Source organism: Xanthomonas sp. GW, from assembly GCF_014236815.1.
In the GTDB taxonomy this organism is placed as follows: domain Bacteria; phylum Pseudomonadota; class Gammaproteobacteria; order Xanthomonadales; family Xanthomonadaceae; genus Xanthomonas_A.
Map to the genome: position 1 here is coordinate 1,758,286 of NZ_CP051189.1, position 112,976 is coordinate 1,871,261.

Consider the following 112,976-nt stretch of genomic DNA (forward strand, 5'->3'; position numbering starts at 1 on the left):
CAGGTGCAGGGTGTCGCCGCGTTGCCAGCGCCGGCGCAGCACGCAGTAGCCGTGCTGCAGATGCGCCTCGATCGCCACCGCTTCGCCGTTGAGCCGCAGTTGCGGCGCGCGGCACCAGTCCGGCAGGCGCAGCGCCAGTCCAGCTTCGATGGGCGCGTCGCAGTCCACGCTCAGTTCGACCTGTTCCTGCCACGGGTACTCGCCGCGCTGGCGCAGGGTCAGGGTCTGTCCGTCCACGTCGAACGCCGCATCGCTGCCGACGTACAGATTCACGTAGAGCATGTCGTCGCGGCGGGTGTAGATGTAGTGGCCGAGCGAGGTCAGCACGCGGGCGATGTTCGGCGGGCAGCAGGCGCAGCCGAACCAGCGCTGGCGCACCGGCTTGACGTGGTCGAAGCCGTGGTTGCCGTGCACCGTGGGCGGATGCACTTCCAATGGATTGACGTAGAAGAAGTGGCGCCCGTCCAGGGCCATGCCGGCCAGCACGGTGTTGTACAGCGCCCGCTCCATCACGTCGGCATAGCGGCTGTCCGGCGCCAGCTGCAGCATGCGGTTGGCGAACATCATCAGCCCGATCGAGGCGCAGCTTTCGTTGTAGGCGGTGTCGTTGGGCAGGTCGTAGTCGACGCTGAAGGCTTCGCCGTAGCTCTGCGCGCCGATCGCGCCGGTGAGGTACAGCTGCCGCTGCGTGGTGTTCTCCCACAGCCGTTCGCAGGTCGCGCGCAGTTCGGCGTCGCCGCTGTGCCGCGCCAGGTGCGCCACGCCGGCGTACAGGTACACGAAGCGCACCGCGTGGCCGACCGCGGTGGTCTGCAGCGCGACCGGCACGTGCGCCTGGCTGTAGGCCTTGTCCTCGATCATCCACGCCGGCCCGTGGCCGCCCCAGAAGAAGCTGCGCCCGCGCTTTTCGTATTCCTCGTCGTAGTAGTGCGGCGCGGTGCCGCGCTGCTCGACGAAGTAGCGGGTCAGCGCCAGGTAGCGCGGTTCGCCGGTGGCCTCGTACAGGCGCATCAGCGCCAGTTCGATCTCCGGATGCCCGGGGTAGCCATGCAACTGGTCCGGGCCTGGACCGAAGGTGGCGTCGATGTGGTCGGCGAGCCGGCACACGATGTCCAGCAACGCGCGCTTGCCGGTGGCCTGGTGGTAGGCGACGCCGGCCTCGATCATGTGTCCGGCGCAGTACAGCTCGTGGCATTCGGCCAGGTTGGTCCAGCGCTGCTCCGGCGCCTTCACCGTGAAATAGGTGTTGAGGTAGCCGTCGGCCTGCTGCGCGGCGCCGATCAGTTCGATGGTGGCGTCGGCATCGCGTTCCAGCGCCGGATCGGGATGCTGCGCGAGCAGGTAGGCCACCGCTTCCAGCCACTTGGCCACGTCGCTGTCCTGGAACACCATGCCGTAGAACGCGCCGTCGCTGCGCCCGGCGGCGATGCGGAAGTTTTCGATCGCATGGCTGGGTTCGGCATCGGCGACGTTGTCGTTGAGCGCATCCCACTGGTACGGCAGCACCACCTCCTGCACCAGGCGCTGGTAGCGCTGCCAGAACGGGTCGGCGATGCGCAGGCGGTCGAGCGGGAGTTCGGGCGGCGGGGCGAGCGAAAGCGGCATGGAGGAATCGATCCTGGGGAGGGAGAGAGGGGAGGGGGTCAGTGCACCGGGCGCGCGGCCAGATCGGCACCGATCTCGGCCAGCAGAGGCCGGCGCAGGCGGCAGCGGTAGATCACCGCGGCCAGCAGCAGGTGGATGCCCGCCGGAATCAGCGTTTCCAGCAGGGTGATCGCCTGCAGCGAGGCGGCGGTCTGGTGCTCGGCGCCGGCGCGGTAGCCCACGCGCACGAACAGATAGCTGATCACCACCGCGCTCGAGGCCCAGGCCAGCTTGATGCAGAACAGGTTGAAGGCGAAGTTGATGCCGGAGGAACGGATGCGGTTCTTCCACGCGCCGTAGTCGTCGGCGAAGGCCATGATCGAGAAGTGCAGCGGCAGCGCGAAGCCCAGCACCAGGCAGTTGACGAAGATCAGCCCCAGCCACAGCGTCTGCTGCGCCGGCCCGGTGGGCATGCACCACTGCAGCACGCCCAGCGCGGCCAGCGCCAGGTTGGTGTGCAGGTACAGCGCCAGCGGATCGAAACGGCGGCACAGCGCGTTGACCACGATCGCGCCGAGCACCGTGGCCAGCGCCACCATCGCGAAGAACAGCGAGGTGTAGCCGGCGCCGCCGCCGAGCACGTAGCTGATGAAGTACAGATAGCCGCCGCCGCGGATGTTGAATACGTTGATCAGCAGGAACGACATCAGCAGCACCAGCCGCATCTGGTCGTTGCGCAACAGCCCGCGCAGGTGCTCGCCGATGCCGGCCTCGCCCAGCAGGCTGACCGGCACGCGCTCGCGCACGGCGAAGAAGCAGCAAAGAAACATCGCCACCGCCAGCACGCTGAGCACGCCCACGCCGAGCTGATAGCCGTGCGCGGTATCGCCATTGCCGAGCACCCGCACCAGCCACGGCAGCCCGACCGAGACCAGGAAGCCGGCGATGCCGCACAGCACGAACCGCCACGACTGCGCCGACACCACTTCGCGGTGGTCGCTGGTCATGCTGTTGATCAGTGCGCAATACGGCACGTTGATCGCGGTGTAGAACAGCGACAGCAGGAAATAGCTGGCAAAGGCGTAGGCGACCTTGGCCGCGTAGCTCAGCTGCGGGGTGCTGAAGGTCAGCACGCAGGCGATGCCGATCGGCAAGGCGATCCACAGCTGCCAGCCGCGGAAGCGGCCCCAGCGGCTGCGAGTGCGGTCGGCGAGCAGGCCCATCAGCGGATCGGACACCGCGTCGGCGATGCGCAGCACGGTGAACAGCGTGCCCACCAGCGCCGGGGTCAGGCCGAACACATCGGTGTAGAAGAACGTGAGGAAGTTGGCGATCAGGCAGGTGACGATGGTGCCGCCGGCATCGCCCAGGCCGTAGCCGAACTTTTCCAGGCGCGAGAGGCGGTGCGTGGCGGCCTGTTCGGCGCCTGCGGCAACGGGGCCAACGGCGGTCGCATTCAACGGGACGGTTCCTGGCGGGCGCGGGATGCGGCGCCACCGCAAAGTCGCATGCCGGCGGCATCGGAACAAGAGCCGGTGCGGTATAAAAACGGTACGATTCCGACCTGCGCGGCTACGGCGGCGCATGCGGCGATGCCGCGCTTTATTTGCTGCAGTGCAGCGTGCCATTCTCCCAGGGAGACGCTTCCGACATGCTCGAACTCGCAGTCGCCTATCCGATCCGGGTGCAGAACGGCGGACTGTTCATTTCCCGCGGGGTCGGCGCGCACCCGACGCGGGTGATCCAGTCCTACGAGCTGATCTTCGTCGAGCGCGGCACCTTGTCGATCCGCGAACAGGACGACGACTTTCATATCGGCCCCGGCGAGACGCTGATCCTGTGGCCGGGCCGCGAACACGCCGGCCTGGGCCGCTTCTCCGACGAGCTGCGGTTCTACTGGGTGCATTTCGAACTGGCGCCGAACGCCGTCGCCGCGGACGAGGCGACGCTGCTGTCGATGCCGCAACGCACTGCGATCCGCGATCCAGAGCGTTTCGTCGGCCTGTTCCGCTGGTTCCTCGGCGAGCAGGAAGAACGGCGCACGCTGCCGATGCTGGAGCCGATCGTGCTGTCGATGCTGCAATGCGTGGCCGGCGCCTGGCCCGATCCGCACGACTCCGATCGCGCCGGCGTGGCGCTGGCGTACCGCGCCAAGCAGCTGATCGGCACCCAGTTCCACACTGCGCTCACCGCGTCCACGCTGGCCGCGCAACTGCATTGCAATCCGGACTACCTGGGCCGCATCTACCGCCGCGCGTTCGGCACCACGCTGACCGAGGCGATCCATCGCCAGCGCATCGCCTTTGCCGAGAAACTGCTGCTGGTGAACACCTGCACCGTCGACGAAGTCGCGCAGCGCGCCGGCTTCAGCGATTGCGGCTATTTCCGCCGCATCTTCCGCCAACGCCTGGGCATGACCCCGACCGCGTATCGGCGGTTGTACTGCAAGGAGCACATCAACTCGGGGTGAGCGCGTTCGCGCAGCGGCCTACACAGGGCATTGCCTACACTGCGCCGATGTCACGGAGAGTCCGCAAGATGAAGAAGGCGCTGAAATGGAGCGGCATCGCCCTGGCCGCGTTCGTGCTGGCCTCGCTGGCGGCGCTGTACGGCTACGGCCGCTTCGCCGACCGCGCGCAGGGGCCGGCCAGCCACGCCTTGCTGGCGACCGCGCTGCAGACCCCGATCGACCGGGTGGTGGCGCCGTTGACCGCCGCGCATCCCGGGCACAGCGGCATGGTGATCCTGCCCGACAACGTCGAGGCGTTCGCGGTGCGTGCGGCGGCCGCGCGCGCGGCCGGACGCAGCCTGGACCTGCAGTACTACATCTGGCATGCGGATTTCACCGGCAACCTGCTCTACAACGAGCTGTTGCGCGCCGCCGACCGCGGCGTGCGGGTGCGCCTGCTGCTGGACGACATGAACGTGCACGGCAGCAATTCGGTGCTGGCTGCACTGGACAGTCATCCGCTGATCGAGGTGCGGCTGTTCAACCCGACCCGGGCGCGCGAAGGCACGCTGATGCGCGGGGTGGAGCTGGTGCTGCGCTTTTTCAGCGTCAACCGGCGCATGCACAACAAGGCCTGGATCGCCGACGGGCGCATGGCGGTGGTGGGCGGGCGCAACGTCGGCGACGAATACTTCGATGCGGCGCGCGATACCAACTTCATGGACACCGATGTGGCGGTGATCGGGCCGGCGGTGGCGCAGGCCACGCAGATCTTCGACGCCTACTGGAACAGCCGCACCGCGGTGCCGCTCGGCGCGCTGGTGCAGGCCGAGCCGGAGGCGCTGCCCAGGCTGCGCGCCAGCATCGATGCCGGGCTGGGCTCGGCGCGGGCGCATCCCTACGTGCAGCGCCTGCGGCAGGCGCCCAGCGTGCGCAACCTGGTCGAGGGCGATCGCCCGATCCACTGGAGCGCCGAGGCGTCGATCGTGTCCGACCCGCCGGAGAAGGCCGAAGGCGCGCCGCCGCGCGCGGACTGGATGACGCCGCGGCTGGTCGGCGAGATGGCGCGAGCGCAGCGCGAACTGGCGCTGATCTCGCCGTACTTCGTGCCGGGCGCGGAGGGCATGCGCTGGATCGGCCAGCTGCGCCAGCGCGGCGTCGCGGTCGGCGTGCTGACCAATTCGCTGGCGGCCAACGACGTGATCGCGGTGCACGGCGGCTATGCCGGCTACCGGGTGCCGCTGCTGCGCCAGGGTGTGGCGCTGTTCGAGCTCAAGCCGCAGGGCGATCCGGGCGGCAGCCTGTTCGGCTCCAGCGGCGCCAGCCTGCACACCAAGGCGTTCGTGGTCGATGGGCGCGAAGGCTTCATCGGCTCGTTCAATCTCGACCCGCGCTCGATGAATCTCAATACCGAGATGGGCCTGCTGTTCCGCGATCGCGCGGCGGCGGCCGAACTCGAGCGGCTGTACCGGACGAAGGTGTCGGCGCCGGTCAGCTACCGGCTGGCGCTGCAGGACGACGCGGTGCGCTGGCACGACGCCGCGGCGCGACCGCCAACGACCTGGGAGCGCGAGCCGGAGGCGGGGATCTGGCGGCGTGCCGCGGCGCGCGTGATCGGTTGGTTGCCGGTGGAGTCGCAGCTGTAGCGGCACGGACCGTAGCGAAATTGTAGGAGCGGCTTCAGCCGCGACAGGTTCTGTCGGTAATGCCTGTCGCGGCTGAAGCCGCTCCTACAGGGACGGCATTTCGGCGGCGGCGAGCCGCGCTAGGTCAGCTGCTGCACGATCTCGCGCGCCATCGAGCCCAGCGGCAGGATCTTTTCCGCGCCGCCGCGCTTGATCGCTTCCTTGGGCATGCCGAACACGATGCTGCTCTGTTCGTCCTGGGCCACGGTGCGCGCGCCGGCCTGGCGCATCTCCAGCAGGCCGACCGCGCCGTCGTCGCCCATGCCGGTCATGATGATGCCCAGCGCATTGGCGCCGGCGGCGCGCGCGGTGGAGCGGAACAGCACGTCCACCGACGGCCGATGCCGGTTCACCGGCGGCCCGTCCACCACCTCGACGAAATACTGCGCGCCGCTGCGGCGCAGCAGCATGTGTTTGCCGCCGGGCGCGATCAGCGCGCGGCCCGGGACCACGCGATCGTTGTTGGCCGCTTCCTTCACCGCGATCTGGCACAGGCTGTCCAGCCGCGCGGCGAACGCGGCGGTGAACTTCTCCGGCATGTGCTGGACGATGACGATGCCGGGGCTGACCCGCGGCAGCGCGGTCAGCACTTCCTCCAGCGCCTGGGTGCCGCCGGTGGAGGTGCCGATCGCGATCACCCGTTCGGTGGTCTGCGCCAACGGGCGCCCGCCCTGCGCCGGCAGGATCACGTCGGCGGTGTGCTTGACCTCCGCTTCCACCGGCGGCGCGGCGCGGCGCGCGGCCAGGCGCTTGACGTTGGCGCGCGCGGCGGTGCGCACCGTGGCGACGAGTTCCTCGGCCGAGTCGGTAAGGAATTGCTTCAGCCCGAGCTTGGGCTTGGTCACCACCGCCACCGCGCCGGCGGCCAGCGCGTCCATGGTCACCCGCGCGCCCTTTTCGGTGAGGGTGGAACAGATCACCACCGGGGTGGGACGCTCGCTCATGATCTTGCGCAGGAAGGTGATGCCGTCCATCTTCGGCATTTCCACGTCCAGCACGATCACGTCCGGCCATTGTTGGCGCATTTTCTCGATCGCCAGCAGCGGATCGGCGGCCGCGGCGATCACCTCGATCCCGGGCGCGTCGTTGAGCACCGCCACCAGCACCTGGCGCACCACCGCCGAATCGTCGACCACCATGGCCTTGATCGTCGTCGTCATCGGTCGTTCCTTGTAGATGCAGCAGGGGCGCTCATGGCTTGCGGTAGACCGACGGCGCCACCTGCACGACTTCGTTGTTGACGTCGTTGAGGCTTTCCGAATGGCCGATGCAGAAGATGCCGCCGCGCTTGAGCGTGGACAGCACCCGCGCGACCACTTCGCGCTTGGTCTGGCCGTTGAAGTAGATCATCACGTTGCGCAGGAAGATCACATCGAACTGGCCGAGGTTGGGCAGCGACGCATTGAGGTTGGCGTGCAGGAAGCGCACGTTGTCGCGCAGCTTGCGGTCGATCAGCAGGCTACCTTCGTATTCGCCGCGGCCTTTCAGGCAGTAGCGCTTGAGCAGGGCGGGCGGCATGTGCTCGATGCGCTGCAGCGGATAGTGGCCGGTGCGCGCCTTGGCCAGCACGCGGGTGCTGATGTCGGTGCCGACCACTTCGTAGGCGCGACCTTGCAGCGTGTCGTCCAGCACCATCGCCATGCTGTAGGCCTCCTCGCCGGTGGAACTGGCCGCGCTCCAGATGCGGAACGGCGCGTTGCCCTTGTGCTCGCTGGCCAGCTTGCGCAGCAGGTCGAAGTGCTTGGGTTCGCGGAAGAAGTAGGTTTCGTTGGTGGTCAGCAGGTCGATCGCGGTCTGCACCTCGCCGCTGCCTTCGCGGCTTTCCAGCAGCTTCATGTACTGGGTGTAGGTCTGCAGCGAATGCGCCTTCAGGCGCTTGCCCAGGCGCCCGCACAGCATCGCCTTCTTGGCCGGGGAAATGGTGATGCCGGCGGCGTCGAAGATGAAGCGCTGGAACCTGCCGAATTCCTGCTCGGTGATGGTGTCGGTGCTGGTCATGGTGGTCCGGGAGTCAGTGGTGCGGCGCTTGCGCCGAGGTGGGGCCGTGTTCCTGCAGCCGGGTCTGGTGCTCGAGCAGCCAGGTAGTCAGCGCGCCGCCGCCCATCGGCCGCGCCAGCAGATAGCCCTGGCCCAGGTCGCAACCCAGTTCCTGCAGCAGTTGCCAGTCCTCGACCGTTTCGATGCCTTCGGCGACGGTGCTCAGGCCCAGCCGTTGGGCCATGCCCAGCGCCGATTCGAGCACGGTGCGCAGATTGCGGCTGCGGTGCGCGTCGTGCACGAAGATGCGGTCGATCTTCAGTTCGGTGAAGGGGATGCGGGTCAGCTGTTGCAGCGAGGAGAAGCCGGTGCCGTAGTCGTCCAGCGACAGGCCGAAGCCCTGCAGCCGCAGCCGTGCCAGCATGCCCAGCGCGCTGGCCTCGACCAGCGAGCTTTCGGTGATCTCCAGGATCACGTCGGCCGGCACCAGTCCGTGGCGGCGCAGTTGCGTTTGCAGTTCGTCGAGCAGCCCGGGGTCCTGCAGCAGGCACGGCGACACGTTGATCGCCAGGGTCAGGCGGAAGCCGGACTGCTTCCAGGTCGCCAGCCGCGCCATCGCCTGGTCGGCGACGCTGGCGGTCAGCGCATGGATCAGGCCTTCGCGTTCGGCCAGGGCGATGAAGCGGTCCGGCGCGATCTGCCCGTTCTGCGGATGCCGCCAGCGCGCCAGCGCTTCCACGCCGCTGACCTGGCCGCTGCGCATGTCCACCTTGGGCTGGTACGCCACTTCGATGTCGCCGCGGCGCAGCGCCTCGTGCAGCATCGCCGCGTCGGTCGGATCGCCGGCGCCGGCGTCGTTGCGCGCGGCCGGCAGCGGCTGCGGGTGCGCCTGCAACGCCGCATCGAGTTCGGCCGCGCGCAGCGGCTTTTCCAGGCCGGCCAGCACCTGCAGGCCGCTGGCGCGGCCGACCTGCAGCACCGAGTCGATCAGCGCCGAGCCGCGTTGCGAGGCGACCACGATCGGCACGCGCACGTTGCAGCGGGCCAGCGCATCGAGCAGCTGTACGCCGTCCATGCCGGGCATTTCCAGATCCACGATCAACAGCCCCGGCGCCGGCCCCTGGCTCACCCGCGCCAACGCCGCATGGCCGTCCGGCACGCCCTCCACCGCCACCGCGCCCAGCCGCAGGCACAGCGCCAGCGCATGCTCGCGCTGGACATGGCTGTCGTCGACGACCAGGACCGTACCGAATTGGCTGAGCGTGGCGATTTCGGGGGCGAGCGACATGCGGATTCCGTCGGTGGGCAAGGTGGACGCGGCGCGAGGCGCCACGCCGCGCGGGAAACTCAGGCGGCCATGCCTTCCTCGGCAGCCGACTCGACGCCGGCCATGGCGACGAACTCCTGGGTGGACAGCGCCGCATCGGCATCGAGCAGGATCACGAAACGTTCGCCGACCTTGCCCATGCCGTGGATGAAATCGCGGCGGATGCCGGCGCCGAACGCGGGGGCCGGGGCGATGTCGGCGGCGGCGATCTCCAGCACTTCGCTGACCGCGTCCACCAGCAGCCCCAGCACCTGGCGCTCGTTGCCGTTGGCGACTTCGACGATGACGATGCAGGTGCGCTTGGTGACCTCGCTGGCGGCGCGGCCGAAGCGTTGCTGCAGGTCCACCACCGGCACCACCGCGCCGCGCAGGTTGATCACCCCGCGCAAGGCCGGCGGCATCATCGGCACGTCGGTCGGCGTGCGGTATTCGATGATTTCCTTGATGCCGAGGATGCCGACGCCGAACATCTCCTTGCCGAGCAGGAAGGTCAGGAACTGGTCGGGAGCGAGATCGGTGCCGCCGAACGGGACGGTGGATGCGTGAGCGTTCATGGCTGGTCCTCAGAAACTGTCGAAATTGGCTTCGTCCGGCGCAGCGCCGGCCAGCGCGAGCTGGCTGTCGGCGAAACGCACGAACGGCTTGCGCGCTGGGGCGCGGGCGGGCTGCGGCGGCTTGCGCGCGGCTGCGGTCGCGGTCGCCGCGCGGCGCGGCGGGGCCACGCCGGCGAGCTTGAAGAAGCTCATCAGCTGCTGCAGTTGCTCGGCCTGGCCGCTCATTTCCTCGGCGGTGGCGGCCAGCTCCTCGGAGTTGGATGCGGCCTGCTGGGTGGTCTGGTTGAGCTGGCCGACCGCGGTATTGATCTGGCTCACGCCCGAGGCCTGTTCCTCGGAGGCGGCGGTGATTTCCTGTACCAGGTCGGAGGTGCGCTTGATCGACGGCACCATCTGATCGAGCAGCTTGCCGGCGTTCTCGGCCAGTTCGACACTGGAGCCGGCGACGTCGCCGATCTCCTGCGCGGCGACCTGGCTGCGTTCGGCCAGCTTGCGCACTTCCGCGGCAACGACCGCGAAGCCCTTGCCGTGCTCGCCGGCGCGCGCGGCTTCGATCGCCGCGTTCAGCGCCAGCAGGTTGGTCTGGTAGGCGATGTCGTCGATGATGCCGATCTTCTGCGCGATCTGCTTCATCGCCTGCACCGTGGCGCGGACCGATTCGCCGCCGTCCAGCGCCTGGCTGGAGGCCTTGCTGGCCATGCCGTCGGTGACCTTGGCGTTCTCGGTGTTCTGCGCGATCGAGGCGGTCATCTGCTCGATCGCGGCGCTGGTCTCCTCGACTCCGGCCGCCTGCTCGCTGGCCGCCTGGCTCAGCGACTGCGCGGTGGCGCTGACTTCCTCCGAGGCGCTGGCCAGCGCCTCGGCGCTGCCGTTGACCTCGCTGACCACCTGCGACAGGCGCGCGATGGTGTCGTTGACGTAGTTCTTCATCTCCGCGTAGGCACCGTCGTAGCTCTTGTCGATGCTCTGGGTCAGGTCGCCATCGGACAGCGCGCTCATCACCCGCACCACGTCCTGGATGCTGTTGCCGGTGGTGCCGACCAGATCGTTCAGGCCCTGGCCCATCTCGCGCTGGAAACCGGCCAAGCCGTCCAGTGCCACTTGTTCGGAGAAGTCGCCGCGGTTGGCGGCCTGGATCACGCGGCGCTGGCCGTCGATGACCAGCTTCAGCCGCTCGACCATGCTGCGCATCGCATACAGCGCGCTGCCGTTGTCGTTGGCGCGTGTCCTGACGTCCAGGGCCAGATCGCCCTGCGCCACCTTGTTGGCGATCTCGGCCACGTAGGCCGGCTCGCCGCCAAGCAGGCGCATCAGCCCGCGCACGATGAACACCGAGATGCCGGCGCCGAGCAGCACGCATACCGCGATCACCGCGACGATCCAGCTGCGCGCGCTGGCGTACAGCGCATCGCCCTGCGCGCTGGCGGCTTCGCCGCCCTTGACGTTGATCTCGACCAGCTTGTCCAGGGTCGCCGAGGAATCGTCGAACAGGGTCTGCTGGCGGCCGTTGAGCAGGGCCATCGCCTCGCTGGTCTTGAGCTCGCGCGACAGCTGCAGCACCTGCTTGTGCAGCGCCAGGTACTCGTCGAACTTGTGCGCGAAGTCGTCGTAGTCGGCCTTCTCCTCGGGCGAGGAGATCAGCTTGACGTAATGGTCGCGGTTGCTCGCGTAGTCGGCCAGGATCTTGTCCATGACCTGATCCAACTTGGCCATTTCCTCCGGGTGCTCGCTGACCACGTGCTGCAGCTCGGCCACGCGCAGGTCGGAGGTGTTGGTGTTCATCTGCTGGATGTAGCGGATGCTGGGCATCCAGTTCTCGGCCATGTCGGTCGAGGACTGGTTGACCTGGGCCAGCTTGTCGGTGGCGAACAGGCCCATGCCGAGCATCAACAGCAGCACCGAGGCGAAGCCCAGGCCGATTCTTGTACCGATTTTCATGTTGGCAAACACGCGCGTGATCTCTTGATGGAATGTGCGAGCGGTCCGGGCCCGCGCCGCGCGCCAGCTGTGCGGACGCAAGGCCGGACGCCGGGTTGGTTCAGAAGCTGTCGAAATGCAGTTCGTCCGGCGCCGTCACCAGCGCCAGCCCGGCCTCGCCGTAGCTGCGTGCCCGCGCCGGCGCCGCCGGCTTCCTGCTGGCGCGCGGCACCGCGACCGGCCGCCGCGGCGTCGCCGCCGCCTGGTTGGTGCGGAAGAAGCTCATCAGCTGCTGCAGTTGCTCGGCCTGGCCGCTCATCTCCTCGGCGGTGGCGGCCAGCTCCTCGGAATTGGACGCGGCCTGCTGGGTGGTCTGGTTGAGCTGGCCGACCGCGGCATTGATCTGGCCGACGCCGGAGGTCTGTTCCTCGGAGGCGGCGGTGATCTCCTGCACCAGGTCGGAGGTGCGCTTGATCGACGGCACCATCTGCTCGAGCAGCTTGCCGGCGTTCTCGGCCAGCTCGACGCTGGAGGTGGCGACGTCGCCGATCTCCTGCGCGGCGATCTGGCTGCGCTCGGCCAGCTTGCGCACTTCCGCGGCGACGACGGCGAAGCCCTTGCCGTGCTCGCCGGCGCGTGCGGCCTCGATCGCCGCGTTCAGCGCCAGCAGATTGGTCTGGTAGGCGATGTCGTCGATGATGCCGATCTTGTGCGCGATCTGCTTCATCGCCGCCACCGTGGAGCGCACCGCTTCGCCGCCTTCGATGGCTTCGCGCGCGGCCTTGGCCGCCATGCCGTCGGTGACCTTGGCGTTTTCGGTGTTCTGCGCGATCGAGGCGGTCATCTGCTCCAGCGAGGCGCTGGTTTCCTCCACGCCCGCGGCCTGCTCGCTGGCCGCCTGGCTCAGCGACTGCGCGGTGGCGCTGACTTCTTCCGAGGCGCTGGCCAGGGCCTCGGCGTTGATGTTGACCTCGCCGACCACCTGCGCCAGGCGCGCCACGGTGCCGTTGATGCTGTCGCACAGTTCCTTCAGCTGGCCGTGGCAGGCGACGTTGGCGGTGCGGGTCAGGTCGCCGTCCTCGATCGCCTTGAGCACCTGGCGCGCTTCGGTCAGCGGCCCGATCACCGTGTCCAGGGTCTGGTTGACGCCGTCGACGATGCGGCGGAAATCGCCCTGGTGCAGGCCGGCGTCGGCGCGCACGTCCAGGCGTCCGGCACCGGCGGCTTCGACCAGCAGGTTGGTGTCGCGGATCAGCGCGCGCAGGTTGCTGCGCACCTGCTCGATGATGTCGTTGATGAACGCCTTCTTGCCGGGCAGCTGCGCCAGCGGCGCGTCGAAGTTGCCGCGGCCGAATTCGGCGACCACGCCCATCGCCAGCTTCTTGACCGCGATGTGGCCCACGACCATGCGGTTGATGCCGTCGGCCATGCTGCGGAAATCGCCTTCGAAGCGCTGACTGTCGATGGTCACGTCGATGTCGCCGGCGTCGTGTTCGGCCGACATGTGGTTCATCTGCGCGATCAGCCCCAGCATGTTGCGGCGCACCTGTTCGATGGTGTCGTTGATGAACGCCTTCTTGCCCGGGAAGGTTTCCAACGGCGCCTGGAAGTTGCCGCGGCCGAACTCGGCGACGCAGGCCATGGCCTTCCTCTTGCCCGCGATATGGCTGGCGACCATGCGGTTGATGCCCTCGGCGATGCTGCGGAAATCGCCTTCGAAGCGCTGGCTGTCGATGGTCACGTCGATGTCGCCGGCATCGTGCTCGCGCGACATGCGCCCGATCTCGTCGCCGATCTGGCGCACGCCGAACTGCACCTCGCGCAGCGCCAGCAGGATCTCGCAGGCCTGGTCGTTGCGCACCGTCGGCATCACCACCTCGAAATTGCCGCGGGCGAAGCGGGTCAGGGCGGCGGTGGCGATGCCCAGCGAGCGCGAGATCGCGTGCGCCACGTAGGCGAGCACCGCGCCGCCCAGCACCGCCGCGGCGATGGCCAGCGCCAGCACCTGGCCTGGCGGCAGCGCCAGCGCGAAGCCGGCCGCGCTGGCTGCCAACGGCAGCAGCACGGCGATGCAGCAGCCAGTCCATAGCTTGGAAGAGAGTGAGATGGCGTTGGACATGGCTATTTACCTATCGGTGCTGGGTTGCGGGTCCCGGGCATGTGGCGACCGGTTCCGGGTGGGTGGGTGCGGGGATCAGAAGGTTTCGAACGCGGTTTCGTCGAGCCGTGCCGCCGCAGGTGCGATGCCGGCGAAGGCACGCAGGCGCGGCGCGCGCACCGGCGGTGCCGGGGCGCGCCGCGGCAGCGGGGTAGGGGCGGACGCCGCGTTGGCGGGGCCGGTCCTGAAGAAGTTCATGAGTACCTGCAGTTGTTCGGCCTGGCTGCTTACTTCTTCGGCCGTGGCCGCCAGTTCTTCAGCGTTGGCTGCCGATTGCTGGGTGGTCTGGTTGAGCTGGACCACGGCGGTATTGATCTGGCCGACGCCGGAGGTCTGTTCCTCGGAGGCGGCGCTGATCTCCTGCACCAGGTCGGAGGTGCGGCGGATCGACGGCACCATCCCGTCGAGCAGGCGCCCGGCGCTTTCCGCCAGCTCCACACTGGAACCGGCCACGTCGCCGATCTCGTGTGCGGCGACCTGGCTGCGCTCGGCCAGCTTGCGTACTTCCGCGGCGACCACGGCGAAGCCCTTGCCGTGCTCGCCGGCGCGCGCGGCCTCGATCGCCGCGTTCAGCGCCAGCAGATTGGTCTGGTAGGCGATGTCGTCGATGATGCTGATCTTCCTGGCGATCTCCTTCATCGCGTTGACCGTGGCGCGCACCGCTTCGCCGCTCTCGGCGGCTTCGCGCGCGGCCTTGGCGGCCATGCCGTCTGTGACCTTGGCGTTTTCGGCGTTCTGCGAGATCGAGGCGGTCATCTGCTCCAGCGACGCGCTGGTCTCCTCCACGCCGGCCGCCTGCTCGCTGGCCGCCTGGCTCAGCGATTGCGCCGTGGCCGAGAGTTCCTCCGAGGCGCTGGCGAGCGTGACCGCATTGCTGTTGACCTCGTTGACGATGCCGGTGAGCTTGTCGATGGTGGCGTTGACGTAGCGCTGCATGTCGGCGAACGCGCCCTCGTAGCGGCCCTGCACCTTGCAGCTGAGGTCGCCGTCGGCGACCGCGCCCATCACCTTGATCACGTCGCCGACGCTGCGCAGGTTGCCGCGCGCCTGCTCGATGGTGTCGTTGATGAAGGCCTTCTTGCCGGGCAGTTGCGCCAGCGGCGCGTCGAAATTGCCGCGGCCGAACTCGGCGACCACGCCCATCGCCAGTTTCTTGACCGCGATATGCGCGGCGACCATCTGGTTGATGCCGTTGCCCATCGCGCCGAAGTCGCCCTCGAACTTGGCGGTGTCGATGGCCGCGTCGATCTCGCCCTTGTCGTGCTCGGCGGACATGCGGTTGATCTCGGCGATCAGGTGCTTGAAGTTGCCGCGCACGTGTTCGATGGTATCGTTGATGAAGGCCTTCTTGCCGGGCAGCTGCGCCAGCGGCGCGTCGAAGTTGCCGCGGCCGAATTCGGCGACGACGCCCAGCGCCAGCTTCTTGACCGCGATGTGCGCGGCCACCATCTGGTTGATACCGTCGCCCATCGTGGCGAAGTCGCCCTCGCACCTGGCGGTGTCGATGACCACGTCGATCTCGCCCTTGTCGTGCTCGGCGGACATGCGGTTGATCTCGGCGATCAGCTGCTTGAAGTTGCCGCGCACGTGCTCGATGGTGTCGTTGATGAAGGCTTTCTTGCCGGGCAGCTGCGCCAGCGGCGCGTCGAAATTGCCGCGGCCGAACTCGGCGACCACGCCCAGCGCCAGCTTCTTGACCGCGATGTGCCCGCCGACCATGCGGTTGATGCCGTCGGCCATGCCGCGGAAATCGCCCTGGAACTGTGCGCTGTCGATGACCGCGTCGATCTCGCCGGCCTCGTGCTGCTCGGACATGCGCCGCATTTCCGCGATCAGCCCGGTCAGGTTGCGCCGCACCTGCTCGATGGTGTCGTTGATGAAGGCCTTCTTGCCGGGGAACGCGGCCAGCGTCGCGGCGAAGTTGCCGCGGCCGAATTCGGCCACGCAATCGATCGCCTGCTTGTTCACGCCGATGTGCCCGGCGACCATCGCGTTGATGCTCTGGGCCAGGTCGCGGTGGGTGCCGGGCCAGCGCGCCGGATCCATCGCCACCTCGCACTCGCCGGCGGCATGCGCGCTGGCCATGTGGCCGACGTCGGCGTGGAACTGGCGCAGGTCGGCCTGCGCGGTGCGCAGCAGCTGCGTCACTTCGTTGTCGGCGGCGCCGGCTGCCGGCACGATCCGCTCCAGGTCGCCGCGCACCAGCGCGTCCAGCCCGGCGGTAGCCAGGTTCAGGGTGCGCGCCGCGGCGAGCGCGGCCCAGCCCAGCCCGCCGGCGCAGGCCAGCGTCGCGGCCGCGACCAAGGCCAGCGCGGCGCCCTGCGTGAGTGGCAGCAGCAACGCCGTGGCGGCGGCAGCGGCGGGCAGGGCGACGGCGATGGCCGTCGTGGTCAATAACGTGGTCGCGATCCGTGAGCGATAAGACATGGCAGCGGTTCCTGGCTAGCGTCTATGAATGGTGTGGGTGCGCGGCGGCACCCGCGGAGCGGCGTCAGGCCGCCAGCGAAGCGGTGGAAGGTTCGACTTGCGACAGCAGCGAGGGCACGTCCAGGATCAGCGCGACGCCGCCGCTGCCGAGGATGCTCGACCCGCTGATGCCCTTGACCCCGGCGAACACCTTGGCCAGCGGCTTGATCACGGTCTGCCATTCGCCCAGCAGCGTGTCCACGACCAGGCCGAAGCGCTGCGCGCCCTGGCGGATCACCACGATGCTCTCGCGCGCCGGCGGCGCGCCGGCGATGCCGAACAGCGAGCGCAGGCGCACGTACGGCAGCACCCCGCCGCGCAGGTCGATGTAGTCGCTCTGGTAGTTCGGCGCGAATTCCACGCATTCCTCGACCACGTCCAGCGGCACCACGAACACCGACTTGCCGACGCCGACCTGGAAGCCGTTGATGATCGCCAGGGTCAGCGGCAGCCGCACCGAGATGGTGGTGCCCACGTCCTGCTGGCTGCTGATGTCCACGCTGCCGCGCAGCGCGGTGATGTTGCGCTTGACCACGTCCATGCCGACGCCGCGGCCGGACAGGTTGGTGACCTTCTCGGCGGTGGAGAAGCCCGGCTCGAAGATCAGCGCGAACACTTCGCGGTCGGACAGGCTGCGGCCGGGCTCGATCAAGCCGCGCTCCAGCGCCTTGGCCAGGATCCGCTCGCGATTCAAGCCGCCGCCGTCGTCGCTGATCTGGATGACCACGCTGCCCGAATCGTGGAACGCGTTGAGCCGCACCGTGCCGCGCACCGGCTTGCCGCGCGCCTGGCGCAGTTCCGCCGGTTCGATGCCGTGGTCCATCGCGTTGCGCACCAGGTGGGTCAGCGGATCGGCGATCTTCTCCACCACCGACTTGTCCAGCTCGGTGTCCTCGCCGTTGACCACCAGCACGATGTCCTTGCCCAGTTCGCGCGCCACGTCGTGGACCACGCGGTGGAAGCGGCTGAAGGTGCCGCCGATCTTGACCATGCGCAGCTGCAGCGCGCTCTCGCGCACGTCCTCGACCAGCCCGGCCAGGATCGAGGTGGATTCGAGCAGTTGCGCGTCGCCGGTGCGCTGCGCGTTGGCGCCGGTGCTGGCGACGGCGATGATCAGTTCGCCGACCAGATCGATCATGCGGTCGAGCTTGTCGGCATCGACGCGGATCGAGCCGCCTTCGCTGCGTGCGGCGGCGGGTGCCGCCGCGGCCGCTGCGGCCTTGGCCGGCGCCGCCGGTAGGGCGGAGGCGGGTGCAGAGGGGGCCGCTGGCGCGGGCGCGGCCAGCACCGCCGCCGGCTCCGGACTGCCGAAGTTGGCGAAGTCGTCGGCGTGGCCGTGGCCGCCGGATTCGGCCACCAGCAGCGGCAGCTCCAGGTTGGCGGCATCGCCGTGCGGATCCACCGCCACCACTTGCAACTCGCAGTCGTCGCGGACGAATTCGAAGATGTCCTCGATCGCGGCCTGCTGCGCGTCGGAGCGCAGCAGGATGTCGAAGCCCAGGTAGCAGGCTTCCGGGTCCAGTTCCGGCAGCGCCGGCACGCGCTCGTGGCGGGTGCGCACCGCCTCCAGCGTGCCCAGGCTGCGCAGGCAGCGGATCAGGTGCAGCGGCGAGTTGCCGAAGCGCAGCGCGTCGCTGAACAGCTGCAGCGAGATCCGCCAGTAGCCGGTCTGCGCCGCGGCGGTGGCCGCGACCGTGGTGGCGGCAGCCGCCGGCGCGGCGGCCGGTTGCAGATAGGTTTGCAGGCGCACCAGCAGCGGCTCGCCCTCGGCGGCGAGCACCGCTTCGTCGGCCTCGGCGCCGGCCGCCGCTTCGACCAGCGCGCGGATGTGGTCGCAGCAGGCCAGCATCAGCTGGATCAGCTCCGAATCCAGCGCCACCGCGTGCTCGCGCACCAGGTCCAGCACGCTCTCCACCACGTGGGTGAAGCCCACCAGTTGCGCCAGGTCGAACAGCCCGCCGGAGCCCTTGATGGTGTGCGCGGCGCGGAAGATGGCATTGACCGCGTCCGGGCCGGCTTCGCCGCGTTCGGCTTCCAGCAGGTTGCGTTCCATGTCCTCGAGCAGGTCGCGGCTCTCGGCGATGAAGGTCTGCAGCAGTTGAGCGAAATTCATGAGCTGGCGCCGATCAGTGGAAGGTGTCGCTGGCGCCGGGCGCGAGCATGTCGCGCAGGCCGAGCAGGTCGAGTGCGTCGTTGACCGGCGCGCTGCAGCCGTCGAGCTGGAACGGCCGGCCCAGCGCGCGCAGCGCGGCCTGGGTGGCGAGCAGCAGTTGGATGCCGGTGGCGTCGATTTCGGTGACCGCCTGCAACTGCAGCTGCAGGCCGCCGGGGTGTTCCAGCGCCGGCAACAGCAGCGGCTTGAGTTCGCCGGCGCGGCGGATGGTCATGTCGCCATCCAGGCTCAGTTGCAGCGGCGGGGGCAGGGAGTCCGGGAGTTTCGAGCGCATGGGATGTCTCCGATTCGAGCAGGGGGAACGTCGAAATCCCGGCCGCGGCGCGGGTGCGAAACAAGCCGGTCGGGCTTGCTGTAAGCAGATATCGGCGCCTTTTCAGAATATTTAGGCCGAAAGACGCATTTGTCTCGCAAATCCTTGACAAGGATGAGCGGTTCAGTCTAGTGAGCGGCACCCCATTCCAGATTGCGTGCGAACGCCGCGCTGCCACCCAAGCGAATGCATGCGCCGTGCCAACGCCGGGAGGTGCGCGCAACGGAAAACGGCCGGGGAGGCCGGCCGTTTTTCGGAACGTTCGCGTTGTGCGCACCGGCGGTGCGCGACCGTCTGGATGCATGCCGCTGTGCGCAGGGGTCTTCTGCGCGCAGCTCAGGGCCTGGCGGTCACCGCGGCGACAGTGCCGCCAGCAGGCCGCGCGCGGCGTTGAAGCGGTCCGCCGCTTCCGGCAGCGGCAGCTTCACCTTCAGCTTGTCCGGGCCGTCCATCGCGTACAGCTTGGGCTGCTTCTGGATCATCTGGATGATGGTCATCGGATCGATATTGGGCTTGGACTCGAACACGATGCGGCCGCCGTTCTCGCCAAGTTCCAGTTTGCGGATGCCCAGCGTGTTGGCCTGCAGCTTCAGCTCGGCGACCGCGAACAGGTGCTTCACCGCATCCGGCAGCAGGCCGAAGCGGTCGATCATCTCCACCTGCAGTTCGCGCAGCTGCTCGCTGTCGCGCGCGCTGGAGATGCGCTTGTACAGGGTCAGGCGGGTGTGCACGTCGGGCAGGTAGTCGTCCGGGATCAGCGCCGGCACATGCAGTTCCACTTCGGCGCCGCGCGCTTCCTCGCCGGCGTCCAGGTCCGGCAGCTTGCCCTGGCGGATGCTGCGCACCGCGCGTTCCAGCAGCTCGGTGTACAGGCTGAAGCCAACCTCGGCCATCTGCCCGCTCTGGTCCTCGCCGAGCAGTTCGCCGGCGCCGCGGATTTCCAGGTCGTGGGTGGCCAGGGTGAAGCCGGCACCGAGCTCGTCCATCGAGGCGATCGCGTCCAGCCGCTTTTGCGCATCGCCGGTGATGCTGCGCCGGTCCGGGACCAGCAGGTAGGCGTAGGCGCGGTGGTGCGAGCGGCCGACGCGGCCGCGCAACTGGTGCAGCTGGGCCAGGCCGAAGCGGTCGGCTCGGTTGATGACGATGGTGTTGGCGTTGGGGATGTCGATGCCCGATTCGATGATCGTGGTCGACAGCAGCACGTTGAAGCGCTGCTTCTGGAAATCCAGCATCACCCGTTCCAGCTCGCGCTCGGGCATCTGCCCGTGGGCGATGCCGATGCGCGCCTCGGGCACCAGCTCGCTGAGCTCGCGCTGCATGCGGCCGATGCTTTCCACGTCGTTGTGCAGGAAGTACAGCTGGCCGCCGCGCGCCAGCTCACGCTGGAACGCCTCGCGCAGCAGCGCGTTGTCCCAGGCAGTGACGAAGGTCTGCACCGCCAGCCGGTTCGGCGGCGGGGTGGCGATGATCGACAGGTCGCGCAGCCCGGCCATGGCCATGTTCAGCGTGCGCGGGATCGGCGTGGCGGTGAGGGTGAGCAGGTGCACGTTGGCGCGCAGCGCCTTCAGCGCTTCCTTCTGGCGCACGCCGAAGCGCTGTTCCTCGTCGACCACGACCAGGCCCAGGTCCTTGAACTTCACGTCCGGCTGCAGCAGGCGGTGGGTGCCGATGATCACGTCGATGCCGCCGTCGGCGACCTTCTCCAGCTCGGCCTTGATCTCCTTGGCGCTCTTGAAGCGCGATAGCACTTCCACCCGCAACGGCCAGTCGGCGAAGCGGTCGCGGAAATTGCGGTAGTGCTGTTCGGCCAACAGCGTGGTCGGCACCAGCACCGCCACCTGCTTGCCGGCGCTGGCCGCGGCGAACGCGGCGCGCACCGCGACCTCGGTCTTGCCGAAGCCGACGTCGCCGCAGACCACGCGGTCCATCGGCTGGCTGCTGCCCAGGTCGCGCAAGGTGGCCTCGATCGCGGCCAACTGGTCGGTGGTCTCCTCGAACGGGAAGCCGGCCGCGAACGGTTCGTACATGGCCCGGTCCACCTGCAACGCCAGACCGGCGCGGGCGCGGCGCCGCGCCTGGATCTCCAGCAGTTCGGCGGCCACGTCGCGCACTTTCTCGGCGGCGCGGCGCTTGGCCTTGGTCCATTGCTCGCCGCCCAGCGAATGCAGCGGCGCGGTCTCGGCCGAGGCGCCGGAGTAGCGGCTGATCAGGTGCAGCTGCGCGACCGGCACGTACAGGCGGTCGCCCTTGGCGTATTCGATCTCCAGGAACTCGCCGGGCATGCCGCCGGCATCGAGCACGATCAGCCCGCGGTAGCGGCCGACGCCGTGGTCCTCGTGCACGATCGGCGCGCCTTCGGTCAGCTCGCCGAGGTCGCGGATGATCGCTTCCGGCTCGCGCCCGGCGCGGCGCGTGCGCCGCGGCTGGCCGGCGCGCTCGGGGAACAGCTGGCGCTCGGTGAGCACCGCGATATGCGGATCGTCGAGGGCGAAGCCGTCGTCCAGCGGTGCCACGGCGATGGCGAATGCAGCCGGCGCAGCATCGAGCCCGCCGGAGCCGCCGAGCCCCTCTCCCCCCGGGAGAGGGGTTGGGGTGAGGGTACGGCCGCTCGCGACCTGCTTCTGCGCGGCTGTTAAAGACGCTGACGAAGCAGTAGCCTTCTTCGATGAGGACGGCGCGAGCGCCGCACCCTCATCCGGCGCTTCGCGCCACCTTCTCCCGGGGGGGGGAGGGAGGAATGCGGCGAAGTTTGGGATCACCTCGGGCTTCAGCCCTGCCGCGGCCAGGACTTCCAGCAGCGCTTCGCGGCGGCCCGGCGAGTCGGCGGCGATCAGCACGCGGCCCGGGTAGCTGCCGAGGAAGCTCTTCAGCGCCTCGGCCGGAGCGGCGTCCTTGGCCGCCACCGGCAGCGGCGGCAGCGGCTGGTCGCCCAGCGCCTGCGCCTCGTCGATGCGCGCGTGGTCGGCGGCCCACACCTCGATGCGCGGCAGGCCGTTGAGCTTTTCGCGCAGCGTGTCCGGCGCCTGGTACAGCTCCTCAGGCGCCAGCAGCGGGCGCTCCACGTCGTGGCGGCGCTGCTCGTAGCGGTTCTGGGTCTGCGCCCAGAACGCATCGGCGGCGGCGCCCACGCCCGGCGCGAGCAGCGGCAGCACCGACTCGCCCAGATAGTCGAACAGGGTGGCGGTGGCATCGCGCGCCGCGGCGCCGGCGCCGCGCGTCTCCTGGAAGAACAGCGGCAGGTAGTATTCGATGCCCGACGGCGCCAGCCGCGCCTTCAGGTCCTGGTACAGCGCGCTGCGCCGGGTGTCGACGTCGAAGCGTTCGCGCAGCGTGGCCAGCACCCGCTCCACGCTGGCATCGTCCATCGGCACTTCGCGGCCGGGCAGCATCTTCACCGCCTGCACGTGGTCCAGCGAGCGCTGCGATTCCGGGTCGAAGGCGCGGATCGAGTCGATGTCCTCGTCCAGCAGTTCGATCCGCAACGGCGTGTCCGAGCCCATCGGGTACACGTCGAGCAGGCCGCCGCGCACCGCGAAATCGCCCGGGTCCATCACCTGCGGCACGTTGCGGTAGCCGGCGCTTTCCAGGCGGCGCTTTTCCGCCTCCAGGTCCAGGCGCTGGCCCACGTGCAGGTCGAAACTGCCGCCGACGATGTAGCGCAACGGCGCCACGCGCTGCATCAGCGTCTGCACCGGCACCACCACGATGCCCTGCTTCAGCGTCGGCAGCCGGTGCAGCGCCGACAGGCGCTGGCTGACGATGTCCGGGTGCGGGCTGAACTGGTCGTAGGGCAGGGTTTCCCAATCCGGGAACGGCACCACCGGCAGGCTGCCGTCGCCGGCCAGCAGCGTGTGCAGGTCGGCCTCGATCTGGTGCGCGCTCTGGTTGTCGCGTGCGACCACCAGCAGCGGCCCGCGATGCGCCGCGGCGGCGCAGGCGATGTGCCAGGCCAGCGCGGTCGAGGACGCAGGGGCGCGCCAGAAGGCGCGGAGCTGGCCGGATTTGGGCAGCGGCGGAACGGGGAAGGAAAGAGGCGCCATTGACCGCTTAGTTTAGCAAGCTGGGATTGGGGAGTCGGGATTGGGGATTGGCCGGACGCGTGCGCGCTTTGTGGCGCGGTCGCCTGGCCGGGCACAGCGGAGGTGGGCGGCGCAGGCTGTGGCTGCGTCCGCAGCACTGAGGGTGAGCCGCTGGGGCTCGCGAACCAATCAGCGGTTCGCGGTCTGCAAGTGGGTTACGCACCTCGCGGTAGCCCGATCAGGGCCGCCCTCGCTCAGTTGCCCAGTTCCAGCACCACGCGCACCAGCCCCGGGGTGTCCGGATGCGGCATCGGCTGGAAGCCCAGCGATTCGGCCAGTTGCAGCATCGGCAGATTGCTTTCCAGCACATCGCCGTAGAGCCGGTCCAGGTACTTGCGCCGCGCCCACTTGACCAGCTTGCGCATCAGCTGCCGGCCCAGGCCCTGGCCGGCGACGAAGCTGCTGACCAGGATCGCGTATTCGGCCTCGCGGGTGCCAGGCGTGATCGCCGCGCGCGCCACCGCGCCGACCACCGCTTCGCCCGGCGGCAGCGGTTCGGCCGCGACCAGGGTCAGTTCGGTCTTCGGATTGGGATGGGTCAGGCGCTGCGCCATGTCCTCGGTCAGTTCCTGCACCGAATGCAGGAATCGTTCGCGGATCTCGGTCGGCCCGAGCAGGCTGAAGGCGCCTTGCAGCGGCGCGCTGTCTTCCGGCCGGATCGGCCGGATCAGCAGCTCGCGGCCGCTGGGCAAGGTGAAGTTTTCATGCCATGGAGGCATGCGGTTGCGGGTAGCCATTGCCGGATGATCCTCGACGAAGCCTGGATTCTCGCATTACCCGGGGCGGATGCCGTGAACGCAGCGCTCACCGCGTTTGCCTACCCTGTGCGGGGATTTTCGATAAGGATAGGCCATGTCCGGCAGCGGCGATTCGCGGCGCGCCATCTTCTTCGCGCTCGGCGCCAACCTGGCCATCGCCCTGGCCAAGGGCGCGGCGGCGCTGGCCACCGGCTCGGGCGCGATGCTGGCCGAGACCGTGCATTCGCTGGCCGACTGCGGCAACCAGTTGCTGTTGCTGCTGGGCATGCGCCAGGCCAAGCGCCCGGCCAGCGCCGAGTATCCACTGGGCTACGGCCGCGCGATCTACTTCTGGTCGTTCCTGGTGGCGGTGATGCTGTTCTGCATCGGCGGCATGTTTTCGGTGTACGAGGGCGTGCACAAGCTGCTGCAGCCCGAGCCGTTGAGCAGTTGGGGCTGGGCGGTGGGCGTGCTGGGCTTTGCCCTCGTCGCCGAGGGCGTGTCGCTGCGCACCTGCCTGCAGGAGATCGCCAAGGTGCGCGGCGCGCGTTCGCTGTGGACCTGGTTCCGCGAAAGCCGCCAGGCCGAGCTGATCGTGATCTTCGGCGAGGACCTGGCGGCGCTGCTTGGCCTGGCGCTGGCCCTGGCCGCGGTGCTGCTGACGGTGCTGACCGGCAATCCGCTGTGGGACGCGCTGGGCACCATCGCCATCGGTGCGCTGCTGATCGTGGTCGCGGTGCTGGTGGCGATCGAGATCAAGGCGATGCTGATCGGGCAGAGCGTGGACCCGGCAATGCAGCGGCAATTGCATGCGTTCTTCCAGGCGCAACCGGAGATCGAGCGGGTAATCCACCTGATCGCGATGCAACTGGGCGAGGACGTGATGGTGTCGGTGCAGGCCACGCTGCGGCAGAAGCACGATGCGGCGGCGCTGCTGGCCGACATCACCCGCATCGAGCGCGGCCTGAAGCAGCAGTTCCCGGCGGTGCGCTGGAGCTTCTTCGAGCCGGAGCCGGGCGCCGCCGCGGTCGCTTCCGGCAGCTGAGCGGCATTGCTACAGTGGCGCCCGGTCCATCGCGGGCGACAACGGAATGAAGACCTCGAACGCTGTGCTGCTGTCCACCGTGATCACCCTGGCGCTGGTCGCGGTGCTGGGTGGGCTGATGCTGGGCGGCTTCTGGTGGCTCAAGCGCACGATGCAGGCGGCGCCGACGGTGGCGCCATCGTCCAGCGCCGCGCCCGCGGCGAAGGTGCCGGCCGATGCGGTGCTGGCACCGTACCGGCAACGCCTGGATGCCACGCGCAAGCCGGTGGCGCAGCTGCGCCTGCAGCCGATGGCGCAGGACGATCGCCTGGCCAGCAAGGTCGGCGGCCGTCCGTACTGGACCGCGGACAAGGCATACCCGCAAGACGCCCATGGCCAGCCGCTGGCGCTGCTGGCGCAGGTGGACCTGGCGAAGATGCCGCCGCTGCGCGGCTATCCCACCCACGGCATGCTGCAGTTCTTCATCGGCAGCGACGATTTCTATGGCGCCAATCTCGACGGCGCCACCGACCTGGCCGCATTGAGCGCGCAACGCAATTTCCGCGTGGTGTATTGGCCGCGGCCCGACGCGTCGGCGCGGCAGGCCGAGGTGCCGTTGCCGGCCAGCGACACGCTGCCGTTCGACCCGGCGCATCCGCGGGCGATGCATTTCAGCGTGGGCGAGGAAACCATCGGCAGCAGCGACGTGCACTTCGAACAGGCGCTGGGCCGGCCGTTGGACGAGGTCACCGCTGCCTACGCCGGCCGCCACGCGCTGCCGCAGGACGACGTGGACGAGGCGCTGTACGACGCATTGAATCGCAGCGGGCACAAGCTCGGCGGCTACCCGGAGTTCACCCAGGAGGATCCGCGCACGCCGCAGGACGCGCAGGTCCTGCTGCTGCAGCTGGACAGCGACGACGCCATGATGTGGGGCGACAGCGGCATCGCCAACTTCTTCATCGATCCGGCAGACCTGCAGCGCGGCGATTTCAGCCGCGTCGCCTACAACTGGGATTGCTATTGACCCAGTGCCGTGCGCGGCGCGCGCGCGTTTGCGGCGTGGCGCGACGTCCCGCGCGCCGGCTCACTCCTCGCGCTTGAGCCACTCCAGGCGGCTGGAGGCGCCGGCCTCGCCCAGGTGCTGCTTCAGCGCCGGCAGCGCGCTGGCCAGCGCCTGCTCGAACTGCCATGGCGGATTGAGCAGCAGCATGCCGCTGCCGTTGAGCCGCAGCGGCGAATCGTCGGGGCGCACCTGCAGTTCGGCCAGCAGCACCGACTTGGCCGGCATCGCCGCGGCCTTGCGGAAGAACGGCTGCAGGCTGCGGCGCTGCTTGATCGGATACCACACCGCGCACATCGCCTGCGGCCAGCGGGTCAGGGTCTCGCGCAGCGCCGCGGCGATCAGCGGGTATTCGGCGTCCTGCGATTCGTAGGGCGGATCGATCAGCACCAGGCCGCGGCCGATCTTGGCCGCGCCGGCCTTCGGCGGCACGAACGCCTTGATCGCCGCATAGCCGTCGCCGGCATGCACCTGCACGCGGCGGTCGTTGCCGAACAGCGCCTTCAGTTCGGCCGCTTCCTCGGGCTGCAGTTCGCAGGCGGCGAGCCGGTCCTGTTCGCGCATGGCCTGGGCGACCAGCAGCGGCGAGCCGGGGTAGGCGAGCAGGGCGCCCACCGGGTTGTCGGCCTGCACCGCGCGCAGGTAGCGCTCCAGCACCTCGGGCAAGGTGGGCAGGCCCATCAGCTTCAGCACCCCGGCCGCGGCCTCGCCGGTCTTGCGGCTCTCGCTGCCGGCGAACAGGTAGCGGCCGCGCCCGGCATGGGTGTCGAGCACGAAGAACGGGCTGTCCTTGCGCTTGAGCGCGTCGATCAGCGCGAGCAGCACGGTGTGCTTGAGCGCGTCGGCATGGTTGCCGGCGTGGTAGGCGTGGCGATAGTTCATCGGCGCAGTGTACGGGTCGCACCGGCGCGGAGCCATGCCGGCACGCGCCGGGCGCTGCGGCGGTCGAGCTGGCAGGGCGGGTGGCGGTCCGACTGCGCAGGGTCCTCGCGGCGGCGCCACCGCGCATCGCGTATGGTCGCGACCATCAGATTCCCTTAAGCCCGGTCGGCTATTTTTCCCCGATGCGCATCCTCCTGGTAGAAGACGATCTTTCGCTCGGCGACACCCTGCGCGGGTGGCTGAAGCTGGACGGCTACACCGTGGACTGGCTGACCCGCGGCGACGAGGCGCGCACCGCGCTGCAGGCGCAGCCCTACCAGTGCGTGCTGCTCGACCGCGGCCTGCCCGGGCTCGACGGCGACGCCCTGCTGCGCACGCTGCGCGCGGCGCGGGTGACCACGCCGGTGCTGATGATCACCGCGCGCGATGCGCTGGAAGACCGGGTGCAGGGCCTGGACCTGGGTGCCGACGACTATCTGGTCAAGCCGTTCGACCTGGAAGAGCTGTCGGCGCGCATCCGCGCGGCGCTGCGCCGTGGCGGCGGCGATCCCGCGGTGCTGCTGTCGCACGGCGAGGTGACATTGGACCCGGTGGCCAAGCGCGTCACCCGCAACGGCGAACCGGTGGCGTTGACCGCGCGCGAGTACGCGATCCTGCATGCGCTGCTGGCGCGCAAGGGCCATATCGTCGGCCGCGACCAGCTCGAGGATGCGCTGTACGGCTGGGGCGAGGAAGTGGAGAGCAACGCGATCGAAGTGCACATCTCGCACCTGCGCAAGAAGCTGGGCAGCGCGCTGATCGTCACCATCCGGCGCCAGGGCTACTGCCTGGGAGCGCCGCGATGAGGTGGTCGCGCTGGCGACGCGCCGCGGCAAGCACGCCGCCGCCGGCGGATGCGCGCTATTCGCTGCGCCGGCGGCTGATCGCCACCACGCTTGGGTCGAGCATCGCCTGCTGGCTGGTCAGCCTGGCGGTCATCGTCGGCGTGGCCTGGACCGAGACCAGCGACGTGTTCGACGATGCGCTGGAAGAAAGCGCGCGCCTGGTCGCGGCCTTCGGCCCCGGCCTGTTGCACGGCGATGCACCGGCGGAGGACGGCGACGCGGCGGCGGACGCCGACGGCGTGCGCCTGTACTACCAGATCGTCGATCGCCACGGCACGGTGCTGCGCCGCTCGGCCGACGTGCCGCGGCAGCCGTTCGTGCCGCCGAGTCAGGTGCATGGCGACGATGCAACGACTACCGTGCTGCACGCGCAGCGGCTGTGGCGCGTGCACGTGCTGCACGCCCGCGCGCAGGATCTGTACGTGCAGGTCGCGCAGCCGCTGCAAGAGCGCACCGAGCTGCTCGAGGACATGGCCGAGAACCTGGTATGGCCAGCGTTGGCGCTGCTGGTGTTGCTGGCCGCGCTCAACTGGTGGGTGATCCGCCGCCAGCTGCGGCCGCTGGAGCGCCTGGCCGAGGACATCGGCCGGCAGTCGCCGCAGGCATTGAACGCGGTGTCCGCGGCCGGTCAAGCCGACGAGCTGCGCCCGATCGTGCAGGCGCTCAACGGCGTGCTCGCGCGGCTGGGTGAGGCACTGCAGTCCGAGCGCCGCTTCACCGCCGATGCGGCGCACGAACTGCGCACGCCGCTGGCCGGGCTGCGCATGAAGATCCAGCTGATGCAGCGCAGCCACGCCGCGACCCTGGACCCGGCGCAGCGCCAGGACCTGGCGACGCTGCGCGCCGATGTGGACCGCGCCACGGCGTTGGTGGACAACCTGCTGATGCTGGCGCGGCTGGATCCGCAGCAACCCGGCAGCCTGGCCTGCACGGCCGTGGCGTTGCCGGCGCTGGTCGATGCGGTGCTGGCCGACATCGCGCCTGCGGCATCGGCCAAGCGCATCGGCGTGCACGTGGACATCGGCGTGGACACGGTCTGGGCGCATGGCGAATTGCTGCGCAGCGCGCTGCGCAACCTGCTCGACAACGCGGTGCGCTACGGCAGGGCGGAAGGCCAGGTGCGCATCGACGCCACCGTGGTGCGCGGCGCCACGGGGGCGCCATCGGCGGTGCGCATCGTTGTGCGCGACGACGGCCCCGGCGTGGCCCCGGCCGATCTGACCCGGCTCACCCAGCGCTTCTTCCGCGTGCTGGGCAATGCCGGGCAGGGTAGCGGGCTGGGCCTGTCGCTGGTGGAGCGCATCGTCGTCCTGCACGGCGGGCAGTTGCGCCTGGACTCCGGCGGCGAGGGCATGGGCCTGGCGGTGCGCATCGAATTGCCGCAGCTCGAGTCGCCGGCGGCCGGCTAGAACGCGGCTTGTCGCCATAAGCAGCACCGATCGCGGCGCGCGTCGCGGGCGCGCTCGCGCTGGGCGATCGACAACGGCGGCATGTGCGATGCGCAACGCGAAACCGCCGACCCAGGCGGCGCGTCGCTTCATGCGAGATGCCAAGCCTGGAACGCGACATGTGCCGCCGCTGCGTGCGTACGACTCCCGAGAACCGCTTGCCGCCATGCGTGCCGTCGACGCCGCACCACGGGCATGCCGATTGACGCCGCTTCCAATCCAGGCGATGTACCTGAATCGAAGCCCGAGACATCAGATCCACTTCAGGTTCGCGCGTTCCAATGGCGTCCATGGCGATCGGCCATGACATCGACCCCAAGGAGCATTCCATGCGCAAGACCCTTCTTTCCGCGTTTGCCGCCGCCATCGCCGTCCTCGCCAGTGGCCAGGCCGCCGCGCAATACACCGGCCCCAGCAGCGTGCCGGTGACCACGGTCAAGCAGTTGCTGGAGCAGGGCAAGGACGAGCAGCAGGTGGTGCTGCGCGGGAACATCGTGTCCCACGATGGCGGCGACCGCTATACCTTCCGCGACGCGACCGGCAGCGTGAAGGTCGAGATCGATGCGCACCGGCTGCCGGCCGGGCGGGCGTTCGACGACAAGGCCCAGGTCGAGCTGCTGGGCGAATTCGACAAGGACTTCCGTTCCGCCGAAGTCGAAGTGGACGAGGTGCGCTTCCTGCGCTGAGGCGGTGTCGCGTCGCAGTGTCGGCCGCTGCGCCGCGCTGCGGCCGGCCATGGCTGCGCGCGCGCCGGCCTGACCCGGATCGCACGCGGCGCCGCGTTTCGGCGCGGCGGCCGCTGCACGCCGCGCCCCGCTGCGGCTATGCTGCGCGCCATGTCCGCGTCCACCGCTCCGTGTGTCCTCGTCGTCGAGGACGAATCCGCCATCGCCGATACCGTGCTGTACGCCTTGCGCAGCGAGGGCTACCAGGTGCGGCACTGCCTGCTCGGGCGCGAGGCGCTGGCGCAGGCGCGCGCCGGCGGCATCGACGTGGTGGTGCTGGATGTCGGCCTGCCCGACCTGGGCGGCTTCGAGGTGTGCCGCGAACTGCGCAGCTTCAGCCAGGTGCCGGTGATCTTCCTGACCGCACGCAACGACGAGATCGACCGCGTGCTCGGCCTGGAGCTGGGCGCCGACGACTACATGGCAAAACCCTTCTCGCCACGCGAACTGGTCGCGCGGGTGCGTGCGCGGCTGCGGCGGCCGGCGCCTGCGGCGAGCGCGGAAGCGGAACCGGGCTGGCAGCGGCACGGTGCATTCGCGATCGATCGCGACGGCCGCCGCATCCACTACGGCGACGCCGCCCTGGACCTGACCCGCTACGAATACGCGCTGCTGGCCGCGCTGCTGCAACGGCCGGGCGCCATCCTCAGCCGCGCGCAGCTGATGGACCGCGGCTGGGACAGCAGCGCCGACAGCGCCGACCGCACCGTGGATACCCACATCAAGACGCTGCGCGCCAAGCTGCGCGCGGCCGGCGCCGCGCACGACCCGATCCGCACCCATCGCGGCATCGGCTACGCGCTGGAGCAGTGAGATGCGGCTTGGGCTGAGGCTGTTCCTGGGCTTCTTCCTGATCGTCGGCGTCGCCGCGTTCTTCGTGATGCGGGTATTCGTCAACGAGGTCAAGCCCGGCGTGCGCCAGGCGATGGAATCGACCCTGGTGGACGCGGCCAACGTGCTGGCGCAGATGGCGGCCACCGACCTCAAGGCCGGACGCATCGACAGCGGCGCCTTCGCCCGCGACCTCGGCGCGGCGCAGCGGCGCAATCCACGCGCGATGGTGTGGCGCTTCCCCAAGCGCAGCGTCGACTACCGGGTCACCATCACCAACGCCACCGGCGTGGTGGTGTTCGATTCGCGCGGCCAGGACCTGGGCCGCGACAACTCGCGCTGGAACGACGTCTACCGCACCCTGCGCGGCGAATACGGCGCGCGCTCCAGCGCCGAGGGCGACGGCGACCCCAACCACACGGTGATGCACGTGGCCGCGCCGATCTACGACCCGGACGACGCCCGGCGCCTGATCGGCGTGCTGACCCTGTCGCAGCCCAACCGCAGCATCGAGCCGTTCATCGTCGCCAGCCAGCGCAACATCCTGTTGCGTGGCGCCTGGCTGATCGGCATCTCCGCGATGATCGGGCTGTTGATGACCTGGGGCCTGCTGCGCGGCATCGGCCGGCTCAACCGTTATGCGCAGGCGGTCAGCGCCGGCGAGCCGGTGCCGCCGCCGCCGCCGCGCCGCGACGAGATCGGCGATCTGGGCCGCGCGCTGGAGACGATGCGGCGCAAGCTCGAGGGCAAGGCCTATGTCGAGCAGTACGTGCAGTCCTTGACGCACGAAATGAAGAGTCCGCTGGCGGCGATCCGCGGTGCCGCCGAACTGCTGCAGGAACCGCTGCCGGACGCGGAGCGGCAACGCTTCGTGCGCAACATCGCCGAGCAGCAGCAGCGCCTCACCGAAACCATCGACAAGCTGCTGGCGCTGGCCGAAGTGGAACAGCACGGCTGGCTGCAGCGGCGCGAGCGCATCGCGCTGGCGCCGCTGTTCGCGCAACTGGCCGAGGCGCTGGCGCCGCAGCTGCGCGCCAGCGGCGTGCAGTTGCAGGTGCAGGCGCCGGAGGCGGAACTGGCGCTGGCCGGGGATCCCTATCTGCTGCGCCAGGCCCTGCACAATCTGCTCGACAACGCGATCGCGTTCTCGCCGGATGGCGGGGTCGTGGTGCTGCGTGCCGAGCGCGACGCGGACGCGCGCATCGCGCTGCTGGTGGAGGACGCCGGCCCCGGGGTCCCGGATTACGCGCTGGAGCGGGTATTCGAGCGCTTCTATTCGCTGGCGCGGCCGGCTACCGGACAGCGCAGTTCGGGCCTGGGCCTGCCGTTTGTGCGCGAAGTGGCGCGGCTGCACGGTGGCGAGGCGAGCCTGCGCAACCGCGAGAGCGGCGGCGCGGTGGCGCGGCTGTCGCTGCCGGCGGCCTGAGCCTGCAGAATCGGTTCCGGGATGGCCGCGGGCCATCGGTTCCTGCGGCGTTCCTGACCACGAAGGCTGGAGGCTTCGCTCGTCGCGACTGAAGGGCACCTCGAACAACCCGTCATTTCACTGAAGTGAGCTGCAAAGGCGCTGCCGTTACGGCTGTTCGAGGAAGCCAACGTGCTTCGCAGGGGTCCTGGATGTAGGAAGAGCGGCCGGATTGGCCGCCTCACCCGCTCACGCGGGCGCCATGGCCCGCTGCTGCAGTCGTGCCAGCCGCATCAGGTTGTGACTGGCGACCTTCAACCCGATCACCACCGTGGCCCGTGCCAACCCGATGGTGCGCAGGTATTTACCGCCCTGCTGCGCCAGCCGCGCGAACGGGTGTTCGCCGAACACCCGGTCCTTGGCAAGCCGCCGGTTGCGGCGCTGTTCGGCCGCGCTTAGCGGCTTGCGCGCCTGGCCCTGGTGCTGAATGGCCGCCCGATAGCCGCGTTGCGTCAGATCGGCCTCCCTCGATGCGTCGGCATAGCCACTGTCGGCCCACACCGTGCGTCCGTGATTGCTGGGGTCCAGCACCTCCTCGAAGTGTCGGCTGTCATGCACGTTGGCTGCGCTCACCGCATGTCGGCGGATGAAGCCCCAACGCCGATCGGTGCTGGCGTGCAGCTTGTAGCCGTAATGCGCCTTGCCGTGCTTGCGGGTCCAGCGGGCTTGCACATCCTTCTGTGCCCGCTTGGCGTCGCTCCAGTCTTGGCCTACCTCGCCACCCTGCTTGATCTGTGCGTTCTCCTCGCGCGTGTTGCGTTGGATCGGGGCGCTGACGATGCTCGCATCGATGATCTGACCGCCACGCGCGATGAATCCCGCCCGCCGCAATTGCACGCCGACCGCTGCGCTGATGTCGCCCATCACATCCTGCGCCTTGAGCCGCTCGCGCCACACCCAGATCGTCTTGGCGTCAGGCACCTTGCCGCTGTGTTCCAGCCCAAGGAACTGCTGGAAACTGCGCCGATCCAGCACCTGGTACTCCAGCGCATCGTCAGAGAGGTTGTATAGCTGCTGCAACAGCAGCAGTTTGACCATTACCACCGTCGGCCAGGCCGGACGGCCCCCGCGCGTGCCGGTGCCCAAGGACAGCTTCGCATCGATGGCTTGGGCAATCGATGCGAAATCGATATGGCGCGAAAGCAGGGTCAGCGGGTCGCCTATCTGCTGACGCTTGGCTTCGCGTTCGTGTCCGGCAAACAGGCTGATCATCGCAAGGCCTCGGCTCTCTCTCTTCTGACCATATGATGCCAAAGAAGGAGGTTTTTAGAGGTGCCCTGAAGTCGCTCCCACAAGGGGCTCGCGCCCAACTCGCTGGGTGCACTGTAGGAGGGGCTTCAGCCCCGACAGGCGGCTGGCAGCATTGGGATGCCTGCTTCGCTCGTCGCGGCTGAAGCCGCTCCCACAAGGGACTTGCGGCCAACTCGCTGGGTGCAGAGGGGCTTCAGCCCCGACAGACAGCCGGCAACATTGGGATGCCTGGCTTCGCTCGTCGCGGCTGAAGCCGCTCCTACAGGGGCTTGCGGCCAGCTTGCTGGGTGCACTGTGGGAGGGGCTTCAGCTCCGACGCTGTCCGCCGCCAATGCCGGTCCCGACATCGCTCGCAAAGCGAGCGCCTCACGCGATGGTTTTTGCGGCGCCAACCTCACGCACGCCACCCACTTCACACTCACTTCAAATTCGCCTCAAACCCCGCACACGCAGGCGCGGCACCCTGGCGTCCTCCATCACCGAGGACCGTCGATGAAATCCCTCAAGCTCGTTCTGCGATTCGCCACCATAGGCGGATTGATCCTGTTGCTGCTGATCCCGCTGCTGATGATCCGCGGCACCGTGCAAGACCGCCAGCGCTACCGCGACGAGGCGGTGGAACGCGTGTCGCAAAGCAAGGCCGGTGAACAGCGCCTGCTCGGCCCGTTGCGGGTGGTGCCGTGGACGCAGGTGCGCGATGTCGCGGTGGTCGATGCCGACGGCAAGCGCAGCGTCAAGCGCGAAACCGAAAACGGCTACGACGTGCAGACGCCGAGGCATCTGGCGATCAACGGCGAGCTGAAGCCGTCGCAGCGCAGCATCGGCCTGTTCAAGGTGCAGGTGTACAGCTGGCATGCGCGGCTCAAGGCGCAGTTCGACGATCTCGACTACGAGGCGGTCGAAGGCCGCAGCTATGGTCAGCCGTATCTGGTGGTCGGCATCCAGGACGTGCGCGGGCTGGTCGGTACGCCCAATCTGCGCACCGACGGCAAGGCGCTGGCGCTGCAGCCGGGTTCGCTGGCGCTGGCCGGCCAATCCAAGGGCGTGCATGCGCTGCTGCCGGCGCTGGCCGATGCGCGCCAGGGCAAGCTCACCGACCTGCACAGCGTGGAAATGGAATTCGTGCTCGACGGCACCCAGGGCCTGTCGATCGTGCCGGTCGGCGACGACAACCAGATCGCGCTGACCTCGCCATGGCCGCATCCGCTGTTCGGCGGCCGCTTCCTGCCCAACGAGCGCCGCATCACCGAGCAGGGCTTCCAGGCCAGCTGGGCGCTGTCGTCGCTGGCCACCGGCGCGCAGGCGCAACTGTTCTCCGGCGGCGAGATCGATGCGCTGCGCGTGGACCTGGTCGATCCGGTCGACGTCTATACCCAGGCCGATCGCGCCAGCAAATACGGCATCCTGTTCGTGGTACTGACCTTCGTCGCCTTCGCCCTGTTCGAACTGATCAAGCGCCTGCCGATCCATCCGCTGCAATACCTGCTGGTCGGCCTGGCGCTGGCGATCTTCTTCCTGCTGCTGCTCAGCCTGTCCGAGCACATCCCGTTCTGGCAGGCGTACCTGGTCTCGGCAGTGGCCTGCATCGGCCTGCAGTTCTTCTACCTGTCCGGGGTATTGCGCAGCCGCGGCCGCGCCGCCGGCTTCGCCAGCATGCTCACCGTGCTGTACGGCGCGCTGTATGGATTGCTGGCCTCGGAAGACAACGCCTTGCTGATGGGCTCGCTGCTGCTGTTCGGCATCCTCGCCGCGATCATGTGGATCACCCGCAAGATCGACTGGTACGAACTCGGCGCGGCGCTGCGCTGAACCGGCACGCGACCAGGATCCCGCCATGTCGGCACACACCCATCTGCATCGTCGCGTCCAGGCCCTGTTGCCGGACGCACTGGATACCCGCGGCCTGCACCGCGGCAATGCCGGCGTGGCATTGGCGCGCAGCGCCCAGGCGGCGCTGGTCACCGCCGCCGACCGCGGCGGCGCGCTGTGGCTGCGGTTGAGCGAACGCAGCCGCGAGGCGCTGGCCGCGCATGGTCTCGGGTTCCTGGCGGCGGCGCTGCAGGCCCGCGCTGCCTTGCCCGGCGAGGCCGAACCGTGGCGCTACTGCGCGTGGCGCGCCTTGCGCGGCGATTCGGCCTGGGCACCGGCCGGGCAAGGCACGCAGGCCCCGCACGGACCGGGTTTCGTGACCTGGGAAGCGCAGGGACGCGCACGGCTGCTGGTGTTGCCGGCGCAGGCGGCGCTGCTGTGCCGCTGGTGGCGCTGAGGCGCGCACCGGCATTGGCGAGAAAAGCGTTGTGCCCGCCGCCTACGACACGCCTGCTTGCGCGATAGGCCCGCTGGCGACATGCGCCGAATTGCGGCGTCGGCGACAGACACGATCGCGCACTGGCATCGCTGTCACGCACGCCACCGCAGGACGCAGTACCGGGCAGGGACGCCCACCGCCAAGGATGGCGACATGCGCGGATAGGCCGGACAGGCGCCATCGCGCAACGCAACAGCGGTCATGGACGCCGCCACAGGACGCAGCACCGGGCAGGAGGCCCGTCGCCAGGGACGGCGCAGGAGCAACACCGACCAGGGCATCGCCAAGCCGGCAGCGCCACGGAAACGCCTGCGGTAGAGTTCACGGATGGACTCTCCGCTTCCCATCCAGCGCCTGCGCGGCGCGCAGATCGCCCCGTTCCTGGACGATGTCGCGCGGCTGCGCATCGCCGTGTTCCGCGACTGGCCGTATCTGTATGCCGGCGACCTGGACTACGAGCGCGAGTATCTGTCCGCCTATGCCGCCTCGCCCGACAGCGTGTTCGTGCTGGCCCGCGACGGCGAGCGCGTGGTCGGTGCCTCCACCGGGCTGCCGCTCGCCGACGATGCCGAGGCATTCGGCGCGGCGTTCGCCGACAGCGCCATCGCGGTGGCGGACGTGTTCTATTTCGGCGAATCGGTGCTGTTGCCCGCGTATCGCGGCCGCGGCGTCGGCCATGCCTTCTTCGATCATCGCCAGGCGCATGCGCGCGCGCTCGGCCGCTTCGCGCTGACCGCGTTCTGCGCGGTGGACCGCGATCCCGGCGATCCGCGCCGCCCGCCGGGCTACCGCGGCAACGACGCGTTCTGGCACAAGCGCGGCTACGTCCGCCAGCCGTCGCTGCGGATGCAGCTGGCGTGGGACGAAATCGACCGCGGCGAGATCCTGCATACCCTGAGTTTCTGGACCCGGCCACTGGAGCCCGCCGCATGAAGATCGCCGTCGCCAAATACCCGATCGGCGCGCCGGTCGATTTCGCCGCCTTCGCCGACAAGCAGGCGGCCTTGATCGGCCAGGCCGCGCAGGCCGGCGCGCAGCTGGCGGTGCTGCCCGAATACCTGTCGCTGGAACTGGCCGCGACCTTCGCCAGCGCCGTGTCCGAGGACCTGCCGGCCTCGCTGGCGGCGATCCAGGCGTTGCACCCGCAGTACCTGGCGCTGTTCGCGCAGCTGGCGCAGCGGCATCGCCTGCATCTGGTCGCCGGCAGCTTCCTGCTGGCCAGCGGCGAGGGCCGTTACCGCAACCGCGCCTACTGGTTCGCGCCCGACGGCAGTCATGGCTGGCAGGACAAGCTGCAGCTGACCGGCTTCGAGAAGGCCACCGGCCTGATCGACGGCGGCGACGCGCTGAAGGTGTTCGCCGCAGGCGAGAACGTGCGCGCCGGCGTGGCGGTCTGCTACGACAGCGAGTTCCCGCTGCCGGTGCGTGCCCAGTACGAGGCCGGCGCGCGGCTGCTGGTGGTGCCCAGCTGCACCGACACCGAGGCCGGCGCCACCCGCGTGCGCATCGGTTGCCTGGCGCGCGCGCTGGAAAACCGGATCTTCGTCGCCCAGTCGGTGACCGCCGGCCTGGCCGAGTGGAGCCCGGCGCTGGACGTGAACACCGGCGAGGCGGCGATCTATGCGCCGATGGACGCCGGCTTCCCGGCCGACGGCATCGTCGCGCAGACCCAGGGCGAGCAGGTCTGGGCGCTCGCCGACCTCGATTTCGCCGCGTTCGAGGCCAGCCGCACCCGCGCCCAGGTCGCCAACGACCGCGACTGGCGCGGTCAGTTGGCGCCGGCCATCGTGCGCGCGGAGCTGGGCGGCTTCGAGTAGCCGCCTCGTCGATCCATGCGCAGGCGCTGGACTCGGCAGGCCGTCACCGCTGCCGCGCCAGCGCCATCCGCCTGGTGCAGCGCCGCCGCTAGCGTGGCGTTGCGCCCAAGACGCTCACCGACATGCCGAACGGCGCTGAGCCAGCGCCCACGCGCCGTGACCATGGCAAAGACCGCCTCGCACGAACGTGCGGTCGCCATCCGCCACCGCCGCATGCGTTGCGCAACACACGCCATCCGAACGCACGATGCGCTCTGCTGTCGCCTCCGCTCCGCTACCCGGCTCGTCGCCCCATGCCCAAGACCCTGCTGCCGCACGCCGTGCGCCTGGAATTCGCGCCCGGCGCGCTGGTCCACGCCAATCTGTCCGGCGCCGCCTTTACCGACGACTGGCTGTGGGTGGCCGGCGACGAAGCCTGCGCGGTCGATCGCCTGCACGCGCTGGCGCCGGTCGGCGGCGAGGCGCTGCGCTTCGGCGAAGGCCGCAGCTTCGCACTCGGCGAACTGCTCGACCTGCCCGGCGACCACGACGAGGAGGCCGACCTGGAAGGCATGGCGCTGTCGCCCGGCTACCTGTGGGTGGTCGGCTCGCACGGCATGAAGCGCAAGAACGCCAAGCCCGACCGCGACGATGCCGCCAACGGCAAGCGCCTGGCCAAGCTCAAGCTCGACGCCAACCGGCGCCTGCTCGCCTGCCTGCCGATCGAGCGCGATGCCGACGGCGCGCCGCAGCTGGTCCGCGAAGCGGCCGACGGTCGCCGCGCGCTGCGGCTGAAGGGCGATGCCAAGCACAACCAGCTCACCGCACTGCTCGAAGACGATGCGCATTTCGGCGCCTATCTGAAGATCCCCGGCAAGGACAACGGCTTCGATATCGAAGGCATGGCGGTGGACCGCCAGCGCCTGCTGCTGGGCCTGCGCGGCCCGGTGCTGCGCGGCTGGGCCGGACTGCTGGAGATTGAGGTGGAGGCGCATCACGACCATCTGCGGCTGGTGCCGCTGGACGCGGAGGGCACCTTGCTGCGCAAGCATTTCCTGCAACTGGGCGGGCTGGGCGTGCGCGACCTGCATTTCCACGGCCAGGACCTGTACCTGCTGGCCGGCCCGACCATGGTGCTGAACGGCGAGATCCGCCTGTTCCGCTGGCCCGGCGCGCGCGCGGCGCTGACCGCCAACCGCGAACCGGTGCGGTTCCAGCGCGAGCTGGTCAAGTCGCTGGCGCTGCCGCACGGCGAGGACAGCGACCGCGCCGAAGCGCTGTGCAACCTGCCGCCGGCGCTGTCCGGCGGCGTGCCGAGCTGGCTGGTGCTGTACGACGCGCCGGGACCGGCGCGCAGCGACGGCGAGTGCGTCGTGCACGGCGATCTGCTGCGCTAGCGCCTGTCCGAATCGTGGCCCCGGGTGAATCGCCAAGGTTCAGGTCTTTTGTAGGAGCGGCTTCAGCCGCGACAGGCGTTGCCGGTAGTGCCTGTCGCGGCTGAAGCCGCTCCTACAATGGAAAAGCTCAGGCACGGCACCGCCTCCGGGCACCGTCGGGCACGGCGGGGTAAAATCGCCCGATTCCCGTTTGCTCCGAGCGTTCCATGGCCTGCCGCACCCGTTTCGCCCCCAGTCCCACCGGTTACCTGCACATCGGCGGCGCGCGCACCGCGCTGTACTGCTGGCTGGAGGCGCGCCACCGCGGCGGCGAGTTCGTGCTGCGCATCGAGGACACCGACCGCGAGCGCAGCACCCAGGCGGCGATCGACGCCATCCTGGAAGCGATGGACTGGCTCGGCCTGGACTACGACGCAGGCCCGGTCTACCAGACCCAGCGCATCGCCCGCTACCAGGAAGTGGCCGAACAGCTGCTCGCTGCCGGCAAGGCCTACTACGCCTACGAAACCCGCGAGGAACTCGACGCGATGCGCGAGGCGGCCATGGCCAAGCAGGAAAAGCCGCGCTACAACGGCGCCGCGCGCGAGCAGAACCTGGCCTACCGCGACGACCCGAACCGGGTGATCCGCTTCAAGAACCCGGTCGGCGGCAGCGTGGTGTTCGACGACCTGATCAAGGGCCGCATCGAGATCGCCAACAGCGAACTCGACGACATGGTGATCTTCCGCCCCGACGGCTACCCCACCTACAACTTCGCGGTGGTGGTGGACGACTGGGACATGGGCATCACCGAGGTCATCCGCGGCGACGACCACATCAACAACACCCCGCGCCAGATCAACATCTACGAAGCGCTGGGCGCGCCGGTGCCGAAGTTCGCGCACATGCCGATGATCCTGGACGAGCAGGGCGCCAAGCTGTCCAAGCGCACCGGCGCGGCCGACGTGATGCAGTACAAGGACGCCGGCTACCTGCCGCACGCGCTGATCAACTACCTGGCGCGGCTGGGCTGGTCGCACGGCGACCAGGAACTGTTCGGCCGCCAGGAATTGATCGACCTGTTCGACGTCAAGGACGTCAACTCCAAGGCCGCGCGGCTGGACATGGCCAAGCTCGGCTGGGTCAACCAGCATTATCTCAAGACCGACGACCCGGCCACGATCGCGCCGCAGCTGGAGGACCAGTTGGCCAAGCTCGGCATCGATCCCGCCGCCGGCCCGGCCGCGGCCGACGTGGTAGTGGCGCTGCGCGAGCGCGTGCAGACGCTGAAGGAAATGGCCGAGAAGGCGGTGGTCTGGTACCGGCCGCTGGAGACCTACGACGAGGCGGCGGTGGCCAAGCACCTGAAGCCGGGCGCCGAACTGGCGCTGGGCAAGGCGCGCGAGCTGCTGGCCGCGCTGGGGCAGTGGAGCGTGGACGGCGTGTCCGCCGCGCTGCACGACGCCGCCGCGGCGCTGGAGATCGGCATGGGCAAGGTGGCGCAGCCGCTGCGCGTGGCCATCACCGGCACCCAGGTCAGCCCGGACATCTCCTACACCGTGTACCTGGCCGGGCGCGAGCAGGCCTTGAAACGTATCGATGCCGCGCTCATCAAGATCCCAGCGGGAAGCTGATTCCCCGGAGAAGCCCATGTCCAGCAAGAAGACCGCCTGCACCGAGCCGCACCACCACGTCCACGACGCCGACGACTTCGTCAAGGTGGTGGAGCGGGTGAGCCGCGAACGCGGGCTGCGGCTGACCCCGATCCGCGCCAACGTGCTGCGCCTGATCGCCGAGGCGGGGCGGCCGGTGAAGGCCTACGACCTGCTGGAATGGGTGCGCGAGGGCAAGAGCGTGGGCGCCGATGCGCCGCCCACCGTGTACCGCGCGCTGGATTTCCTGATGGCCAACGGCTTCGTGCACAAGCTCGAGTCGGTCAACGCCTTCGTCGCCTGCCACCACCCCAGCAGCGCCCAGCACTCGGTGCCGTTCCTGATCTGCGATCGCTGCCACAGCGCGGTCGAACTGGAGGACCGCGACGTGGTCGCGCAACTGGAACAGCGCGCCAAGGCGCTGGGCTTCCAGCCGCAGGCGCAGACCCTGGAAGTGCATGGGCTGTGCGCGCGCTGCGCGGGGTAGGGCGCTGCGCTTCCGGAAATGTTGTGCGGCCGTAGCTGCCCGCGACGCCACGAAGCGCTGCCTGCCGATCGCCTGAGGCCTCGCCGCCGCCGCTGCAGTGGATCGCGGATGGCGTCGGCTGACGCAAGCAAACCGTCAGGGAACGCCGACTTGGCGTAGCGTCGGACGTTGCGATCCGACGCAGATTCGAGCCCTTGCACCGGCGTGCCGAGGATCCGCCGCCCGCCTCAGCCATGCTCCAGCACATCGCCGAAGCGCAGCCGCGTCCACGCTTCGGCCGCCGCCTGTGCGAGCGCAACCGAAACGCTGCTGCCCTCGGCCAGGGTGGTATCGCCGCGCGGATCGATGACTTCCCATTCCCAGGTCCGCGTCCGCTTGGGCAGCCACGCCGCGAGCAGCAGTGCAGGCAGCTCCGCGTTCCCGGTGACGACATCGCAGCGCCAGATCAACAGGTCCGCCAGCGTGTCGCGTTGCCAGCGCGGCCGCGCCGTGTCGGCCGCGTCGCGCATCGGCGCAGGACGCGCGCGCTGCAGCGGCGCGGCGAAGGCGTGCGCCTCGTGCGTGCCGGGAATCGGATAGGTCGTCTTGTGCATGCTCGCTTCCTCTGTGACAAAGAAGGCGTGCCGGGAGACCTGCGAGAGACCCATCGGACACACCCGCATCGACCGGCGCTGCCGGTGGCTGGTGTCGCGGGTGCCCGATTGGCTGAGATGTCGCCGCTGGATGCGGCGACGGCCGGGCTACCATCCGGCCTGCTCTCTTTCGACCGCCGCAGCGTACCCATTCCAGGGTGCCGCGACAAGCGCTTTTTGTTAGCGCAAACTATTGTTTTTGCTTGGGATATGTGAGCAATCGGCGCGCTGTCGGCGCGGTCGCTGGCTGCCCGGCGGAGCAGCCGCGGCGATGCCGCCGCGGTCGAACGGCAAATCGCCGCAGGGCCGCCTGCGTGCGGCTAGGCTGCGGGTGCAGGCGGCGTCTTCGCGCCCCACAGCGCGTAGAACAGCACGTACAACTCGCACGCGGCGGTCAGCAGGAAGGCCTGTTGCAGGCCGACGTGATCGGCCAGCCAGCCCTGCACCACCACCAATGCGCCGCCGGCGATGGCCATGATCAGCAGGCCGGAGCCTTCCTCGGTGAGCGGACCCAGGCCCTTGATGCCGAGGGTGAAGATGGTCGGGAACATGATCGAGTGGAACAGGCCCACCGCGATCAGCGACCACATCGCGACGTGGCCGGTGGTGAACACGGTCAGCAGCACCACCACGAACGCGCCGATCGAGAACAGCGCCAGCACGGTTTCCGGCGCGATGCGGCGCATCAGCGCGCTGCCGGCGAAGCGCCCCACCATCATCCCGCCCCACAGCAGGAACAGGTAGTGCGACGCCTGCTCATGGGTGAGGTTGCCGATCTGCGGCTGCGACACGAAATTGATGAACAGGTTGGACACGCCGATCTCGGCGATCAGGTAGATGAAGATGGCCGGGATGCCGAGCACCAGGTTGCGGTGCCGCCACAGCGAATGGCTGGCGCGCTGCGCGCCGGTGGCGCGCTGGGTGGCCTGGCCGAGCGCGGGCAGCTTGAAGCGGGCGATGACCACGGCCAGCAGCACCAGGACCACGGCGACGATCAGGTAGGGCAACTGCACCGACTGCGCGTCGGCCAGGCGTTCGGCCTGGGTCAGCACCGCATCGCCCTTGGCGGTGCCCGAGGCCGAGCGGCCGAGGATCAGGTAACCGCCGAACAGCGGCGCCAGCGTGGTGCCGACCGAGTTGAACGCCTGCACCAGGTTGAGCCGCGCCGAGGCGGTGTCCGCGCTGCCGATCACCGCAACATAGGGATTGGCCGCGACCTGCAGCAAGGTGATGCCGCTGGCGATCACGAACAGCGAGCCGAGGGTGATGCCGTAGGAAACCAGCCGCGCGGCCGCGATCATGCCCAGCGCGCCCAGCGCCATGATGCCCAGGCCGATCACCAGCGCGCGCTGGTAGCCGATCCGTTCGATCAGCTTGGCCGACGGCAGCGAGGCGAAGAAGTAGGCGATGAACCACACCGACTCGATCAGCGTGGCCTGGGTGTAGCTCAGCTCGAACACGCTGCGCAGGTGCGGCAGCAGCGTGTTGTTGATGACGGTGATGAAGCCCCACATGAAGAACAGCGAGGCCAGCAGCGACAGCGCGGCGCGGTAGGACGGCGCGTTGCCGGCGAGCGGTGCGGAGTGGGAGAGCGGAGCCGCCGGCCCCATCGGTCCTGCCATATGGGTGTGTCCTCTACGCTGTTGCGGGGTCTGTCGTCGGGCACGCGCGGGCGTGTGCCTGCGCTGCAACACCGCAGCTGTCGCGCGGGTTGCGGCGTTGTCGCGCAGGGCCGCAAACGATGTCGCGGCGCGAGCGCAGGGGCGAGGATAGGCGCCGCGCTTCGCGCACGACCAATGATTTAAATCGCGGCGGTTATACGGTTATTGCAATGCTGCACCGCGGCATTCGCTGTGCATGCGCAATGGCAATGCTGCAGGAGCCCGCCGCTTCCGGCTTGCTGGCTGGCGCTGTTCTTTGGCGATCCTTGCGGCAAGGGGCTGATGCATCTGCAGCGGTCGCGAAGCGTCCCGCTTCGACGCGATCGCTACATTGCGCGGAACAGCGGCAGATAGCTGCGGCTGACCGGCAGCGTCTCCTGGCGCCCGCGCAGATGGATCTGCGCGGTTTCGTTGTCGTGGCGGACCAGGTGCTCGATCGCGTGCAGGTTGACCACCACCGAGCGGTGCACCTGCAGGAAGCACGCGGGATCCAGTTGCGCGGCCAGTTCCTTGAGCGGGGTGGCGACGATCGCCTCGCAGGCCTGTGCGGCCTCGTTGCGCCAGGCCACGCAGGTGTATTTGCTGTCCGAGCGCAGGTAGTCGATCGCCTCCACCGGGATCAGGCGCAGCGTGTTGCCGGCCTGCGCATGCAGCCAGCGCAGCGGCGCGGGGCGTTCCGGCGGCAACAGCTGCGCGGCCAGGCGCCGCAACTGCTCGGCGATATCGGCGGCCGGCTGCGCGGCCTGCAGCCGTTGTTGCAGGCGCTCGACCGTATCGGCCAGACGCGCGTCCTGCACCGGCTTGACCAGATAATCCAGCGCGCCTTCGGCGAAGGCCTGCACCGCGTAGTCGTCGTAGGCGGTGACGAACACGATATGCGCGCGGCGGCCGATCTGCTGCGCAGCCTGCACCCCGGACAGCCCCGGCATCTGGATATCGAGAAAACAGATCCGTGGCTGGTGCTGTTCGAACAGGCGCACCGCGTCGCGGCCGTTGCGCGCTTCCGCGGCGATCTGCAGCGACGGCCACAGCCGCGCGAGCTGGCGCCGCAACGCTTCGCGCAGCAGCGGCTCGTCGTCGGCGATCAATGCGCTCGCAGGCGGCTGCATCAGGTCTGCGCCGTCAGCGGGAAGCCGATGTCGGCGCGGGTGCCGTGCGGCAGCTGCGCCGCCACCTGCAGGGTCGCGTCCGCGCCGAAACTCAGCGACAGGCGGTCGCGCAAGGTGCTCAGTCCGGTTCCCAGGCCGTGCGCGCTCGCGCCCAGCCCGGCGCCGCTATCCTCGACCCGCAGATGGCAGCGGCCGGCGTCGCGCCACGCGCGGATCGCGATGCTGCCGCCGTCCTCGGCCGGGTCGATCCCATGCTTGACCGCGTTTTCGACCAGGGTCAGCACCATCAGGGTCGGGCAGCGGATGCCGTGCAGGGCCGGGTCCGCTTCGATCGTGTAGTGCAGCCGATCCGGCATGCGCATGTGCATCACTTCCAGATAGGCGCGCGCCAGCGCCAGTTCGTCTCCCAGCGTGTTCGTCGATTCGTGCAGGCGCGGTACCGCGGCGCGCAGATAGGCGACCAGGCTGCGCATCAGGTCCGCCGCCCTGGGCGAGCCGATGTCGATCAGCGCCTGCACGTTGGCCAGGGTGTTGAACAGGAAATGCGGTGCGACCTGGCGCTGCAGCAACTGCAGGCGCGCATCCAGCGCCTGGCGTTCCAGTTCGCTGCGTTCCAGTTCGAAGGCCAGCGCCTGATGCCGCGCCAGCGCGTCCTTCTGCCGGACCAGGGCGGCCAGCGCGGTCCACGGGGCGATCAGCACGCCGGTGACGGTGAGCATGAGGAAACCGGACAGCCGCTCCTGGTCCTGCCAGAACGGCGGCGCACCGGCCTTGGTCAGGCCGACGTAGAGCAGCAGCGTGGTCAGCGGGATGGCGAGCGCGACGCCAAGCACCTGCAGCACCCAGCGTGCCAGCCATGCAGGCAGCCGGCGCGGCCAGCGTTCGAACGCGGCGTAGGCCAGCAGCGCCGCGGCGCCCAACGCGAAGCTGCGGCACAGCGCCGAGAGCGTGGAATCCCAGCTCAGGCTCAGCAGCAATCCGAGCGCGCCCGAGATGGCGCACACGGGCACGATGCGCGCCCAGCTCAGCAGCGCGGGCGCGCGTTGCGCTGCGGAGAGCGGAACGGTGCGGGACATGGGCGCGAGGATAACCGGGGCGCGGCGCGATTTGCTCGGCGAGCGGCGGCACGTTCTCAGGCAGGCCGCAGCATCGGCCACCACATGCCTGCGGCGGCGGCGACGGTGCCGATCAGGGTGGCCAGGCTCATCAGCGCCAGGGTCGAGGCTGCCAGCCAGTGCAGCGCACGCCGCCGGCTGTCGAGCGCGCGCAGGTACAGTTCCAGCACCGCCAGCGGCAGCAGCGTCTGCGCGAACGCGAGCGTGGTCAGCGCCGGGCCGACGAAACGGTCCGGATCGAATCCTGCGGGGCCTTGGTTGATCGCCAGCCAGAACATCAGGCCGACCCGGAAGAACCAGACCCCACTGACCGCCAGGAACAGCCGCAGCGCCCAGCGCCGATGCGCCGCCAGGCGGCCGCTGCGCGCGCTGCGCCAGGCCATGGCCACGAACACGACGATCAGCAGCGCGTTGAAGCTGGTGCCCAGATGCTGTCCGAGGTCGCCGGCGGCACCGCCGCGCACCCAGATCATCGCCAGGCCGCCCAGGCTCAACGCGATCGCGCACAGCATGTAGGCGCGCCCGTTCCAGCGATGCACGGCCGGCGCATGCCGGCGCAGGGCGGGCAACAGCTGCGCCGCACCGGCCAGCACGATGACCACGGCGAGCAACAAGTGCAGCGCAAGCACCGCGTTGAACACGTGGTCGCCGGCGACGTAGCCATGCGCCAACACCCGGTTCCAGCGCTCCGGTGTACCGGCCAGCGTGGCGCGGCCGTAGAAGCCGGCTACGTAGGCGGCGAACAGGAGCTGACCGGCGACGGCGATGCACAGCCACAGCGCCGCGGCACCGCGCAGCAACCGGATCGCGGCCAGTGCCGGTCGGCCTTGGCTGGACGCAGCGCGCGTGGCTGCGGCGGGAGTGGCAACGTGTGCCTGGCGGGCGGCGGTCGGGTGCATGAAAGAGGTCGCTGGGATGGGTGCGCGCAGTGTTGCTGCGCCACGTCCGCGCACGCATGCGCCTCCCGACCGGCGACGGCATGGTCGGATGGACGGCGCCAGGTGCCGACGAAGCGCGGTCGGTTGGTCGCGCCCGGCGCTGCGGTCGTCATCGGCGATCGCGCGGCTTTGCTGCAACGACGTCGGACGATTGATGAGCGGCGCTTATGGCGGCATGTACCCGGTGTGGGCTAGTGCCGCCGGCGCCGCGCGCCTACAGTCGCTGCAGACGTCCATGCAAGGAGATTCCGATGAGCCTGTTCGCCACTGCCATGTCGCTGTCGATGATGGCCGCTGCGGTTCCCGACGATGACGCCAAGCCGATCAGGATCGCCCGTGCCGGCAGCGCCGCGTCGGCGGTCGGCCCGGCGGCCTATTTCACCGGTACGGTGCGCATCGATGCGCCGTTCCAGGGCGAGGCGCCGGCGCGCGTGGGCGGCGCCACGGTCAGTTTCGAGCCGGGCGCGCGCACCGCCTGGCATACCCATCCCTTGGGGCAGACCCTGATCGTCACCGCCGGCGTCGGCCACGTGCAGGAATGGGGCAAGCCGGCGCAGGAGATCCGCCCCGGCGACATCGTGTGGATTCCGCCGGGGGTCAAGCACTGGCACGGCGCCAGCGCGCAGGTGGCGATGACCCACATCGCCATCGCCGAAGCGGTGGACGGTTCGCCGGTGACCTGGCTGGAGCCGGTGTCGGAGAGTCAGTACCGTGGCGAGTGAACGATGCACATTGCGCGGGCGTGTGTGCGATTGCGATTGACCTGTAGGAGCGGCTTCAGCCGCGACAGGCTCTATCGGTAATGCCTGTCGCGGCTGAAGCCGCTCCTACAGATGCGCCTGTTGGCGCTCCAGCTACGCCCCATACCCGCCGAAGAACACCTGCAGCGCGCGCCGCGTCGCCTCGCGCAGATACTCCGGCGTCGGGTTCTTCAGCACTCCGAACAGGCAGGGCATCAGCGTTTCCGCTTCGAGCAGGCCGGCCAGGTGGCGAGCGGCGGCGATCGGGTCGGCACGGCGCAAGCGGCCCTGCTCCATCTGTTCCTGCAGGAACGTGCCCAGCCGGCTCATGCCTTGGTCGGGGCCGCTCTCGAAGAACAGCAGGCCGATGTCCGAGCGGCCCGACACGCCGATGATGGTCTGCCAGACCTGCACCGACTGCGCCGAACACAGGAACGCCAGGGCGTCTTCGCCCAGGCGCTGCAATGCCGTGGGCAGATCGTCCTGGGTCTGCATCAGCGCGGCCAGGATCGGATCCATGAACTGTTCCGCGACGCTGTGCGCCACCGCCACGAACAATTCCTCCTTGGACGGGAAATAGCCGTACAGGGTGCGTTTGGAGCTTCCGGCGCGGGTGGCGATCTGGGTCATCGAGGCGCCCTCGAAACCGGCCTCCAGGAACACCGCGGCCGCCGCTTCGACGATCGCTTCGCGTTTGGCTTCGGTCCTGACGCGCATCGCTGTGCCATGGGGAAGGGCGCTTAAGTATACCGGGAGGGCAGAAATGATTGACGGCGCCGAATTGCACGAATAGTATACCGAACCGTACCGTTTAGATTCCTTCAGCCTCCCTGCGTTCCCACCCGGAGATTCCCGTGCGTCCTGTCCTGTCCTCTCGTCTATCGCTGGCCCTGGCCGTGGCGGCCACCTCGCTGTTGAGCGCATGCGGTTCGCCCCCGGGCGGCCCGCCGCCGCAGGAGGGCACGCCGGAGATGGGCGTGGTCACCGTCGCCACGCGGCCGGTCACCCTGACCACCGAGTTGCCCGGGCGCACGCTGCCGTACCTGATCGCCGACGTGCGGCCGCAGGTGAACGGCATCATCCAGGTGCGCAAGTTCCGCGAAGGCGGCGAGGTCAAGGCCGGCGAGACGCTGTACCAGATCGACCCGTCCAGCTACCGCGCCACCTACGACAGCTACGTGGCCGCGCTGGGCAAGGCACAGGCGACGCTGCGCACCGCGCGGCTGAAGGCCGAGCGCTACCGCGAACTGGTCAAGGTGTCGGCGATCAGCAAGCAGGACGACGACGATGCCGATGCCGCGCTGGGCCAGGCCGAGGCGGACGTCGCCGCGGCCAAGGCCAACGTGGAGAGCGCGCGCATCAACCTGGCCTATGCGCGGGTGGATGCGCCGATTTCCGGGCGCATCGGCAAGTCCAGCGTGACCGCCGGCGCGCTGGTCACCGCCAGCCAGTCGACCGCGCTGGCCACCATCCAGCAGTTGGACCCGATCTACGTCGATGTCACCCAGCCCAGCGCTTCGCTGCTGCGGCTCAGGCAGGCGCTGGCCAGCGGCGAGCTGGAAAAGGCCGATACCAATGCGGCCAAGGTGAACCTGCTGCTGGAAGACGGCAGCCCGTATCCGCTGCAGGGACGGCTGGAATTCTCCGACGTCACCGTCGACCAGAACACCGGCTCGATCACCTTGCGCGCCGTGTTCCCGAATCCGAACGCGGACCTGCTGCCCGGCATGTACGTGCGCGCGGTGCTGCAGGAAGGGGTGAAGGACGACGGCGTGCTGGTGCCGCAGCGCGCGGTGTCGCGCAACGGCGCCGGCAAGCCGACCGCGTACGTGGTCGGTAGCGACCACAAGCTGCAGTTGCGCGTGCTGGAGACCGACCGTGCGGTCGGCGACCAATGGCTGGTGCGCAGCGGGCTCAAGCCCGGCGAGCAACTGGTGGTCGAAGGCCAGTCGCGGGCGCAGCCCGGGGTCACCGTCAAGACCGTGCCGTGGCAGCCGAAGCCGACCGCCGCGGGCGCGCCTGCCGCCGCCGCACCCGCCGCGGCCGCGCCGCGCGCGGCCAACTGAGGCGCTAGACCGTCATGGCACGTTTCTTCATTGACCGCCCGATCTTCGCCTGGGTGCTGGCCATCATCGTGATGCTGGCCGGCATCCTTTCCGTCGCCACCTTGCCCATCGCGCAATACCCGAGCATCGCCCCGCCCGCCGTGGCGATCACCGCCAACTATCCGGGCGCTTCGGCCAAGACCCTCGAGGACACCGTCACCCAGGTCATCGAGCAGAAGATGAAGGGTCTGGACCACCTGAGCTACATGGCCTCCACCAGCGAGTCCAGCGGCCAGGTCACCATCACCCTGACCTTCGACAACGGCACCGACCCGGACACCGCGCAGGTGCAGGTGCAGAACAAGCTGTCGCTGGCCACGCCGTTGCTGCCGCAAGAGGTGCAGCAGCAGGGCGTGACCGTGACCAAGTCGGCGACCAACTTCCTCAACGTGCTGGCCTTCACCTCCGAAGACGGCAGCATGAGCGATTCGGACCTGTCCGATTACGTGGCCGCCAACGTGCAGGAAGCGATCAGCCGCGTCGAAGGCGTCGGCGACACCACTTTGTTCGGTTCCCAGTATTCGATGCGGATCTGGCTGGACCCGAACAAGCTGAGCAACTTCAGCCTGACCCCGCTGGACGTGAAGACCGCGGTCCAGGCGCAGAACGCGCAGGTCTCCGCCGGCCAGCTCGGCGCGCTGCCGGCGGCCGCCAACCAGCAGCTCAATGCGACCATCACCGCGCAGACGCGGCTGAAGACCGCCGCCGAGTTCGAGGACATCCTGCTGCGCACGCAGTCCGACGGCTCGCAGGTGCGCCTGCGCGACGTGGCCCGGATCGAGCTGGGCAGCGAGAGCTACAACACCGTCGGCCGCTACAACGGCAAGCCCGCCGCCGGCCTGGCGATCAAGCTCGCCACCGGCGCCAACGCGCTGGACACGGTCAAGGCGATCGACGCCAGCATGGCCGAGCAGGAGAAGTTCTTCCCGCCGGGCATGAAGGTGCAGAAGCCGTACGACACCACGCCGTTCGTGCGCATCTCGATCGAAGAGGTGGTGCGCACCCTGATCGAGGCGGTGGTGCTGGTGTTCCTGGTGATGTACCTGTTCCTGCAGAACTTCCGCGCCACGCTGATCCCGACCATCGCCGTGCCGGTGGTGCTGCTGGGCACCTTCGGCGTGCTGGCCGTGTTCGGCTACACCATCAACACGCTGACCATGTTCGCGATGGTGCTGGCGATCGGCCTGCTGGTGGACGACGCGATCGTGGTGGTGGAGAACGTCGAGCGGGTGATGAACGAGGAGCAGTTGCCGCCGAAGGAAGCCACGCGCAAGTCAATGGGGCAGATCACCGGCGCGCTGGTCGGCGTGGCCCTGGTGCTGGCGGCGGTGTTCGTGCCGATGGCGTTCTTCGGCGGCTCCACCGGCGTGATCTACCGCCAGTTCTCGATCACCATCGTCGCGGCGATGACGCTGTCGGTGCTGGTGGCGATGGTGCTGACCCCGGCGCTGTGCGCGACCCTGCTCAAGCCGGCCAAGCAGCACGGCATGGCCACCACCGGCTTCTTCGGCTGGTTCAACCGCGTGTTCGACCGTGGCAACGGCCGCTATCAGGGCGCGGTGCGGCACATGCTGGGCAAGGGCTGGCGCTACATGATCGCCTACGCGGTGGTGCTGGCGCTGGTGGTGGTCGGCTTCATGAAGCTGCCGGTCGGGTTCCTGCCGGACGAGGACCAGGGCACGCTGTTCGTGCTGGTGCAGTTGCCGCCGGGCGCCACCGCCGCGCGCACCGATGCGGTGATCCGCCAGGTCGAGCAGCATTTCCTGGTCGAGCAGAAGGACTCGGTCGCCGGCGTGTTCGCCGTGTCCGGTTTCAGTTTCGCCGGCAGCGGGCAGAACCAGGGCCTGGCCTTCGTCAAGCTGCGGCCGTGGGACGAACGTACCGGCAAGGGCCAGAGCGTGACCGATGTGGCGGCCAAGGCCGGCAAGTTCTTCGCCGGCATCCGCGACGCCAGGGTGTTCGCGTTCGCGCCGCCGGCGGTGTCGGAACTGGGTAATGCCACCGGCTTCGACCTGATGCTGCAGGACCGCGCCAATCTCGGCCACGACGCGCTGATGCAGGCGCGCAACCAGTTGCTGGCCGAGCTGTCGCAGGACAAGCGGCTGGTCGCAGTGCGCCCGAACGGGCAGGAGGACACGCCCGAGTTCAGGCTGGATATCGATCCGCACAAGGCCGAGACGCTGGGGCTGTCGATTGCCGACATCAACGGCACGTTCTCCAGCGCCTGGGGCAGCACCTACGTCAACGACTTCATCGACAAGGGCCGGGTCAAGAAGGTGATGCTGCAGGCCGATGCGCCGTACCGCATGCTGCCGGAGGACATCGACCGCTGGTACGTGCGCAACAGCGCCGGCACCATGGTCGCCTTCAGTTCCTTCGCCAAGGCCAGCTGGAGCATGGGCTCGCCGCGGCTGGAGCGCTACAACAGCGTGCCGTCGGTGGAGATCCTGGGCATGGCGCTGCCGGGCGCGGCGTCCAGCGGCGAAGCGATGGCCATCGTCGAGGCCGCGGCGGCCAAGCTGCCGCCGGGCATCGGCTACGAGTGGACCGGCCTGTCGCGGCAGGAGAAGGCGTCCAGCGGCCAGACCGGCATGCTGTACGCGCTGTCGATCCTGATCGTGTTCTTGTGCCTGGCGGCGCTGTACGAGAGTTGGGCGATCCCGTTCGCGGTGATCCTGGTGGTGCCGCTGGGCGTGTTCGGCGCGCTGCTCGGCGCGATCCTGACCTGGAAGATGAACGACGTGTACTTCCAGGTGGGGCTGCTGACCACCATCGGCCTGGCGTGCAAGAACGCGATCCTGATCGTGGAGTTCGCCCGCGAGCTGCACGAGAGCGGCAAGAGCCTGCTGGAGTCGGCGCTGGAAGCGGCGCGCATGCGCCTGCGGCCGATCCTGATGACCTCGCTGGCGTTCATCCTCGGCGTGGTGCCGCTGGTGCTGGGCAGCGGCGCCGGCTCCGGCGCGCAGCACGCGCTGGGCACCGCGGTGATCGGCGGCATGCTGTCCGGCACGATCCTGGCGATCTTCTTCGTGCCGCTTTTCTTCGTACTGGTGTGCGGCCTGTTCAAGCGCCGCGCCGGCAACCCCGACGACCCGTCCGCCGCGCGCGTCGCGGAAGGAGCCTGACATGTCCCGTTCGATCCTGACCCCGCTGGCGCTGGCGGTATCCACCTTGCTCGCCGGCTGCAGCCTGATGCCGGCCTACGAGCGCCCCGCTGCGCCGGTGCCGGCGCAGTTCGACGGCGCCGCTGCCGACAGCGGCGCGCAGACCGATGCCGTCCCCGTCGCCGACATCGGCTGGCGCGCGGTGTTCACCGATCCCAAGCTGCAGCAGGTGATCGAGCTGGCGCTGGACAACAACCGCGACCTGCGCGTGGCCGCGCTCAACATCGACCAGGCCTGGGCGCAGTACCGGGTGCAGCGCGCCGACCTTGCGCCGGGCGTGGACCTGGGCGGCAGCGGCAACGGCTCGCGCACGCCGGGCGACCTGTCCGGCACCGGGCAACCGCTGGTGGCGCACAGCTACAGCGCCACGCTCGGCATCAGCGCCTACGAGCTGGATCTGTTCGGCCGCGTGCGCAGCCTCAAGGAACAGGCGCTGCAGCAGTTCCTGTCCACCACCGAGGCGCAGCGCAGTACCCACATCAGCCTGATCGCGCAGGTCGCCACGGCCTATCTGACCCTGGCCGCCGACCAGGATCTGCTGCGCCTGGCGCAGGACACGCTGAGCAGCCAGAGCGAGAGCTACCGGCTGCAACAGCGCAGTTTCGAACTCGGCGCGGCCTCGGCGCTGACCCTGCGGCAGGCGCAGACCACGGTGGAAAGCGCGCGGGTGGACGTGGAACGCTACACCGCGCAGGTGGCGCAGGATCGCAATGCGCTGCGCCTGCTGGCGGGCACGGAAGTGCCGAGCGAGCTGCTGCCGACCGCGCTGCCGGACAGCGCCAGCGCCGACGCCAACATCCTGGCCGGCATTCCGGCGGGGCTGCCGTCGGAACTGCTGCAGCGCCGCCCGGACATCCTGCAGGCCGAGCGCACCCTGCAGGCGGCCAACGCCAACATCGGCGCGGCGCGTGCCGCGTTCTATCCGAGCATCAGCCTCACGGCTTCGGCCGGCAGCGCCAGCGCCGGCCTGTCCGGGCTGTTCAAGGGCGGCTCGGGCAGCTGGAGCTTCGCGCCCAGCATCTCGTTGCCGATCTTCGACGGCGGCCGCAACCGCGCCAATCTCGATGTCGCCAAGGTGCAGCGCGACATCGACGTGGCCACCTACGAGAAGGCGATCCAGACCGCGTTCCGCGAGGTCTCCGATGCGCTGGCCGAACGCAGCACGCTGGGCCGCCAGCTGCAGGCGCAACAGGCGCTGGTGGATGCGTCCGCCGACAGCTACCGGCTGTCGCAGGCGCGCTTCGAACGCGGCGTGGACAGCTACCTCGGCGCACTGGATGCGCAGCGCACGCTGTACGCCGCCGAGCAGACCCTGATCGACACGCGGCTGTCGCGCTTCACCAACCTGGTGACCTTCTACAAGGCGCTGGGCGGCGGCTGGGTGGAGATGGCCGCGTCCACGGACGCGACGGCCTCGACGGGGCGCTAGCGGTGCCGCGCCAGGTGTCCGCGCCGGCACCGGCGCGGCGGCGTGGCGAGCGGAGCGCGACGCGCGAAAAGCACGCCGCGATCCTGGACGCGGCGCGGCGGCTGTTCTCCCGCAACGGCTTCGACCACACCAACATGGATGCCATCGCCGCCTGCGCGGACGTGTCCAAGGCCACCGTCTATGCGCATTTCGCCAGCAAGGACGCGCTGTTCCAGGCCACGGTGGACGCGATGGCGAGCGAGATGCCGGATCGCTGGGATGCGCTGCTCGCCATCGGCGGGCCGCTGCAGCTGCGGCTGACGGCGGTGGCGCAGGACCTGATGGCGATGACCGCCGCGCCGATGCTGCAGGCCATCCAGCGCATGCTCGCGCTGTCCACGCAGGTGTCGCTGCAGCGCGCCGAGACGTACTGGGACCTGTGTTTCGCGCGCTACGATCGCGCCATGCAGCGGTTGCTGCGCGCCGAGATCCGGCAGGGCACGCTGGCGATCGCCGATGTGGCGCAGGCGTCCGCGCAGTTCTTCGCATTGATCGCCAGCGCATCGGCGTTGCGCGGCTTGCTGACCGGCGAGCCGAGCGCGCCGCAGCGGCCGGGCGCGCATTGCGTGGAAAGCGCGGTGGCGTTGTTCGTGCGCGGCTATCGCGCGCAGGCGAATCCTGCGCCGGCAACGCGCCGGCGCGTCGCCGCCAGGCCCTAGGCGGGGCGTGCGGCCGCAAGCGGACGCTGTTCGCGGATCGGCAGATTGACCAGCGCCGCGGCCACGGCCAGGGCCATGTCGGCGTACCACATCCACTGGTAGTTGCCGAAGCGCTCCAGCGCCACGCCGCCGAGCCAGGCGCCGAAGAAGCCGCCGATCTGGTGCGACAGCAGGGTCAGGCCGAACAGCGTGCCCAAGTAGCGCGGCCCGAACAGTTTGCCGATCAGGCCGGCGGTGGGCGGGACCGTCGCCAGCCAGGTGAAACCGAGCGCGGCGGCGAACAGGTAGAAGGTCAGCGGCGTCGGTGGCGCGACCAGGTACAGGGCGATCAGTACTGCGCGGCTGGCGTACATCGCCAGCAGCAGCCACTTCATGCGCACGCGTTCGCCGAGCTTGCCGGCGATCAGGCTGCCGGCGACATTGAACAGGCCGATCAGCGCGATGGCGATCGCCGACACGCTGGGCGCCAGCCCGCACAACGCGATTTCCCCGGGCAGATGGGTCACCAGGAACGCGATGTGCACGCCGCAGGTGAAAAAGCCCAGGTGCAGGCACCAGTAGCTGCGGTCGCGCAGGGCGATGCGCAACTGCGCGCGCAGCCCGCCGTCCGGCGCGGCCGCCGTCGCGGTCGCCGCCTGCGCCTGGCCCTTGCGGCGCAGCGGCCAGGCCAGCGGCAGGGTCAGCAGCGACAACGCGGCCATGCCGGTCATCGCCATCGCCCAGCCGGCGGCGCCGATCATCCATTGCACCAGTGGCGCGAACAGGAACTGGCCGAGCGAGCCGCCGGCGTTGATCAACCCGGCGGCGAACGAGCGTTGTTCCGGCGCGATGCGATGCGCGGTGGCGCCGATCAGCACCGAGAAACTGCCGGCACCGGCGCCGGCCGCGGCGAGCAGGCCCAGGCTGACGATCAGGCCCCATTCGCTCTGCAGCCACGGTGCCAGCCCCAGGCCCAGCGCCAGCAACACTCCGCCCAGCCACAGCACCGGCAGCGGGCCGCGCTGGTCGGCGATGGCGCCGAAGACAGGCTGCACCGCGCCCCACACGAACTGGCCGACCGCCAGCGCGAAGCTGATCGCGGCGATGCCGACGCCGCTGCTGCGGTGGATCGGCTCGACGAACAGGCCGGTGGTCTGGCGCGCGCCCATGGTCAGCATCAGCGTCGCCGAGGCGATGATCAGCAGGCCCCAGTGGCGGCTGGCCTGCGCGTGCGGCGCCGCGGCGCTCATGCGGCGGCGTCCTCGCGTTCGGCGCACAGCGCGCGTTCCAGCTGCCGCAGTTGGCGGTGCAGGGCGTCGATGGCCGCATCGCCGGCCAGCGCGTCGATCCGTGCCTGCGCGCGTTCCCAATGCGGCAGCGCGCGCTTGAGCAGGCGCCGACCGGCGGCGCTGACCACCACCAGCTTCTGCCGCGCATCGTCGCTGCGGCGTTGCTCGATCCAGCCGGCCGCCTGCATCGGCTTGAGATTGCGCGACAGCGTGCTGCGGTCCATGCCCAGGCGCTCGGCCAGCGCGCCGAGCTGCTGCGCGGTGCCGGCGCGGCGCAGGATCGAATACTCGTTCAGGCTCAGCCCCACCGCGCTCAGCTCGCGGTCGTAGACCTGCGAGGTACGCCGCGCGGCGCGGCGCAGCAGGAAACAGGTGCAGCGGCAGGGTGCGGTGTCGTCCATGTTTCGCAAAGTACGTGCATATGCATGCAATTGGCAAGCGCCCGGATGAGCGGGGAGGGCGGGGTGTCGTCGCCGTTCGCGGGCGGGGCATGTCCTGGTCGGCCGACGGCATGCGAACGGGGGATGCCGCGGCTCGCGTGCAGCTGCAGCGGCGCCACGCTTCGCCCAGTTGCGGCGACGCACGCAGGCGTTTGCACGCGCGCTCGCGCGTCGCCGGCATTGCTATGCTCTGCGACGCCTTGCGCTTGCCGGAGTGCCATCCCGATGCCGAACACATGCACCGCCTCTGTGCCGATCGCCGCCGCGCGGGCGCGTGCGCTGTGGCTGGATGCGCAGCGGCTGACTACCCCGGCGCCGTTCGGCGCGGGCGCCGAGGCGGTGCGGCAGGCCAACGCGCACCTGGGCTACGTGCAGATCGACACCATCCACGTGATCGAACGCAGCCACCACCACGTGCTGTACAGCCGCATTCCCGCCTATCGCAAGCAGGATCTGGAACAGGCGCAGGCGCAGGACAAGTCGGTGTTCGAATACTGGACGCATGCGCTGGCCTATGTGCCGATCGCCGACTACCGCATGTACGTGGCGCAGATGGCGAGTTACCGTGCCCAGGCGGACGCGGCCGGCAAGATCGATCCGGCCGACTACGCCAGGTTGCTGCGGCGCATCCGTAACGACGGGCCGTTGTCGATCCGCGATATCGACGACGACGTGCTGGTCGAGAAGACCCATCCGTGGGGCAGCCGCAAGCCGTCGCGCGCGGCGTTGCGCTACGGCTTCTTCAGCGGCGACCTGGTGGTCAGCCAGCGCAGCGGCATGCTCAAGACCTACGACCTGGCCGCGCGCCATTTCGGCTGGAGCCGGCGCCCGCGCCCGGCCAGCGACGTGCAGTACGCGCGCTATCTGCTGGAGCGCGCGCTGCGCGCGCAGGGCCTGGTCGGTGTGGACTCGATCTGTTACGGCGATGCCGGCGCCAAGCCCGCGGTGCGCGCGCTGATCGCTGCGGCGGTCGCCGCCAAACGCCTGGTCCCGGTGCATCTGCAGGGCCAGGAGCAGGCCGCGCTGTGGGCTGCGCCGGCGCTGCTGGAGCATGCGCCGCCGCTGCCGGACGATTCCCTCGCGCAGCTGCTGTCGCCGTTCGATCCGTTGCTGATCCAGCGCAAGCGGCTGCAGCAGTTCTTCGGCTACGAACACCGCTTCGAGGCCTATGTGCCGGCACCGCAGCGGGTGCTCGGCTACTTCGCGCTGCCGGTGCTGGTCGGCGACCGCATCGTCGCCGCGCTGGATCTGAAGATGGATCGCCAGGCGGGCAGGCTGCTGATCCAGAAATGGACCTGGCTGGTACCGCAGCGGCCGGCGCTGAAGGCGGCGATCGACGCGGCGCTGCAGCGCTTCGAGCGGTTTCATCTGCAATAGCGCCGGCGCTGCGCGCCCTGTCGCTCACGTGGTTCGTGGTGCGGATCATGGAACCGTGCATCGCGCTGGCATTGCCGCGCTTGCTGCGTGCGCAGCGCGCAGCGCAGCCCCATGCTGGCCGCCGTGCAACTGCCGGCGCACACGCGTTGCGTGCGCCGGCGAGCGGATCAGGCCTTGAAGAAGGCCAGCAGATCCTGGTTGATCTCGTCCGGGTGAGTGGTGCACATGCCGTGCGGGTAGCCCTTGTAGACCTTCAGCGTGGCGTGCTTGACCAGCTTGGCCGACAGCAGCGCCGAGTCGGCGATCGGCACGATCTGGTCGTCGTCGCCGTGCAGGATCAGTACCGGCACGTCGATCTGCTTCAGGTCCTCGGTGAAGTCGGTTTCCGAGAACGCCTTGATGCAGTCGTAGTGGGCCTTGGCGCCGCCCATCATGCCCTGCCGCCACCAGTTGTCCATGGCGCCCTGCGAGATCTTGGCGCCGTCGCGGTTGTAGCCGTAGAACGGCACCGGCACCTCCTTGTAGAACTGCGCGCGGTTGGCCGCGAGCTGGGTGCGGAAGCCGTCGAACACGTCCATCGGCAGGCCGCCCGGATTGTTTTCGGTCTTGAGCATGATCGGCGGCACCGCGCCGATCAGCACCGCCTTGGCCACGCGGCCGGCGCCGTGCTTGGCGACATAGCGCGCCACTTCGCCGCCGCCGGTGGAATGGCCGACGTGGATCGCGTTCTTCAGGTCCAGATGCTTGGCCAGCGCGGCCACGTCGGCGGCGTAGGTGTCCATGTCGTTGCCGTTCGTGGTCTGCGTGGAACGGCCATGGCCGCGGCGGTCGTGGGCGATGACGCGGTAGCCTTGGGCGACGAAGAACAGCATCTGCGCGTCCCAGTCGTCGGCGCTGAGCGGCCAGCCGTGATGGAACACGATGGGTTGGCCGGTGCCCCAGTCCTTGTAGAAGAGTTCGGTTCCGTCTTGCGTGGTAATGCTGGGCATGGTGGTGTCCTGATGGGCGTGCGGGCTGGCCGCAGGCGTGGGGGAAAGGCCGGTTCGGCCCGGTGCGGCGATGCCTGCCAGGGGCAGGGCGGTCAATGCGGCGGCGCCGAGCAGCAGGCGCCGCCTGACAGGATCGGCGATGCCGGTGTGCGTCGTGTGAGCGTCCATTGCAGTTCCCGCGTCGAAAGCAGCGATGCAGATGATGCGCGGCGCCGCGTAATGCCGATTGCATAATCCTGCTGGTTTGCCGCGCCGCGCCGCGAGCGTGCGCGGTGGCGCCATCGCGCTTTCGTCGCCGCCAAGTCACCTCGTCACCACAGGCCGCTGCTTAGGCTGCGGGTTCCCCCCCAGCCTGTGCCGCCGCATGTCCGCTGCCAGACACTGTTTCCACGCTGCCATCGTCGCCTGCCGTGAGCGCGCGCCTGCGGTGCTGGCGGTGGTAATGGCCACCGAAGGCTCCACCTACGCGCATGCCGGCGCGGTGGCGCTGTTCGGCGCCGACGGCGCGCAGCAGGGCTGGCTCAGCGGCGGTTGCCTGGAGCCGGAGATCGCGCGTTGCGCGGCGGCCGCGGCAGTCGCGGGTGAACTGGCCTGGATGGACATCGACACGCGCGACGACGAGGACCTGCTGTCCGGTTCGGCGGTGGGCTGCCGTGGCCGCCTGCATCTGGCCTTGCTGCCGTTGCGCGCCTTGCCCGGGTTCGAACGCCTGGCGCAGGCGTGGCTGCAGCGGCGCGGAGCGTTGCGCCTGGCGCTGGACGCCAATGGCGGCATCGTCGCGGCGGTGGCCGGCGAAACCTTGCAGTGGCGTTTGCGGTGCCAGGCATGGGCTGGCGCGGCGGCTTGCAGCGGCCAGGTGCAGGTGCCGCCGCCGCCGCGGGTCAGCGTGTTCGGCGCCGGCCCGGAAACCGCCATGCTGCTGCCGCTGCTGCGGCAACTGGGCTGGATGACCACGCTGGTGGAACAGCGTCCGCGCTGGGCGGCGCAGGCGGCGCTGGCCGACCAGGCCTTGGCGTGCACGCCGACCCGTGCGCTGGACGCTTGCGCCGACAGCGACGCGGCCTTGGTGATGCACCATCATTTCGAGCTGGACCGCGAGGCGTTGGAGACGCTGGCGGCGAGCGCGATCCCGTTCCTGGGGCTGCTGGGGCCGGCGCGCCGGCGCGAGGACCTGTTCCGGCTGTTGCGCCCGCAGCAGCACGCGCAACTGTTGCCGCGGCTGCATTCGCCGATCGGGTTGCGCCTCGGCGGCAGCGGCGCGGAGGCGATCGCGCTGAGCATCGCCGCGCAATTGCAAGGCATCCGCGACGTGCAGCAGGTCAGCACCATTCACGAACCGAATCGTTGCAGCGTGACCCGCCTGCACGGCGGTGATGTCGCGTCGGCCCCGCTCGCGCCGTTGCGTGCCGACAGCGCGCGGGGTGCGGCGCGATGAGCGACGCGCATGCCGCGCTGATTCTCGCCGCCGGTGCCAGCCGCCGCCTCGGCCATGCCAAGCAGGCGCTGACCCGCGATGGCGAGCCCTTGCTGCGGCGCGCGGCACGGCTGGCGCTGGCCTCGTCGCCGGCCCGCTGCGTGGTGGTGCTGGGTGCGCAGGCCGAGGCGCTGCGCCAGGCGCTGGACGACCTGCCGGTGGAGATCGTGGTCAATCGCGATTGGTCGACCGGCATGGGCGGCAGCCTGGCTTGTCTACGCGAGGCATTGCACGGCGATGCGTCGATCACCCACAGCCTGGTGCTGGGCTGCGATCAGCCGGCGCTGGAGGCGGCGCACTTGCAGGATCTGCTGGCCGCGTCGCGGCGCGCCACCTCCGGTTGTGCGGTCAGCGCCTACGCCGGCGTGCGCGGCATGCCGGCGGTGGTGGCGCAGGCGTGCTGGCACGCATTGCCGTTGGGCGGCGACCAGGGGCTGCGCGGGTTGTTCGAGGCGATGGCACCGGACAGCCTCGGCTGCATCGTCGCCCCGGCGCTGGCGCTGGACCTGGACACGCCGCAGGACGTGCAGGCCGCGGTGGAACGCGGCTGGTTGGATCCGTAAGCCACAGGGCAACCCGCCTTTGTAGGAGCGGCTTCAGCCGCGACCCGTTGCCTGATACGTCATGGTTGCCTGATACGTCATGTCGCGGCTGAAGCCGCTCCTACAACAAGGCATGGGAGGGCAATGGCATAAGCGGACGTCGCGAGGCCAACCGCGCGACGCCTCGATGGCCGCTCAGCCGATCAACTTGTCCGGCGTGATCGGCAGTTCGCGGATGCGCTTGCCGGTGGCATGGAACACGGCGTTGGCGATCGCGGCGGGAATGCCGACCATGCCCAGTTCGCCCATGCCCTTGACCCCTAGCGGGTTGACGATCTTGTCGTCTTCCTCGACGAACATGGTTTCGATCAGATGCACGTCGGCATTGACTGGCACGTGGTAGTCGGCCAGCGAGGCGTTGAGCATGCGCCCGTAGCGATGGTCGACCTCGGTGCCTTCGCTGAGCGCCATGCCGATGCCCATCACCACGCCGCCGATCTCCTGGCTGTGCGAGGTCAGTGGATTCATGATCCTGCCGCAGGCGGTGGCCTCGATGACCCGGGTCACCTGCACCATGCCGGTGTCCGGGTCGACCTTGACCTCGATGAACTGCGCGCCGTGCGCGGCGGTGGCGTACTTCTTGCGCTCGGCCGAGGGCTTGGACTCGTGCACCACTTCCAGTTCCTGCAAACCGTGCTGGCGCATCAGCTTGGCCACCTCCAGACTAGCCTCGGGCTTGCCGGTCGGGCGCAGCTTGCCGTCGGCCAATTCCACCGCATCCACGTCCAGCCCGCTGAACGCGGCTTGCCCGTCCTGCCTGGCCAGTTCCAGCAGCTTGCCGCGGATCTCGCGCGCGGCGCCGTGGATCGCGCTGCCGACACTGGCGGTGGTCCACGAGCCGCCTTGCGACGGCGCCTTCGGCAGGCGCGTGTCGCCGAGTTCGAACTGCACGCGCTTGGCGTCCAGGCCCAGGTATTCGGCGGCGATCAGGGTCATCACCGTGTAGGTGCCGGGGCCGATGTCGGCGGTGGCGCTGCCGACCTGGGCGCTGCCGTCGGCCTTCAACACCACCCGTGCCAGCGCCGGCATCTGCATCGCCGCCCAGGTGCCGGTGGCCATGCCCCAGCCGACCAGCAGTCGGCCGTCGCGCATCGAGCGCGGCTCGGGCGTGCGCTTGCTCCAGCCGAAGGTCTCGGCAGCGAGCGAATAGCATTCGCGCAAGGCCTTGCTCGAGAACGGCTTGCCGCTCTCCGGGTCGGTTTCGGCGTAGTTGGCCAGGCGCAATTGCAATGGATCCATCTTCAGCGCGTAGGCCAGTTCGTCCATCGCGCACTCGATGCCGAACATCTGGCTGATGGTGCCGGGTGCGCGCATCGCCTGCGGCGTCGGCAGGTCGGTCTCCACCACCTCGAAGCGGTCCTCGACGTTGGGGCAGGCGTACAGCGAGCGCGCGTTGCGGAAGAAGGCCTCGTTGAACGCCTCGATGCGCGAGGTATTGAGCACGTGCCGGTAGCGGATCGCCTGCAGCTTGCCGGCGGCGTCGGCGCCCAGCCCCAGTTCCACCCGGTAGTAGGGCCGGTAGCCGTGGCCGCTGAACATCTGTCGCCGCGTGTAGACGATCTTGACCGGGCGGCCGACCGCCTTGGACACCGCGCCGAGCAGGAAGGTGTAGTAGTTCGGGCGCAGGCACGAGCCGAACGCGCCGCCGACGAACAGCGATACCACGTTGACCCGCTCGATCGGAATGCCGAAGTAGCCGGCCAACTGCTCGCGGTCCTGGTGCACGTTCTGGCTCTTGTTGACCACGGTCAGCGTGTCGCCGATCCAGTAGCCGATGCCGCCATGCGGTTCCATCGGATTGTGGTGCTCGATCGGCATCGTGTACGCGGCTTCCACCTTGACCTTTGCCGCGGCGAACGCGGCGGCCGGGTTGCCGCGCGGCTTCGGCGACTCCTCCGGGGTGGGATCGTGCGCCTGGCCGAGCAGCGCGTCGAAATCGGTGTGCGCGGTTTCGGCGGCGTAGTCCACCTGGATCAGCCGCGAAGCATGCCGCGCCTGCTCGAAGGTGCTGGCGACCACCACCGCGATCGGCTGCGCGCTGAAATGGATGCGGTCGTCGACCAGCGCGCGGAACGACAGGTCTTCGCCTTTCTTCTTGACGGCGTCGGACACCGGCTTGACCGAATTCAGATGGGTCAGCACCTTGATCACCCCCGGCGCGGCCTCGGCGGCGCGCGTGTCGATGCGCACGATGCGGCCCTTGGCGATGGTGCTGGTGAGGATGTAGCCGTGGGCCAGGTGCGGGATCTGGAATTCCGCCGCATAGCGCGCCTTGCCGGTGACCTTGGCGTAGCCGTCGACGCGGCGCATTTCCTTGCCGATGTAGTTCATTGCGGGTTCTCCGGTTCGGTGCTCACGCGGCGTCGCTGCCGCTGGCGCGGTGCAGGGCGCGGATCATCGCGTGCGTGCCCATCGGCACCTTGTAGGCGTTGTGCGCCAGCGGGCGCGCGGCGGCCATCTCCGCCTGCGCGGCGGCGGCGAAGGCGGCTTCGCCGACGCGCTGCCCGACCAGCGCGCGTTCGGCGGCGTGCGCGCGCCACGGCTTGTGCGCCACCCCGCCCATCGCGATGCGCGCCTCGCGGATGCGCCCGTCCGGCTCCAGCGCCAGCGCCGCGGCCACCGAGATCAGCGCGAACGCGTAGCTGGCGCGGTCGCGCACCTTCAGGTAGTGGCTGTGCGCGGCGAAGCGTTGCGCCGGCAGGACGATCGACTCGATCAGTTCGCCGTGCGCCAGCTGGTTGTCCAGGTCGGCACGGGCGTCGGGCAGCAGGTGGAACTCGGCGAAGGGAATCTCGCGGCGGGTGCCTGCCGGCGTGCGCACCTGCACCGTCGCATCCAGCGCAGCCAGGGCCACGCACATGTCCGACGGATGCACCGCCACGCAATGTTCGCTGTGGCCGAAGATCGCGTGGGTGCGGTTGAGCCCCTCGCGCGCGCCGCAGCCGCTGCCGGGCTCGCGCTTGTTGCAGGGCAGGGCGGTGTCGTAGAAATAGCCGCAACGGGTGCGCTGCAGCAGGTTGCCGCCGTTGGTCGCCATGTTGCGCAACTGCATCGTCGCTCCGGCCAGGATCGCCTGGCTCAGCAGCGGATAGCGCTGGCGTACCAGCGGATGGTTGGCGGTGTGGGTGTTGTTGGCCAGCGCGCCCAGGCGCAGGCCGCCGTCGGCGGTTTCGGCAATCTCGGCCAGGCCCTTGAGCCGGGTCAGGTCGACGATCTCGTCGGCGCCGGTCACCCCTTCCTTCATCAGGTCGAGCAGGTTGGTGCCGCCGCCGAGGAAGCGCGCGTTCGGATTGGCGGCGACACGGCGCACCGCGTCTTCCGGCGAGCTGGCGCGCCGGTAGTCAAACGGCGTCATCGGCCACCTCCTTCGCCAGCTTCAGTGCGGTCAGTTCGGACTGGTCGACGTAGCGCCAGGTCAGCGGGCGCGGCGCGCCGCCGCTGTGCACGTCCTGGATCGCGGCGACGATCTTCGGATAGGCGCCGCAGCGGCAGATGTTGCCGCTCATGCGTTCGCGCACTTCGGCGTCGCTGAGCTCGGTGACCGGCTGGCTGACGTCGGCGCTGACATGGCTGGCGTCGCCGCGCTTGATCTCGTTGAGCAGCGCCACCGCCGAGCAGATCTGCCCGGGCGTGCAATAGCCGCACTGGAAACCGTCGTGCTGCACGAACGCGGCCTGCATCGGATGCAGCCGTTCGCCGTCGGCCAAGCCTTCGATGGTGGTGATCTGCGTGTCTTCGGCCTGCGCGGCCAAGGTCAGGCAAGACAGGCGCCGCTCGCCGTCGACGATCACCGTGCAGGCGCCGCACTGGCCGTGGTCGCAGCCCTTCTTGGTGCCGGTCAGCGCCAGGTGTTCGCGCAGTGCGTCCAGCAGCGTGGTGCGCGGGTCCAGTTGCAAGGCGTGACGCTGGCCGTTGACCTGCAGCACCACCGGCATCGCATTCTGCGGCGGGGCCGCGCTGGGGATCGGTGCGGCGAAGGCGGCGTCGCTGAAGACGATCTGCCCGCCGGCGCTGCCCAGGCCGGCGGCCGACAGCAGGGCGAGGAATTCGCGCCGCGACAGGCCGCTGATCCCGAGCCGGCGCGCGAGCGCAGCCTCGTCGTCGCTCAGCCCGGCATCGTGCGGGGGTTCGGCGGCGCCGGGCGCGGCCTGGGAAGGGTGGGGATCGTGCTGCATCGGTCTCTCCTGCCTGGGGACCGCCGCATCGCTGCGCGCTGGCGCAACAACGGATGCACCGTTCGACCTGGGTAGCGGTGCCGCCAGCGCGGCACCGGCGCACGGGCGCGCTGGCACGCCCAAACCCGAGCATTGCAGCGGCGTCGCGAAGAGATTGCGAAGGGCGGGTGGTGGGGTGGTGATGCGCGGCGTAGCCGCGGGCAGTATTTTGCGTTTCTGTAGGAGCGGCTTCAGCCGCGACAGGCGTTACCGATAGATCCTGTCGCGGCTGAAGCCGCTCCTACAACGGCGGGGCGATCGCAAATTTCTGCGCAGGCTCTACCAGCGGTACGCCACCGACACCTGGTACTGGCGGCCGGCGATCGGGCGGCCCATGAACACGCCGCCGGTGGCCGCGCCGGGCACGCGCACGTTGCCTTCGGTCAGGCCCAGTTCGTCGGTCACGTTGCTGCCGCTGGCGGTGAACTCCCAGTGCTCGCCGGCATGCAGGCTGGCGCCGACGTCGAGCATGTCGTAGGACGGCAGGCGCTGGCTGTTGGCCAGGTCGGCGTAGCGCTCGCCGATATAGGAGTAGGTGGCGAACACGCGCAGGTCGCCGAACGGCAGCATCCAGTAATAGCTCGGGGTCAGCCGGAACTGGCGCTTGGGCTGGCGCATCACCTGGTTGCCGGTGAACTCGCGGTAGTTGCGGTACTTGGCGTCCAGCCACACCCCGGTGCCGGCCAGTTCGAAGCCGCCGAACGGACGGATCGCGCCTTCCACTTCCAGGCCGTAGGCGCGCGAATCGCCGACCGTGGTGAAGTTGCTGCCGTCGGCCAGGAACGCCTGGAACGGCGAGTTCTTGAAGGTGTTGTAGAACGCGGTCAGGTACAGGTCGTAGGCGGCCGCGCCGGACTTCAAGCCCAGTTCGTACTGGTCGATGTCCTGCACCTTGGTCTGCCCGTCGCGCAGGTTGTCGAAGCCCGGGAACTTGACCCCGGAATTGACCCGCGCGAACAGGCTGTTGTGCTCGTCTAGCTTGAAGTTCAGGCCGGCGGTCCACGACAGCGCGTTGTCGTCCTGGTCGATGCGGCGCGCGCTCGGCAGCGAGATCGAGGTGGCGTTGTCGTACAGCGTGGCCGGATCGCCGTCCAGGTCCACGGTCGCGGTGTCGTGCACGGTGCCGGTGACGCGCTGGCGCTCGTAGCGAACGCCCAGGTCCAGGCGCAGGCGTTCGTCCAATTCCCATTCGTCGGCGACGAACACCGCGGTGTTCTCGCCGTCGTAGTGCGCGCGCAGGGCGAAGAAGGCGGTGCTGGTGAAGCCGTCGCGGGTCGGCTGGCGGCCGTCGTCCAGGCTGACGTCGATGCGCCGCGCGTGGTTCTGCGCGGTCAGCAGCATGGTGTTGCCCAGGTACCAGGTGTCGTTGGAGGAATACTTGGCGTAGTAGCTGCCCACGGTGAGGGTATTGCCGGCGAACAGTTCGCGGCTCAGGCGCAGATCGTTGGTGAAGGAATTCAGGCGCTTGTCCACCGACCACCAGCCGGCTTCCAGCACCTGCTGATTGGGATCGACCGCGCCGCCGCCGTTGCTGTAGCGGGCGCTGCCGGTGCTGCCGTAGTCGGCGATGAAATCGCCCAGGCGCTGCGGCGCATCGCCGGTGAACAGCGCGTAGGTCGGCGCGGTGCCGCCCATCACGCTGAAGCGGTCGGCGAGGGTCCAGTCGCCGAGTTGCCAGTTGAGTTCGCCGCCGAACACGTCGATGTTGACGCCGCGGCCGTCGGCCAGGTCGCGCTGCACGGTCTCGCCGTTCGGGCCGACCGGCAGGCTGACGTTGCGGAAGTCGTTGCTGAGCAGGGTGCCGGTCTGCGCGTTCAGGCCGGGGAAGCTGGACAGGTCGCTGCCGTTGTTGCGCGACAGCAGCGGGATCGCGGTGTAGAAGGCGTTGTTGTCGTCGGTGTGGCGCGCGTAGAAGGTCAGGTCGCCGCTGTCCCAGCGCTTGCTCAGGGTGGCGCTGAACTGGCCGCCCTTGTCGGCGGAGAACTGCGGGTCGCGCACGCCGTCGGTCTCGCGGAAGAAGCCGCCGATGCTGTAGTACCAGCCATTGCCCATCGGTCCGCTGTTGAACAGGTCGATGCGGCGCAGATTGTCGCTGCCGCCGGTCAGGCGCACGCTGCCGGCCGGCTCGTCCTGGCCCTGCTTCTGGATGAAGTTGGCGGTGATGCCGGCCTGGCCGTTGGAGAAGATCGGGCTGGAGCCGCCGCGCAGCACTTCCAGGCGCTCGACGGTGTCGTCGCTGCGGAACAGCGTGGAGTTTTCCAGGAACGACAGCGTCGGCGGCGGGAACAGCGGCGAGCCGTCGAGCTGGAAGGTGACGAACGGCGCATCGCCTTCGGAGGGCATGCCGCGCACGAAGATGTTGGCGCCGGTGCCGCCGCCGCTGGGCTCGGCCCACACGCCGGGCACGATCTTCAGCAGGTCGGCGCTGCTCTGCGGTACCGCCTGCTGGATCTGTTCGGGCGTGGCGGTGGTGATCGAGAAGCTGGCGTCGCGCTTGCGCAGGCCCTTGAAGCGCGCGGTGCCGCTGACCACCACGGTATCCAGGGTGGTGGCGTCGGATTGCGCGGCGGGTGGGGCGGATTGGACGGCGTCGTCGGGGGCGGCGGTCTGCGCCAACGCGGTCGGCGCGAGCAGGATGGCGGCGATGGACAGCGGCAGCAGGCGGAGCGGCAGGGCGGCTTTCATGAAGAATCTCTCCTTTCTTCATCCGAAAACGATGTGCCGGTACGCATAGCGGCCTACGCGTGCAGTGCGCGTCAAAGCAGGGCCGGCCGGCACAGCGCGATGCAGGGGACAGCGCGCGGCGCTCTTTGTAACGCCGTTGCGCAGACAGGCTGTTGTGCAGCGCGGAAGATGCGCCGTTTGCGTGATCGGTTGCGCAGGCCGGTCGCCAGCGCTGCGTGTCGTGCGGCGTGCCGTGCGCAGCATGACGCCGCGTTGTGGGAGCGACGTTAGCTGGCCTCGCCCTCTAGGTCACGACGTGACTTGCCGCTGGCACATGGCGCAGCCGATCGCTGTACCGCGCAGTGGCCGCATGCTGTCGCTGCGCGTGTGCCTATCGATCGCGTCTTCCGGCGCCGTAAAAAAAAGGCCGCCCGAAGGCGGCCTCCACTGACGCTCGGGAGGGGAGCCGCGTCAGAAGAACAGGCGCACGCCGAACGAAGCGTTGCGGCCGGGCAGCATCACGTCGTCCTTCAGGAACGAGGTGTGCACGCGCGCGTCCTGGTCGGCCAGGTTGTTGCCGTCCAGGAACACTTCCCAGGCGGTGGCGCCGGCATCGACGTGGTAGGCCAGGTGCGCATCGACCAGCGTGTAGCCGTCGGTCGGGGTCTCGTTGACCGCCACCTTGTCCTGCTTCTGGTAGCGGGTCGCGCCGAGCGAGGCGCGCCAGTTGCTGGCGTCCCAGCGCAGCTGCGCGCCGTAGCGTGCCGGGGCGATGCGTGGCAGGTTGCCGCCATCCTTCAGCCGCGCGCGCACGGTGTCGCCGAACACGCGCAGGTCCCAGGCGCCGCTGTCGTTGTCGGCCAGGTGGAAGGTGGCCTCGCCCTCGAAACCATGGAAGATCGCGTCGGCCTGGGTCCACTGGCGGATCGGCAGGAAGTCGTTGTCTTCCTCATGGAACCACTGCGCGCCGGTATCGACGATGTAGATGAAATCGTCGTAGCGGTTGTAGTACGCCGCCACCTTGGCATCCACCCAGGTGTTCTTGAAGTTCAGTCCCAGCTCGGCCTGGTTGGCCTTCTCCGGCTTGAGGTCGGCGTCGCCGATCTCGTAGGCGAGGGTGGCGATGTGCGGGCCGTCGGCGAACAGTTCCTCTTCGGCCGGCGCGCGCTCGGCATGGTCGAGGTTGGCGGTCAGGCGCCACTGCTCGTTGAAGCGGAAGCCGCCGCTGAGCGAGAAGCTCTTCGGGGTGAAGTCGCGGTCCACGCCGGTGTCGGTCTCGTACTTGACCTTGTCCACGCGCGCGCCGACCTCGGCGGTGACACGTTCCCAGTTGTTGCGGGCCACGGCGAACACGCCGATGGCGCGGGTGTCGGTCTTCGGCACGAACGCCTCTTCGCCGATCGCCTGGAAAGTGGAGTCGCTGCCCTGCACGCCGAACGCGGTCTGCCAGCCGCCGCCGAAGGTGAAGGACGCTTCGACGCGGCCTTCGTTGGCGCGCTTGTCGAATACCGTGCCCACTTCCTCGCCCTCGAACTCGGTGTGGGTGTAGGCGGTGTGGCCGAAGCTGTAGCGCAGCGCGCTGCCGTCGCCCCAAGGATCGGTCAGCCCGCCCTTGAGCTCGTAGCGGTCCTGGTGCATGCGCAGCGATACGCCGCGCTCGCCGGCGGCCAGATCGCCGGGTTCGCCCGGGTTGCCGTAGTTGTCGCGGAAGCGCGAGGCCGATACGCCGACGAAGCCCCAGTCGCCGGCCAGCGAGGCGCCGACCGAACCGGTCTTGGTGTCCAGGAAGGAATTGGCCTGGCGGCCCTGCGGGGTGTCGTAGTCCTTCTGGTTGCGGTACACGCCGTCGGCGTGGATCGACAGGCCGCTGCCGTTGCCGGCATCGACCCGGAACATGTCGGTGTTGCCGTCCTTGTCGCCGCCGTCGAAGCGCACTTCGGCGCGGCCGTGCACGCCGTCCACCGGGGTTTCGGCGATGCGCCCGTCGACCACGTTGACCACGCCGCCGATCGCGCCGGAACCGTACAGCAGCGTGGACGGACCCTTCAGCACTTCGATCTGGTCGGCCAGGAACGATTCCACCGCCGGCGAGTGGTCCTGGCTGACGGTGGACACGTCCTGGGTGGACAGGCCGTCGCTGAGCACCGCCACGCGCGGGCCGTCCAGGCCGCGGATGATCGGCCGGCCCACGCCGGGGCCGAAGTTGGAACTCTGCACGCCGGGCAGGCTGGCCACGGTCTCGCCGACGCTGGCGCCGCGGTTCTCGTCCAGGCGCTCGCCGGCCAGCACGTCCACCGGCTGGCTCAGGTCGCCGGCGGCGTCGCGCAGCGGGCTGGCGGTGACCACCACCGCGTCCATGTCCTTCACGTGGCGGTCCTGCTTGCGGCCGTCGGCATGGCGGCTGTCGCTGGCCGGCGGCGTGGCGGCGTCCGTGGCCGGTGCATCGGCGGCCAGGGCCAAAGCGGGGCTGAGCAGGCCGCCCAGCGCCAGGGACAGGGCGGTGCGACGGAGCGAGCGGGAACGCGAGGAGGAGGACATAGACATACCGAATGGGAGGAAAAAAAGCGCCGCCAGGCGAGCGCGGGCGCTCGCGTTGCCGCGCTGAGGCGGCGACAGGCATGGCAATGGGGGGCGTGGCGACCCCCTGGTCGCCGGCCGGGTAATGTTATATTATTCTATAACGCAATCACCACTGTGCTGGAAGTCATGTCGCCTACCTCCGATCTGCGCGCACTGCTCGACCGCCTCGGCGCCACCGGTTCGCTGCTGTGCGCGGTGCATTGCGCGCTGCTGCCGCTGGCGCTGGCCGTGTTGCCTTCGTTGGGCCTGTCGGTATGGCTGGGCGACGGGGTGGAACGCACGCTGGTGCTGTTCGTGACCTGCCTGGGCCTGTTCAGCCTGGTCCTCGGCTACCGCCGGCATCGCGCCTGGCAGGCGCTGGGCCTGCTGCTGCTGGGTCTGCTGTCGCTGTGGGCCGGCATGCTGGTGCCGGCGCTGCACCACGCGGTGGCGCCGCACGCGGCGATCATGACCTTCGGCGGCACCCTGGTCGGGCTCGCGCACCTGCTCAACCTGCGGCTGAACCACGGCCACGTGCACGACGCCAGCTGCGCCCACTGAGCGCACGTGATAGGCTTGCCGCCCTTGCGCGAGGGCGCTGACCGCGTTGGCCTCGCCAAACCCGTGCACCGCGCGGGGATTTTCGCACACACATTCAGGAGTCGATGAGCATGGGTAAGGGTGACCGCAAGACCGCCAAGGGCAAGCGCTACAACGCCAGCTATGGCAATTCGCGCTCGCATAGCGTGAGCAAGGTGGCCGTGGGCGCCGCGTCGCCGGTCGCCAAGAAGTCGGTGGTCAAGACCCCGGCGGCGAAGAAGGCAGTGGCCAAGAAGACGGTCGCCAAGGCCGGCTGAGCCTCGGCTCCAGCGGTACGAAAGAACGCGGCGCTTGCGCCGCGTTTTTTTTGCCTCGAAAAAAACGCCGCAGCCCGCAGCCCCGCAGGATGCAGCTTAAGCCGCTCTCCCCTCGGCGACCGAAGGAAGTCCCCGTGGGAGAGAGGGGTTGGGGTGAGGGTCCGGCGCGAAGCGACTCGCGGAGTCGGCGCTCAGCGCGGCGGATCGTCCTCGCCGCTGTCGCCGGCCAGGTCGGCGGCCAGCGAGGTCGGTTCGGGTTCGGGTTCGGCGACGCTAGGCACCGGCAGCAACTGTTCCGCCAGCCCGCGATAGATCGGCGTGCGGCACACCAGCGCCGAGGCGCCGCGCGCGATCAGAACGGTGGCCAGGATCGGCAGCAGCATGTCGCTGCTGTCGGTCAGTTCCAGCGAGATCACCGCCGAGGTCAGCGGCGCCTGGGTGACCCCGGTCAGGTAGGCGCACATGCCGAGCAGCACGAAGGTGCGCGGATCCACGTCCGGCATCAGCACCGCCAGGTTGTGGCCGACGCCGGCGCCGACCGCCAGCGCCGGCGAGAACAGGCCGCCGGGGATGCCGGCCACGTACGACACCAGGTTCGCCAGCAGCTTCATCAGCCCGAACTCGTGGCCGACGCTGGCGTGGCCCTGCACCAGGCTGCGCGCCTGCTCGTAGCCGGTGCCGAACGCGCCGTTGCCGAAGATCAGGCCCAGCGCGACCAGGGCCAGGCCGCAGGCCGCGGCCAGCAGCACCGGATGGCGGCCGCGCAGCGCGCCCAGCCAGCGCGGCTTGCCGGCCACGGTGGCCAGCACCATGCGGCTGAACGCACCGCCGAGCAGGCCGGCGACCACCCCGCACAGCACGATCGCCAGCCATGCTCGGCCCAGCGGCAGCGCCGCGGACACCTTGCCGAAGTAGGTGTAGTTGCCGAGCAGGCCCAGCGAGATCACGCCGCCGACGATCACCGCGGTCAGCAAGGTGCCGGAGAAACGGTGTTCGAAACGGCCGCTCAGTTCCTCGATCGCGAACACCACCCCGGCCAGCGGCGTGTTGAACGCCGCGGCGATGCCGGCGGCGCCGCCGGCGAGCAGGAAATGCGAGGCCTGGCGCGGATCGCGGAAACCGAACCAGCGCCCGAGCACGTACATCAGGCTGGCGCCGACGTGCACGGTCGGGCCTTCGCGTCCGACCGAGGCGCCGCCGAGCAAGGCCAGCGTGGTCAGCAGCAGCTTGCCGGCGGACACGCGCAGCGACAGGTTGGTTTGCCGGAACGCGTCGTCCGGCTGCTCCAGCGCGGCGATGACCTGCGGAATGCCGCTGCCGCGGGTGGGCCGCAACACGCCGTTGGTCAGCCAGGCGAGCAGCGCGAACACGCTCGGCGTCAGCAGCAGCGCCCACCACGGCGAGTGCGCGATGATGCGCTGGAACAGATGGAAGGCGGCGTCGCTGGCCTTGGCGAACACGATGGCGACCAGCGCCACCGCGACCGCGCCGCCCCACAGCACCGCGCGCTGTTTCCAGCTCTCGTGCGAGAGCAACGGGCGTAGACGATGGCGCATGCGCGGCGGCGGCACGGGATCGGGCGACTGCATGCTGGGATTGTCGCATGCGCGCCATCGCGTGGGCTTGTCGCCTCGTCCACACATTCATGCCCGGCGCGGTGTGTGGCGCTGCACCGCTGGGCAGATCGCCGCGCCGAACGCGGGCGGTTGCGACGGGCATCTGCAGTCGGCACCGTGGTCCAGGAGCGACGCGGGCCATTGGTCGCGACACGCTTTACCGGCAGGCGGCGGCATGACGGTAGCGCGATTGCGATGCATCGCCGCCGCGGTACGCGCGGCGATGTAGCAACCGATGGCGAGGCGCGCCGCAGGCGGGCCAATGCTGCGCCCGGCTAGCGGCGCTTCAAGGCGCAGCGCAGCGACGCGGCGCTCAGCGCAATGCCGGCAGCAGCGCCTGCGGATCGCCGTCGTTGGGCGCGGCGGGAATTCCCAGCAGCCGGGTCAGCAGCGGATACACATCGACATTGTCGAACGGCGCCAGCGTGGCGCCCTGGCGGAACGCCGGGCCGCGCGCGATGAACACCGCGCGCATCGACGGCAGCGCCGGATCGTAGCCGTGCGAGCCGCGCAGGCCGGTCTGTGGCTTCTCCGCGGCGCGCTCGGCCGGCAGCGCGTCCCAGCCTTCGTGCATCTGGCACACGATCGGCGGGACGCGCGGATTGCTGCCGTAGTGCCAGCGCGCCGGCAGTTCGGCCTTGCGCCAGCAGTCGTACTGCGGATGCGCGCCGAGCAGCTTGGCTTCGACCCTGGCCTCCTGGCCGGGCCGCGGCGCGATGCCGACCGACTGGCCGTAGCTGACCACCTCGGCCTCTTGCATCGACACCATGTCCTCGACGATGACCACCTGCTGCGCCGGCACTGTCGCCATGCCGTGGTCGGAGACCACGATCAGGTTGGTGCGATCCAGTTGCCCGCGCCGGGCCAGCCCGTCGAGCAGGCGGCCGATCGCCGCGTCGACCTGCTCGATCGCGCGCGCGTACTGCGCCGATTGCGGGCCGAAGTCGTGGCCTGCCTCGTCGACCTGCTCGAAATACAGGGTCAGCAACTGCGGCTGCGGCGCGCTGCGATCGTCCAGCCAGCCCAGCACCTGGTTGACCCGCGCGTTCGGCGCGACGTCTTTGTCGAAAGCCTGGCGGCGGCTCGGGCGCACGCCCTGGATCGCCGCTTCGCCGCCCGGCCAGGCCCAGCTCGCCGTGGGCAGGCCGGCCTTCTCGGCGCCGACCCAGATCGGCTCGCCGCCCCACCAGCGGCCGTCGCCGACCGCGTCGCGGTCGCTGACCCGGAACGTGCCCAGCAGCGGGTCGTTCATGCTGTTGTGGACGATGCCGTGGTGGTCCGGACGCAGCCCGGTGACGAGGGTGTAGTGGTTGGGGAAGGTCAGCGACGGATACGACGGCGTCATCCATTGCGCACGCACGCCCTCGCGCGCCAGCCGGCTCAGGTTCGGCGCGATGCCGCGATCGAGCATGTCCGCGCGCAGCGCGTCGATCGAGATCAGCAGCAACAACGGTCGCTGCGCCTGGCTGGATGCGGCCTGCGGCGCGGTGGCCTTGGTGGTGGGAGAAGAGGGGGCGGAGGCGCAAGCGCCGAGCAGCAGCGCCGCGCAGGCGCTTGCCAGTCGTAGGGCGATGGAAGTCATCGGCGCATGATAAGACGCGTCCGGTGACCTGGCGAAGACATCGCCGTGCCGCGCACGCACGAAGCACGCACCCGCGCAGCTGCCGGCCGCAGCAGCCCCTCTCCCGCCGGGAGAGGGGTTGGGGTGAGGGTACGGCGCGAAGCGACTCGCGGAGTTTGGGTGCACGAGGCTTCGCCCGTACCCTCATCCGCCCCTGCGGGGCACCTTCTCCCGACGGGAGAAGGGAGCTGCCGTAGCCCCTCTCCCCCCGGGAGAGGGGTTGGGGTGAGGGTATGGCGCGAAGCGACTCGCTGAGTTCGGGTGCAGGAGGCTTCGCCCGTACCCTCATCCGCCCCTTCGGGGCACCTTCTCCCGAGGGGAGAAGGGAGCTGCCGTAGCCCCTCTCCCCCCGGGAGAGGGGTTGGGGTGAGGGTACGGCGCGAAGCGACTCGCTGAGTTTGGGTGCACGAGGCTTCGCCCGTACCCCCATCCGCCCCTGCGGGGCACCTTCCCCCCGTAGGGAGAAGGGAGCGGTTGTCGGGCACCTCGCTGCCCTCATTCGCCCGTCGGCGCGCAAGCGCACCGCAGCTCAGTCGAACAACGACGCCATCCCGCCGTCCGCCTCGACGGCCCCGCGCCGCTCCAACGCCAGCAGCGCGGCCTTGGTCGGCAGGCCGCCGCCGAAGCCGGTCAGGGTGCCGTTGGCGCCGATCACGCGATGGCAGGGCAGCACGATCGGCAGCGGATTGCGGCCGTTGGCGGCGCCGACCGCGCGCACCGCACGCGGCTGCTCGATCTGCCGCGCCAGTTGCGCGTAGCTCCAGGTCGCACCGAATGGAATCTGCGCCAGCGCCTGCCACACGCGGCACTGGAAGGCGGTGCCGCGCGGCGCCAGCGGCAGGTCGAAGTTGGTACGTTCGCCAGCGAAATACGCCAGCAACTGCTCGCGCGCTGCGCGCACCGGCGCCGCGTCGCGGATCCAGTCGGCGCGGCCGCGCGCGTCGTAGCGGTTCTCCGGGAACAGGATGTGGCGCACGCCGTCGTCGCCGACGGCCACGGTCAGTTCCCCGATCGGGGTGGCGAAGGCGTCGTAGTACAGGCGTTGCTCAGTCATGGGGAGTCTCCTCGGATGGATCGCCGGCCAGATGCCACAGGTGCAGCACGGCATAGGCGCGCCATGGCCGCCAGGCCTGCGCGCGGGCATCGGTGGCGCGTTCGCTCAGGCGCGCGCCGTCGGCGCCGAGCATGCGTTGCAGGACCAGGTCGCCGGCCGGGAACGCATCGGGCTGGCCGAGCGCACGCAGCGCGATGTAGTGCGCGGTCCAGGCGCCGATGCCGGGCAGGGCGGTGGCGCGTTCGACGAACTCGGACAGGCGCTGGCCGGCGCGGAACTGCAAGCGTCCGTCCACCACCGCCGCGGCCAGCGCGCGGATCGTGGCGGCGCGCGAGCGCGGCAGGCCGATCGCCTCCAGCGGCGCGTCCAGCACGTCCTGCGGCGCCGGGAACGCGCGGTCCAGGCCGGATGCCTGGCCCGGTCGATACGCGCCGTGGCGCTCGACCAGACGCGCGGCCAGGGTCGCCGCGCCGGCCACGCTGACCTGCTGGCCGAGCACCGCACGCACCGCCACTTCGAAGCCGTCCCAGCCGCCGGGCACGCGCAGTCCCGGGCGCCGCGCGATCGCGCGCGCCAGCAGCGGTTCGGCGCCGAGCGTGGCATGCACGGCGCGCAGGTCGGCATCCAGATCGAAGATGCGGCGCACCCGCCGCACGATGTCGGGGATCGCGCGCGGATCGGCCGCGGCGATCTGCAGGCGCAGTTCGTGGCGCTGCGGATCGGCCTCGACGCGGATCCTGGTGGAGGCATCGAGTGGGCCGAGCACGCGCTCGTAGCTGGCCTCGCCGATGCGCTCGATGCCAGGGATCGCGCGCTTGCGCAGGAACGCCAGCATCGCCGCGAAATCCAGCGGCGGGCGGTAGCCCAGGCGCAGCAGCAGGTCGCCGCCGGGCACCTCGGCGCGCTGTTTGCGGATCGCCGACGGCGGCATGCCGCAGCCTTCAAGGAATGCGGTGTTGAAGCGGCGCAGGCTGTTGAAACCGGCCGCCAGTGCCACCTGGGTGATCGGCAGCGCGGTCTCGGTCAGCAATTGCTTGGCCAGCAGCAGGCGCCGCGTCGCATGCACCGCCGCCGGGGTGGCACCGAGCTGGGCGACGAACACGCGCTGCAATTGGCGCGCGCTGAGTCCCACGTCGGCGGCGAGCCGTTCGACGCTGGCGTCCTGCAGCGCGCCCTCGGCGATCAGCGCCAGCGCACGCTGCACCGATTCCTCGCCCAGGTGCTGTTGCGCTTCCGGCGACAGCTCCGGCCGGCAGCGCAGGCACGGGCGGTAGCCGGCCGCGGCCGCGGCGGCGGCACTGGGGTAGTAGCGCACGTTGCTGCGCTTGGGCGGCGGCGCCGGGCACACCGGCCGGCAGTAGATGCCGGTGCTGCGCACGGCGGTGAAGAACACCCCGTCGAAGCGCGCATCGCGGGACTGGCGGGCGCGGTCGTAGAGGTCGTGGTCGTCGAGCGTGATGTGCGGCATGGGGCCAGTCTAGTCCGCGCCGCCGCGCTCGACTCGCCGTTTTCGGACATGGATGCATCGGCCCCGGCGTGGTCAATGCGGATGCCCTTATGGTGGGATGCCGGCGGTTTAGGCGCAGTTGGGAACCGAATGCGTATCGGCACTAGACTAGCGACGCGCAGTTCGAAAGCGCCGTCTCTTCCTTCGCGGATGTCCTGCTTGCCTCTTCCGTCAAAAATCTGGTGGCTGTCGTTGTGCTGCGTCGGCCTGTTGTCGTGCCAGCAGGGCGCGCCATCCGCCGGCAGGACCGTGGCCGACAGCCCGCCCGGCGACGGCGAGCACATGGTGTCGGTCGGGACGCCGCCGCCCGCGCCGACGCCGGCGCCGCGGCCTGCCACCACGCCCAAACCCGATGCCGACGTCTGGGAGCAGGCGGCGCTGGAGAACGGCGAGGCCTTCGTCAGCTGCGACACCGACTACGCGGCCGACGCCGGCGACGGCGAGGCGCTGGCCGGGCTGGATCGGCCGACCATCGAGGCGGCGCTGGCGCCATGCCGCGAGCGCGGCCTGCTGCGGGTGCGCTACGAAGGCAAGATCAACGCCGGTTTCGCCGAGATGGTGCGGCGCCTGGCCGAGGTCGCCGCGCACGCCGGCATCGGCAAGCGCGTGCTGGACCTGGATTCCAGCGGCGGCCAGGTCGAGGCGGCGATCCGCGCCGGCGATGCGATCGGCGAGTCCGGCTGGACCATCTGGGTGCGCGAGGGCTCAATCTGCCATAGCGCCTGCGTGTTCGTGCTCGCCGCTGGCGACAACCGGCTGATCTCCGGCAAGGTCGGCATCCACCGCATGATGCGGATCAGTTCCACTGCCACCTCGCGCGCCGAGCTCAATCGCGAACTGCAGGAGGTCTACGGCAACGTCAAGGACTACCTGGAGCGCAACGGCGTGGCCGTGGCGGTGGCCGACCTGATGATGACCGTGCCCAACCGCAGCCTGCGCCTGCTCAGCAATGACGAACTCAAGCAGTACGGGCTGGACGGGACCAACGCGGTGCAGGACGACCTGGAGCGGATCAAGCAGCTGCGCAAGTGCGGCGACGATTTCGTGCGGCGCAAGGACGCGTTCCTGATCGCGTTCGACCACGAGTGCAAGGCCAAGGGCGTGGACCTGGAGACGCTGACCGCCTGCGGCCAGGCGCTGAAGCAGCGCTTCGGCTTCCCCGACCAGGCCTGCCCGGCGGAGAGCCCGTTGTCGGAAATCGACGTGGCCACGCTGCCGCTGGCGTCGCCGGGCGCCTAGTTGCGATTGCTCGGCAGCTTGTTCAGCCAGGGCATGCCTGGATGGGCGTGCGGTGCGGCGCCTATCCCGCCTGCGCGTGGAAGCGGCGGTGGATCCAATCGGCGTGCGCGTCCTGACGGCCTGCAGGTGGCGGTAGTGGTAGGCCGAAGATGCATGCCGCGGTCGGCATGGAATCGCGCCAGGTGCTGCTATAGCTCCGCTCGTCCGGTTCAAGCCTGCCGCTTACGCAACAGCCTTCGGCCCGTGAGCCGCATGCACCAGCGCACAAACGCCGAGCAGGTAGGGCATCAGCCAGGGGATCGCGGGGATGCCGACGATCATGCCGGGCATGGCGAACCAATCGTCGGGCAAGTCGGGATACTGGAGGCCGCGCACCATCAGCGCAACGACGGCGAGAGCGGCCACCGACGCGATGATTCCCGCCCATGCGGGCCGAAGCCAGCCCTGCCGTGCGAACGACAGTGCATAGAGCGCAGTGGAAACATACGTCATCAATCCTGCGAAGAAGAGCAGGACGTCCGCGGCATTGCCGAGCGGCGTGCCGTACAGCGGCAGATAGGCTACCGGTTTATGCGCTTCGGACATTGTCCAGCCGATCATCAGCGCAGCCCAGACGAGTTGAATGAGTGCGGCAAACAGGCCGCTTGCCTGTCCCAGCGGCGCAAGCAGGCGATCGCCTGCAGCGTCGGCCAACGGCTCTTTGAGCAGGAACAGACCCGCACCAAGAACCGCAGCCGAGACAAAAAGAATGACGAACCGGACATGGTTCATTGCGAGATTCGAAGCGAACGGCGGACCGTAGCCCGGCATCAGCGTCAGTAGAGCCCACGGCAGTATCAACAACGTGCCGACAAGCGCGATCCGACGCCTGTGTTCATCCCCGGAGCGCCACGCCCGCAACAGCAGCGGCGCTGCCGCGATGGCCATCATCAGGAGTTGGATGGCCGAAAGCGCAAGGGAGGCCGGAATCGAATAGCGCGCGGGTTTTCCGAAAATGACGATGGCAGCGCACAGCGCCACAACCAGCAGCGGGCCGCTCCAGCCGTTGCGTTTCGTCGTGATTGACATCGGCAATCCTCTACGGGCAACGCGGCACGCGGCGATCGCCGCCATGCTGCATTTTGGAAATGTCGGCTTTCTCCCAGATCACCCCTGAGCGCTGTCGGACCGCTTGCCACTGCGGCCCGGCCATTCCCATGTGTGGGTTCACGGCCTCGCGCCACTCTGGCACAAATGGGCTGGCGCGGGTATCCACAGCGCATCCACGCCGCGGACAGTGGCAGGGGCGGGCGGCATGGCGCGCCAAGGAGCGCCTGGCGGATCACCGGCAGGCTGGATTGCGGGGCGGCCCCGGGTTTCGGCTCGCCCGGGCCAGCCTTCCGTTGCGCCGGCCGGGCTTTCACGTCGCCGGCACCGCGCTGACGCTAGCGTCCGGGCCAATTCCCTGGAGGCGCCTGGCATGTCGGTCGGATCGAAGATGATGATGCGGCTGTACCTGCCCCCGGCCTTGCTGGTGGTGGGCGGTTTCCTGGTGGCGGAGCTGCTGCTGCATTTCGCCAGCGGCAGGTATGCGCAGGTGCTGGCGCGCACCGCCTCGCTGCTGAGCCTGGCCGCCTTGCTCGGCGGCACCGTGTGGGCGCTGTGGGCGAGCTGGCGCGCCTGGCATCGGCAGCGCTATGCGGTGCCGGTGAGCGCGGCCGCGCCAGGCGAGGAGCCGTGAGCGCCGCTGCGCAGGCGCACATGGCCGGCGTAGACTGCGGCCCCCGCCGTCACCGCGCCGCCTGAGCGATGCCCATGCCGTTGTCACTTCGCCTGTTCCCCGCGCTGCTGGGCGCTGCCGTGTTCGCCGCAGCGGCGCAGACCGCACCGACGCAGAGCGTCCCTGCGCAATCCGCGCCGGCCCAGCCCGCGGCGCAGCCAGCGACGCCCAAGCCCGCCGCCGCAAGACCCGCCGCGGCCAAGCATGCCGATCCTGCTGCGCCGGGCCCGCTGTCCAAGCAGGACGCGCAGATGGCCCAGGCCGGCCTGCGCGCCGCGCAGCTGGTCGATGCCGGACGCAGCGGCGAGCTATGGGACGGCGCATCCGCGGTGGCCAAGAAGGCCGTGGCGCGCGATGCGTTCGTGCGCCAGGTCGATGCCGGTCGCGCACGGCTCGGCGCGCTGCTCGGTCGCGGCGTGGCCAGCGTGGCGCGGGTGCAGTACGCGGCCGGTTCGCAGGTGCCGCCGGGGGTCTACGTCAACGTCAGTTTCCCCAGCCGGTTCGCCAACGCGCCGCAGCCGGTGCGCGAGCTGGTCTCGCTGCGCCTGGACGAGGACAAGACCTGGCGCCTGGTCGGCTATCACGTCGGACCGCCGAACTGACGCGCATGCGCGCGTCGCTCCCTAGTTTTCGCAACCGACCGAGGTATCGATGAGTATCGAAATCCGCATGCTGGCCTGGGCGATCCTGCTCGGGATCGTGCAACTGCTGCTGGCCGCGGCGTTCGTCACCGCGCAGCGCGGCCTGAAGTGGAATGCCGGCGCGCGCGACGCGCAGCTGCCGCCGCCCTCCGGCGTGGCCGGGCGCCTGGACCGCGCGCTGCGCAACTTCCTGGAGACCTTCCCGTTCTTCGCCGCCGCGGCGCTGGCAGTGGTGGCGATGGGCAAGGGCAGTGCGCATACCGCGCTGGCGGCGCAGCTATATTTCTGGGCGCGGCTGGCCTATGTGCCGTTGTACGCGGCGGGCGTGCCTTACTTGCGCAGCCTGGTCTGGGCGGTGTCGCTGTGGTCGATCCTGCAACTGGTGTGGGCGCTGTTCTGAGGCTGCGCGCGTAGCGCCCGAAGCGCGACGCTGCGACCGTTTGCCGCAGCGCTGATCCAGATCAATGCCGTGCGCCACGACGGGTTTATGCTGGCTGCGTCTGAGACAGGAAGCGCAGCAATGCATGTGGATATCGCCATTGTCGGTGCCGGCCCCGCGGGCCTGTGTTTCGCCCGCTCGCTGGCCGGTAGCGGCCTGTCGCTGGCGCTGATCGAACCGCAGCCGCGCGCCGCGCTGGCCGAGGCCGCGTTCGACGGCCGCGAGATCGCGCTGACCCACGCCTCGCGTGCCTTGCTCGAGCAACTGGACCTGTGGTCGCGGATCGATCCGGACGCGATCGCGCCGCTGCGCGATGCGCGGGTAATGAATGGCTCCTCGCCGTTCGCGCTGACCTTCGCCGCCAGCCAGGACCGCCGCGGCGACCTGGGCTGGCTGGTGCCCAACCACCTGATCCGCCGTGCCGCGTTCGCCGCGGTGCAGGCGCAGCCGGGCCTGACTCTGCTCGACGGCGTCTCGGTGCAGGCGCTGCGCAGCGACGACAGCCAGGCGCAGCTGAGCCTGTCCAATGGCGAGGCACTGACTGCGCGCCTGGTGGTGGCGGCCGACAGCCGTTTCTCGACGACCCGGCGCATGCTCGGCATCGGCGCGCAGATGCGCGATTTCGGCCGCAGCATGCTGGTGTGCCGGGTCAGCCACGAGCGCCCGCACCACCAAACAGCCTGGGAGTGGTTCGGCTACGGCCAGACCCTGGCGCTGCTGCCGCTGCACGGCAACCAGGCCTCGGCGGTGCTGACCCTGCCGCCGGATCGCGCGCAGGCGCTGCTGGACATGGACGAGGCCGAGCTAGGCGCGCAGATCAGCGCGCGCTTCGAGCGCCGGCTCGGCGCGATGATGCCGATCGTGCGGCCGCAGGCGTATCCGCTGGTCGCGGTGTACGCGCAACGCTTCGTCGGCAAGCGCTATGCGCTGATCGGCGACGCGGCGGTGGGCATGCATCCGGTGACCGCGCACGGCTTCAATTTCGGCCTGCAGAGCCAGGCGCGGCTGGCGCGCGCGCTGCACGCGGCCGCGGCGCAAGGCCGCGACATCGCCGCGCCGGCCTTGCTGGCCGGCTACGAACGCGGCCACCGCCTGGCCACGCGCCCGCTGTACGAGGCGACCAACGCGATCGCCGCGCTGTACACCGACGACCGATTGCCGGCGCGCGCGCTGCGCAACGCGGCCTTGCGCGTGGCCGACAAGGTGGCGCCGTTCAAGCGCGCGATCGCCGCGCACCTGGCCCAGCGTGCTGCGGTGGGTGCGCGCTGAGGCGTGGATGCGCGCGGATGCTGGGAGGCATGTCCCGGTGCTGGGCGCGCCACAGCGGTGGCCGGGCTGCCGGGCCAGTGCCGCCGTGCACCGCTTCTCTCGCCTGCCTGCATGCACCCTGTAGGAGCGGCTTCAGCCGCGACCGGGCATCACCAGAAAAGTTCCGGTCGCGGCTGAAGCCGCTCCTACAAAAGGCCGGCGCCAGCTGTAGTGATGGCATGGCCTATGGATCGGCACGCGAATGCTGGCTGTCCTATTCGCTTGGCGAAGTAATTGTGGGAGCGACTTCAGTCGCTCCCACAAAAATGCAATCGCCCGAATGAAGGCGAGAAAACCGCGCTAACGCTGCGGCGTGCGGGCGAGGCGGCGTGCGTCCGCCTCGGCGATGAGGTGGGCGAAGGTGGCTTGCGCGTCGCCACCGCGCTGCGCCGCTGCGATCGGCGCGATGGCCCAGGCGCAGTCGGCGTGGCGCGGGTGCAGGCGCCAGTCGCCGGCCCAGGCATTCAGCTCGTCCAGCCCCAGGAAGATCGCGCCGCCACGGTCGGCATGCCCGCCATGGATGGATTGCGACAGGCAGAACGGCCGCGCCGCCTCGGGGTCGATCGACAGGCCGTACACGTCGTGCAGCGGATCGTCCGTCGACGGCGCGATGTTGCGTGCGCCGATGTCGATCAACATGGCGTGGCCGCCGTGTGCGGCAGCCGCAAATGCGACGCGCAGGGCGCGCCGGCCACGCTCATGCCTTGCCGATCACCCGGATCTGCACGTCGTCCAGTTCGACCACCTGGCCCGCGCGGACCTTGCAGGCCTTGCGCACCTCGACTTCGCCGTCCACGCGCACCTGGCCTTCGCTGATCACGGTCTTGGCTGCGCCGCCGCTGTCGCACACGCCGGTCAGTTTCAGCAGGTGCTTGAGTTCGACATAGTCGCTTTCTAACTGGAGATCGATGGTCTGCATTGGGGGACGCTGTTCGGAAATCGGCGCCCATTGTCGGTCATTCGCGAAGGAAACGCTCGGACTTCGCGCTGCGCACGCCGTGCCGTACATCTTCGCGTGCATCGCAACGCAGCGGCTGCGCGCTCATTCGTGCCGAAAACGCTCCACCTCGTCGAGCAGGCCGCTGGCCCTGCGCAGGCTCGCTCCGCCCAGGCCGTCGTCGATGATGCGCCGCAGCCGTGGCCGCCCGGGATCGCGCGAACGGCGATACAGCCATGCGCTGCCGGCAAGCCCCGCCAGCCCGGCGCCGAGCCCGATCCATACCACGGCCTGCGCCCGCGCCAGCAGGTCGATGCCGGCGAGCGCGGCCAGCACCATCAGCACCGGCACCCACAGCAGCCACCACGACAGCCCGCAGACCACGCCGCTGCCGACGTACCAGCGGCGGGTGCGCGCGATCCGCTGCTGGATCTCCAGCACCGGCGCGCTGTAGTCGACCTGCAGCAGCCGGCCCAGCACGATGCCGGCCAGCGCCACGGTGGCCACGCCATAGGCATGCACCGCCACGCCCGCGGCGATCAGGTGCGCCGGCAGCGCGCCGCCGCCGCTCCACAGCATGCCGGCCAGGGCGATGCAGCACAGGCCGAACGGCAGCTGCAGCAACTGGCCCCACAGCAGCGGGCGCAGGCTGCGCTGCGCGCGCTGCAGGTTGTGCTGCAGCAGTTGCTGCGCTTGCAGGCGGTCGTGGCGTTGCAGGCGCTGGTCCAGCGCCTGCCAGGCGTGTTTCAGTTCGTCGAGATGCATGTCGAAGGTCCTGTGTGGAAGAGTCAGAGTTCGTCGCGGAGGCGTTGCTTGAGGCGGCCGATCTTGGTGGAGACGTTGCTTTCGCCGATGCCCAGGATCTCGGCGATCTCGCGCTGCGGGCGGTCGTCCAGGTACAGCAGCGCCAGCGCCCGTTCCAGCGCCGGCAGTTGCGCGATGAAGCGGTACAGGGCCTGCACCTGGCGTTCGCGCTCCGGGTCGGCGGCGTGCGGATCGGCGAGGTCCAGGTCCTCCAGCGGCAGGGTCTGCCGATGCGCGCGGCTGCGCCCGCGCAGGTCGCCGATCGCCACGTTCAGCGCGATCCGGTACAGCCAGGTGGAGAACGGCCGCTGCCGGTCGTAGCGGGGGAAGGCCCGCCAGGCCTGCGCGGCGATCTCCTGGATCAGGTCGGCACGGTCGTCCGGATCCCGGCAATAGCTGCCGGCCACTTTCGCGGCGATGCCTCGGTGCGCCTGGAACAGCGTGGCGAAGTCGGCGGGGGCCGGTGCGGCAGGGGTGGGGGCGTCGGGCATTGGGCGGGTCGCGGAAGGGTCTGCAAGGTGGTTCGCGGCAGGCCGGGGTTTCTCACGCCTGAACGGCGTCGTTCACCCGGTTTAGACATGCGGCCCGGCAAGGCGCACAATGCACTTCTTTGCGCCTGCCGGTTCTCTGCGGCGCCTCCGGAGTCTCCCATGTCCCAAGATACCCCCGCGCCGCTGCTGTTCGCAGATCTCGGCCTCTCGCCTGCTGTGATGAAAGCCGTCGCCGATGTCGGCTACGAGTCGCCGTCGCCGATCCAGGCCGCCACCATTCCCGCGCTGCTGACCGGCCGCGACCTGCTCGGCCAGGCCCAGACCGGCACCGGCAAGACCGCCGCGTTCGCGCTGCCGATCCTGTCGCGGCTGGACTTCAACCAGCGCAAGCCGCAGGCGCTGGTGCTGGCGCCGACCCGCGAGCTGGCGATCCAGGTCGCCGAGGCGTTCCATCGCTACGCCGGCGCGATCCCCGGCTTCCAGGTGTTGCCGGTGTACGGCGGCCAGCCCTATGTGCAGCAGTTGTCGGCGCTCAAGCGCGGCGTGCACGTGGTGGTGGGCACCCCCGGGCGGGTCATCGACCACCTGGAGCGCGGCACCCTGGATCTGTCGGAGCTGAAGACGCTGGTGCTCGACGAGGCCGACGAGATGCTGCGCATGGGCTTCATCGACGACGTCGAGGCGGTGCTGAAGAAGCTGCCGGTCTCGCGCCAGGTGGCGCTGTTCTCGGCGACCATGCCGACCGCGATCAAGCGCATCGCGCAGACTTATCTAAACGATCCGGCCGAAGTCATCATCGCCTCCAAGACCACCACGTCGGCGAATGTCCGCCAGCGTTACTGGGCGGTCAGCGGCTTGCACAAGCTCGATGCGCTGACCCGCATCCTGGAAGTGGAGCCGTTCGACGCGATGATCGTGTTCGCGCGCACCAAGGCCGCCACCGACGAGCTGGCGCAGAAGCTGCAGGCGCGCGGCCTGGCCGCCGCGGCGATCAACGGCGACATCCAGCAGTCGCAGCGCGAGCGGGTGATCCAGCAGCTCAAGGACGGCAAGCTCGACATCCTGGTCGCCACCGACGTGGCCGCGCGCGGCCTGGACGTGGAGCGGATCAGCCACGTGCTGAACTACGACATCCCGTACGACACCGAAAGCTACGTGCACCGCATCGGCCGCACCGGCCGCGCCGGCCGCAGCGGCGAGGCGATCCTGTTCGTCAGCCCGCGCGAGAAGGGCATGCTGCGCGCGATCGAGCGCGCCACCCGGCAGCCGATCGAAGAGATGCAGCTGCCGAGCGTGGACGCGGTCAACGACCAGCGCGTGACCCGCTTCATGGAAAAGATCAGCGAGACCATCGCCGGCGGCGGCATCGACACCTACCGCGATCTGCTGCAGCGTTTCGAGACCGAGAAGAACGTGCCGATGGTCGAAGTGGCCGCGGCGCTGGCGCGCCTGCTGCAGGGCGACACGCCGCTGCTGCTGGCGCCGGAGCGCGCGCGTCCGCCGCAGGGCGAGCGCTTCGAGCGGCCCGGTGCCGAGCGCCGCGAGCGCGCCGACCGCGGCGAGCGCACGGAACGTCCCAAGTTCGAGCCCAAGTTCGACCGCGAAGCGCGCCCGCCGCGCCGCGACGAAGGCGAACGCGCGCCGCCGCGTGCGCCGCGTCCCGCGCCGGCCGGGCACGGCCCCGACTACGACTACCAGCGCGACGTCGGCAGCTTCGAGGCCCCGCGCCGCGACAAGGCGCCCAAGGCGCCGCGCGGCGAGCCGGAAGTGGGCATGGAGACCTACCGCATCGAGGTCGGCCACCAGCACGGGGTCAAGCCGGCCAACATCGTCGGCGCGATCGCCAACGAGGCCGGCCTGGAGAGCAAGTACATCGGCCGCATCGACATCCACGACGACCATTCGGTGCTGGACCTGCCGGCGGACATGCCGCGCGAGCTGCTGACCCACCTGAAGAAGGTCTGGGTCTCGGGCCAGCAACTGCAGATGCGCAAGCTCGACGGCGACGACGCGGGCGCCAGCGCGCCGTTCAAGCCCAAGTTCGCGCGCGCCGCCGGCAAGCCCGGCGGCCGCCCGAACGCAGCCGGTCCGCGCCCGGCCGGCGCCGCCACCCGCATGGCCGACAAGGCCGGCGATCGCCCGCCGCGCAAGGGTCCGCCGAAGCGCTGAGGGGCCGGGATTGGGGATTCGGGAGTGGGGATTCGTCCCTGCTCCCGTGTCCCTGAGTTCCTCGCTGCCGCCGCAGATGGCGGTAGCCCGCTTTTGCCAATCCCGAATCCCGACTCCCGAATCCCCGCTCAATGTCCATCCGCCTCAACAAGCACATCGCCGAGACCGGCTACTGTTCGCGCCGCGAGGCCGACCGGCTGATCGCCGCGCGCCGCGTGACCGTCAACGGCCGGCCCGGCGGCGTGGGCGCGGTGGTGGGCGAGGGCGATGAGGTGCAGGTCGACGGCCAGCCGCTGCGCGCGCGCGCCAAGCAGAAGTCCGGTCGCCGCCACGTCTACATCGCGCTGAACAAGCCGGTCGGGGTGACCTGCACCACCGAGAGCGAGGTCAAGGGCAACATCGTCGATTTCGTCGGCCACGAGCAGCGCATCTTCCCGATCGGGCGCCTGGACAAGGAGTCCGAGGGCCTGATCCTGATGACCAGCAACGGCGACATCGTCAACGAGATCCTGCGCGCCGAGAACCGCCACCAGAAGGAATACCTGGTGGCAGTGAACAAGCCGGTCAGCGACGAATTCCTGCGCGGCATGGCGCGCGGCGTGCGCGTGCACAACGAGACCACGCTGCCGTGCCGCACCGCGCGGATCGCCAAGTTCGGCTTCCGCATCGTGCTCGAGCAGGGCCTGAACCGGCAGATCCGGTTGATGGCCGCTGCGTTCGACTACCGCGTCACCCAACTGCGCCGCGTGCGCATCGACAACATCAAGCTCGGCGCGCTGAAGCCGGGCCAGTGGCGCAACCTCACCGAGCAGGAACTGCGCGGCCTGCTGCCGCAGCGCCAGGACTGGTAATCCGGGGCCGCATGGCCTTCACTGGCATCGGCGGCGATTTTGGCGATACTCGCCAGGCAATCCGCCGCCGGCCGCCCGTTCCCGTGATCAAGCCACGCAAGCCCGACAATGAAGCCGAACGCCTGCGCGCGCTGCATGCGCTGCAGATCCTGGATACCGAGCCGGAAGCGTCCTACGACGACCTGGTCGGCATCGCCGCCAGCCTGTGCGACACGCCGTCGGCGCTGATCTCGCTGGTCGACGACGAACGCCAGTGGCTGAAATCGCAGCGCAACGTCACCCTGCTCAGCGCCACGCGCGACGACTCGTTCTGCGGCCACACCATTCTGACCCCGCAGCAGGTGATGGTGGTCAACGACGCGGCGGTGGACCCGCGCTTCGCGTTCAATCCGTTGGTCACCGAGGTCGGCGTGCGCTTCTACGCGGGCTCGCCGCTGGTGAACAGCGACGGGCTGGCGGTGGGCGCGCTGTGCGTGCTCGACCGCCGCCCGCGCACGCTAGAGCCGGAGCAGGTGGTGGCGCTGCAGGCGCTGTCGCGGCAGGTGATGCAGCTGATCGAGCTGCGCCGCACCAGCCATGCGCTGGCGCTGCAGTTGCACGCGCGCGACGGCTACGAGCAGCAGCTGGCGCAGTATCAGTCCACGCTGGAAACGCTCAACGCCGAACTGCTCCAACAGTCGCGCACCGACCCGCTGACCGGGCTGCTCAATCGGCGCGCGTTCGCCACCGCGCTGTTGGTCAACGCGGAGGCGGCGCGGTTCAGCCCCGCGCCGCTCAGCGTGGCCTTGCTGGACCTGGACTATTTCAAGCACATCAACGACCTGCATGGTCACGACAAGGGCGATGCTGTGCTGCTGGCGCTGGCGGACATGCTGCGTGCGCGGGCGCCGGCAGGCAGCCTGGTGGCGCGCTATGGCGGCGAAGAGTTCGCGGTGCTGATGCCGGGCCTGGATGCGGCCGAGGCCATGCACGAATGCGAGACCTTGCGCCAGGAGACCAGCCTGCTGCAGATCGGGGTGCCGTTGACCGCCAGTTTCGGCGTCGCCACCTATCAGCCGGACGAGAGCGCCGAGCAGTTGCTCAAGCGCGCCGACCAGGCCCTGTACCGGGCCAAGCGCGCCGGCCGCGATTGCGTCTCGTTGGCGGAGTGAACCGCGCCGGCCGCGGCTTCACTCCAGCGCGTTCTTCGCTTCGGAGGTCGCCAGCAGTTCCGGGTGCCGCACCGGCTTGCCGCGGGTCAGCAGCGGATGCAGGAACACCGCGCCCAGGATCACCGCCACGCCCAGGTAGAACAGCGCGGTGAGTTCCTTCTGCTCGTCCAGCAGCAGGATCGCGAACACGATCGCGTAGACCGGCTCCAGGTTGGTCACCAACTGCACCGCGTAGGCGCTGAGCCGGCGCAGCGCGACCAGCGCCAGGGCGAACGGCAGCAGCGTGCACAGCAGCGCCAGGGCGAGCAGCAGCAGGGTGTCGTGCAGGCTCGGCAGCACCAGCAACGGGCCGCTCAGCGCCGGCAGCACGAACGGCAGCAGCGGCGCCAGCAGGGTCAGGGTCAGGGTGCCGGCGCCCAGTTCCAGCGCGGTCACGGTCAGCGGGTCGGCATGATCGACCAGGCGCTTGTTGAGCGAGCCGAACGCGGCGACGAACAGCGCCGAGACCGCACCGACCACGACGCCGGCGCGCATCCCGTCGGGTACGCCACCGACCACCAGCGCCACGCCCGGCAGCACCGCCAGGCCGAACACCAATTCGCTGGGACGGAACGGGCGCTTGGCCACCCACGGTTCGATCACCGCGGTGAACACCGGCGCCAGTGCGATGCAGGTCGCCGCCACCGAGGCGTTGGCCAGCTTGATCGCGCCGTAGAAGGTCAACCAGTGCAGGCCGACCAGCGCGCCGATCACGGCGTAGCCGAGCGCCAGCTTCGGGGTCAGCGCGGCCAGCCCGCGCCACACCCTCGGCAGCAGCGCCAGCGCCGCTACCACCATCAGCATCCGCCACCACACCAGCGGCAGCGCCGGCAGCGTGATCAGCTTGCCGAGGATCGCGGTGATCCCCCACAGCAGCACGCAGAAGTGGATTTGCAGTTGGGCTTTGGTCGTGGGGTGCAGGGGCATGCGCCTATTGTCGCGTAAACCGGCGGCGAGGCGGACGGCGTTGTCGCGGCAGATCCTGCAATCGCCTCGCCGGTGCCGCGTCAGTTGCCGGGCGGCGTGCGCGTGGCCCGCGCACGCGCGTGCAGCGCGGTCAGCAGCGGCACCAGCAGTGAGGTCACGATCACCGAGGTCGCCACCAGCGCGGTGGCGGCCGGGGCCGCCGCACGGAACTGCGGCGCCATCGCCGCGATCAGCGCGGGCGTCGCCACCGCGGCGCCGGCAGTGCTGGACGCGGCGATGCCGGCGCTGCCGCTGCCGCCGCCGAGCAGCCGATCGGCGAACAGCAGTGGGATCCCGGTGACGACGACCACCAGCACCCCGAGCAGCACGCCGGGCACGCCGGCGCTGGCGATCACATGCAGATCCAGCGTATTGCCCAGCGCGAAGGCGAAGAACGGGATCAGCGCGGGCACCGCCGCGGCGAACAACGCGCGCAGCTGCGGATCCAGGTTGCCGAGCGCGAACCCCACCAGCAGCGGCAACACCGCGCCGAGGAACAGGCGCGGCTCGAACACCGCGATGCCGGCGCTGCCGAGGATCAGCATGGTCATCAACGGGCCCGATTCCAGCGACATCAGCACCACCGCACCGGCTTCGCCGGGCTTGCCGTACTGCTGCATGAGCGAGGCGAACAGCCCGCCGTTGGTCATGTCCATCGCCGCGACCAGGGCCAGCACCGAGACGCCTTGCCAGCAGCCCTGCGCGATCCCCGCCGGCGGCAGCACCCGCGCCGCGAGCACCGCCACCAGCCAGGCCACGCCGAGCTTGGTCAGCAGCAGCACGCCCGACTGGCGCAGGATGCGGCCGCTGGCGCGCAGTTGGATCGAGGCGCCCATGCACAGGAACCACACTGCCAGGATCGGCACCACGCCGCCGATCAGGCCCTGGCTGAACGAGCCGAGGAAGGCGCCGGCCTGCGGCCATGCGCTATGGCAGGCGGCGCCGAGCAGCAGCGGCACCAGCATCATGCCGCCTGGAATGCGTTCGAGCGTGTGCTTGATCTGCATCGGGATTGGAATATCCACTCGGGAAAAAGGCGCATCCGGCGCCGGCCTGCGCCGGTGTCGTTCTGCGCTCCCGCTTGTACTGCAACTGCATTGCGCACAGGGTGTCGCGGCGCAGTGCCGTCTGTGCTGGGTTCAGTCGCGCGTCGCAGCCGCACCGTGCGCTCGGTCGCCTGTGCCGGTGGTCGCTCGTGCCGCTGCCGTTGCTCAGCGCTTGCCGAGTTCGGCCAGCAGTGCCATCGCCGCGGCCGGATTGCGTTCCTTGGCCGCGCTGATGAAATAGACAAACACCTCGCGCGGCTTGGCCTCGGCGGTCGGCGCGTCGGCATGCGGCAGCGCGTCCGGATCCTCGCCGCGGCGCCAGGCCTGCGCCTGCGCCGCCCAGGCGCGCAATTCCTTGGGCGCATAGCCGTGCGCCAGCTCGGCGCGGCTGCGCATCAGCCGCGCGTAGACGAAGTCGGCGCTGAGATCGGCGAAAGAGGGAAAGTCGGGCGAATCGGTGAACACCGTGGCCACGCCGTGGCGACGCACCAGCTCCAGCAGGCGCGGGCCGACGCAGGCCGGGTCGCGCACTTCCAGCACATGTCGAAGGTGGCGGCCGTTCGCCTGCTTCGGCAGCAGCTCCAGGAACGCGCCCAGCTCGTCGAGCTCGAGCGTGCGGCCGTGCTCGAACTGCCAGACCAGCGGGCCGAGCTTGTCGCCGAGCGTGGCGATGCCGCCGACGAAGTCCTCGATCTGCGCGCCGGCCGCAGCCAGCTTGCGCATGCCGGTGATGCGCTTGGGCGCCTTGGCCGAGAACAGGAAATCGGCCGGCGCCTCGTCGCGCCAGCGCGCATAGGTGTCCGGCTTCTGCGTGCCGTAGTAGGTGCCGTTGATCTCGATGCTGGTGACGTGGCGGCTGGCGTATTCCAGCTCGCGGCGCTGCACCAGTCCCTGCGGGTAGAACATGCCGCCGCGCCATGGCGCATAGGTCCAGCCGCCGATGCCGACGCGGATGCCGTCCGGCGCGGCCGGGGCGGAGTCGAAGAGATCGTTCATGGCAGTGCACGCCGGCGCGGACAGGGAGGCGAATTGTGCCGCAGCCCGCGCCTGTGTCGCGTGCATGGCCGCTGCGGCTGCCGCCGCGTTGGTGTCGCGCTACCATCCAGGTGCCGCCTACTGCCGGACCGACCATGACCTGGACCACGCCCGATCTGTGCGACGACCATCCCGAGGTGCAGGTCGCCGAACCGCTGTTCCACAGCTATGGCGGCCACGCCGCGTTCTGTGGGCAGATCGTCACCGTGCGCTGCTTCGAGGACAACTCGCGGGTGCGCGAACTGGCGGCCACACCCGGTGCCGGCCGCGTCATCGTCGTCGATGGGCACGGCTCGCTGCGCTGTGCGCTGCTCGGCGACCAGATTGCCGAGAACGCGGTGCGCAACGGGTGGGCCGGGCTGTTGATCCACGGTGGCGTGCGCGACGTGGAGGCGTTGGCGGCGCTGCCGCTGGGCGTGCAGGCGCTGGCCGCATGCCCGCGCAAGACCGAAAAACGCGGCCTCGGGGAAGTCGATGTGCCGCTGCAGTTCGCCGGCGTGGCGTTCGTGCCCGGACACTGGCTATACGCCGATCGCAATGGCGTGCTGGTCGCCGCGCAGGCGCTGCTCGCGGCGTGAGCGTGTCTTCTCGGCAGGACTGACGCCCTGCCTAGCGGCTGCGCCACGAGCGCGACACCTGCGTCACGGCGGTACTCCCCGGCAGCCCGCGCCTGGCGGACGCGGCACGGCTATGCAGCGGAGATCCGGCTCGCTGACGTCGCGCCGACCCGCGCGCGTTCGGCGTCCATGTCGGCTAGCGGCCGCACCTCGATGCTGCCGAAGCGCGACCACGGGAAGTGCTTGGCGATGCGTACCGCCTCGTCGTGGTCGCGCGCATTGATCAGGTTGAAGCCGGCGAGCAGTTCGCGGGTCTCGGCGAACGGGCCGTCGGTGATGCGTAGCTGGCCCTGGCGCGAGCGCAGGGTGCGGGCGCTGGCCACCGGCTGCAGTTGCTGCGCCAGCACCAGGGTGCCGTCGGCCTGCAGCGCATCGGCATGCTGCAGGCAATCGCGCATCAGGCTGTCGTATTCCTCGGCGGGCAGGGCCTGCAGCAAGGACTCGTCGATGTAGATCAGCAGCAGGAATTGCATGGGGCGAGCGGCCGGCGGCAACGGGAGGCCCATGATCGCTCAGCGCGCTGCGGCCGTGTGTTGCGGCGCCGCATCCAACGCCTCGAAATTTCTTTTGCGCAGGCCTGTCGATTTCCGTCTTCCCCCGGCGTCGTACCCAATGCACGGCCCGCCAGCGGCCGCACCCGGGAGGACACGATGAAAGTGATGGTATTGGTCAAGGCGAGCGCCGACTCCGAGGCCGGGCGCCTGCCCAGCGAGGATGAGTGGCGGGCGATGGGCGCCTACAACGACCAGTTGGCCGAGGCCGGGATCCTGCTCGCCGCCGAAGGCCTGCAGCCCAGTTCGCGCGGCCGCCGCGTGCGTTTCGAATCGCAGCGGCGGCAGGCGCTCGACGGCCCGTTCGCCGCGACGGGCGACTTGGTGGCCGGATTTTGGCTATGGCAGGTGCGCTCGCTGGACGAGGCCACCGAGTGGCTCAAGCGCGCCCCGTTCGAGGCCGGCACCGAGGTCGAACTGCGCCCCTTGATGGACCTGCAGGAACTGGGCGACGCCCTTCCTCCCGATCTGCTGCAGGCCCGACAGCGCCGCCTGCGCGCGTGCAATCCCGACTGAGCCACACACCTACCACCACCGCATGGAGAGATCCCGATGAAACTGATTCCGTTCCTGAGCTTCGACGGCAGCACCCACGAGGCGATGGCGTTCTACGCGCAGGCCCTGGGCGGCAGCGTCGTGTCGGAAATGACCTATCGCGACATGCCGCCCAGCGACAACATGGAGGGCTGCGGCGAGATGCCGCCGGACACGCTGGACCAGGTCGCGCACAGCCAGCTCGAAGCCGGCGGCGCGGTGCTGATGGCCGCCGACAGCCACGCCGCGCAGGGCGCCGGCACCACCACCATCAACGTCGAGGTGGATTCGGTGGAGGAGGCCGAACGGGTGTTCGCCGCGCTGAGCGCCGGCGGCCAGGTCGGCATGCCGCTGGCCGAGACGTTCTGGGCGCAGCGCTGGGGCATGCTGGTCGATCGTTACGGCAAGCCGTGGATGGTCAACTGCATGAAACAGCCGTGATTCCCGCGCCTTCCTGCCTCCCTTCGCTCGAGAAACGCCGCCATGTCCGATGCGCCGCAGATGATCTTCGTCAACCTCCCGGTCCGCGATCTGGAGGCCTCCAAGGCCTTCTTCGCGGCGCTGGGCTACGCCTTCAATCCGACCTTCACCGACCAGAATGCGGCCTGCATGATCGTCAGCGACAGCATCTTCGTGATGCTGCTGACCGAGCCGTTCTTCGCCGGTTTCACCAGCAAGCCGATCAGCGATGCGCGTGTGCGCACCGAGGTCATCACCGCGTTGTCGGCGCCCACTCGCGCGGCGGTCGATGCGTTGCTGGAGAAAGCGCTGGCGGCCGGCGCGCGCGAGCCGCAAGCGCCGCGCGACTACGGTTTCATGTACCAGCGCGGCTTCGAGGATCCCGATGGCCATCTGTGGGAGATAGCGCACATGAGCGGCGCGCCGGGCTGAGCGCGGTTGCCGCCGCGGCTTGTGCCACGGCGCATCCGGTGCTCTGATTCCGCGCATGGAGACCACGTTCGCGCAACGCCTGGAGACGGTCTGGCGCATGGAGGCGCCGGGCCTGATCGCGCGCCTGTCGCGGCTGCTCGGCGGCGACGTCGGCCGTGCCGAGGAACTGGTCCAGGACACCTGGCTGGCCGCGCTGGAGCGCTGGCCCGCGCAGGGCATTCCCGACAACCCCGGAGCGTGGCTGATGACCACCGCCCGCAATCGCGCCATCGACGTGCTGCGCCAGCACCAGCGCATCGCCGGCCAGCACGCGCAGTGGGGCGAGGCGCTGCAGCCGCAGGCGTTGCCCGCGCCGGACGACAGCGACGCGCTGCAGGACGATATCGGCGACGACCTGCTGCGGTTGATGTTCGTGGCCTGCCATCCGCTGCTGCCGGCCGACGCGCGGGTGGCGCTGACCCTGCGCCTGCTCGGCGGCTTGAGCACCGATGAGATCGCGCGCGCGTTCCTGCTGCCGGAGCCGACCATCGCCCAGCGCATCGTCCGTGCCAAGCGCACCCTGGCGCAGAAGCAGGTGCCGTTCGAAGTGCCGCGGCAGGCGGCGTTGCCGCAGCGGCTGGCCTCGGTGCTGGAGGTGATCTACCTGGTGTTCAACGAAGGCTACGCGGCCAGCGCCGGCGACGACTGGATGCGTCCGGCCCTGTGCGAGGAGGCGCTGCGGCTGGGCCGGGTGCTGGCGCATCGGTTGCCGGCGTGGCCGCAGGTGCATGGGCTGCTGGCGCTGATGGAATTGCAGGCCTCGCGCAGCGCTGCGCGGGTGCGCGCCGACGGCAGCCCGGTGCTGTTGCCCGAGCAGGACCGGGCGCGCTGGGACTGGCTGCAGATCGCGCGCGGCCAGGACGCGCTGCGGCGCGCGCAGGCGCTGGGCGGCGACGACGACGCCTACGTGTTGCAGGCGGCCATCGCCGAATGCCATGCCTGCGCGCGGCGCGCCGAGGACACCGATTGGACGCGGCTGGCGGCGCTGTACGCGCGGCTGGCGCAGCTGCATCCCTCGCCGGTGGTGGAACTCAACCGCGCGGTCGCGGTGGCGCGCGCCGAGGGCGCGGCTGCGGCCTGGGCCTTGCTGCAGCCCTTGCGCGAGGATCCGCGGCTGCGCGACTACGCGCCGCTGGCCGCGGCCTACGGCGATGTGCTGCAGCGCCTGGGCCGCACCGATGAGGCGCGCGCGGCCTTCGCGCAGGCCGCTGCGCTCAGCGCCAACGCGCGCGAGCGGCAGGCGCTGCTGGCGCGGGCGGCGGCGCTGTAGCGCGGCACTGCCGCGCATGCCGCCGGCTGTCCTACACTCGGTACTGCGCTGGTGCGGGGTGGGGCGGCGCATGCGGCATCGCTGCGGTGCTAACGATGTCTCGCCTCGCTGCCGGATCGCGCTGCGGTTTGACGGCCGGCGTGTTGGCCGATGCCGCATGCGCCGCGCACGTATGCCGCGGTAAGGCGCCGGCTTGGTTCTTTTTCGGTTTTTCTGCGAGGAGCGATGGATTTGAAGACGATGTCGATGGGCTGCGGCCTGTTGTTGGCGATGACCGCCACCGCGCAGGCGCAGGCGCCCGCTCCGGTGGACGCCGCACTGCCACCGGCGCTGCAGGACCTGGACGCGCGGGTCGAGCGCGTGCGCAAACAGTTCGACGTGCCCGGCATCGCCATCGCCATCTTCAAGGACGGGCAGGTGGTGCTGGAGCGCGGCTACGGCGTGCGCGAACTCGGCAAGCCCGAGCCGGTGGACGCGCAGACCCTGTTCGCGATCGCCTCCAACACCAAGGCGTTCACCGCTGCGTCGCTGTCGATCCTGGCCGACGAGGGCAAGCTGAAACTCGACGACCGGGTGATCGAGCACCTGCCGTGGTTCCAGATGGCCGATCCCTACGTGACCCGCGAGATGCGCGTGCGCGACCTGCTCAGCCACCGCAGCGGACTGAGCCTGGGCGCCGGCGACCTGCTGTTCTGGCCGGCGACCAGCTACAGCAACGAGGAAGTGGTGCGGCGCCTGGCGCAGGTGCCGCTGAAGGGCGGCTTCCGCGACCGCTATGCCTACGACAACATCCTCTACGCGGTGGCGCAGAAGGTGATCGAGCAGGTCTCCGGGCAGTCCTACGCCGAGTTCGTGCGCCAGCGCATCTTCGTGCCGGTGGGCATGAGCGGCGCGCGCATCAACAGCGATTACCTGCAGCCCGGAGACCGCGCCGCGGTCGGCCATGCCAAGTTCGATTTCCGCGACCTGCGCCCGGTGCCGCCGCTGACCTGGTCGAACAATTCCGGCGCCGGCGGCATCTACGCCAGCGTGCACGACATGGCCAAGTGGATGCAGGTGCAGCTCGACGGCGGTCGCCTGCCGTCGGCCGATGGCCAGGAGCGGCGCCTGTTCAGCGCGCAGCGGCAGCAGGAGATGTGGCAGGTGATCACCCCGATCGGCATCGCCGAGCCGAGCGTGCCGCAACTGCTGCCGGCCAAGCCGAACTTCGCCGGCTACGGCGAGGGCTGGAGCCTGAGCGATTACCGCGGGCACAAGCTGGTCTGGCACACCGGCGGCTGGCCGGGCATGGTGTCGCGGCTGACCCTGTTGCCGGAACAGAAACTGGGCGTGATCGTGCTGACCAATCAGGAAGTGGGCGCGGCGTTCAACGCGCTGACCCTGCAGGTGCTCGATGCCTACCTGGGCGCGCCGGCGACCGACTGGACCGCCGCCTATGCCGCCGCGGTGGCCAAGGCCGATGCGAAGGCCGACGAGGACTGGAGCAAGCACCAGGCTGCGCGCGATTCCAAATCCAAACCGTCGCTGCCGCTGGCCGGTTACGCCGGCAGCTATCGCGATCCGTGGTACGGCGAGGTGGCGATCGTGCAGCGCGGCAAGCAGTTGGAACTGCGCTTCAGCAAGACCGCGCAGCTGGTCGGCACGCTGGAGCACTGGCAGCACGACACCTTCATCGTGCGCTGGCGCGACCGCTCGCTCAATGCCGATGCCTTCGTCAATTTCGCGCTGACCCCGGACGGCAAGGTGCGCGAGGTGCGCATGGAAGCGATCTCGCCGCTGACCGATTTCAGCTTCGATTTCCAGGATCTGCTGCTGACCCCGGTGGCCGCCGCATCGTGAGCGCGGCCATGCCGATGCTTTCGCACGTGCATCTGGGGGTGAACGACTTCCCGGCCGCGTTCGCGTTTTACGCGCCGCTGCTGCAGGCGCTAGGGTTGCAGCTGAAATTCCGCGACGACGCGCGCGGCTGGGCCGGCTGGACCGCGGCGGACGCGCCGCGGCCGCTGCTGCTGATCGGCCGTGCCTTCGACGGCCAGCCGGCGACCCAGGGCAACGGCCAGATGCTCGCGCTGCAGGCGGCGAGCCGGGCGCTGGTGGATCGATGCCATGCGCTTGCGCTGTCTCAAGGCGCGCGCTGCGAAGGTGCGCCCGCGCTGCGCGCGCACTACCACCCGGACTATTACGGCGCGTATTTCCGAGACCTGGACGGCAACAAACTGTGCGTTTGCTGCCATGGCGCGGAATGAGCGCAGTGGTTGCCGCGATGCTGTTGGCCGCTGTCCGGTTTAGTGCGCCGCGTAGGAAACAGGCCCGATCGCAAGGCCATCTGTAGGAGCGGCTTCAGCCGCGACATGGAAGCCGGAAGACACCCGGCTTCGGCAGCAGTCGGGACTGAAGTCCCTCCCCACAAGAAGCACGTTCGGACGCGCGGTTGCCCTTCGACATGCGCAGCTTTTCTGTAGGAGCGGCTTCAGCCGCGACACCGAAGCCGGAAGGAACCCGGCTTCGACAACAGTCGGGACTGAAGTCCCTCCTACAAAAAGCCATGTCGCGGCAGCACCGTTCCCAAATTTACTCGCGCAGCGGCAAGCCGCCGCGACCGATCATCCGATGTCGGCACCGGCACCACTATCACCGCGCACCAGCGCAAAACCCTCGTCCAGCCAACCGGTGACGCCGCCGATCATCAGCTTCACCGGGCGTTGCAGCGCCGCCAGGCGCACGGCTGCCTTGTCGGCGCCGTTGCAATGCGGGCCGGCGCAATACACCACGAACAGGGTGTCGGCCGGATAGGCGGACAGCTTGCCCTGCACGATCTTGGCGTGCGGCAGGTTGATCGCGCCGGGCAGGTGGCCTTGCGCATACAGCGCTGGGGAACGGACGTCGAGCAGGACGAAGCCGGCATCGGCGCCGGACAGCGCGGCGTGCACGTCCCAGCAATCGGTTTCCAGCGAGCGCTTGGCGGCGAAATGGCGCAGCGCGTCGGCGCTGGAGGCGGCAGGTGTCTGCAGCACGGGATTGTGCATGGGGATGTCCTCGGCATGGGAATGGCCAGTGTGCCGCCGACGCCGCGACGACTACACTGGCAGGATGGACGAACAGCGGTCATTTCCTGCCAAGGCGAAAGCGCCGCCCTACGTGGTCGCATTGGCCTATCCGAATCTGTGCCTGTTCGAGTTCGGCATCGCCGCCGAGCTGTTCGGCCTGCAGCGGCCGGAACTGGACATGCCGTGGTACCGCTTCGGCGTGGCGATGACCGCGCGCAAGGTGCACAGCGGCATCGGCGGGCTGCGGGTCGCCGCCGACGGCGGACTGGAACTGCTGCGCAAGGCGCATACGATCGTGGTGCCGGGCTGGAGCGGGCCGGCGGTGTTGCCCGGTGCCGCCCTGAAGGCGGCCCTGTGCGCCGCGCATGCCCGCGGCGCGCGGCTGCTGTCGATCTGCTCGGGCGCGTTCCTGCTCGGCCATTGCGGGCTGCTCGACGGGCGCAGGGCGACCACGCATTGGCGCTACGCGCAGCAGTTCCGGGACTGCTTTCCCGCCAGCACCCTGGTCTGCGATGCGCTGTACGTGGAAGACGGCCGCATCGTGACCTCGGCCGGCAGCGCCGCCGGCATCGATGCCGGCCTGCATCTGATCCGCAGCGACTTCGGCACCGCGGTGGCCAACCGCGTGGCGCAGCGCCTGGTGATGCTGCCGCACCGCGAGGGCGGGCAACGCCAGTTCGTCGCCAGCCCGGTCGCCGCGCCGCGCAGCCATCCGTTCGACGGCGTGTTCGACTGGGCACGGCAGCAGTTGCACACCGGCATCGGCGCCTCGGACCTGGCCCGTACGGCGGCGATGAGCGAGCGCAATTTCTACCGCCGGTTCAAGGCGGCGATCGGTACCACTCCGGCGCATTGGCTGCAGCAGGAGCGGGTGCGCGCGGCGAAAGCCTTGCTCGAGGACGGACGGCTGGATCTGGAGCGGGTGGCCGCGGCCTGCGGCTTCGAGACGCTGGAGGCGTTCCGCGCCGCGTTCCGGCGCCATGTGGGCGTGGCGCCGTCGGTGTACCGCAGCGGCTTCGGGCCGTTCGCCTGAGGCCGAAACGCCTGCGCGATCCGCGCCGCCCGGCGCGAACGCACACGGCGAGGACACCGGCATCGGCTACGCTGCGCGTCTTGCAAGAGGATGGTCCGCAATGTTCCGCTGGTTCGAGTCGCTGATTCCCGTATTCCCCGAGATCGACCCGCGCACGCCGCCGCGCGGCGTGTGGCGCTTCTACGCGTTCTACCTGCGCCCGGTATGGCCGGTGTTCGCCGCCACGCTGGTGGCGGGGCTGCTGCTGGCGCTGGTCGAAGTGGCGATGTTCGATTTCCTCGCCCGCATCGTCGATCTGGTCGCGGAGGCGCCGGGGCCGGATTTCTTCGCGCGTCACCGCGACGAACTGCTGTGGATGGCCGCCATCACCCTGATCGCGCGGCCGCTGCTGACCGGGCTGCACAACCTGCTGGTCAACCAGGCGATCATGCCCGGGCTGAGCAACCGCACGCGCTGGCTGATGCACAACTACGTGGTGCGGCAGAGCCTGAATTTCTTCCAGAACGATTTCGCCGGACGCATCGCCAACCGGGTCATGCAGACCGGCACTTCGCTGCGCGAATCGGCGGTGCAGATGGTCGATGCGCTGTGGTACATCCTGGTCTACACCGGCACCGCGCTGTACCTGTTCGCGCAGGCCGACGTGCGGCTGATGGTGCCGTTGCTGGCCTGGCTGGTCGCCTACACGGCGCTGATGGCGTACTTCGTGCCGCGCATGCAGCAGCGCGCGTGGATCGCCTCGGAGGCGCGTTCCAAGGCGATGGGCCGCATCGTCGACGGCTACACCAACATCGCCACGCTGAAGCTGTTCGCGCATGCCAAGCGCGAGGAGGCTTACGTGCGCGAGTCGATCCAGGAGCTGGCGGTCAAGCACCGCGGGCAGACCCGGATGACCACCGCCATGGATTTCTCGATCGCGGCGTTGAACGGCTGCCTGATCGTCGGCACCTGCGCATTGGCGATGTGGCTGTGGAGCCAGGGCCGGATCAGCGTCGGCGCGATCACCCTGGCCACCGGGCTGGTGATCCGCATCCACAACATGTCCGGCTGGATCATGTGGGTGGTCAACGGCATCTTCGAGGACATCGGCACCGTGCAGGACGGCATGGAGAGCGTGGCCCAGCCAATCCAGGTGCAGGACCGCGCCGATGCGCAGGCGCTGCAGGTCAGCCGCGGCGAGGTGCGTTTCGAGCACATCCATTTCCACTACGGCAAGCGCGGCGGGGTCATCGCCGGGCTCGACCTGCAGGTGCGCCCGGGCGAGAAGATCGGCCTGGTGGGGCCGTCGGGTGCCGGCAAATCGACCCTGGTCAATGTGTTGCTGCGGCTGTACGACCTGGAAAGCGGGCGTATCCTGATCGACGGCCAGGACATCGCCACGGTGACCCAGGAAAGCCTGCGTGGGCAGATCGGCCTGGTCACCCAGGACACCTCGCTGCTGCACCGCTCGATCCGCGACAACCTGCTGTACGGCCGTCCCGACGCCAGCGAGGCGCAACTGCTGGCGGCGGTGCGCAAGGCGCGCGCCGACGGCTTCATCGACGCGCTGCGCGACGGCGAAGGCCGCAGCGGATATGAGGCGCACGTTGGCGAGCGCGGGGTCAAGCTGTCCGGCGGCCAGCGCCAGCGCATCGCCATTGCCCGCGTACTGCTGAAGGACGCGCCGATCCTGGTGCTGGATGAAGCCACCTCGGCGCTGGACTCGGAAGTGGAGGCGGCGATCCAGGACAGCCTGGACGAATTGATGGCGGGCAAGACGGTGATCGCGATCGCGCACCGGCTCTCGACCATCGCGCGCATGGACCGGCTGGTGGTCATGGACCAGGGCGCGATTGTCGAAACCGGCACCCACGCCGAACTGGTCGCGCACGGCGGCCTGTACGCACGGCTGTGGGCGCGGCAGACCGGCGGTTTCGTCGGAGCGCGCTAGCGCATTCGCGCTAACGCCCCACAGTTTGCTACGCAAACCGTGGGCCCCGGCTCACCATCTTCCAGATCCCCCGCGCCTGTCGGCGCGCCCCCCTTGACTCAAGGGGGGCTTTTCTCCAGTTGGATCGCGTGAGGTCATCGGGCGCGAGGGACCGCTTCTACGAATCCCCACTCCCGAATCCCCAATCCCGGCTTCTCACTGAATCGGTTCGTCCAGCATCAGCTCACGCACGAAACGCACGGGCGGCGCGCCGTAGGACAGCACCTGGTCGTGGTAGGCCTTCAGGTCGAAGGTGTCGCCGAGCTTGGCCTGCATCGCCTTGCGCAGGTCCAGGTGTTCCTGCACGCCGACGAAGTAGGTTGGCAGTTGCGCCGAGGTCAGTTGCGCGCGCACCCACTTGCCTTCGGCTTCGCTCTGCTGCTGGAAGGTGTCGTGCACCATCAGCCGCATGGCCTGTTCCTTGCTCCAGTTGTCTACGTGCACGCCTTGGTCCAGCAGTGCGTTGGCCAGGGTGCGCAGGTAGAACTTCAGCTGCACCAGGTGGAACAGCGGATCGTTGTCCAGGTAGCCCTGCTCCTGCATCATCCGCTCGGTGTATACCGCCCAGCCTTCGGCGAAGGTGCCGGAACGCAGCACGCCGCGCAGGGTCGAGGGGAACTTGGCCGAGTGCCAGCCTTCCACGTAATGGCCGGGCACGCCTTCGTGGATGCTCAGCAGGTGGATCATGCGGCCGTTGTATTCGCGCAGGAACGACTCGGCCTGCTGCGCGCTCCAGTCGTCGGGAATCGGCGACACCGCGTAGAAGGTCTTCAGGTTCTTGTCCAGCGGGCCGGGCGAGTCGCAGTACGCCACCGCCACGCCGCGCTGGAACTCGGGCATCAGGATGATGTCCACCGGCGCGTCGGGCAGGGTCAGCAGATCCTTGGCGCGGACGAATTCGGTGGAAGAGGCCAGCGACGCCTTGGCGTCCTCGACCACCTTGTCGCGCGCCGGGTGCTGCGCGTAGGCCAGTTCCAGCGCCGCCTCGATCGCGGCCTGCTGCTGCGCGTCGCTCGGTGCATCGACCAGCGCCGGCGCATTCGGGCGGTCCTTGAGCACGGTGCGGGCGATGCCGTACATCTCCTCGCGCACGCGCTTGAGCTCGGCCTCGGCGCGCTGTTTGATCTCGGCGCGCGACAGCGAGGAATTGAGCGCGAATTTCAGCTTCTGGTCGTATTTCTCGGCGCCGATGCGGAAATCGCCCTTGGCGTTGGGCACCAGGGTCTTGTCCAGCCAGGTCTGCTGTTCGGCCACCGCCTTCTTCAGCCCGTCGATCGCCGCCTGCAGGCGCTGCGCATCGGCGTCCGGCAGTTCCTTCACGTGCGGCGCGATGAAGGTATCGACGATGCTGAGGATGCCCTGGTTCTGCTTGGCAACGGTCTGCGCGTTGATCTGCGGCACCCGCGCCGGGTCCAGGTTGGCGCGCGCCTGCGCGAACAGCGCCGGGATCTTCTCCATGCGCGCGGTGGCGGACTTCAGCCGCTCCGGCAGTGGCGCGAATTCGCGCGCCATCAAGCCGTAGATCGCGCCGCCGGCCAGGCCGTTGTAGACCTGCGGATCCCAGGCCCAGCTCTGCGACACTTCGCTGCTCCAGATGTCCGACTGCAACTGGTTGCGCAGGATCGCCGCATCCACCTGGTTCTCGCGCGAGAGCTTGGCCACCTGCAGCTTGTCCAGATCCGCCAGCAACTGCTTGCTCGCGTCCAGGCTCTTCTGCCGGCCGGCGGCGCTGAGATCGTCCAGCTCGCTGTCGTAGCGGTGATCGCCGGTCTGGGTGGCGCCGACCGGGGACAGCTGCATCCAGGTGTCCACCGCGCGCTTGGACAGCGCGGCGAAGGCGGCGTCGGCGGCCGGGTCGGCGGCATCGGCGGTCGCGCCGGGCGTGGCGGTGGATGGCGCACTCGGCGCGTCGGCGGGTTTCTGGCAGCCGGCGAGGGCGGCGAGCAAGGCGGCAGCGAGCAGGTGCTTGCGCATCGGGTTTCCTGTGGTGGGTCGATTCCCAAGCATAGGCGGCCGCGGCGGCGCGCGCACCTGCCGTTGGATTATTCTGGCGCTTGTTCTTGGACGGGAGCGCAGGGATGAACTACACGGGCAGTTGCCATTGCGGGCGCATTGCATTCGAACTGGAAACCGAGGCGCCGATCGCCGAGGTCTACGACTGCAACTGCTCCATGTGCCGCCGTCGCGGCGGGCTGCTGTGGTTCGGCGCGCGCACGTCGTTGTCGCTGCGCAGCGCGCCGCAGGTCTTGGGCACGTATCGGTTCAATCGCCAGCACATCGACCATCACCATTGCCCGGACTGCGGCATCGCGCCGTTCAGCGAAGGCACCCATCCCAAGACCGGCGAGGCGACGGTGGCGGTCAACGTGCGCTGCCTGCCCGAGCTGGACCTGCGCGCGTTGCAGGTGCACAGCGTCGACGGAGCGAGCCTGTGAGGGCGCGCTCGCGGTACTGGTGGCTAGCTACCATGTTATGGGAGCGACTTCAGTCGCGACGGGCTGTACCGGGAAGGCCTGGCGCGACTGATGGCCTGTGGCCACCCGGAGTCGCTCCCGCAAGAAGCAGCATCGGCATCGTCTGTGCGCCCTTGGTGCTGATGCTGGCACTCGCCGCCTGCTCCAAGCACAGCGCCGAAAGCGCGGCCGAGGCGCCTGCCGCCGCGCCGACCGCAGCGCCGACCGTGGATGGACGCGCGGCGATGCTGGCGTACGAACACGAGGTGAGCGTGCAACTGCCGGCGACGCAGATCGAGGCGCGGCTGAAGCAGGCGCAGGACAGCTGCCTGAGCGGGCGCTTCGGCGCCTGCAACGTGCTGTCGATGCAGCAGCGCGGCGGCGAGTATCCGCAGGCCACGCTGAGCGTGCGCATCGTGCCGGCGGGGGTGGAGCCGCTGATCGCGCAGGCCGGCAACGGCGGCGAGATCGGCAGCCGCAGCACCCATGCCGAGGACCTGGCGCAGGCGGTGCAGGACAACGCCGCGCTGCAGCAGCGCCTGCAGGCCGAGCAGCGCCGTCTGCAGGAATTCCAGCAGCGCCGCGACCTCAGCGTCGCCGACATGATCAGCCTGTCGGAGAAGATGGCCGAACTCGACACGCAACTGCTGTCGGTCAGCCAGGAAGCGGCACAGCATCGCCGGCGCATCGAGACGCAACAGCTGACCCTGCAGTTCGCCACGCCCGACGGCGAACGCAGCCGCAGCGAGATCGGCGAAGCCTTCGCCGACACCGGCTCGATCTTCGCCTCCGCCACCGCCTGGGCGATCCGTGCGATCGCGGCGCTTACGCCGTTCGTGCTGCTCGGCGCGGTGCTCTGGTGGCTGATCGCCTGGCTGCGCCGGCGACGCAGGCGCGTTTAGGAAGCTGACGCTAAGGTGCCACTTGTAGGAGCGGCTTCAGCCGCGACAGGCTCTACCGGTGGAGCCTGTCGCGGCTGAAGCCGCTCCTACACAGTCAGTGTTTCGGCAGGCGCTAGCCTTCGTCCTGCTCGAACTCCACGATCACTTCCAGGTCGAAGGCCAGCGCCTCCACCGCTTCGCGCACCTTCTGCGCGGTGGCGAGGTTGCCTGCCTCGATCTCGACTTCGTGGGTGCCTGGACCCTGGTCGTCGGGCAGTCCGGCCGAGCTGGAATCGTCGTCGTCCATATGGCTCATCAGATCGTCGATTTCCTCGACGTGCTCGATGCCTTCCAGGCTGCCGAGCAGGTTGATGATGGCGCGGGCGTCGTCTTCGCTGCCGGTGATGCGGATACGGAGCTGGGGCATGCGTCTTCCTCTGGGTAGGGGAAGGCAAGGCTAGGCAGGCGCCGGCTAAGACGAAGTGATGACGGCTCAGCGCGGCTGCGACGCGGCGCTGCCGAGCGCGGCCTCGTCCACCGTGCTCTCGTCGAACACCGGGGCCAGCAGCGCCTCGGCCGCGGCGCGCAGCATCGCCGGGGCGATGTAGTGGCGATGGCCGCGCGCGATCAGCGCCATGTACAGGCGGCCGAACCAGTTGCGGCAGGCCACGCGCGTGTCCAGGCTCAGTTCCACGCTGCCGTCCTCGGCGACGTCCACGCCCACGCAGCTGCGGAACACCAGGTGCCGGTCGTCGGCGCCGAGCAGCACCTGCGCGCGTCGGTCGTGCGCGGCGTGCGCCTGGTCCAGCACCGGGAAGCGGCCGGCGAACAGGCGCTCGCGCTGCGGCGACAACAGCGAGGACACCGGACACCCCAGCGGCGAGGTGCGCAGCCGCAGCGGCGCGACCAGCGCGTTGCGGATCCGCATCAGCCAGGTCACGCCGAGCGGCCGACGCTGCATGAAGCCTTCCAGCAGCGTCGCCATCAACGCGTGCGCGCCGCGCTGGCGCAGCTGATGCGGCTGCAGGCGCAGGCGCACGCTGTCCTGGTGGTCGTGCGCCTGCAGTGCGTCCCACAGCAGCGAGCCGGGCACCGGCTGCGGTAGCGAGCGCACGGCCGCCAGGCGCGGCGCCAACGCGACGAAGCCGGGCGGATGCCGCCATGCGCCCAGCGCCTGGCGCAGGCGCCCGCTGCGCGCGCGCAGGTCCGCGCACCAGGCCAGCCGCCGGCTGCCGGGCGAAGCGGACAGCGACAGGCGCACGGTCGGCACCTGCATCGCCTGCGCCTGCGGCGACGCCAGCAGCGCGCTCACCGCGGGCGGCAGCACCTCGGTCAGCGTGGCGATGTCGGCGGTGCCGGCCATGACCCGTTCGCGCACTTCCGCGCTCAGGTCGCCGCCAGCCTCGTCGCTGTGGCAGGACAGCGCGAAGAACGCCGGATGCGCCGCGTGCGCGCGCAGCGGCGCGAACTGGTGCCAGGTGCCGCCGCCGAAGCGCACGGTGAACAGGCAGTCGGCCGGCAGGTCGACGTGGCGCAACGCGGCCAGGAAATGCTGCGGATCCTGTTCGAGTTGCGCCATCGATGCGGTGCAGAAGCGCAGCTGCGCGCCGCCGCTGCCGGTGATCGCGGTGAACATGCGATGCCCGGCGTGGCGATGGAAGGGATGTCCGTTCGCGCCGACCGCGAAGGAGAACAGCGACGTCGATTCGCCATTGGCGAAATCGGTGTCGGCCAGCCGTGCCGACGGTTCGTCCAGCGCATCGTGGAAGCTCGGGTGCGCGCGCTGGCGCACGCAGGCCTGGGCGATCAACGGATCGCCGGCGCCGGCGCCGAGCTGCGCGATCAGGGTCACTTCCACCGGCAGCCCGCCGCTGTACGAGGCCAGACGCACGGAGGGAAAACCTGCCTGTGCGGCAGCGGTTTCGCGGAGCGGAGCGGTGGACATCGGCGGATTCCTTTTGGCCGGGGCGGGACGGGTCAGGCGTTCTTCTTCGCCAGCTTGCGCGCTTCGCGCTTGAGCGGGCCGGCAGTGGGGCAGACCTCGAAGGCGAAGCCGCTGAGCGTGTTGACCAGGTTGTCGGGGGTCAGCCGGTACACCACGAACTGGCCGCGGCGCTCGCTCGACACCAGCCCGGCCGCTTCCAGCACCGACAGGTGCCGCGAGATCGCCGGCGCGCTCATCGCGAAGCGCTGCCCGATCTGCCCGGCGGTGAGTTCCTGCGCCGACAGGTAGGCCAGGATCTCGCGGCGCGGGCGGGAGGCGAGGGCTTCGAAGACGCGGTCGATGGACATCAGGGATTAGATAATTAACGAATTAGCTAATTAATGACGTATCGATGGCGGGGTGTCAAGCGTCCTGTGGGAACGGTCCCGATTCTCGGGCGATTGCTTTTTTGTAGGAGCGGCTTCAGCCGCGACAGGCGTTACCGATAGATCCTGTCGCGGCTGAAGCCGCTCCTACAAGAGCGTGCGGTCAAGAGCGGGCGGCTAGACGCGAACGGCTAGCTCGCCCTCGGCGGCAATCCGAGCAGTTCCGCCGGCAGCGCCGGCATCGGCGTGCGTTCGTCCAGCGCCTCGCGCTTGAGCCAGTCGATGAACTGACTGGCCGCCGGGCTGGGCAGGCGGTGGCTGGGATGCACGATGTAGTAGGAATAGCGCGCCTTCAGCGCCGGGCCGGGCAGGCGCACCAGTTCGTAGCGTTGCAGGTACGGCTGGGCGATGTGCTTGCGCGCCAGCACCGCGCCGACGCCATACACCGCCGCGCGCATCGCATCGGTGCTGTCGTTGAAGGTGTGCATCGGCGGCAGTTCCACGCCGCGCACCGCGGCGGCCCGGAACCAGTCGCGCCAGCCCTGCGGCGACATGTCGGTGAGCAGCGGCAGCTGCGCGATCTGCTCGGGGCGGCGCAGCGTGGCCAGCTGCGGCAGCGCCGGCGAGGCCACCGGAAAGAGTTCGTCGTCCATCAGATGGTGCGAGGTCAGGCCGGGCCACGCGCCCTGGCCGTAGCGGATGCCCAGATCCGGTCCGCCGTCCTCGAAGCGCGAGAACGCCGCGTCGGTCTGGATGTCCAGGCGTACGTGCGGATGCGCCTGGCAGAAGCGCGGCAGCCGCGGCAGCAGCCAGCAGTAGGACAGCGAGCGCAAGGTGGTGATGCGCAGCGGCGCGGTGTCGGCCTGCGGGTGCAGGTTGCCGGCCACCGCAGCGATGTCGGCCAGCGCCGCGCTGGCCGCGTCGGCCAATTGCCGGCCCTCGGCGGTCAGCTTGACCCCGCGCGCATGGCGCTGGAACAGGGCCGCGCCGAGCAGCGCTTCCAGCTTGCGCACATGGTGGCTGACCGCGCTGGCGGTGAGGTGCAGTTCCTCCGCCGCATGGGCGAAATTCTGGTGGCGTGCGGCGACGGCGAACACGCCGAGCGCAGGCAGCAGGGCAGGACGCAGTTGCATGGTGGGACACGCGGCAGATTTGTGGCTCGCGACGATACTACGCGCTTGTGGGCGTTGCGACGGAGCGCGATCCTAACAGCCATGCGCAAGATGCGGGGCCGGTGCGGCCCAGGCCGGTGCGCGGCCCCCACTTCTGCCGCTGTTCGCGCGTGTTGCCCTGTTGCCCGGCGGCAGCGGCGTCCGCAGCGGCAGCATGATCGACGGCAGCGGACACGAGATGAATCCAGGAGACAACACGGTGAATGCAGCCAACCCCGCGTCCGGCGATCCAGCCGACGCCCTTCCGGCACCCGCGGTGCGCGACTGGCGCACGCCGCTGGAACTGCTGTTCCTGGGCATCGTCTGGGGTTGCTCGTTCCTGTTCATGCGCGTGGCGGCGCCGAAGTTCGGCGCCTATGCGCTGGTGGAACTGCGCCTGGCGCTAGGGGCGACGGTGCTGCTGCCGTTCTTGTGGATGGCGCGCGCGCGCTTTCCGCTGCGGCGCTGGCCGACGCTGGCGGCGATCGGGCTGCTCAACTCCGCGCTGCCGTTCCTGCTGTTCGCCTGGGGCGCGCAGCATGCGCCGGCGGCGATCGGCGCGATCTGCAACGCGATGACGGTGCTGTTCACCGCGTTGATCGCGTTCCTGTTCTTCGGCGAGAAGATCGGTGCGCGCCGCGCGGTGGCGCTGCTGATCGGCTTCGTCGGCATCGTGGTCCTGGCCACCGGCAAGTCGGCCGGACTGAGCGTGGGGCCGGCAGCGTTCGCCGGCGCCACCGCCTCGCTGCTGTACGGCATCGGCTACAGCCTGGTGAAGCGCTATATGAGCGACCTGCCGCCGGCCGCATCGGCCGCCTCCACCCTGGGCTGCAGCGCAGTGCTGCTGGCGCCGCTGGCCTGGACGCATTGGCCGGCCGCGCCGGTGCCGGCGCTGGCCTGGGCCTGCGCCGGCGCGCTGGGCGTGGTCTGCACCGGCCTGGCGTTCCTGATGTATTACCGGTTGATCCAGCGCATCGGCCCGGCGCGCGCATCGACGGTGACCTATCTGGTCCCGGTGTTCGGCGCGCTGCTGTCCTGGTCGATCCTCGGCGAGCCGTTGACCTGGAGCATGCTGCTGGCCGGCGTACTGATCCTGGGCAGCGTCGCCTTCAGCCAACGCGCGCGTTGAAGGACCTATCGATGACCACTTCCCTGCTCGTATCGCAATTCGCCTACAAGGCCTGGGCCAACGCCGAACTGCTGCAGGCGCTGGCGCAGATCGACGCGGCGGCGTATCCGGCGCAACGGCAGCGCGCGATCCGGCTGTTGAACCACACCTACGTCGTGGACCGGATCTTCGCCGCGCATCTGGATGGCGGCACGCATGCGTTCACGGCCAGCAACACGCCGGAGACGCCGGCGCTGGAGGCATTGCACGCGGCCGTCGCCGAATCCGACCACTGGTATGCCGGCTATGTCGCCCGGCTCGACGCGACCGCATTGCAGCAGTCGCTCGCATTCCGCTTCACCGACGGCGATGCCGGCCGCATGACCCGCGAGGAAATGCTGTTCCACGTGCTGGCGCACGGCGCCTATCACCGCGGCAACATCGCCATGTTGCTCAGCGACTGCGGGCTGGAGCAGCCGCGCGAACTGTTCACCCGCTTCCTGCACGCAGTCGAACCCGAGCGCCGCGGCGCGGCGCCAATGGCCTGAGCGCCGGCGGAAAGCCAATGCAGGGCAGTCCGCTGGCGAGCGCGAGCGCCGGGGCGAACTACTGCGGCGGCGTGCGCACCGGTAGCGGCACGTTGCACAGGTCGATGTGCCCGGCCGGGCGTTTGTAGAAATCGTCCCTGCGGTTGCGCCGTGCTTCGGCCACGTCGCGGAAGGTCTGGGTGTCGGTGCGCAGCAACTGCAGCGGGGTGCGTTCGGCCTCGGGCAGGTCGCTGGCGAGCTTGATCGCGCGGATCGGCGTGCGCTGTTCGGGCTTGGCGTAGAAGCCCATCGGGTCCGGTCCGCGCGGAATCACGCTGAGCAGTTCCATGCCCTTGACCACGCGCCCGACCACGGTGATGTTGCGGTCCAGCTGCCGCGGCGATTGCCCGGTGACCACGTACAGTTCGGCGCCGATGCTGCTGTCCTCGTCGTTGTTGCGGCCGGCGCCGAGGGTACCGTAGCAGTGCGCCAGCCACGCGATGCCGTCCTTGGGGTCGCGCGCGGCCGGGAAGCCGTCGACGAAGCCGACTTGCGGCGCCCAGCCGTCGCGGTCCGGCAGCGCCTGGAACGCCAGGCCCTTGGCGTCGCGCTGGAACTCGGCCGGCAGGTGGCGCTTGGCCGACCCCAGCGGCTTGGCCTTGCCCGCCTCCTCGCCGTCGGGATCGCCGAACTGCACCACGAAGTTGTCCTGCGAGCGGTAGATGCTCAGGCCGTCCCAGAAGTGCTCGTGGGCCAGGGTGCGGATATTGCCGACATGCTGCGGCGCGAACGCTGGCGCCAGTTCGATGACGACGCGGCCGGCGTCCAGGTCCAGATACAGCGTGTTGGCCGGATCCAGCGTGCGCCAGTCGCTGGGCTTGGACGCGTCCAGGATCTGCTGCGGACTGCGGTATGGTACTGCCGGCGCAGCCGCCAGGGCGCAGGCGGCGGACGACAGCAGTGCGAGGGCGAGCAGGGTGGGACGCAAGGGCATGGCGGCAGCCTGGAGGACGGTAGCCCGATTCTTACCCAGCCACCGTCGCCGCGCCAATGCCGCCGTTGCATTGCCTGCCTTTATCTCAGCGCGCCGGTGCGCGTTGCGGGGCGTCCTGGGCCTCCTGCGCGGCGGCCGCCACCGCGGGTTGCGCAGTCGCATTCAAGGCAGTGAGCTGGCGCAGGCTGTCCTGCAGCGGTGTGGCCGTGGCGACCTGCGCGTCCACGTAGGCGGTGCGCTTGTCGGCTCCCAGCGGGTCGCCCTGCACCGCGAACACGCGGCCGGCGTCGTTGCGCAGCACATGGTCGACCTGAGTCAGGCCTTCGCGCTTGGCCGCCAGCAGCAGATGGGTCGCCAGTTGCGGATCGGCCGGCGTCAACCGGGCGTCGATCATGCGCTGCATCGCGTGGTCCGGATGCGCCGGATCGCGGGGATCGGCTGGCGCGCTCGCGGCTGTTGCCGGCGTTGCGGCCGCGGCCTTCGGAGTGGGACGCTCGATTCCGGCGTCGATCCGGGTCAGCGCGCCGCTCAGCGCGCCATCGGCATCGGCGGCGACGTGAAACAAGCGTTCGCTCAGGCCGTACGGGGAATTGCCGAGATTGCGCGCCAGGCCGATCGCGAATTCCTCGTTGCTCATGCGGGCGTAGTCGCCGGCCCGCTCGCGATCGAACGGGCGCGCCTGTGCGGCCTGCGCGTACTGCTGGCGCAGCGCGCCCATCTGCGCCTCGGAGAAGTTCAGGGTCACGTCCTGGCCGGCGGCGATAGCGTCGGCCGCGGTGTCCTCTCTGGCCAGCGCGGCATTGAGCAGTTGCGCCTGATTGCCGTCGACCTTGCCGAAGCCGAGTTGGTAGCGCCGCGCCTCGACATGTTCGGCGCCGGTGGTATCGAACTGGCGGGTCAGGGTGAGCGGCACGTTGTCGGCGTACTGCAGTTTGCTGGCGACGGTGCTGCTGCCGTCGGCTTGGGTGGCGCGCACGTTCTCGCCGCTGTTGCGCTGCCCGCCCAGATCCAGGCTTACCGGCCCCAGCCCGAGTTTGGCGCGGGTCTGCGAACTCATGCTCAGGGTGTCGATCCGCTGCACGTCGCTGACCCCGGGCGCCTGTGCCGGCAGCTGGCCGCTGCCGAGGAAATCGCGGTAGGCGGCCTGCGCCTGTGGGTCGCGCAGATCGAAGGTGGCGGTGTGCATGCTGGCCTGGCCCAGCGCGTCCTGGCGGCCGAGCATGGCCTGCGCCACGGACGTCTTCAGCCCGAGCATCTCGACGTGTTCGATCGCCGCGGTCGGTCCTGTGGCCACGCGCACGTGGTAGGCGTCCAGCCGCTCCGCAGCATAGCTGACGCCCGCCGCATCGGTGTGTTCGCTGCTGCTGGCGAAGTTGCGGAACGAGCTCTCCAGCGAGGTGCGGGCAAAGGCCTGGCCATCGAGCTTGACGCTGCCGCCGACCGGGATGGTGAGCGGATCGAACGGATTGACCGCACGCGCGGCCTCGACACCGGCATCGCCGGGCAGCTTGACGCTGTAGCGCGCGCGCTCGCCGAGCTGGGTCGTGCTGCTGACGCTCGCCGCGTTGCGGCCGCTGGTGGCGGCGTCGAGCTTGTGGCCCTGGCGGAATTCCATCTCCAGGCCGAACTCGGTTTTGCCGTCGGCAGTGCGCCGGCTGGCGCCCACGCTCTGGGTGGCGACAAGCCGGTGCTCGATCGGCCCGGTGCGCCCCAGTACGCGCGATTCGGTGTGCTCCGCGCTGACGCTGCCGTCGGCTGGATTCCACTTCAATGGACCGGCACTGCGACTGCTGCCGGCGCTGGCGAAGGTGGGATCCGTAGCCTGGGCGGGGGGCGTCGTTGAATTCATGCATTCCTCCTGGATAGCGCCTGACGGCGCAAGCGGCGCGGAGGATAGACGGGCCGATGTTGCCGATGCGTAAGGCATTCGTTATGCGGCATGACTACCGGCACATTCGCTATACCCAACTTAACACTAGTATGCATTCCAACCTAGTGGGGAAGCGGTCATGGTCGAACCGGATGCGCAGCTGAAGAAGTTCCAGAAGGAGCTGAGTGCGGGCACCGTGTCGCTCGCGCTGCTGGCGGTGCTGGCCGAGGCCAAGGAACCCCTGTACGGCTACCTGATCGCCAAGCGCCTGGAAAAAGTGGGCGAGGGCGTGCTCAGCGGCAAGCAGAGCGCGCTGTATCCGGTGCTGCGCAACCTGGAAGCGGCCGGGCTGCTGTCCAGCCATGTCGAGCCGTCGGTGGCCGGGCCGCCGCGGCGCTATTACCGCATCACC

98 protein-coding genes and 1 pseudogene (2 of these 99 only partly in view) are annotated in these 112,976 nt (G+C 69.7%); 49 read left to right on the plus strand and 50 right to left on the minus strand.

Translation table 11 applies throughout. The annotated features are described in order from the left end of the window. A protein-coding gene (locus tag HEP73_RS07405; protein WP_185822691.1) for a glycoside hydrolase family 127 protein crosses the window boundary here: on the minus strand, positions 1–1,605 show its 5' portion. The gene continues 390 nt to the left of window position 1, outside the view; 1,605 of the gene's 1,995 nt are visible here — the first part of the coding sequence; it begins with the start codon at positions 1,603–1,605; the stop codon falls past the left edge of the window. A gap of 38 nt (positions 1,606–1,643) precedes the next feature. Continuing rightward, positions 1,644–3,044 carry an MFS transporter gene (locus HEP73_RS07410; protein WP_185822692.1) on the minus strand — a complete coding sequence of 467 codons (1,401 nt, stop codon included), beginning with the start codon at positions 3,042–3,044 and terminating at the stop codon, positions 1,644–1,646. Between the two features lie 191 nt (positions 3,045–3,235). Between HEP73_RS07410 and HEP73_RS07415 the strand changes: the two genes are divergently transcribed. Next, complete coding sequence (locus tag HEP73_RS07415; RefSeq protein WP_185822693.1) at positions 3,236–4,054, plus strand: helix-turn-helix transcriptional regulator; 819 nt, start codon at positions 3,236–3,238, stop codon at positions 4,052–4,054. Positions 4,055–4,122: 68 nt separating this feature from the next. Continuing rightward, positions 4,123–5,679, plus strand: a complete 1,557-nt coding sequence (locus HEP73_RS07420) for a phospholipase D family protein (protein WP_185822694.1) — start codon at positions 4,123–4,125, stop codon at positions 5,677–5,679. Positions 5,680–5,798: 119 nt separating this feature from the next. Here the strand turns inward: HEP73_RS07420 and HEP73_RS07425 are convergent, their stop codons facing one another. From HEP73_RS07425 to HEP73_RS07475, 11 genes and pseudogenes are all read right to left on the minus strand, one after another. After that, entirely contained in the window at positions 5,799–6,878 is a 1,080-nt protein-coding gene (locus tag HEP73_RS07425; RefSeq protein WP_185822695.1) for a protein-glutamate methylesterase/protein-glutamine glutaminase, read from the minus strand. Between the two features lie 31 nt (positions 6,879–6,909). Continuing rightward, a complete protein-coding gene (locus tag HEP73_RS07430; protein ID WP_185822696.1) occupies positions 6,910–7,716 on the minus strand; it encodes a CheR family methyltransferase in 807 nt (268 codons plus the stop codon). A 13-nt stretch (positions 7,717–7,729) separates the two neighbouring features. Further along, complete coding sequence (locus tag HEP73_RS07435; protein WP_458309681.1) at positions 7,730–8,989, minus strand: EAL domain-containing response regulator; 1,260 nt, start codon at positions 8,987–8,989, stop codon at positions 7,730–7,732. Between the two features lie 53 nt (positions 8,990–9,042). Beyond that, entirely contained in the window at positions 9,043–9,576 is a 534-nt protein-coding gene (locus HEP73_RS07440; protein ID WP_185815827.1) for a chemotaxis protein CheW, read from the minus strand. Between the two features lie 9 nt (positions 9,577–9,585). Continuing rightward, on the minus strand, positions 9,586–11,514 hold the full coding sequence (locus tag HEP73_RS07445; protein WP_221899385.1) for a HAMP domain-containing methyl-accepting chemotaxis protein: 1,929 nt from the start codon (positions 11,512–11,514) through the stop codon (positions 9,586–9,588). A 100-nt stretch (positions 11,515–11,614) separates the two neighbouring features. Beyond that, positions 11,615–13,612, minus strand: a complete 1,998-nt coding sequence (locus HEP73_RS07450; RefSeq protein ID WP_185822698.1) for a methyl-accepting chemotaxis protein — start codon at positions 13,610–13,612, stop codon at positions 11,615–11,617. Positions 13,613–13,759: 147 nt separating this feature from the next. Then, a pseudogene (locus HEP73_RS07455) lies at positions 13,760–15,697 on the minus strand (methyl-accepting chemotaxis protein); the annotation flags it as partial. Between the two features lie 445 nt (positions 15,698–16,142). Continuing rightward, positions 16,143–18,230, minus strand: a complete 2,088-nt coding sequence (locus HEP73_RS07460; RefSeq protein ID WP_185822700.1) for a chemotaxis protein CheA — start codon at positions 18,228–18,230, stop codon at positions 16,143–16,145. A gap of 13 nt (positions 18,231–18,243) precedes the next feature. Continuing rightward, complete coding sequence (locus HEP73_RS07465; protein WP_185822701.1) at positions 18,244–18,564, minus strand: STAS domain-containing protein; 321 nt, start codon at positions 18,562–18,564, stop codon at positions 18,244–18,246. A gap of 389 nt (positions 18,565–18,953) precedes the next feature. Continuing rightward, on the minus strand, positions 18,954–22,643 hold the full coding sequence (mfd, locus tag HEP73_RS07470) for a transcription-repair coupling factor (RefSeq protein ID WP_185822702.1): 3,690 nt from the start codon (positions 22,641–22,643) through the stop codon (positions 18,954–18,956). Positions 22,644–22,876: 233 nt separating this feature from the next. After that, positions 22,877–23,419 (minus strand): GNAT family N-acetyltransferase, encoded by a 543-nt coding sequence (locus tag HEP73_RS07475; RefSeq protein ID WP_145707860.1) that lies wholly within the window; start codon positions 23,417–23,419, stop codon positions 22,877–22,879. 115 nt (positions 23,420–23,534) lie between these two features. On the opposite strand from HEP73_RS07475, the gene HEP73_RS07480 reads away from it, so the two are divergent. Both HEP73_RS07480 and HEP73_RS07485 read left to right on the plus strand, forming a co-directional pair. Then, positions 23,535–24,464: a cation diffusion facilitator family transporter gene (locus tag HEP73_RS07480; RefSeq protein WP_185822703.1), complete on the plus strand. Its 930-nt coding sequence runs from the start codon at positions 23,535–23,537 to the stop codon at positions 24,462–24,464. A 46-nt stretch (positions 24,465–24,510) separates the two neighbouring features. Continuing rightward, positions 24,511–25,470, plus strand: coding sequence for a YwqG family protein (locus tag HEP73_RS07485; RefSeq protein WP_185822704.1), 960 nt, complete (start codon positions 24,511–24,513; stop codon positions 25,468–25,470). A 60-nt stretch (positions 25,471–25,530) separates the two neighbouring features. On the opposite strand, the gene HEP73_RS07490 is transcribed toward HEP73_RS07485, so the two are convergent. Then, positions 25,531–26,388, minus strand: a complete 858-nt coding sequence (locus HEP73_RS07490) for a 23S rRNA (adenine(2030)-N(6))-methyltransferase RlmJ (RefSeq protein ID WP_185822705.1) — start codon at positions 26,386–26,388, stop codon at positions 25,531–25,533. Positions 26,389–26,570: 182 nt separating this feature from the next. On the opposite strand from HEP73_RS07490, the gene HEP73_RS07495 reads away from it, so the two are divergent. The 5 genes from HEP73_RS07495 to creC all read left to right on the plus strand — a co-directional run bounded on the left by HEP73_RS07495 (position 26,571) and on the right by creC (position 31,702). After that, positions 26,571–27,233, plus strand: a complete 663-nt coding sequence (locus HEP73_RS07495) for a response regulator transcription factor (protein ID WP_185822706.1) — start codon at positions 26,571–26,573, stop codon at positions 27,231–27,233. Next, a complete protein-coding gene (locus HEP73_RS07500) occupies positions 27,230–28,681 on the plus strand; it encodes an ATP-binding protein (protein WP_185822707.1) in 1,452 nt (483 codons plus the stop codon). Before HEP73_RS07495 ends, HEP73_RS07500 begins: the two co-directional genes overlap by 4 nt. A gap of 368 nt (positions 28,682–29,049) precedes the next feature. After that, positions 29,050–29,406, plus strand: a complete 357-nt coding sequence (locus HEP73_RS07505; protein WP_185822708.1) for a YgiW/YdeI family stress tolerance OB fold protein — start codon at positions 29,050–29,052, stop codon at positions 29,404–29,406. A gap of 138 nt (positions 29,407–29,544) precedes the next feature. Next, the gene (gene creB / locus HEP73_RS07510) at positions 29,545–30,258 is read left to right on the plus strand and encodes a two-component system response regulator CreB (RefSeq protein ID WP_185822709.1); all 714 of its coding nucleotides are present in this window, start codon (positions 29,545–29,547) and stop codon (positions 30,256–30,258) included. Between the two features lies 1 nt (position 30,259). Next, a complete protein-coding gene (gene creC / locus HEP73_RS07515; RefSeq protein ID WP_185822710.1) occupies positions 30,260–31,702 on the plus strand; it encodes a two-component system sensor histidine kinase CreC in 1,443 nt (480 codons plus the stop codon). A 228-nt stretch (positions 31,703–31,930) separates the two neighbouring features. On the opposite strand, the gene HEP73_RS07520 is transcribed toward creC, so the two are convergent. Continuing rightward, positions 31,931–32,953 (minus strand): IS5 family transposase, encoded by a 1,023-nt coding sequence (locus tag HEP73_RS07520; RefSeq protein ID WP_185822711.1) that lies wholly within the window; start codon positions 32,951–32,953, stop codon positions 31,931–31,933. Between the two features lie 531 nt (positions 32,954–33,484). On the opposite strand from HEP73_RS07520, the gene creD reads away from it, so the two are divergent. From creD to HEP73_RS07555, 7 genes are all read left to right on the plus strand, one after another. Further along, positions 33,485–34,801, plus strand: coding sequence for a cell envelope integrity protein CreD (creD, locus tag HEP73_RS07525; protein ID WP_185822712.1), 1,317 nt, complete (start codon positions 33,485–33,487; stop codon positions 34,799–34,801). A gap of 25 nt (positions 34,802–34,826) precedes the next feature. Beyond that, entirely contained in the window at positions 34,827–35,258 is a 432-nt protein-coding gene (locus HEP73_RS07530) for a hypothetical protein (protein ID WP_185822713.1), read from the plus strand. A gap of 369 nt (positions 35,259–35,627) precedes the next feature. Further along, positions 35,628–36,233, plus strand: coding sequence for a GNAT family N-acetyltransferase (locus HEP73_RS07535; RefSeq protein ID WP_185822714.1), 606 nt, complete (start codon positions 35,628–35,630; stop codon positions 36,231–36,233). After that, positions 36,230–37,117 carry a carbon-nitrogen hydrolase family protein gene (locus HEP73_RS07540; protein ID WP_185822715.1) on the plus strand — a complete coding sequence of 296 codons (888 nt, stop codon included), beginning with the start codon at positions 36,230–36,232 and terminating at the stop codon, positions 37,115–37,117. The genes HEP73_RS07535 and HEP73_RS07540 overlap by 4 nt, the downstream gene beginning before the upstream one ends. A gap of 293 nt (positions 37,118–37,410) precedes the next feature. Beyond that, on the plus strand, positions 37,411–38,493 hold the full coding sequence (locus tag HEP73_RS07545; protein ID WP_185822716.1) for a DUF3616 domain-containing protein: 1,083 nt from the start codon (positions 37,411–37,413) through the stop codon (positions 38,491–38,493). A 206-nt stretch (positions 38,494–38,699) separates the two neighbouring features. Continuing rightward, positions 38,700–40,106, plus strand: coding sequence for a glutamate--tRNA ligase (gene gltX / locus HEP73_RS07550; protein WP_185822717.1), 1,407 nt, complete (start codon positions 38,700–38,702; stop codon positions 40,104–40,106). A 16-nt stretch (positions 40,107–40,122) separates the two neighbouring features. Beyond that, positions 40,123–40,611: a transcriptional repressor gene (locus tag HEP73_RS07555; RefSeq protein WP_003472952.1), complete on the plus strand. Its 489-nt coding sequence runs from the start codon at positions 40,123–40,125 to the stop codon at positions 40,609–40,611. Between the two features lie 227 nt (positions 40,612–40,838). On the opposite strand, the gene HEP73_RS07560 is transcribed toward HEP73_RS07555, so the two are convergent. Continuing rightward, positions 40,839–41,258 carry a hypothetical protein gene (locus tag HEP73_RS07560; protein WP_185822718.1) on the minus strand — a complete coding sequence of 140 codons (420 nt, stop codon included), beginning with the start codon at positions 41,256–41,258 and terminating at the stop codon, positions 40,839–40,841. A gap of 63 nt (positions 41,259–41,321) precedes the next feature. On the opposite strand from HEP73_RS07560, the gene HEP73_RS07565 reads away from it, so the two are divergent. After that, positions 41,322–41,459: a hypothetical protein gene (locus HEP73_RS07565; RefSeq protein WP_185822719.1), complete on the plus strand. Its 138-nt coding sequence runs from the start codon at positions 41,322–41,324 to the stop codon at positions 41,457–41,459. A gap of 104 nt (positions 41,460–41,563) precedes the next feature. Here HEP73_RS07565 and HEP73_RS07570 read toward each other — a convergent pair whose 3' ends face one another. From HEP73_RS07570 to HEP73_RS07585, 4 genes are all read right to left on the minus strand, one after another. Further along, positions 41,564–42,865, minus strand: a complete 1,302-nt coding sequence (locus HEP73_RS07570) for a sugar MFS transporter (RefSeq protein ID WP_185822720.1) — start codon at positions 42,863–42,865, stop codon at positions 41,564–41,566. 365 nt (positions 42,866–43,230) lie between these two features. After that, the gene (locus HEP73_RS07575) at positions 43,231–44,013 is read right to left on the minus strand and encodes a LytR/AlgR family response regulator transcription factor (protein ID WP_185822721.1); all 783 of its coding nucleotides are present in this window, start codon (positions 44,011–44,013) and stop codon (positions 43,231–43,233) included. Further along, on the minus strand, positions 44,013–45,089 hold the full coding sequence (locus HEP73_RS07580; protein WP_185822722.1) for a sensor histidine kinase: 1,077 nt from the start codon (positions 45,087–45,089) through the stop codon (positions 44,013–44,015). Before HEP73_RS07580 ends, HEP73_RS07575 begins: the two co-directional genes overlap by 1 nt. A gap of 56 nt (positions 45,090–45,145) precedes the next feature. Further along, a complete protein-coding gene (locus HEP73_RS07585; RefSeq protein WP_185822723.1) occupies positions 45,146–46,027 on the minus strand; it encodes a DUF2306 domain-containing protein in 882 nt (293 codons plus the stop codon). 290 nt (positions 46,028–46,317) lie between these two features. Here HEP73_RS07585 and HEP73_RS07590 point away from each other — a divergent pair, with 290 nt between their 5' ends. Beyond that, entirely contained in the window at positions 46,318–46,788 is a 471-nt protein-coding gene (locus HEP73_RS07590) for a (R)-mandelonitrile lyase (protein ID WP_185822724.1), read from the plus strand. Positions 46,789–46,920: 132 nt separating this feature from the next. Here HEP73_RS07590 and HEP73_RS07595 read toward each other — a convergent pair whose 3' ends face one another. Further along, on the minus strand, positions 46,921–47,523 hold the full coding sequence (locus HEP73_RS07595) for a TetR/AcrR family transcriptional regulator (protein WP_185822725.1): 603 nt from the start codon (positions 47,521–47,523) through the stop codon (positions 46,921–46,923). Between the two features lie 137 nt (positions 47,524–47,660). Between HEP73_RS07595 and HEP73_RS07600 the strand changes: the two genes are divergently transcribed. Genes HEP73_RS07600 through HEP73_RS07615 form a run of 4 tightly spaced genes read left to right on the plus strand, consistent with a single transcriptional unit; the run spans position 47,661 to position 54,202 of the window. Then, positions 47,661–48,872: an efflux RND transporter periplasmic adaptor subunit gene (locus HEP73_RS07600; protein WP_185822726.1), complete on the plus strand. Its 1,212-nt coding sequence runs from the start codon at positions 47,661–47,663 to the stop codon at positions 48,870–48,872. Between the two features lie 14 nt (positions 48,873–48,886). Next, entirely contained in the window at positions 48,887–52,036 is a 3,150-nt protein-coding gene (locus HEP73_RS07605; protein ID WP_185822727.1) for an efflux RND transporter permease subunit, read from the plus strand. A gap of 1 nt (position 52,037) precedes the next feature. After that, positions 52,038–53,504, plus strand: a complete 1,467-nt coding sequence (gene adeC, locus HEP73_RS07610; RefSeq protein WP_185822728.1) for an AdeC/AdeK/OprM family multidrug efflux complex outer membrane factor — start codon at positions 52,038–52,040, stop codon at positions 53,502–53,504. Between the two features lie 14 nt (positions 53,505–53,518). Continuing rightward, positions 53,519–54,202 carry a TetR/AcrR family transcriptional regulator gene (locus tag HEP73_RS07615; RefSeq protein WP_185822729.1) on the plus strand — a complete coding sequence of 228 codons (684 nt, stop codon included), beginning with the start codon at positions 53,519–53,521 and terminating at the stop codon, positions 54,200–54,202. Here the strand turns inward: HEP73_RS07615 and HEP73_RS07620 are convergent. Then, the gene (locus HEP73_RS07620; RefSeq protein ID WP_185822730.1) at positions 54,199–55,431 is read right to left on the minus strand and encodes an MFS transporter; all 1,233 of its coding nucleotides are present in this window, start codon (positions 55,429–55,431) and stop codon (positions 54,199–54,201) included. The two genes, HEP73_RS07615 and HEP73_RS07620, sit on opposite strands and share 4 nt — an antisense overlap. Beyond that, positions 55,428–55,871 carry a MarR family winged helix-turn-helix transcriptional regulator gene (locus HEP73_RS07625; RefSeq protein WP_185822731.1) on the minus strand — a complete coding sequence of 148 codons (444 nt, stop codon included), beginning with the start codon at positions 55,869–55,871 and terminating at the stop codon, positions 55,428–55,430. The genes HEP73_RS07620 and HEP73_RS07625 overlap by 4 nt, the downstream gene beginning before the upstream one ends. 264 nt (positions 55,872–56,135) lie before the next feature. Between HEP73_RS07625 and HEP73_RS07630 the strand changes: the two genes are divergently transcribed. Next, complete coding sequence (locus tag HEP73_RS07630) at positions 56,136–57,287, plus strand: winged helix-turn-helix domain-containing protein (protein ID WP_185822732.1); 1,152 nt, start codon at positions 56,136–56,138, stop codon at positions 57,285–57,287. A gap of 167 nt (positions 57,288–57,454) precedes the next feature. Here the strand turns inward: HEP73_RS07630 and HEP73_RS07635 are convergent, their stop codons facing one another. Then, entirely contained in the window at positions 57,455–58,276 is an 822-nt protein-coding gene (locus HEP73_RS07635; protein ID WP_185823341.1) for an alpha/beta fold hydrolase, read from the minus strand. Between the two features lie 364 nt (positions 58,277–58,640). Here HEP73_RS07635 and HEP73_RS07640 point away from each other — a divergent pair, with 364 nt between their 5' ends. Together HEP73_RS07640 and HEP73_RS07645 are read left to right on the plus strand one after the other, a co-directional pair. Further along, complete coding sequence (locus tag HEP73_RS07640; RefSeq protein ID WP_185822733.1) at positions 58,641–59,711, plus strand: XdhC family protein; 1,071 nt, start codon at positions 58,641–58,643, stop codon at positions 59,709–59,711. Continuing rightward, a complete protein-coding gene (locus HEP73_RS07645; RefSeq protein ID WP_185822734.1) occupies positions 59,708–60,313 on the plus strand; it encodes a nucleotidyltransferase family protein in 606 nt (201 codons plus the stop codon). Before HEP73_RS07640 ends, HEP73_RS07645 begins: the two co-directional genes overlap by 4 nt. A gap of 174 nt (positions 60,314–60,487) precedes the next feature. Here HEP73_RS07645 and HEP73_RS07650 read toward each other — a convergent pair whose 3' ends face one another. The 5 genes from HEP73_RS07650 to HEP73_RS07670 form a co-directional block, all read right to left on the minus strand. Further along, positions 60,488–62,683, minus strand: a complete 2,196-nt coding sequence (locus HEP73_RS07650; protein ID WP_185822735.1) for a xanthine dehydrogenase family protein molybdopterin-binding subunit — start codon at positions 62,681–62,683, stop codon at positions 60,488–60,490. A 22-nt stretch (positions 62,684–62,705) separates the two neighbouring features. After that, entirely contained in the window at positions 62,706–63,707 is a 1,002-nt protein-coding gene (locus HEP73_RS07655; RefSeq protein ID WP_185822736.1) for an FAD binding domain-containing protein, read from the minus strand. Beyond that, positions 63,694–64,527 carry a 2Fe-2S iron-sulfur cluster-binding protein gene (locus HEP73_RS07660; protein ID WP_185822737.1) on the minus strand — a complete coding sequence of 278 codons (834 nt, stop codon included), beginning with the start codon at positions 64,525–64,527 and terminating at the stop codon, positions 63,694–63,696. The genes HEP73_RS07655 and HEP73_RS07660 overlap by 14 nt, the downstream gene beginning before the upstream one ends. 318 nt (positions 64,528–64,845) lie before the next feature. Then, positions 64,846–67,251, minus strand: a complete 2,406-nt coding sequence (locus HEP73_RS07665) for a TonB-dependent receptor (RefSeq protein WP_185822738.1) — start codon at positions 67,249–67,251, stop codon at positions 64,846–64,848. A gap of 450 nt (positions 67,252–67,701) precedes the next feature. Beyond that, on the minus strand, positions 67,702–69,768 hold the full coding sequence (locus HEP73_RS07670; RefSeq protein WP_185823342.1) for a TonB-dependent receptor: 2,067 nt from the start codon (positions 69,766–69,768) through the stop codon (positions 67,702–67,704). Between the two features lie 168 nt (positions 69,769–69,936). On the opposite strand from HEP73_RS07670, the gene HEP73_RS07675 reads away from it, so the two are divergent. After that, positions 69,937–70,350 carry a MerC domain-containing protein gene (locus HEP73_RS07675; protein WP_145707752.1) on the plus strand — a complete coding sequence of 138 codons (414 nt, stop codon included), beginning with the start codon at positions 69,937–69,939 and terminating at the stop codon, positions 70,348–70,350. A gap of 110 nt (positions 70,351–70,460) precedes the next feature. Beyond that, complete coding sequence (locus HEP73_RS07680; protein WP_185815867.1) at positions 70,461–70,646, plus strand: 30S ribosomal protein THX; 186 nt, start codon at positions 70,461–70,463, stop codon at positions 70,644–70,646. A gap of 191 nt (positions 70,647–70,837) precedes the next feature. Here the strand turns inward: HEP73_RS07680 and HEP73_RS07685 are convergent, their stop codons facing one another. The 4 genes from HEP73_RS07685 to HEP73_RS07700 all read right to left on the minus strand — a co-directional run bounded on the left by HEP73_RS07685 (position 70,838) and on the right by HEP73_RS07700 (position 76,405). Beyond that, on the minus strand, positions 70,838–72,235 hold the full coding sequence (locus tag HEP73_RS07685) for a chloride channel protein (RefSeq protein WP_185815868.1): 1,398 nt from the start codon (positions 72,233–72,235) through the stop codon (positions 70,838–70,840). A 340-nt stretch (positions 72,236–72,575) separates the two neighbouring features. Next, positions 72,576–73,844 (minus strand): alkaline phosphatase family protein, encoded by a 1,269-nt coding sequence (locus HEP73_RS07690; protein ID WP_185822739.1) that lies wholly within the window; start codon positions 73,842–73,844, stop codon positions 72,576–72,578. A 568-nt stretch (positions 73,845–74,412) separates the two neighbouring features. Next, entirely contained in the window at positions 74,413–74,937 is a 525-nt protein-coding gene (locus HEP73_RS07695) for a methylated-DNA--[protein]-cysteine S-methyltransferase (protein WP_185822740.1), read from the minus strand. Further along, positions 74,930–76,405 (minus strand): DNA-3-methyladenine glycosylase 2 family protein, encoded by a 1,476-nt coding sequence (locus HEP73_RS07700; protein WP_185822741.1) that lies wholly within the window; start codon positions 76,403–76,405, stop codon positions 74,930–74,932. The genes HEP73_RS07695 and HEP73_RS07700 overlap by 8 nt, the downstream gene beginning before the upstream one ends. A 189-nt stretch (positions 76,406–76,594) precedes the next feature. Between HEP73_RS07700 and HEP73_RS07705 the strand changes: the two genes are divergently transcribed. Next, on the plus strand, positions 76,595–77,683 hold the full coding sequence (locus HEP73_RS07705; RefSeq protein ID WP_185822742.1) for a COG3904 family protein: 1,089 nt from the start codon (positions 76,595–76,597) through the stop codon (positions 77,681–77,683). Between the two features lie 222 nt (positions 77,684–77,905). Here HEP73_RS07705 and HEP73_RS07710 read toward each other — a convergent pair whose 3' ends face one another. After that, positions 77,906–78,751 carry a hypothetical protein gene (locus tag HEP73_RS07710; RefSeq protein WP_185822743.1) on the minus strand — a complete coding sequence of 282 codons (846 nt, stop codon included), beginning with the start codon at positions 78,749–78,751 and terminating at the stop codon, positions 77,906–77,908. 391 nt (positions 78,752–79,142) lie between these two features. Between HEP73_RS07710 and HEP73_RS07715 the strand changes: the two genes are divergently transcribed. The 4 genes from HEP73_RS07715 to ubiM all read left to right on the plus strand — a co-directional run bounded on the left by HEP73_RS07715 (position 79,143) and on the right by ubiM (position 81,791). Continuing rightward, positions 79,143–79,403: a hypothetical protein gene (locus tag HEP73_RS07715; RefSeq protein WP_185815874.1), complete on the plus strand. Its 261-nt coding sequence runs from the start codon at positions 79,143–79,145 to the stop codon at positions 79,401–79,403. A 74-nt stretch (positions 79,404–79,477) separates the two neighbouring features. Further along, a complete protein-coding gene (locus tag HEP73_RS07720) occupies positions 79,478–80,044 on the plus strand; it encodes a DUF4019 domain-containing protein (protein WP_255423711.1) in 567 nt (188 codons plus the stop codon). Positions 80,045–80,093: 49 nt separating this feature from the next. Then, a complete protein-coding gene (locus HEP73_RS07725) occupies positions 80,094–80,483 on the plus strand; it encodes an MAPEG family protein (protein ID WP_185822744.1) in 390 nt (129 codons plus the stop codon). Between the two features lie 120 nt (positions 80,484–80,603). Further along, complete coding sequence (gene ubiM, locus HEP73_RS07730; RefSeq protein ID WP_185822745.1) at positions 80,604–81,791, plus strand: 5-demethoxyubiquinol-8 5-hydroxylase UbiM; 1,188 nt, start codon at positions 80,604–80,606, stop codon at positions 81,789–81,791. A gap of 339 nt (positions 81,792–82,130) precedes the next feature. Here ubiM and HEP73_RS07735 read toward each other — a convergent pair whose 3' ends face one another. The 4 genes from HEP73_RS07735 to HEP73_RS07750 all read right to left on the minus strand — a co-directional run bounded on the left by HEP73_RS07735 (position 82,131) and on the right by HEP73_RS07750 (position 84,062). After that, positions 82,131–82,469 (minus strand): hypothetical protein, encoded by a 339-nt coding sequence (locus HEP73_RS07735; protein ID WP_185822746.1) that lies wholly within the window; start codon positions 82,467–82,469, stop codon positions 82,131–82,133. 58 nt (positions 82,470–82,527) lie between these two features. Beyond that, positions 82,528–82,749, minus strand: a complete 222-nt coding sequence (locus HEP73_RS07740) for an RNA-binding S4 domain-containing protein (protein ID WP_185815878.1) — start codon at positions 82,747–82,749, stop codon at positions 82,528–82,530. Between the two features lie 123 nt (positions 82,750–82,872). After that, entirely contained in the window at positions 82,873–83,532 is a 660-nt protein-coding gene (locus HEP73_RS07745; protein ID WP_185822747.1) for a serine/threonine protein kinase, read from the minus strand. A gap of 23 nt (positions 83,533–83,555) precedes the next feature. After that, on the minus strand, positions 83,556–84,062 hold the full coding sequence (locus HEP73_RS07750; protein WP_185822748.1) for an RNA polymerase sigma factor: 507 nt from the start codon (positions 84,060–84,062) through the stop codon (positions 83,556–83,558). 159 nt (positions 84,063–84,221) lie between these two features. Between HEP73_RS07750 and HEP73_RS07755 the strand changes: the two genes are divergently transcribed. The 3 genes from HEP73_RS07755 to HEP73_RS07765 all read left to right on the plus strand — a co-directional run bounded on the left by HEP73_RS07755 (position 84,222) and on the right by HEP73_RS07765 (position 88,233). Continuing rightward, on the plus strand, positions 84,222–86,231 hold the full coding sequence (locus HEP73_RS07755) for a DEAD/DEAH box helicase (protein WP_185822749.1): 2,010 nt from the start codon (positions 84,222–84,224) through the stop codon (positions 86,229–86,231). A 131-nt stretch (positions 86,232–86,362) separates the two neighbouring features. Then, positions 86,363–87,082, plus strand: coding sequence for a pseudouridine synthase (locus HEP73_RS07760; protein WP_179565957.1), 720 nt, complete (start codon positions 86,363–86,365; stop codon positions 87,080–87,082). Between the two features lie 83 nt (positions 87,083–87,165). Then, positions 87,166–88,233 (plus strand): GGDEF domain-containing protein, encoded by a 1,068-nt coding sequence (locus tag HEP73_RS07765; RefSeq protein WP_255423712.1) that lies wholly within the window; start codon positions 87,166–87,168, stop codon positions 88,231–88,233. Positions 88,234–88,251: 18 nt separating this feature from the next. Here HEP73_RS07765 and HEP73_RS07770 read toward each other — a convergent pair whose 3' ends face one another. The 3 genes from HEP73_RS07770 to HEP73_RS07780 form a co-directional block, all read right to left on the minus strand. After that, the gene (locus tag HEP73_RS07770; RefSeq protein WP_185822751.1) at positions 88,252–89,199 is read right to left on the minus strand and encodes a DMT family transporter; all 948 of its coding nucleotides are present in this window, start codon (positions 89,197–89,199) and stop codon (positions 88,252–88,254) included. An 80-nt stretch (positions 89,200–89,279) separates the two neighbouring features. Beyond that, complete coding sequence (gene kdgT / locus HEP73_RS07775) at positions 89,280–90,245, minus strand: 2-keto-3-deoxygluconate transporter (RefSeq protein WP_185822752.1); 966 nt, start codon at positions 90,243–90,245, stop codon at positions 89,280–89,282. A 204-nt stretch (positions 90,246–90,449) separates the two neighbouring features. Further along, positions 90,450–91,280: a DUF72 domain-containing protein gene (locus tag HEP73_RS07780; RefSeq protein WP_185822753.1), complete on the minus strand. Its 831-nt coding sequence runs from the start codon at positions 91,278–91,280 to the stop codon at positions 90,450–90,452. A gap of 134 nt (positions 91,281–91,414) precedes the next feature. Between HEP73_RS07780 and rraA the strand changes: the two genes are divergently transcribed. Continuing rightward, positions 91,415–91,897: a ribonuclease E activity regulator RraA gene (gene rraA / locus HEP73_RS07785; RefSeq protein WP_185822754.1), complete on the plus strand. Its 483-nt coding sequence runs from the start codon at positions 91,415–91,417 to the stop codon at positions 91,895–91,897. Positions 91,898–92,007: 110 nt separating this feature from the next. Here the strand turns inward: rraA and HEP73_RS07790 are convergent, their stop codons facing one another. Then, complete coding sequence (locus tag HEP73_RS07790) at positions 92,008–92,409, minus strand: YciI family protein (RefSeq protein WP_185822755.1); 402 nt, start codon at positions 92,407–92,409, stop codon at positions 92,008–92,010. A 177-nt stretch (positions 92,410–92,586) separates the two neighbouring features. Here HEP73_RS07790 and HEP73_RS07795 point away from each other — a divergent pair, with 177 nt between their 5' ends. The 6 genes from HEP73_RS07795 (at position 92,587) to HEP73_RS07820 (ending at position 97,467) form a co-directional block, all read left to right on the plus strand. Further along, a complete protein-coding gene (locus HEP73_RS07795) occupies positions 92,587–93,003 on the plus strand; it encodes a YciI family protein (protein ID WP_185822756.1) in 417 nt (138 codons plus the stop codon). A 36-nt stretch (positions 93,004–93,039) separates the two neighbouring features. Beyond that, positions 93,040–93,462, plus strand: coding sequence for a VOC family protein (locus tag HEP73_RS07800; RefSeq protein WP_185822757.1), 423 nt, complete (start codon positions 93,040–93,042; stop codon positions 93,460–93,462). A 42-nt stretch (positions 93,463–93,504) separates the two neighbouring features. Next, positions 93,505–93,912 carry a VOC family protein gene (locus tag HEP73_RS07805; protein WP_185822758.1) on the plus strand — a complete coding sequence of 136 codons (408 nt, stop codon included), beginning with the start codon at positions 93,505–93,507 and terminating at the stop codon, positions 93,910–93,912. Between the two features lie 55 nt (positions 93,913–93,967). Continuing rightward, the gene (locus HEP73_RS07810) at positions 93,968–95,221 is read left to right on the plus strand and encodes an RNA polymerase sigma factor (protein ID WP_255423713.1); all 1,254 of its coding nucleotides are present in this window, start codon (positions 93,968–93,970) and stop codon (positions 95,219–95,221) included. Between the two features lie 231 nt (positions 95,222–95,452). After that, a complete protein-coding gene (locus HEP73_RS07815; RefSeq protein ID WP_185822759.1) occupies positions 95,453–97,060 on the plus strand; it encodes a serine hydrolase in 1,608 nt (535 codons plus the stop codon). A gap of 8 nt (positions 97,061–97,068) precedes the next feature. After that, positions 97,069–97,467, plus strand: coding sequence for a VOC family protein (locus tag HEP73_RS07820; RefSeq protein ID WP_255423714.1), 399 nt, complete (start codon positions 97,069–97,071; stop codon positions 97,465–97,467). Positions 97,468–97,824: 357 nt separating this feature from the next. Here HEP73_RS07820 and HEP73_RS07825 read toward each other — a convergent pair whose 3' ends face one another. Continuing rightward, a complete protein-coding gene (locus HEP73_RS07825; RefSeq protein WP_185822760.1) occupies positions 97,825–98,247 on the minus strand; it encodes a rhodanese-like domain-containing protein in 423 nt (140 codons plus the stop codon). A gap of 112 nt (positions 98,248–98,359) precedes the next feature. On the opposite strand from HEP73_RS07825, the gene HEP73_RS07830 reads away from it, so the two are divergent. Together HEP73_RS07830 and HEP73_RS07835 are read left to right on the plus strand one after the other, a co-directional pair. Then, positions 98,360–99,301, plus strand: coding sequence for a helix-turn-helix domain-containing protein (locus HEP73_RS07830; RefSeq protein WP_255423715.1), 942 nt, complete (start codon positions 98,360–98,362; stop codon positions 99,299–99,301). 100 nt (positions 99,302–99,401) lie between these two features. Then, the gene (locus HEP73_RS07835; protein WP_185822762.1) at positions 99,402–101,231 is read left to right on the plus strand and encodes an ABC transporter ATP-binding protein; all 1,830 of its coding nucleotides are present in this window, start codon (positions 99,402–99,404) and stop codon (positions 101,229–101,231) included. Positions 101,232–101,426: 195 nt separating this feature from the next. Here the strand turns inward: HEP73_RS07835 and HEP73_RS07840 are convergent, their stop codons facing one another. Further along, entirely contained in the window at positions 101,427–103,244 is a 1,818-nt protein-coding gene (locus HEP73_RS07840; protein WP_185822763.1) for a DUF885 domain-containing protein, read from the minus strand. 104 nt (positions 103,245–103,348) lie between these two features. On the opposite strand from HEP73_RS07840, the gene HEP73_RS07845 reads away from it, so the two are divergent. Continuing rightward, complete coding sequence (locus HEP73_RS07845) at positions 103,349–103,705, plus strand: GFA family protein (RefSeq protein WP_185822764.1); 357 nt, start codon at positions 103,349–103,351, stop codon at positions 103,703–103,705. A 161-nt stretch (positions 103,706–103,866) separates the two neighbouring features. After that, on the plus strand, positions 103,867–104,625 hold the full coding sequence (locus tag HEP73_RS07850; RefSeq protein WP_185822765.1) for a DUF4349 domain-containing protein: 759 nt from the start codon (positions 103,867–103,869) through the stop codon (positions 104,623–104,625). 112 nt (positions 104,626–104,737) lie between these two features. On the opposite strand, the gene HEP73_RS07855 is transcribed toward HEP73_RS07850, so the two are convergent. The 4 genes from HEP73_RS07855 to HEP73_RS07870 form a co-directional block, all read right to left on the minus strand. Further along, positions 104,738–105,031 carry a hypothetical protein gene (locus tag HEP73_RS07855; RefSeq protein ID WP_184410501.1) on the minus strand — a complete coding sequence of 98 codons (294 nt, stop codon included), beginning with the start codon at positions 105,029–105,031 and terminating at the stop codon, positions 104,738–104,740. 66 nt (positions 105,032–105,097) lie between these two features. After that, complete coding sequence (locus HEP73_RS07860) at positions 105,098–106,549, minus strand: DUF2867 domain-containing protein (protein WP_185822766.1); 1,452 nt, start codon at positions 106,547–106,549, stop codon at positions 105,098–105,100. A gap of 32 nt (positions 106,550–106,581) precedes the next feature. Next, positions 106,582–106,896 (minus strand): metalloregulator ArsR/SmtB family transcription factor, encoded by a 315-nt coding sequence (locus tag HEP73_RS07865; RefSeq protein WP_145707662.1) that lies wholly within the window; start codon positions 106,894–106,896, stop codon positions 106,582–106,584. Between the two features lie 209 nt (positions 106,897–107,105). After that, complete coding sequence (locus HEP73_RS07870; RefSeq protein ID WP_185815897.1) at positions 107,106–108,047, minus strand: LysR substrate-binding domain-containing protein; 942 nt, start codon at positions 108,045–108,047, stop codon at positions 107,106–107,108. Between the two features lie 238 nt (positions 108,048–108,285). Here HEP73_RS07870 and HEP73_RS07875 point away from each other — a divergent pair, with 238 nt between their 5' ends. Beyond that, a complete protein-coding gene (locus HEP73_RS07875) occupies positions 108,286–109,194 on the plus strand; it encodes a DMT family transporter (protein ID WP_185822767.1) in 909 nt (302 codons plus the stop codon). An 11-nt stretch (positions 109,195–109,205) separates the two neighbouring features. Further along, positions 109,206–109,721 carry a DinB family protein gene (locus tag HEP73_RS07880; RefSeq protein WP_185822768.1) on the plus strand — a complete coding sequence of 172 codons (516 nt, stop codon included), beginning with the start codon at positions 109,206–109,208 and terminating at the stop codon, positions 109,719–109,721. A gap of 58 nt (positions 109,722–109,779) precedes the next feature. Here HEP73_RS07880 and HEP73_RS07885 read toward each other — a convergent pair whose 3' ends face one another. Together HEP73_RS07885 and HEP73_RS07890 are read right to left on the minus strand one after the other, a co-directional pair. Continuing rightward, positions 109,780–110,778 (minus strand): peptidylprolyl isomerase, encoded by a 999-nt coding sequence (locus tag HEP73_RS07885; RefSeq protein ID WP_458309682.1) that lies wholly within the window; start codon positions 110,776–110,778, stop codon positions 109,780–109,782. Position 110,779: 1 nt separating this feature from the next. Then, positions 110,780–112,543 carry an XVIPCD domain-containing protein gene (locus HEP73_RS07890; RefSeq protein ID WP_185822770.1) on the minus strand — a complete coding sequence of 588 codons (1,764 nt, stop codon included), beginning with the start codon at positions 112,541–112,543 and terminating at the stop codon, positions 110,780–110,782. A gap of 160 nt (positions 112,544–112,703) precedes the next feature. Here HEP73_RS07890 and HEP73_RS07895 point away from each other — a divergent pair, with 160 nt between their 5' ends. Next, a protein-coding gene (locus HEP73_RS07895) for a PadR family transcriptional regulator (protein WP_053834570.1) crosses the window boundary here: on the plus strand, positions 112,704–112,976 show its 5' portion. Its footprint extends 93 nt past the window's final position; 273 of the gene's 366 nt are visible here — the first part of the coding sequence; it begins with the start codon at positions 112,704–112,706; the stop codon falls past the right edge of the window.

Excerpts from the sequence above, each read along its gene's own strand:
- HEP73_RS07415 (WP_185822693.1), top strand. The coding sequence starts at position 3,236 with ATGCTCGAACTCGCAGTCGCCTATCCGATCCGGGTGCAGAACGGCGGA.
- HEP73_RS07420 (WP_185822694.1), top strand. The coding sequence starts at position 4,123 with ATGAAGAAGGCGCTGAAATGGAGCGGCATCGCCCTGGCCGCGTTCGTG.
- HEP73_RS07425 (WP_185822695.1), bottom strand. The coding sequence starts at position 6,878 with ATGACGACGACGATCAAGGCCATGGTGGTCGACGATTCGGCGGTGGTG.
- HEP73_RS07430 (WP_185822696.1), bottom strand. The coding sequence starts at position 7,716 with ATGACCAGCACCGACACCATCACCGAGCAGGAATTCGGCAGGTTCCAG.
- HEP73_RS07440 (WP_185815827.1), bottom strand. The coding sequence starts at position 9,576 with ATGAACGCTCACGCATCCACCGTCCCGTTCGGCGGCACCGATCTCGCT.
- HEP73_RS07445 (WP_221899385.1), bottom strand. The coding sequence starts at position 11,514 with ATGAAAATCGGTACAAGAATCGGCCTGGGCTTCGCCTCGGTGCTGCTG.
- HEP73_RS07450 (WP_185822698.1), bottom strand. The coding sequence starts at position 13,612 with ATGTCCAACGCCATCTCACTCTCTTCCAAGCTATGGACTGGCTGCTGC.
- HEP73_RS07460 (WP_185822700.1), bottom strand. The coding sequence starts at position 18,230 with ATGAATTTCGCTCAACTGCTGCAGACCTTCATCGCCGAGAGCCGCGAC.
- HEP73_RS07465 (WP_185822701.1), bottom strand. The coding sequence starts at position 18,564 with ATGCGCTCGAAACTCCCGGACTCCCTGCCCCCGCCGCTGCAACTGAGC.
- mfd (WP_185822702.1), bottom strand. The coding sequence starts at position 22,643 with ATGGCGCCTCTTTCCTTCCCCGTTCCGCCGCTGCCCAAATCCGGCCAG.
- HEP73_RS07475 (WP_145707860.1), bottom strand. The coding sequence starts at position 23,419 with ATGGCTACCCGCAACCGCATGCCTCCATGGCATGAAAACTTCACCTTG.
- HEP73_RS07480 (WP_185822703.1), top strand. The coding sequence starts at position 23,535 with ATGTCCGGCAGCGGCGATTCGCGGCGCGCCATCTTCTTCGCGCTCGGC.
- HEP73_RS07485 (WP_185822704.1), top strand. The coding sequence starts at position 24,511 with ATGAAGACCTCGAACGCTGTGCTGCTGTCCACCGTGATCACCCTGGCG.
- HEP73_RS07490 (WP_185822705.1), bottom strand. The coding sequence starts at position 26,388 with ATGAACTATCGCCACGCCTACCACGCCGGCAACCATGCCGACGCGCTC.
- HEP73_RS07495 (WP_185822706.1), top strand. The coding sequence starts at position 26,571 with ATGCGCATCCTCCTGGTAGAAGACGATCTTTCGCTCGGCGACACCCTG.
- HEP73_RS07500 (WP_185822707.1), top strand. The coding sequence starts at position 27,230 with ATGAGGTGGTCGCGCTGGCGACGCGCCGCGGCAAGCACGCCGCCGCCG.
- HEP73_RS07505 (WP_185822708.1), top strand. The coding sequence starts at position 29,050 with ATGCGCAAGACCCTTCTTTCCGCGTTTGCCGCCGCCATCGCCGTCCTC.
- creB (WP_185822709.1), top strand. The coding sequence starts at position 29,545 with ATGCTGCGCGCCATGTCCGCGTCCACCGCTCCGTGTGTCCTCGTCGTC.
- creC (WP_185822710.1), top strand. The coding sequence starts at position 30,260 with ATGCGGCTTGGGCTGAGGCTGTTCCTGGGCTTCTTCCTGATCGTCGGC.
- HEP73_RS07520 (WP_185822711.1), bottom strand. The coding sequence starts at position 32,953 with ATGATCAGCCTGTTTGCCGGACACGAACGCGAAGCCAAGCGTCAGCAG.
- creD (WP_185822712.1), top strand. The coding sequence starts at position 33,485 with ATGAAATCCCTCAAGCTCGTTCTGCGATTCGCCACCATAGGCGGATTG.
- HEP73_RS07530 (WP_185822713.1), top strand. The coding sequence starts at position 34,827 with ATGTCGGCACACACCCATCTGCATCGTCGCGTCCAGGCCCTGTTGCCG.
- HEP73_RS07535 (WP_185822714.1), top strand. The coding sequence starts at position 35,628 with ATGGACTCTCCGCTTCCCATCCAGCGCCTGCGCGGCGCGCAGATCGCC.
- HEP73_RS07540 (WP_185822715.1), top strand. The coding sequence starts at position 36,230 with ATGAAGATCGCCGTCGCCAAATACCCGATCGGCGCGCCGGTCGATTTC.
- HEP73_RS07545 (WP_185822716.1), top strand. The coding sequence starts at position 37,411 with ATGCCCAAGACCCTGCTGCCGCACGCCGTGCGCCTGGAATTCGCGCCC.
- gltX (WP_185822717.1), top strand. The coding sequence starts at position 38,700 with ATGGCCTGCCGCACCCGTTTCGCCCCCAGTCCCACCGGTTACCTGCAC.
- HEP73_RS07555 (WP_003472952.1), top strand. The coding sequence starts at position 40,123 with ATGTCCAGCAAGAAGACCGCCTGCACCGAGCCGCACCACCACGTCCAC.
- HEP73_RS07560 (WP_185822718.1), bottom strand. The coding sequence starts at position 41,258 with ATGGGTCTCTCGCAGGTCTCCCGGCACGCCTTCTTTGTCACAGAGGAA.
- HEP73_RS07565 (WP_185822719.1), top strand. The coding sequence starts at position 41,322 with ATGTCGCCGCTGGATGCGGCGACGGCCGGGCTACCATCCGGCCTGCTC.
- HEP73_RS07570 (WP_185822720.1), bottom strand. The coding sequence starts at position 42,865 with ATGGCAGGACCGATGGGGCCGGCGGCTCCGCTCTCCCACTCCGCACCG.
- HEP73_RS07575 (WP_185822721.1), bottom strand. The coding sequence starts at position 44,013 with ATGCAGCCGCCTGCGAGCGCATTGATCGCCGACGACGAGCCGCTGCTG.
- HEP73_RS07580 (WP_185822722.1), bottom strand. The coding sequence starts at position 45,089 with ATGTCCCGCACCGTTCCGCTCTCCGCAGCGCAACGCGCGCCCGCGCTG.
- HEP73_RS07585 (WP_185822723.1), bottom strand. The coding sequence starts at position 46,027 with ATGCACCCGACCGCCGCCCGCCAGGCACACGTTGCCACTCCCGCCGCA.
- HEP73_RS07590 (WP_185822724.1), top strand. The coding sequence starts at position 46,318 with ATGAGCCTGTTCGCCACTGCCATGTCGCTGTCGATGATGGCCGCTGCG.
- HEP73_RS07595 (WP_185822725.1), bottom strand. The coding sequence starts at position 47,523 with ATGCGCGTCAGGACCGAAGCCAAACGCGAAGCGATCGTCGAAGCGGCG.
- HEP73_RS07605 (WP_185822727.1), top strand. The coding sequence starts at position 48,887 with ATGGCACGTTTCTTCATTGACCGCCCGATCTTCGCCTGGGTGCTGGCC.
- adeC (WP_185822728.1), top strand. The coding sequence starts at position 52,038 with ATGTCCCGTTCGATCCTGACCCCGCTGGCGCTGGCGGTATCCACCTTG.
- HEP73_RS07620 (WP_185822730.1), bottom strand. The coding sequence starts at position 55,431 with ATGAGCGCCGCGGCGCCGCACGCGCAGGCCAGCCGCCACTGGGGCCTG.
- HEP73_RS07625 (WP_185822731.1), bottom strand. The coding sequence starts at position 55,871 with ATGGACGACACCGCACCCTGCCGCTGCACCTGTTTCCTGCTGCGCCGC.
- HEP73_RS07630 (WP_185822732.1), top strand. The coding sequence starts at position 56,136 with ATGCCGAACACATGCACCGCCTCTGTGCCGATCGCCGCCGCGCGGGCG.
- HEP73_RS07635 (WP_185823341.1), bottom strand. The coding sequence starts at position 58,276 with ATGCCCAGCATTACCACGCAAGACGGAACCGAACTCTTCTACAAGGAC.
- HEP73_RS07640 (WP_185822733.1), top strand. The coding sequence starts at position 58,641 with ATGTCCGCTGCCAGACACTGTTTCCACGCTGCCATCGTCGCCTGCCGT.
- HEP73_RS07645 (WP_185822734.1), top strand. The coding sequence starts at position 59,708 with ATGAGCGACGCGCATGCCGCGCTGATTCTCGCCGCCGGTGCCAGCCGC.
- HEP73_RS07650 (WP_185822735.1), bottom strand. The coding sequence starts at position 62,683 with ATGAACTACATCGGCAAGGAAATGCGCCGCGTCGACGGCTACGCCAAG.
- HEP73_RS07655 (WP_185822736.1), bottom strand. The coding sequence starts at position 63,707 with ATGACGCCGTTTGACTACCGGCGCGCCAGCTCGCCGGAAGACGCGGTG.
- HEP73_RS07660 (WP_185822737.1), bottom strand. The coding sequence starts at position 64,527 with ATGCAGCACGATCCCCACCCTTCCCAGGCCGCGCCCGGCGCCGCCGAA.
- HEP73_RS07665 (WP_185822738.1), bottom strand. The coding sequence starts at position 67,251 with ATGAAAGCCGCCCTGCCGCTCCGCCTGCTGCCGCTGTCCATCGCCGCC.
- HEP73_RS07670 (WP_185823342.1), bottom strand. The coding sequence starts at position 69,768 with ATGTCCTCCTCCTCGCGTTCCCGCTCGCTCCGTCGCACCGCCCTGTCC.
- HEP73_RS07675 (WP_145707752.1), top strand. The coding sequence starts at position 69,937 with ATGTCGCCTACCTCCGATCTGCGCGCACTGCTCGACCGCCTCGGCGCC.
- HEP73_RS07680 (WP_185815867.1), top strand. The coding sequence starts at position 70,461 with ATGGGTAAGGGTGACCGCAAGACCGCCAAGGGCAAGCGCTACAACGCC.
- HEP73_RS07685 (WP_185815868.1), bottom strand. The coding sequence starts at position 72,235 with ATGCAGTCGCCCGATCCCGTGCCGCCGCCGCGCATGCGCCATCGTCTA.
- HEP73_RS07690 (WP_185822739.1), bottom strand. The coding sequence starts at position 73,844 with ATGACTTCCATCGCCCTACGACTGGCAAGCGCCTGCGCGGCGCTGCTG.
- HEP73_RS07695 (WP_185822740.1), bottom strand. The coding sequence starts at position 74,937 with ATGACTGAGCAACGCCTGTACTACGACGCCTTCGCCACCCCGATCGGG.
- HEP73_RS07700 (WP_185822741.1), bottom strand. The coding sequence starts at position 76,405 with ATGCCGCACATCACGCTCGACGACCACGACCTCTACGACCGCGCCCGC.
- HEP73_RS07705 (WP_185822742.1), top strand. The coding sequence starts at position 76,595 with ATGTCCTGCTTGCCTCTTCCGTCAAAAATCTGGTGGCTGTCGTTGTGC.
- HEP73_RS07710 (WP_185822743.1), bottom strand. The coding sequence starts at position 78,751 with ATGTCAATCACGACGAAACGCAACGGCTGGAGCGGCCCGCTGCTGGTT.
- HEP73_RS07715 (WP_185815874.1), top strand. The coding sequence starts at position 79,143 with ATGTCGGTCGGATCGAAGATGATGATGCGGCTGTACCTGCCCCCGGCC.
- HEP73_RS07720 (WP_255423711.1), top strand. The coding sequence starts at position 79,478 with ATGCCGTTGTCACTTCGCCTGTTCCCCGCGCTGCTGGGCGCTGCCGTG.
- HEP73_RS07725 (WP_185822744.1), top strand. The coding sequence starts at position 80,094 with ATGAGTATCGAAATCCGCATGCTGGCCTGGGCGATCCTGCTCGGGATC.
- ubiM (WP_185822745.1), top strand. The coding sequence starts at position 80,604 with ATGCATGTGGATATCGCCATTGTCGGTGCCGGCCCCGCGGGCCTGTGT.
- HEP73_RS07735 (WP_185822746.1), bottom strand. The coding sequence starts at position 82,469 with ATGTTGATCGACATCGGCGCACGCAACATCGCGCCGTCGACGGACGAT.
- HEP73_RS07740 (WP_185815878.1), bottom strand. The coding sequence starts at position 82,749 with ATGCAGACCATCGATCTCCAGTTAGAAAGCGACTATGTCGAACTCAAG.
- HEP73_RS07745 (WP_185822747.1), bottom strand. The coding sequence starts at position 83,532 with ATGCATCTCGACGAACTGAAACACGCCTGGCAGGCGCTGGACCAGCGC.
- HEP73_RS07750 (WP_185822748.1), bottom strand. The coding sequence starts at position 84,062 with ATGCCCGACGCCCCCACCCCTGCCGCACCGGCCCCCGCCGACTTCGCC.
- HEP73_RS07755 (WP_185822749.1), top strand. The coding sequence starts at position 84,222 with ATGTCCCAAGATACCCCCGCGCCGCTGCTGTTCGCAGATCTCGGCCTC.
- HEP73_RS07760 (WP_179565957.1), top strand. The coding sequence starts at position 86,363 with ATGTCCATCCGCCTCAACAAGCACATCGCCGAGACCGGCTACTGTTCG.
- HEP73_RS07770 (WP_185822751.1), bottom strand. The coding sequence starts at position 89,199 with ATGCCCCTGCACCCCACGACCAAAGCCCAACTGCAAATCCACTTCTGC.
- kdgT (WP_185822752.1), bottom strand. The coding sequence starts at position 90,245 with ATGCAGATCAAGCACACGCTCGAACGCATTCCAGGCGGCATGATGCTG.
- HEP73_RS07780 (WP_185822753.1), bottom strand. The coding sequence starts at position 91,280 with ATGAACGATCTCTTCGACTCCGCCCCGGCCGCGCCGGACGGCATCCGC.
- rraA (WP_185822754.1), top strand. The coding sequence starts at position 91,415 with ATGACCTGGACCACGCCCGATCTGTGCGACGACCATCCCGAGGTGCAG.
- HEP73_RS07790 (WP_185822755.1), bottom strand. The coding sequence starts at position 92,409 with ATGCAATTCCTGCTGCTGATCTACATCGACGAGTCCTTGCTGCAGGCC.
- HEP73_RS07795 (WP_185822756.1), top strand. The coding sequence starts at position 92,587 with ATGAAAGTGATGGTATTGGTCAAGGCGAGCGCCGACTCCGAGGCCGGG.
- HEP73_RS07800 (WP_185822757.1), top strand. The coding sequence starts at position 93,040 with ATGAAACTGATTCCGTTCCTGAGCTTCGACGGCAGCACCCACGAGGCG.
- HEP73_RS07805 (WP_185822758.1), top strand. The coding sequence starts at position 93,505 with ATGTCCGATGCGCCGCAGATGATCTTCGTCAACCTCCCGGTCCGCGAT.
- HEP73_RS07810 (WP_255423713.1), top strand. The coding sequence starts at position 93,968 with ATGGAGACCACGTTCGCGCAACGCCTGGAGACGGTCTGGCGCATGGAG.
- HEP73_RS07820 (WP_255423714.1), top strand. The coding sequence starts at position 97,069 with ATGCCGATGCTTTCGCACGTGCATCTGGGGGTGAACGACTTCCCGGCC.
- HEP73_RS07825 (WP_185822760.1), bottom strand. The coding sequence starts at position 98,247 with ATGCACAATCCCGTGCTGCAGACACCTGCCGCCTCCAGCGCCGACGCG.
- HEP73_RS07835 (WP_185822762.1), top strand. The coding sequence starts at position 99,402 with ATGTTCCGCTGGTTCGAGTCGCTGATTCCCGTATTCCCCGAGATCGAC.
- HEP73_RS07840 (WP_185822763.1), bottom strand. The coding sequence starts at position 103,244 with ATGCGCAAGCACCTGCTCGCTGCCGCCTTGCTCGCCGCCCTCGCCGGC.
- HEP73_RS07845 (WP_185822764.1), top strand. The coding sequence starts at position 103,349 with ATGAACTACACGGGCAGTTGCCATTGCGGGCGCATTGCATTCGAACTG.
- HEP73_RS07850 (WP_185822765.1), top strand. The coding sequence starts at position 103,867 with ATGCTGGCACTCGCCGCCTGCTCCAAGCACAGCGCCGAAAGCGCGGCC.
- HEP73_RS07855 (WP_184410501.1), bottom strand. The coding sequence starts at position 105,031 with ATGCCCCAGCTCCGTATCCGCATCACCGGCAGCGAAGACGACGCCCGC.
- HEP73_RS07860 (WP_185822766.1), bottom strand. The coding sequence starts at position 106,549 with ATGTCCACCGCTCCGCTCCGCGAAACCGCTGCCGCACAGGCAGGTTTT.
- HEP73_RS07865 (WP_145707662.1), bottom strand. The coding sequence starts at position 106,896 with ATGTCCATCGACCGCGTCTTCGAAGCCCTCGCCTCCCGCCCGCGCCGC.
- HEP73_RS07870 (WP_185815897.1), bottom strand. The coding sequence starts at position 108,047 with ATGCAACTGCGTCCTGCCCTGCTGCCTGCGCTCGGCGTGTTCGCCGTC.
- HEP73_RS07880 (WP_185822768.1), top strand. The coding sequence starts at position 109,206 with ATGACCACTTCCCTGCTCGTATCGCAATTCGCCTACAAGGCCTGGGCC.
- HEP73_RS07890 (WP_185822770.1), bottom strand. The coding sequence starts at position 112,543 with ATGAATTCAACGACGCCCCCCGCCCAGGCTACGGATCCCACCTTCGCC.